The following is a 98,944-nucleotide window of genomic DNA, read 5'->3' as shown; positions in this document are numbered from 1 at the left end:
TCGAGAAGCGACCTCAGGCGGGACTTTTCGAATCCTTCAAGGGCGACAGTGGTCATGGCGAGGCTCCGAATCATGGGGCCCCCATGGAATCAGATCAGCCGCAATCCCCAAAGCGCGTTAACCCGAGTTCGCAGCCCTGGGGTGACCGGATGCGCGCTTGCCAAGCGTTGCCGCTCTTTCTAAAGCTCTGCGCGCCCGTCCGGAAATCCCGTCCGGCCGGGGGCTGAAGGAGGCGACGATTGGCCGCGCAATTGCCGACCACCGACATTCGCATCGGCGCCGACCTGATTCGCCGCCGCAAGGGCGGCATGCCGATCGTGTGCCTCACCGCCTACACTTACCCGATCGCCCGCCTGCTCGATCCCCATGTCGACCTGCTCCTGGTCGGAGACAGCGTGGCCATGGTCCTGCATGGCCATGAGACGACGCTGGGCGCCTCGCTGGACATGATGATCGCGCACGGCCAAGCCGTGATGCGGGGCTCGGCCAAAGCCTGCGTCGTCGTCGACATGCCGGCCGGCACCTATGAGGATTCAGCCGCGCAGGCCGTGGCATCGGCGCGGCGCATCGTTGGCGAGACCGGCTGCCAGGCGGTGAAACTCGAGGGAGGCGTCGACATGGCCGCTCAGATCGCGGCGATCGTGGCCGCCGAGATCCCGGTCATGGGCCATATCGGCCTGCAGCCGCAATCGGTGGAAAAGGATGGCGGCTACAAGATCAAGGGCCGCACGGACGAGAATGTGGCCACGCTGATCGCCGACGCGCTCGCGGTTGAGAAGGCCGGTGCGTTTTCCCTGGTCATCGAAGGAACGATAGAGACGGTCGCCGCGGACATCACCCGCCGCATCGCCATTCCAACCATCGGCATCGGCGCCAGCGGCGATTGCGACGGCCAGATCCTGGTGACCGACGACATGGTCGGGTTGACGGTCGATCGTGTGCCTAAATTCGTCAAGCAATATGCCGACCTGCGCAGTGTGATCGCGCATGCCGCCGAGCGCTACGCATCGGAGGTGCGGGACCGCGATTTCCCCGGTCCTACCCATGTCTTCTCGAAAACAAATGACGGGGATGAAGCATGAGCCGGGCCGACGTCGTCGACAGCGTTGCCGCGCTTCGCGCGCGAATCCTCGACTGGCGGCGCGATCGGCTGCGCATCGCCTTGGTGCCGACCATGGGCGCATTGCATGACGGGCATCTTTCGCTGGTCAAGATCGCCCTCGAAAGAGCCGATCGCTGCGTGGTGTCGATCTTTGTCAATCCGACGCAGTTCGCGCCGAGCGAGGATCTCGACAAGTACCCGCGCCAGTTGGCGCGCGACCTCGACATGCTGGCGACGGCCAAGGCCGATCTTGCCTTCACGCCTGACGTCAGCGAGATGTATCCCGCCGGTTTTGCCACGAAAATCTCGGTCGGCGGCCCGTCGGCCGGGCTCGAGACGGATTTTCGCCCCGCCTTTTTCGACGGCGTCGCCACCGTGGTGGCCAAACTTCTCCTGCAGGCTGCACCCGACGTCGCCATCTTTGGCGAAAAGGACTACCAGCAGCTTTGCGTCGTCAGGCAGCTTTGCCACGACCTCGACCTGCCCGTCGAAATCATCGGCGCGCCGACCATACGCGACGCGCATGGCCTCGCCATGTCGTCGCGCAACGCCTATCTCGATGAGGCCGAACTCCAGATCGCCCGCCGGCTCAACCTTGTCCTGCGCAAGGCGGCAGCGGCGCTGGCAGCGGGCGCAGGTCAAGAGGAAACGATCGCCGAAGCAAGCCGCGCCCTGATCGCCGCCGGCTTCCAGAAGGTCGATTATGTCGAGGCCCGCGAAAGCCTGACACTCACTCCATGGCGGCACGACCGCGCCGGCCGCGTTCTCGCCGCCGCCTGGCTGGGAAAAACCAGGCTGATCGACAATGTGGAAGTTCCCACCGCCTGATCGGCGTTCGCACTCTCGATTGCTGTTTGCAGGCGCGACGCCGCCGGCGTCAGGCGCACAGCGGACCTCGAACTGCTGATGCGCGAGCCGTCGCCGCCGCTGCGTTCGCGCTGATCCTGGAGCGGTTCAGCGAGAATCGCCGAACCGCTCCAACTCTTTGTTTTCACGCAATTCCCTGGGGAAAGCGCTACGGACTTTTCCTGGAATTGCTCCGGCCTCCATCCGTCCCGCCTGCGGCTCCCCGACCTACTCCTCGGTTGGCATATGCAGGTACATCGACTGGATACCGACCCTGCCCGGGCCGGTGAAGCGGTTGACGATGAAATTCATGTTGGCACCGAAGAAGCCGCTCGACAGCCGGTCGATCTTGGTTTCCATCCTGACCGAGGCATCCTTGAACAGCCAGCCGCCGGGCTCGATGTCTATGGTTTCGCCCGGAGCGAGCGTCTTTTCAAAAACGTTGCCATAGCCGTGCAGCCAGACGATGCCGTCACCGGTATCGCCGCGAAACCGGTCGATGAAGAAGCCGCTCTGGCCGAACAGCATCGTCGCCAGGCCGCGTACACGCTCGAATGTGTAGTCGACATTGCCAGTGGCGGCGAGAAACTGGTGCTCGCGGACCTGGATCTCCTCGCCTTGCCGCAGGTGAATCGGCACGATGTGACCCGGCCCGTCGCGGCTGAAGGCGATGACGCCCGCCCCTGACGCCTCGGTGACGAAAATCTGCATGCCGGCCATCATGCGCTTCAGCGCACCCTTCAGCGATTTCAGGCCGATGGAGATCGTGGAATTCTTCCACAACAGGATGTGGTGCTCGAAATAGACGGGCATCCGCGTCACGTCGACGGAAAGCACAGGCACCAGTTCGCCCGCTATGTGATAGGTGACGCCACCAAAAGTTTCGTCCGACACCTCGGTCGGCATCAGTTCCGGCAGACTTGGCATGGTTCCCCCCAAAAGCCGTCCTGCGCGTGCCGGATTATTCCGGCTTCGCGCGGGTCGGCATTTGCAGCTTTGGTGCCGCACATCAGGGCCGTCAAACGAAAACAGAGCCCGGGTCTCGCGCTCGCGCGAAGGTGATCACGCCGCCATGGTGCTCAGGCGGCAAGTACCCGTTCATAGATCAGCGCCGGGATGGCCGAGCCGGCGGAGCCGCAATTCTCGGTGCGGCCGGCCTGGACGAAGCCATTGGCCTGATAGAAGGCAACGGCTCGGCCGTTCTTCTCTTCCACTTCGAGCCGAATGCGGTGGGCTTCCGGAAAACTCTCGATGATTTCGTCGAGGAGCATGCCGCCGATACCTCGATCCTGCAGCAAGGGAAGCACATAGAGCTGCCTGAGCATGACCACGCCGCCGTCTCCGACGGCTTCGGCAAACGCCATGCCGCCAATGCGCTTGCCATCATCAGCAACGAGGAACTCGCTGTTCGGCTTTGCCAACCTGGCCTTCAACGAAGCGATCGAGTGCCATTCATTGGTGATCTCGGTGACCCGCTCGGCACCGTAAATCGCGTCATAGGTGGCATGCCAGGTCTCGACCAGCAACGCTCGTACGGCTGCGAGGTCGCGGTCTCCGGCGGTGCGGACGAACATGCTTACTCGATGCCCAGCTTGGCCTTGACGAGGTCGTTGACGACCTGCGGATTGGCCTTGCCGCCGGTCGCCTTCATCACCTGGCCGACGAACCAGCCGGCCATGGTCGGCTTGGCGCGTGCCTGTTCGACCTTGTCGGGATTGGCCGCGATCACCTCGTCGACCGCCTTCTCGATGGCTCCGGTGTCGGTGACCTGCTTCATGCCACGGCTCTCGACCAGTTGGCGCGGGTCGCCGCCCTCGTTCCAGACGATCTCGAACAGGTCCTTGGCGATCTTGCCGGAGATGGTGCCTTCCTTGATCAGGTCGATGACCGCACCGAGCTGGTCGGGCGAAACAGGAGCAGATTCAATGTCCTTGCCGGCTTTGTTGAGAGCGCCCAGCAGATCGTTGATGACCCAGTTGGCGGCGAGCTTGCCGTCACGCCCGGCCGCTACCTTCTCGAAATAATCGGCGATCGGCTTTTCCGAAACCAGGATCGCGGCGTCGTAGGTCGAGAGACCGAGCGAGGAGATCAGCCGCACTTTCTTGTCATCGGGCAGTTCCGGCAATTCCTTGGCCAAGGCATCGACATAGGCCTGGTCGAATTCCAGCGGCAGAAGGTCGGGATCGGGGAAATAGCGATAGTCATGCGCCTCTTCCTTCGAGCGCATCGAGCGCGTCTCGCCCTTGACGGCGTCGAACAGCCGCGTTTCCTGATCGATCTTGCCGCCGTCCTCGAGGATGGCGATCTGCCGGCGCGCCTCGTAGTCGATGGCCTGGCCGATAAAGCGGATCGAATTCATGTTCTTGATTTCGCAGCGGGTGCCGAATTCGCCACCTGGCCGGCGCACCGAGACATTGACGTCGGCGCGCAGGGAACCTTCGTCCATGTTGCCGTCGCAAGTGCCGAGATAGCGCATGATGGTCCGCAGCTTGGTCACATAGGCCTTGGCCTCGTCGCCGGAGCGCAGGTCGGGTTTCGACACGATCTCCATCAGCGCCACGCCGGAGCGGTTGAGGTCGACGTAGGACATGGTCGGATGCTGGTCGTGGATCGACTTGCCGGCATCCTGCTCCAGGTGCAGGCGCTCGATGCCGACCTCGATGTCCTCGAACTCGCCCTGGCGGTCGGGACCGACCGAGACGATGACCGTGCCCTCGCCGACGATCGGCTGTTTGAACTGCGAGATCTGGTAGCCCTGCGGCAGGTCCGGATAGAAATAGTTCTTCCGGTCGAAGACGGACTTGTGGTTGATCGCCGCCTTCAGCCCCAAGCCGGTGCGGATCGCCTGCTTGACGCATTCCTCGTTGATGACAGGCAGCATGCCGGGCATTGCCGCGTCGACCAGGCTGACATTGGCGTTGGGAGCAGCCCCGAAGGCGGTCGAAGCGCCGGAGAACAGTTTTGCTTCCGAGATCACTTGCGCATGCACTTCAAGCCCGATGATGATTTCCCAGTCGCCGGTGGCGCCTGATATCAGGCGTTTAGCGTCGGGCGTGCGGGTATCGATGAGAGACATGGCGGCCTGCGAATTACGGTGACTCTGACGGGAGTTTCACGTTTGGACGTGACTTTCACGTCTGGCGTGAAAGTCATTCGCTAGTGCAAACCGCCAAAAGAGACAAGCGCAAAGCCGCGGCCTGGCGTTTTCTGGACGTCTCGACGGTCGTCGGGCGGCGGGCCTTACCGCATCACAAGGCACGGGCTCGCATTCGTCCGCTCCGAACTCGACAACAGGTAGTCTTGGCGCCGCCGGCCGGCATTCGGCCGGCGGTTCCTATCACCGCTCAGGCGGTGGCGATGTAGGCCCGGATTTCCTCCGCCTCGCGCTCGACGTCCTCGATGCGGCGCTTGACCACGTCGCCGATGGAGACGATGCCGTCCAGCAGGCCGTCCTTTTCCACCGGCAGATGGCGGAAGCGGCCCCTAGTCATGATCTCCATCACCTCGTTGACGGTGTGGTTTTCATTGCAGATCTTCACCTTCGGCGTCATGGCCGAACGCACGGGGATATCGAGCGCGGCGCCGCCTTCCCTGGCAACCACACGTACGATGTCGCGCTCCGACAGGATGCCGACGATCTTGTGATCGCCATTGGTGATGACCAGCGCGCCGATCCTGTGCTCGGCGAGGATTCGGATGGCTTCGCTCAGTTTTTCGTTCGGCCCGAGCGTCAATACGTCATGGCCTTTTTGCTCGAGAATGGCCTTAACCGTCATGGCGTCCTCCTCTACTTTGCCAACCGGTTCCTGCCCTGACCGGTTTTCACATAAGAGTGAACATGGTGCGCCGTGATCGGTTGCATTTCAAGTCCGGTCGGAGGTGTCCCATTCTGGTGCTTGCCATCCCCTGTCGAACCAGCGCAGGCCGAAGAAACCCGCGAGAAAGCCGCCGATATGGGCCTCCCAGGCGATCTGGCCGTCGATGCCCGGCGCGAATCCGAGAAGGCCGGTGGCGAGATTGATGATCATCCACATGGCGAGGAAGATGACGACGCCGCGCGAGCGCAGCACGATCGCGACCGGCAGCACCGGGCCGGCGAAAGCCGCCTTGCCGGCCGAGCGGTCGGTGTGGAAACCAAAACGCGCCGCGGCCCCCATCATGCCCGATATGGCGCCCGATGCGCCGACCAGCGGCGCTTCTCCATAGGGATGCATCGCCCAGAAGAGCGCCACCGAAGCCAGTCCGGTGACGGCAAAGAACAATGCGAACCGGAGCGTGCCGAAACGGTTGGCCAGCGGCGAGCCAAAAGCGGCGAGCCAGACCATGTTGATGGCGATATGGGCAAAGCCGCCATGCATGAAGGCGTAAGTGAAAGGCCGGGTAAAAAGGAACCAGTCGAAGCCGTATTGGCCGGTATAGAGGACCGGAATAAAAGCTCCGTCGTACAGCAGCGTCATCTGCTGGACGTCGTTCAGCGCATATTGCTGCAGCAGATAGACGATCGCGCAGATGCCCATCACCGCCAGCACGATCGGCGGCAGGTTGAACACCGGCTCACGCGCCGGTGGCGGCATGGGCTCGGCCGTTTCGGGCTCGGACGGATATTGCGGTTCGCTCATCTGCAATCGCACTCGATGCTGGTTCGGTCGGGCTGGTTCGGTCAGGGCCGGTTGCGTCCGGGCCGGTTCGGTCTGGCCAGCATCTAGATCACCGCCGATGGAACCGCAAACGGCGAATCGTCCCGGTCCGAATCAGGGGCGCGAATCAAAAAAGAAGCCGCCCAGGGTTTCCCCTGGACGGCCGGTCGAGCCCCCTGCTCCCCTAAAACTCTTGACTGAAGTGCTGCCGATCGTCGCGAAACGACCGCTTCTGGAGTGGTTTTGGTGTGCCACACGGCTTGCCAGGGCGCAACGTAAACCAGTTGTTAACCTTAACGGCCCCGACCCGTGAACAAGTGTTAACGACGCTGGCACGCTTCCTGCTCCCCAACGCATGTAGGTCATCGGAGGGCGCCCTTCTGTTCACCGATGGGACATCAGACGACAGAATGCGCGGAGCTTTTTAGTATGAACCAAAACGGATCGATCACGCTGTTCCACTATTGGAACCGCCTGCGTGACGGACGCCCCGCTCCGAAGCGATCGGAAGTCGAGCCGGCCGATATCAAGTCGCTGCTGGCCGATACGTTCATCCTGGAAAGGGACACGCGCGGACAGCCGGTATTCCGTCTGGCCGGCACTAGGCTCTGCGCCTGCTACGGCCGCGAACTCAAGGGGTTCTCTTTCCCCTCGCTGTGGCGCGAGAAGGATCAACGGCTGGTCTCGCGGCTGATCCACGGAGTTTTCGACCAGAAATCGGTCGTGCTGATCAATTTCGAGGGCTTCAGCCGCAACGGCCGCTCCAACAAGTTCGAATTGCTCGCCTTGCCGCTCGATGGCGGCATTGAGAATCCGCGCTGCCTCGGCGTGATCAGCGCCGCTGAGAAGCCGTTCTGGCTGGGCGCGGATCCGATCACCGACGCCTTGATCGATTCCATACGCGTCATCGACCCGGAGAAAGAGCTGCTGAACAACCGTCCGGCGATCGCCGTTCCCTCGCTCGTTCCCGACGAGATCGGGACGCCCGACACGATCTCTGCGCTCGGCCACGCTCGCCGCATCCGCCATCTCGTCGTCTTCGATGGCGGGCGCGAAGATAGTTGATGATCACACGGGCCCGCGGACCCGTTTTTCCCCTTTGTTAACCCGCTTTGTTGTATTTCTCTGACGAAGTCCCTCGCATTGACGCGCGGGATGCCAACGGGGTGTAGGCAGTCATGAGGTCAGCGGCGGTCGACTACACGCCGTCCCAAGCCGAAAGGCGTAACTTTCAGCGCGTCCGGGTCAAGATATACGGACGATTCATGCTGGAGGACCGCACCGAGCACCCGTGCCAGGTCGTGGACATGTCGCCCGGCAACGTTGCGCTTCGCACCGACCGCATTGGCATGCCCGGCGAGAAAGTCATCGCCTATATCGACCATATCGGCCGCATCGAAGGTGTCTTGACGCGCACGTTGCCGGACGGCTTCGCAATGACGGTGATCGCGTCCGACCGCAAGAAGGACAAGCTCGCGGCGCAGTTGACATGGCTCGCCAACAAGCACGAGCTCGACCTGCCGGAAGACCGCCGCCACGAGCGCGTCTCGCCACGCAACCCGACCAGCGTGCTGCAGCTCACCGACGGCCGTCAGTATCAGTGCCGGATCATCGATCTGTCACTGTCCGGCGCCGCGATCGAGATCGACGTCAAACCGGCGATCGGCGTCCAGGTCATGCTCGGCACGATGCGCGGCCAGATCGTCCGGCATTTCGAAGATGGCGTCGCCATCGAATTCGCCGTCATCCAGCGCCCCGAAACGCTCGATTCCGAATTCAACACGCCGCGCGCCTGATCAGACCGTAAAGCACGCCCGTCAAGCCGGCCCTCGCGGCCGGCTTTTTGATTTCCGGGGTGCCGCGATCGATATGTCCTCGGATGGCAGGTCGCCATGGCGAGATCGTCCGCGCGAGGCCGGGTCTGCCGAAAACCGACCTAGCAATCCAAACAATTTAATACTCGAATGATTCAAATTTTATATTTATTCTACTGGCGTTTTACTTAATATCTACTCCGCACTTTTGCGGCGAATAAATCCACATGTGGCAATGTCTCCTTCGAACGGGGAGACTGAATAATGAAAAAAGCGAGGGGCAGGCTGTTGCTGATGGCAATGGCGATACAGCTTTCCGCCTGGGGATCAGCATATGCCGCGGGACCGGCCTATATGCATACCGGCGGACGCACCACGCAGCCTGTTGGCCACTATGAATTCTGCCAGCGCATTCCTGGCGAATGCAACGAGAAGACCCCCAAGGGAGAGCCGGTCGACCTGACCCGCAAGCTCTGGGCGACGATCGTCAGCATCAACAATTCGGTCAATACCCGCGTCAAGCCGCGCACCGACATGGAAAACTACGGTGTCGAGGAATACTGGGCCTACCCGGACAATGGCTTTGGCGATTGCGAGGACTATGCGCTGGAAAAGCGCCGCGAACTGATGGATGTGGGCGTGCCGGCCGGCGACCTGTTGATGACGGTTGCGCGCCAGCCTAATGGCGACGGCCATGCGGTGCTAACCGTGCGCACCAGCCTCGGCGAGTTCATTCTCGACAATCTGGAAACCAAGGTGCTGTCCTGGACGGACACCGACTACACCTATCTCAAGCGTCAATCGACGGAGAATTCCGGCGTTTGGGTGACGATCAACGACGGCCGTTCCGACGCGGTCGCCAGCGTCCGCTGAGGACGCCAACAAGGTCAGGCGCGTCGCATGACGCGCTCAACGAGAAACCCGGTCGAGTCCCCACCCTCCCCGTCCCCAACGACCGGGTCAAAGGAGCCGGCCCCGTCCCCGGGCCGGCTCCGCCATTTCTAGGACGATCCCACGCGGACAACGCCAGCACATGATCTGGCTTTCGCGCTGCGCTTTCTTCCTCCGGAATGCCGTGTGGCTTGATCCTCGACGGCCGGGTCGTTGGTAGGTATGGTCTCGATTGCTTCTCCGTATGAGATACGCTCGCCAACTGGCGACCATCGACAGCGCGTTAGTCACCGAAGGTGCCGCATGCCGACCGAACCCCGATCACCACGCCTTGCTGTACTTATCGACGCCGACAATGCTTCCGCCAAGATTGCCGACGGTCTGTTCGAGGAGATCGCCAAGATCGGCGAGGCTAGCGTTCGTCGAATTTACGGCGACTTCTCAACTGCTCGGTCGAAGGGCTGGGCCGACATCCTGTCCAAACACGCGATCATACCGCAGCAACAGTTCGCTTATACCGTTGGCAAGAATGCGTCTGATATCACTCTGGTGATCGACGCCATGGATCTTCTCCATAGCGGTCGCTTTGACGGCTTCTGTCTGGTTTCGTCCGACAGCGACTTCACGAGGCTTGCTGCCCGCATCCGTGAACACGGCGTTGATGTGTTCGGCTTTGGTGAACGGAAAACCCCTGAGAGCTTTCGGCAGGCATGTCGCCGTTTCATCTATACTGAAAACCTCCTGCGTGGCGCAGCGAGCGTTCAGGATACCGCACCGGCAACAAAGCCACTTCAGTCGCCGAACGCCGCAACGCCAATCCTCAGGAAAGTTATCGGCCAGATGGACAGCGAGGACGGCTGGGTGTCCCTGAGTAATTTTGGGAAACAGCTCTTAAATCTTTTCTCGGATTTCGATCCCCGCACCTACGGCTTCGGGAAGCTGAGCGATCTAGTGCGGGAGACCGCTGCTTTCGAAATCGACAAGCCCAGCGGTGGAGCCATGCGAATACGCATTAACACTGCCGCCACCAAAAAAGGGAAAAACAAATCAGGGTGAGCTGAACCCGGACGCTTCTGCGCGTATGGTTTCGCAGCCGCAATATCGTTCGCAATCCGCACAGTTTGGATTACTGCCGATGCTGGAAATCCCGGAAGATCGATGCGAGCCCCACAGGCTGTTCAAGGCGATCGACGATGCCTTCAAGGCCGGTGACTTCGTTGGACTTGGCAAAGCCTTGGGCGGTTCGCCCGGCTGGTTCGACGAGCGCATGCCATTCGAACTCGGCCTTGGCCATCCGCTGGAATACGCGATCTACTGGAGCCCTCTCGCCTTCATCGCAACGCTGATCGAGGCTGGATCCAGTCCGAACTACGGGGATCATGCCGGATTTCCCTCGATCATCGCGGCGCTGTCCACCGAGCGCGCGGACAAGCTCGACATCATCCGCATCCTCGTCGATCACGGCGCCGATCCGGACATGCGGGGCGTCAACGACTGGACGCCGCTCCACTACGGCGTAGCCATGCGTGACGCCGAGGCGATCCGCCTGCTTCTTGCCGGCGGCGCGGACCCTTCTTTGAGGACTCGTATCGATCACTACACGACAGCCCTTGAAGAAGCAGAGATTGCAGGATTCGGGTTGGGCGCTTCGCTGTTGAGAGAAGCCACAGCCGAGCGCGCGCTCGGCGACCGGGATCGTTAGACGCAACCGGTGTCCGAAGTCACGTCCCGGCCGAGAGTTCAGACCTTCTTCAGCCCAGCCTTGAAGCGTTGGCCATTGGCGACATAATGCGCGGCCGAGGCCCGCAGCCGCTCGACCGCGGCGTCGTCCAGCACCTTGATCGCCTTGGCAGGCGAACCAACGATCAGCGAATTGTCCGGAAACTCCTTGCCTTCGGTGACCAGGGCGCCAGCGCCGACGAGTGAATTCTTGCCGATCCTGGCGCCGTTCAGCAGGATGGCGCCCATGCCGATCAGGCTATTGTCACCAATCGTGCAGCCGTGAAGCATGGCGCGATGGCCGATCGTACAGCCCTGTCCGATGGTCAGCGGAAAGCCGGGATCGGTGTGCATGACAGTATGTTCCTGCACATTGGTGTCGGCGCCGATGACGACGGGCTCGTTGTCGCCTCTGATGACAACACCGAACCAGAAGCCGGCATTGCGGCCGATCCTGATGTCGCCAATCAGCGTGGCGTCGGGCGCGATCCAGTTCGAGTCCGCGTCTGCGAAGCTGGGCTCCGTTCCATCGATCGCATAAAGCGGCATTGTCGGTCTCCGATTCGTCTCAGGCTGCAAACCCTAGGAGACGGACCGCCCAGGAAGCAATGGCAAGCACGACGATGCCCAGCGCAAGGGACCAGGCAATAGCGGTGCAGCCGCATGACAAGAGCGCCGCTGTCGAAATGCGGTTCTGGCGCCGCGCATCGAGGGCATCGTTGACCAGCATGAATGGCCCGGCGCCGGCAGTGACGGCCAGCGAGCGCAGTACATGCGAGGGCGACACATATGGCTCGGTGAAGGCGACCTTGCGACCCGATGCCAGCTCCATTGTCGAGCCGGTCAGCCCGCAAACCGTCAGCCCGACGACAAAAGCGAACAGCAAGAGTTCCATCTGGGCCACATTAACCCTCCATTTACCATGAAATCGCACAGTCGCTTCAGGATGGCAGCAAGAGCCGTGCCGTATGATGTGTGCCGTCAAGAGACACCCAGATGGGGGACACCGGGATGGCGCACAGGCGGTGGGACGAGGACCGAGATGAAGCAGGCAGCGATCGCCGACGGCGCGGAACTCACCGTGGTCGATTCCATGCTGATGAAGCGGGTGTTCTACGCGTTCGCGGCTCTGGCCTTGCTGTCGATAGCCATCAGCCTTGGCGGCAAATGGTTCGGCCGTTCCATTGCCATGGCCGGCTACACCGACGACGCGACCGTGCGCGAGGTGGTGATCGGCAACAACGTCATCACCGTGCCGGCCAATTTCATCAGGTTCGAGCCGGCCAGGCGCAACGGTATCGCCTCGCGCCTCGACCTTTACCTGCGCTATCCCCAGATGGACGGCTACAGCGAGGCGTCGCGCGACGATTTCAATCACGCCGGGGCCAACAGGAACATCATCTTCCTGTCCTTCGAGCAGCAGATGATGTCGCGCGACATGAGCGGCCGGTTCGGGCCGATCTACAGCGCGCTGATCATCCAGCCCGGCGTTCCGGGGCCTGGCGGTACGACGGTCTATGGGTTCAATGAGAAATCAGGTTATCTGAACGAGGTGCTGGTCGTCGGCAAGCGCGGTGGCAAGGACCCGTTCGTGGCCCGCTGCCTCAGCGGGCCGAGCGCCGGCGAATCGCTGGCTCCTTGCGAGCGGGACATCCATGTCGGGGATGATCTCAGCCTTACCTATCGCTTCCCGAGGGAATTCCTTGGCGACTGGCGGACGCTCGATGCTGCGATCGCGGCAGAGGCGGGGCGAATCCTGAAGACCCGACATTGACCGGCTGAAAAGCGGCCCGGCCGCGCTCTACGCGGCCTGCCGTGGCATTGCGGGCTCAGGCCAGGTCGATATCGAGGATCGCCATCGAGAAATTATAGTCGCCATCGTCCTCATCCTTGAAGACGATGCCGAGGAATTCCTCGCCGACATAGACTTCGGCCGAATCTTCCTTGCGCGGCCGTGCCTTGACCTCAAGCTTGGGGTTCTGGAAGACGCGCTTGAAATAGGCGTCCAGCTTTCTGATTTCGTCCGGCTTCAACAGTCTTCTCCGATCATCGGCTTGCTCGTTTGAACGGCGCTTCTGGCACGTCGACAATGGCGATGTAAAGGCAAGCCGACCTTATTGCACCGGAAGCGGGCAGCGCCGCCGGGCAATCATGCCGGGCAGCTGCCAGCAAATCAGATATCGAAACTGATGACGTGGTCCATCTTCTGCGACGGCAGAAGCTGGTCCATCTGGCGCGAAGGCTGGTCGCAGCCGGTCTCGCCGACCACGCGGGCCGGCACACCGGCAACCGTCTTGTTGTGCGGCACAGGCGACAGCACCACCGATCCGGCGGCAATCTTGGAGCAATGGCCGATCTCGATGTTGCCGAGAATCTTGGCGCCGGCGCCAATCAGCACGCCATAGCGAATCTTGGGATGGCGGTCGCCACCGGCCTTGCCGGTACCGCCCAGCGTCACGCCGTGCAGGATGGACACATCGTCCTCGATCACGGCGGTCTCGCCGACGACGAGGCCGGTGGCGTGATCGATGAAGATGCCCTTGCCGATGCGCGCGGCCGGATTGATGTCGGTCTGGAAGACTGCGGACGAACGGCTCTGCAGGTAGAGCGCGAAATCCTTGCGGCCCTGATTCCACAGCCAATGCGCCAGCCGATGGGTCTGGATGGCGTGAAAGCCCTTGAAGTAGAGCACCGGCATGATGAACCGGTCGCAAGCTGGGTCGCGGTCATAATAGGCCTGGATGTCGACGCGCACCGTGGTCGGCCAGTCCTTGTCGTCGGCGAGCATCGACTTGAACGTCTGGCGGATGAGATCGGAGCCGATATCCTGATGGGCAAGCCGCTCCGCGATCCTGTGAATGACCGCCTCTTCCAGGCTTTCCTGGTTGAGGATCGTCGCATAGAGGAACGCGGCCAGCAGCGGGTCGCGGTTGACCGCTTCCATCGCTTCGTCGCGGATCGAACGCCAGATCGGATCGACCGGCTGCAGCGCGTTGTGGCGGGAAATGCTGATGCTGTTCATCGACGTCTCGTCCTGCGTCCTGCTAGTCTGCTGTCATCGGGGCCGCACATATAAGCCAGATCATAGCACGATTGAACTCAATTTTCCTTAGTGCTGTGTCAAATGGATTTGGTTCGCGGGAATTCAAGCAGCCATGGAAAACGAACCCCTGATCGACGACGCGCTGAAAACCGAGCTTTCGGCGCTCTACGCCGCCGAGGAACGCCACTATCACGGCCTTGCGCATATCGAGGCAATGCTGGCGCTGGCTCGCGACTATCAGGGAGAACTGGACGACCCTGAAGCCGTCGAAGCGGCGATCTGGTTCCACGATGCCATCTACGACAGCAGGGCCAAGGACAATGAGGCGCAAAGTGCCGCCCTTGCCGAGCAAAAGCTCGCGGGCCGCACCGATGCCGCCCGCCTGAAGCGCATCAGCGCGATGATCCTCGCCACCGCCACGCATCAGTTGCCGCCTTTCGACAACGCGGCGGCAACACGTGACGCCAGCCTGTTTCTCGACATGGATCTTTCGATCCTGGGCGCCGACCCGGTTGCGTTCGATGCCTATGAACGCGCGGTTCGCCGCGAATATGGCTGGGTGGAGGAGCCGATATGGCGTGCCGGACGCGGCGCGGTGCTAAAGAGCTTCCTTGCCCGTCCGCATATTTTTCTCACGCAGGAGTTTAGGCAGCGCTTCGAACCAAAGGCAAGGCTGAACATGGCGCGGTCGCTGGAGACCTTGACCTAGGTCAATTTCGCGATCCGAGGCGCTTCGTCTCAAGAAACTGGCGCCTCAGAGCGGATTTTCGGCGTAGAACTCCAGCACACGTTGCTTGAAGGTCTTGTCTCCGACGGCCAGCATATGGTCGCGGCCCTCGATGTGGAAGGCCCTGGCGTTGGGCATCAGCGCCGCAAGCTCGTCCGGCGATCCGCCAATGTCGTCGGTGGTACCGACCGCGACCAGCGTCGGCTGGGCGATGCGGGCAATATCCTCTTCACCAAGCAATTCCCGTGACGTGACGATGCAGGCGGCAAGCGCCCGGCGGTCGCTGCGGGTCTGGTCGGCGAAGGCACGAAAAGAGCGGCCGCGTGGATGGGTGGTCGCGGCCGGATCCTCGGCAAGGAGGGCGGCGGCAATCGGATCCCAATCGCCTACCCCATCGATCATGCCGATGCCGAGGCCGCCAAAGACCAACGTCGCCACCTTGTCCGGATCGGACAGTGCCAGGAAGGCCGCAATGCGCGCGCCCATCGAATAGCCCATGACATGGGCCCGCTCGATGCCGAGATGATCGAGCAGGGCTGCCGCGTCCGAAGCCATTTTCGCGGGCGTATAATCGGCCTCGTCGTAACTCTTGGACGACGAGCCGTGGCCGCGATTGTCGAAGGCGATGGCGCGATAGCCGGCATCGTTGAGCGTCTTGAACCAGCCGGGTGAAACCCAGTTGACATAGTGGCTCGAGGCGAAGCCATGAATCATGAGCACCGGATCGCCCTCACCCGATGCCGGCTGGCGGTCGAGGAAGGCTAGATCGAACCCGTCATGGGAGAAAAACTGCATCGGAAAGCGATCCCTGGCGCTCAGTCGGAATCGACGTTCGGAGAATCGCCCTTGTCCGCGGGCGGCATGCCAGGGCCGGATGCGGTGCCTATCGCCGGATGGCGCAGCAGATCGCCGTCCGCGATGCCGTCCCTGGCGGCAGTGCCGGCCTTGAGCTCGAGCACGAAGCGGACCGGCTCGCCCGGCGAGACGATCGCCTCGGATTGCGGCTCGCCCTGCTTGATTGCGCGGATCCTGCCGTCCTGGCCGACAAAGATCAGATCGAGCGGCATCGGCGTATTCTTCATCCAGAAACTGACGTCGCGCGTCTCGTCGAAAACGAACAGCATGCCATGATTGGCGGCCATGTCCTCGCGAAACATCAGTCCGGCTTCCCGCTCGGCCTCGGTATCGGCGACTTCGATCGAGAAGGAGCGTTTGCCATTCTTGGTCACAGCGACCAGCGGCGCGGGATCGACCGGAAGGATCATCGCCTGGCCATCGGCGGCGCTGGGTACCTGGAAATAGAAGAATGCGGCGGCGGCGACCATGACGGCAGCCACAGCGCACATCACGCCCGCCGTCAGCCCGTTCCTGTGTGTCATATGAAATCCTCGGCCGGATCGCCCTAGTGCGAGACCGGCAAGGTGCCCATATCGGGGTGAATTTCGGCGGCCATAAGGCCTTTGTCACCGCGGCCGAAACGGACAAGCACGACCTGGCCCGGCCGAAGCTCGGTGATGCCGTAGCGGCGCAAGGTCTCCATATGGACGAAAATATCCTCGGTGCCCTCGCCGCGCGTCAGGAAGCCAAACCCTTTGGTGCGGTTGAACCATTTGACCAAAGCGCGTTCGAGCCCACTCTCCGGCGTTACCGAGACATGGGTGCGCTGCTCCTGCATTTCGGCGGGATGGACGGCGGTGGTGACATCCATGGAAAGCACACGGAACGCCTGCAGTCCGCGCTCGCCCTGCTTCACAAGACAGACCACGCGCGCGCCTTCCAAGGCTGTCTGGAAGCCGTCCCGTCGAAGACAAGTCACATGGAGGAGGATATCGCCCGAAACACCGTCATCCGGAAGGATGAAACCATAGCCCTTGGCCACATCGAACCACTTGATGGCGCCGGAAATTTCGGTCAGGTCAGCAGAATCGCCGCCTTCGTCGCGCGTCAAAGCGTCGCCAAGGGTATTGGCCCGCCCCGTCAAAGAGGCCTTTTCCCCCATAAGAATGCCCCCTTTATTCAAGAACACCGCAACTGATTCTTGATACCAGATTAACACCGCGGCTTCCGGTGTGTGCAAGACCTGACGTGCCTTTTTTCACGGTTCATTGCGGGAATACCGGATTTGTTCTTTGCCGGCGCTGCCTGACCCGAACGATTGCCCTTTGGCCGGGCCGACCCTATGTTGCGCCGCAACCCAACAGATCGAGGAAAACACATGCGCTATCTGCACACCATGGTCCGCGTCGCCGATGTCGATGCCTCGCTCGATTTCTACTGCAACAAGCTCGGGCTGAAGGAAGTTCGCCGCCATGAAAGCGAGCAGGGCCGCTTCACGCTGATCTTCCTGGCCGCGCCGGAAGACGAGCAGAGCGGCATCAGCGAGAAAGCGCCGCTGGTCGAACTCACCTACAATTGGGATCCCGAAGACTACAAGGGCGGGCGCAATTTCGGCCACCTCGCCTACGAGGTCGACGACATCTATGCCACGTGCCAGCGACTGATGGACAATGGCGTCACCATCAACCGGCCGCCGCGCGACGGCAACATGGCCTTTATCAGGTCGCCAGACGGCATCTCCATCGAGCTTCTGCAGAAAGGCCCGGCCAAGGCCAAGGCGGAACCGTGGGCGTCGATGGCGAATACCGGAAGCTGGTAATCGATCACCTTTTCGAGTGGCCGGCGGCCACTCCATGGTGTTTCGCTAAATTGTGCCTATCTATGCGGCTATGGCGCCTGCCCTGAAGAGCGGCGCCACATCATCAGATTCAGCTTTGGAGAACCCTTCATGCCGACCAGCCACGCCAATGTCTCCACGGCGCACGCAAGCCGCTATCTGCAGCAGTTGTGCAAGCATTGGGCGCACAAGTTTCCCGTCGAGTTCGACCCCAATCACGGCGTCATCGACCTTTCACTCGGCCGCACGGTCATGGACGCCGACGGGGCAGCGCTGCACATCACGGTATCGACCGGCGAGTCCGCTTCGATCGAGCGCCTCGAAAGCGTCGTTGCCGACCACATCAAACGCTTTGCGTTCCGCGAAGAATTGGCTTTCGACTGGAAACGCGCCGAGGCGGCATAGCGCGTTCATGCGTGTCGCCAAGCATTTCCGGCGAGACGCATGGATCAATCGCTACCGGACTTGCCCGCCATCTCCAGCAGCGCCAGCATCGATCGCCAATTGCGGGCCGTGCCCGGCACTTTCAACGTGCGCGGAATGAAGTTGGCGAACACCGATTTGCCGAGCCCGTCCGGCGCGCTGAGATAGAGCACATCGCCCTTGACCTCGAAACGCTCCGGGCCAGTGCACTTTTCAGCCAGCCGCGCCACCTCTTCGGCGGTCGGCTCACGCTCCAGCGCATAGGCGTGGAGCTTCGTGTGGTCAGCGGCCGCTTCCGGATAGGGATTTTCGCGAACCAGCCGTTCGAGCCATTCGAAATCGCGCACCATGATGCGCGAATGGAAACCCCATTTCTTCTCGAAAGCCGCCTCGATCTGTTTGGTCAGCACGGCGGCGTCGCCCTTGTCAGCCCGGAACACGGCATTGCCGCTCTGCACGTAGGTGGAGACATCGGAAAAACCGAGACCCTCGAAGAACGACCGCAACTCCGCCATCCTGACAATGCGGTTGCCGCCGACATTGATGCCGGAAAACAGGGCGATGAAGATCTTTCCGCTCATATTATGAAACCTGCCAATGTCTCATTGTCGGTGATGTCCTGATACTGGACGCCCTCGGCCTCGAAATTCGCCTTCAGCAGGTCGAAATTGCGCCGATCCTTGGTTTCGATGCCGATCAACACCGAGCCGAAATTGCGCGCCGATTTCTTCAGATATTCGAAGCGGGCGATGTCGTCGTCCGGGCCCAGCATTTCGAGGAAGTCGCGCAACGCGCCCGGCCGCTGGGGAAAGCGGATGATGAAGTATTTCTTCAGGCCTTCGAAGCGCAGCGCCCGTTCCTTGACGTCCGGCAGCCGCTCGAAATCGAAATTGCCCCCGGAGACCACGGCGACGATGGTCTTGCCCCTGATCTCCTTCCTGGAAAAATCCTTCAGCGCGTCGATCGCCAGCGCGCCGGCGGGCTCCAGGACCACGCCTTCGACGTTGAGCATCTCGATCATGGTCGCGCAGAGCCGGTTCTCCGGGACCAGCCGCACGCTGTCGGCGGCGAACTCCCTGAGATAGCGCAAAGGTTCGCGGCCGATCTCGGCGACCGCCGCGCCGTCGACGAAGTTGTCGACCTTGGCGAGCTTCAGCCGTTTTCCCGCCGCAAGGCTCTCGCGCAGGCTCGGCGCGCCGGCCGGCTCGCAAAAGACGAACCGCGCCTCTCGGCCCTGATCGGCGAAATAGTGCGTGACCCCGGCAGCCAGACCGCCGCCACCCACCGGCAGCATGACGATGTCGGGCATGCGCGCGCCCGGCATCTGGTCCGCGATCTCATAGGCGACCGTCGCCTGGCCCTCGATGATATCCTTGTGGTCGAAGGGCGGCACCATATGGGCACCGGAGCTTTCGGTGAAGTCGAAGGCGGCGCGATAGCAGTCGTCGAAAAAATCGCCGACCAGCCTGATCTCGACGAAATCGCCGCCAAACAGCCTGGTCTTGTCGATCTTCTGCTGCGGGGTCGTCACCGGCATGAAGACCACGCCCTTCTTGCCGAAATGGCGGCAGACGAAGGCAAAGCCCTGCGCATGGTTGCCGGCGGACGCGCAGACAAACAGCTCCGCCTGGTTTCCTTCGCCAAGCGCCTTGCGGAAGAAGTTGAAGGCGCCACGGATCTTGTAGGACCGCACGGGACTCAAATCCTCGCGCTTCAACAGCACCCGCGCGCCTGTCTTTTTCGACAGATAGTCATTTTCCTGCAGCGGTGTCTCCGGGAAGATCTGGCGGATCGCGGAGGCGGCGGTGGCGACGCGCGAGGAAAAGCTGGTCATGGCAGGATCATCCCGGATCGCCCGCGGGCGAGTTAGACCACAACCCTATTACACATCCGGCCCGGCAAGACCATTGCCCGGCCGAGCCCCGCGCCCGCAAAGGCGCCTTCCCGAAATGCCAGCAAGTACTTGGGGACGTTTGTTCATGCTTCTCGCGTCGCGCCGAGCACGCGCATTGGTGGACGCCTGAATTCGACATCCGGCCGAGATGCGGGTGCCTGCCCTCTGTGATGGTACGGCCTCGCCGCCGCTTTGGCTTTCGCGCAACAGTGCGATGACCGTCGCGAAGCGCCGACCGCATTTTGGCTGAACACGACTTACTTCCGCCGCACTTCGCCTGCTGGGGAGATATCGCGGAGGGTGGATGGCCCTTTTTGGGCTCGAGTGGAATTTTTGACGTGCATTTGAAGACGATTTGCATTCTTGCGCTTGCCTTGCTGGTGGCAGGCTGCGGCGGCCACAAAACCGAGGAACTGCTCGGCAGCGCGGTCATGTCCGCGCCGGTGACGGAAATCGCCGGCAACCACTCGATCTTCATTGCCACGACCCGCAAGCCCTCCGACGACCCCAACAAGGTTTTCGACGGCGAACGCTCGGCGACGCTGAACTACGCCCGCGTCAACGTCACCGTCCCGGGGCTCCACACGACCGGCCAGATCGAGCGGCGCTCACGCGGCAAGTCGGATGATCCGGCCAAGTATTTCATGGCTTCCGAGGTCGTCGGCTACGACACCCAGCCGAAATTCTCCAGCGCGCTCAACGCCGACATAGCGGCCCGCGGCGGCCGCGTGATGGTCTTCGTCCATGGCTACAACACCGGCTTCGACGACGCCGTCTATCGCTTGACCCAGATCGTCCATGATTCCGGTTATCCGGGGACGCCGGTGCTGTTCTCCTGGGCCTCTGGCGCCAAGACCACCGACTATGTCTATGACAAGGAAAGCGCCAGCGCCGCCCGTGACCAGCTCGAAGTGACCTTGCGAATGCTGCAGCAGTCCGGTGCGCGGCGCATCGACATCGTCGCCCATTCGATGGGAACCTGGGTGACAATGGAAACGCTGCGCCAGATGGCCATCAGCGGCGATCGCGATCTTGGCGGCAAGCTTGGCGATGTGGTGCTGGCCTCTCCCGACATCGATGTCGATGTGTTCAAGAGCCAGATGCGCCGCTACGGCAAGCCCGACAAGCCGTTCATCCTGCTGTTGTCGGACGACGACCGCGCGCTGAGGTTGTCCGGCCTGATCGCCGGCGCGCGGCCGCGCGTCGGCGACTACAAGGATGCGGCGGACCTGGCCTCCTACGGCGTGACGGTCGTCGATCTCTCCAAGGTCAAAGGCAGCGACAGCTTCAACCACACGAAATTCGCCGACAATCCGGCACTGGTGAAGATGATCGGCCAGCGGCTGCGCGAGGACGATGGTTTCGCCAGCGACCGGGACGTGACCGACCGCATCAGCCTGCTTGGACAATAGATGCGGCTCGCGGGTTTCGCCGTGCCTGTTCACCATCGCCGAACTATTGGCCAAATTGAACTGGACCACGCCCGCCTCTGGCCTTATCGGAGTATCAAGCGGCGTCATGCGTTTGACGTCCCCTATGCGGGAGCCGACGCGTGGCCTTGCGCTTGAAGAGTTTCGGTGTCGTTGCGTTCGCGCTGCTGGTCGCTGGCTGCGCCGGCAATACGCATGATCTGCTCAACAAGACGACGATCACCGTGCCGGCGTCCGATATTGCGGCCACCCATGAAATATTCGTCGCCACCACCCGCCAGAAGGCGGTGAAGGACCCACGGCAGGTCTTCGACGGCGACCGCTCCCCGACCACCAGTTTCGCGCGGGTCGATGTCACGGTTCCGAAAAGCCATCAGGTCGGCAACATCGAGCGCGCCAAGGGTTCGGCCAACAGCAACCCGGCCAAGGATTTCACGGCCAGGGATGTCACCCTTTACGAAGGCGCACCGCAATTCGCCAAGGCGGTCGGCGCCGACATCGCCATGCGCGGCGACCGTGCGCTGGTTTTCGTGCATGGCTTCAACAATGGTTTCGACGACGGCATCTACCGGCTGACGCAGATCGCCCACGACACGAAATATCCGGGTACGCCAGTGCTGTTCTCCTGGGCGTCGAGCGCCAAGACGACGGGCTACATCTACGACAAGGACAGTGCCACCGCCGCCCGTGACGATCTCGAGGCAACGCTCAGGATGCTCGCCAAGACGCGGGTCAAGAGCATCGACATCATCGCCCATTCGATGGGAACCTGGCTGACGATGGAGGCGCTGCGCCAACTCGCCATCACCGGCGACCGCGATCTCGGCGGCAAGCTGGGTTATGTCATCCTTGCCTCGCCGGACATCGACGTCGACGTGTTCAAGAAGCAGATGACCCGTTATGGCAAACCCGACAAGCCGTTCGCCGTGCTGCTTTCGGGCGACGACCGGGCTCTCAAATTGTCCTCGTTTATCTCCGGCGACAAGCCGCGCGTCGGGGACTATGGCAATGCCGCCGATCTCGCCTCCTACGGCGTGGCCGTCGTCGACCTGACCAAGACCAAGGGTGGCGACGGCGGCCTCAACCACGCCAAATTCGCCGACAACCCGTTCCTGGTGCAATTGCTCGGCGACAGGCTGCGCACGCCAGCGGGCCTCGCCGCGGACGAAGACCCGGCACAGCTCAGCAATATCGGCCAAGGCCTGGGAAAGGCCGTCGGCTCCGCCGCCGAAGTCATCATCACGACGCCGTTCAAGGTGCTGACCATCGCCACCGGCGGGTAAGCACCAAGAGCGGACGGCCTTTCTCAGACAAACAGATCGACCTTCTGGAACGTCGTCACGTCGATCAGCCCGACATCGGAAATTCTCAACTCCGGAATGACCACCAGCGCCAGCAGCGAGTGCTGCATATAGGCGTTGTTCAGGGAACAGCCCATCTTGCGCATTGCCTCGGTCAGTTTCTCAGCCTTGGCGGCGACGATCTCGGCGCGCTCGTCCGACATCAGCCCGGCGATCGGCATTTCGACCAGCGCCAGTTCCTTGCCCTTGGAGAACAGCACGACGCCGCCGCCGACTTCCCCCAGTCGGTTCACGGCCAGCGCCATGTCCTGCTTATTGGTGCCAACGCAGATGATGTGATGGGCGTCGTGGGCCACGCTGGAGGCCATGGCGCAGTCGGCCATGTAGCCGAAACCTGAGACGAAGGCATTGGTGACGCCACCCGTGCCCCTGTGCCGCTCGACCAGCGCGATCTGGCATATGTCGTTGCGGCGATCCATGGCGACCAGCCCATCCTCGACCGGCAGATCGGCCTCCAGCGCGCGCGTGGGTGCCTGGTTCTCGATGACGCCGATCACCCGCACCCGCACTTCGTTGGCACCCTTGGGCGCCGCGATATCGAAATCGCCGGCCTTCAGTTTCTTGCCCAACTTGACGGTGTTCTTCGCCGTCTTCGGATAGTCATAGGCCGGAATATCGATGTCGAGCCTGCCGCCCTTGGCCAGCCTGACGCCGCGCGCATAGACCTCGTCGATGCGCATTGCGGTGAGATCGGAAACGATCAGCAGGTCGGCCAACCGCCCCGGCGCGATCGAACCGATCTCGCGTTCCAGCTTGAAATGCTCGGCGGTGTTGAGCGTTGCCATCTGGATCGCGGTCACCGGCTTCAGACCTTGGCTGATGGCGTGGCGCACCACCCGGTCCATGTGCCCCTCATGCACCAGCGTACCTGAATGACTGTCGTCGGTGCACAGGATGAAGTTGCGCGGATCGATGCCGCTTTCCGTCACCGCCTTGATCTGCGAGGCAACGTCGTACCAGGCCGAGCCCAGCCGCAGCATCGCCTTCATGCCCTGGCGCACGCGTGCAATGGCGTCTTCGGCGCGCGTGCCCTCGTGATCATCCTCGGGTCCGCCGGCGACATAGCCGTGGAATGGCAGACCAAGATCGCGCGAGGCATAATGCCCGCCGACCGTCTTGCCGGCTTTGACCGTCGCGGCGATCTCGCCCGACATCACCGGATCGTTGGCGGCGACGCCGGGGAAATTCATCACCTCGCCAAGTCCGATGATGTTTTCCCAGCTCATCGCTTCCGCGACATCGGCGACCGTCAGTTCGGCACCGGCATGTTCGAGCCCGGGCGCCGAGGGCACGCAGGACGGCATCTGCACGTGCACGTTGATGGGCATGGCCACGGCCTCGTCATGCATCAGCCGCACGCCCGGCAGGCCCAGCACATTGGCGATCTCGTGCGGATCGATGAACATCGATGTGGTGCCGTGCGGGATGACGGCGCGACAGAATTCAGTGACCGTCACCATGCCGCTCTCGACATGCATGTGCGCGTCGCAAAGCCCGGGCACGAGATAGCGTCCGCCCGCGTCTGCCACTTTGGTGCCCTGCCCGATCGTGTGGCTGGCATTCGGCCCGCAATAGGCGAAGCGGCCGCCCGATATGGCGATGTCGGTGCCGGCGATGATCTCGCCCGAATGGACGTTCACCCAGCGTCCGTTGCGGATGACGAGATCGGCGGGTTTGCGACCCATCGCGACATCGACCAGGTCGGTAGCCATTTCGGTCCACGGTTTGGGTTTCGTCGCGCGGGCGGGCGGCTTCCTGGCCATCAAAGACTCCTGTTTGCCTGACTGTGCCAAGCCGGCGGTGTTTTGACCAGCGAGGAAGAATGGATTTGCCTGGTGATCGCCGGATTACTCGGGTTTCACGTCGACTTCGACCTTGGCGTCGCCGGCTGAAATCCGCTCGGCAAATGTCGGCTGGGCCGTGGGCGTGGGCGTCGACTACGCGCTGACCGACAAAGTTCGTCGTCGGCGCGCAATATCGCTATTGCGATTTCGGCTCGGAGAACCACGAGGCGCCGGCCCTCCTCAACGACCGCGATCACAGCGTGCAACTGAACACGGTCGGCATCAATCTCAGCTACGAGTTCTGAGTATCGCCCACGGGTGACGTTCACGGGCCAAGCGCAAGCGCCTGCAGCTATACTTGTTGGAAAGGGCGGCCGGCGCCCCCAAGTGGGCGGGGGGATGGGTTGGGCTTGAGAGGCGCCGGCCTTAGGCGGATCAGATCCGCCACCCAGATATTTATCGATGCTCGCGGCGCGGATAATTCCGCGATCGCACCAGTATCCCTACGCCACCTCCTCTGGGTTGCGGTTCGGCCACCGCAGAACACGACTTGACGGGCTTTGTCTGGCGTCTGAAAAGGGCTGGCCTGCGGACGTGGCGGAATTGGTAGACGCAAGGGACTGAAAATCCCACACACACCCGTTACACTAGCGAAGACATCCCTCTAGCGGCCTGATTTTGATTTCGTGCCGCTATCCTTCCATTTGCTGCTGCATTTGGCGGATGAGCCGTCCAGTATCAGAATGCAGAGCCCTCAGTTTGGTCAATTGCTCCGAAAATGCGTCCATTGGGCTTTCAAAATCGTCTTCCGCAGGCCCGATACCGATGCCGTGGAGCAGCCACGATAGGCTTACACCGAGGAGTCCGGTGATATTGAATAGCCGGTGTGAACTTGGTTGCGAACGATCGCTCTCCCAAGCATTGATTGTCGACATATTGACACTCAATTGCCATGCAAGCTCTTTGACACTCAGACCGCTCGCATCACGGGCCCTCGAAAGGCGCCCGCCGAAGGTGTCGAAATCCGGGGACTGTTCAAAAATATTCGTGGTGTCGGACACCCGATCTACCTCCTGTTTGGTTGATTTTGTCATTGGATTGCATCGGCCATCAACGATGACGCAGTTCCCCAAACATGGACGATGGCCACTCAGACCACAACCCGCAGTTGGGCGAATAAACTGCATACTATTGAAATCATTGAAGGATAATCGATACGGGAGCCCCGGTTCTCCGAGATCCTCAACTCTCGACGGGACTGGTTCACGCCAACCCTCACGAGTTGGATCATCTGGGCGAACAAGGCCAACAACCCCGTTTGCAATGCCGCTCACCAAACGGGTGCAAGTGGTTCAAAAGCGCCGCCGCAACAGGCCAGACCACCATTCGCTACGCCAAGCTGGCTTCCTAACGATCCGGTTAACTTGGTGAAGTTCCTAGCTAGACTAGAGCCAGAAGGCAAAAGGCGCAGGGCGCCTGAAAATCTAATGCGTAGCCTTACCTAGACAGTCGCAGGAAATATTTGGCGCCGCAATCACTGGCACCCGGGTCGAGCTTGAACTTGTGACATGGGCTGTGACATACCGGTGGAACGGTGACTTGCGGGCGTGGCGAAACTGGTAACCGCACAGGACTTAAAATCCTGCGTCCTCAGTGACTTACGGGTTCGACCCCCGTCGCCCGCACCACCGCAAATGAGACTTGAAATCCCTCGATCTCTGATCGTACGGGTTCGATTCCCGTCGTCCGCACCAGCAAAAATCTTCAAATTTGTTGGATTTGCTCTGTTGAACCGCCGCAACGTCATTTAGCCCGGCGCGGCTACCGGCTGCGGATCACTGCTGTAACTCGGATAGTGCCCTCTCCAGCGGAGCCATCGAGATCTGGATCGGGCCGGAAAAGGCCACGTCCATATCGAAGATCAGATAGATCGCCCCGGCAACCAAAGCCGCCGACACCAGGTAGGTCGAAATGGTGATCGTATTGCGTGGCGCCCTGAAGCCGAAGCTGGCGAAGATCAGCACCAGCCAGGTAACCAGGAGCGTGATCAGAGGCACTGGAATCGTGCCCTCCGACTGCTCGATCAGCACCCAGCGCAGTTCCAGCACTTTCTGCAAATGCTGGCGGGCATCCTGCACAATGAAGCCATGCGCGTCGTCGGGCGGCGCCAGCGCACTCAGCCGGGTGCCGATTTCCGCCAGCAACTGCTCAGAGAGCCGGTTGGCGGCGACCAGCGTCTCGCTGGTCGGCGAGGCATCGCCCGCCACCCGCTGCAAGTAGACGACCAGCGGCTGGCGTACCGTGTCGGTTTGCGGGCCATATTGCCGCAAGGTCCTGTCGAGCAGGATCAACTCGGTCGCGTAGGCGTGGACATTGTGGTCGATCGATTCAAAGGTGTTCTTGGCCGAATTGATCATCAGCCCGAGCATCAGCGAGGTCATGACCCCGAACAGGTTCGCGGCGTGCCGAACCACGGTGCTAGTGTCGTCGTCACGATGTTTGGCCAGCAGTTTTGGCCATATAGCCGTGCTGGCAAGCGCGGCCGTAGTCAGGCACAGGAAGATTGCCGTTGCGATGAAAGCTTCGCGCATGCCACTCATTCCGATGGGCAATGGCAAGATCGTCAGTTGATGACCGCCATCACGATTCCGGCGCGTCCTTGCGCCTTGCCGGACGCCTGCTGGAGGGGCGGGTTGACGCGCACCGCCTCGCGGCCCGCCGCGATAGTTCTGTCGACCTGTTCGGGCTTCGACCTAAGCCGGGTCGGAATAGCGTTGAGGCCAGACGCCAACGCATCGAGATCCCCCGAGCCTTCGATCTCGATGACGGGGAGTGTCATTCGATGTAGGTCACCGCACCCGTTTGCAGATCATAGATCGCCGCGACTATCTTCAGCTTCCCCGCCTTAATGAGACCGGCTAACACCTTGCTCGAGGCCGCAAGGCGCCTCGCGGTCCTCCGCGCGCTCTCCTTGGCAGTGTTGTCGACGAAATCGCCCGCTGCGCTCCGCATTGCTATCGCCGCGGGCAGGATCGGTTCGATCATCGGGCCGATCGCGCCAGGATAGGTCGCGTTCTTGGTGACCACGTCGCACGCCGCCTTCACGGCACCGCAGTTTGTGTGCGCCAGAACCACGATCAAGGGTGAGCCGAGCACCGCTGCCCCGTATTCGACGGTACCGAGCGTCGCAGTGTCGACAAGGTTGCCGGCATTGCGGGCGACGAACAATTCTCCAACGCCGTGACCGCCGAAAATCAGCTCCGGAGGAACGCGACTGTCGGCGCAACTGATGATCGTGGCCCAGGGCGCCTGATGTGCGGCGACGGCGTTTCGCTGCGCGGCAAGGTCCATCGAGCAGAGTTCCGGGTGACTGACGTAGCTTTCGTTGCCGGATTTTAGCGCAGCGAGCGCTTCATCGAGGCTTAGCGCGGTCGCCGCGCCTTGTGCCGCGCGCGCCGACCACGTGGCCCCACCAAGGCCGAATGCGACGAGTCCCGCGCCGACTTTGAGGAACTCCCTCCGGCCGACCCCTGTACCATCACAGGTGCTGCACATTCTTAGCCCTCGCCCATTGTTCTCCGAAGAATATGCGCTCGCTCTAATATATAGGCAAGCGATTGGCGATAAGGTCAGGATCGAAGAGAGGAGGCCAGGATGCAGGAACGACGAAAGCCACCGCAATGCAGTGCATCGGCGCGCCCCTGAAATCAGGCCGGCTTGCCCTTATCATCTAACCTTCAGCGAGAAATTGCCGTGGATTTGGATGCCTAGCCGCTCGCCTTTTCTCCACCGCACTTCCGCTCGATAAGTCGCACCGTCCAACGGCACGCGCAGCCGGAAGCTATCCGGCACTTTTGCCCCCACAGCGACACGCAACTCAGCGCCGTGCTCATGCTGATTTCTGACGGCGCAGCCTATTTCGCCATCCTGCGTGATTATGAACGCATCCTTCAAAACCACTTCTCTCAAGTGACTTCGACGCTCGATTGGTGGCTCAGAGGATTTGTCGGTCATGGTAAGCTGCCTCCAACGAGCTAATGCTATCAGACTAAAGTCTGCGATGCAGGACGCAAAGGTCTTACGTTTTCGCTTAAGTTCCGTTCTTGTCCTTTGTCCGTTCTTTGTATTAGCAAATCATGAAATATTCAGCTCTATAATCATCGTCGGCCTTGCCCCGGAACTGTGGCGGGGAGAGCCGAGAATACACGGCATGGGAAGGCCCGGTATGTTCATCGACTTCTACGAAATGCTCGAAATCAGTCCGAATGCCAATTCGGAAACGATAGAGCGCATTTTTCGTCATTTTGCCATGCGCTACCATCCCGACAACCAGGTCACCGGCAACGAGTCACGCTTCAGCGATATCCTGGAGGCTCACAACACGCTCAAGGATCCGGTCAAGCGTGCGCAATACGATATTCAATACAAGGCTCATTTGAACCTCCGGGCCGAGCTGACCGATCAGGCGAGCAACAGCAAGAACCTCGATCGAGATTCCGCCTTTCAAGCCAAAGTGCTCTCACTGCTTTATGCAAAACGCCGACAGGACGTCAACAATCCTGGCATTGGCGACGATGAACTCGAACGAATGTCAGGCTGTCCGCGTGAGCACCTCGAGTTTCACCTGTGGTATCTAAAAGCGAAGGGCTGGATCGCCAGAACAGAAAACGGCACGTTCGCCATCACCGTCGAAGGCATCGATCGCGTTAATTCCGAACATCATCGCGACGCAGCCACCACCCGCCTGTTGGATCATGCGGGCTGAATTGGAATTCCTTGGTCTCCGATCAAGCTGCCATCGGATTAAGCTTCAGATGCTGGATCAGAATGATGGTCTTGGCATCGACGATGCGGCCGTCGGCGATGCCGGCCAGCGCTTCGTCGAGCGGCATTTCCAGAACCTCGATGTCCTCGCCCTCCTCTGGAGCGCCGCCGCCGGCCGAAATGCGGTCGGCGGGCGAATAGCGGGCGATGAAGAACCAGAGCCGCTCGGTGACGCTGCCCGGACTCATGTAGGGTGAAAACAGCCGCTCGATCCTGTTCAACCGGTAACCCAGTTCTTCCTCGGCTTCCTTGCGGATGGCGGTTTCCGGATCGTTTTCGTCCAGCAATCCGGCACAGGCCTCGATCAGCGGTTCGCGGTGGCCAGTGACATAAGCGGGATAGCGGAACTGGCGCACCAGAAGCACGGTCGAACGCTGGGGGTCGTAGGGCAGGATCACCGCGCCGTCGCCGCGATCATAGGTCTGGCGAATCTGCGTCTCCCATTGTCCGTCACGCCGGCGATAGTCGAGCACGGTCTTCTTCAGAACCGCCCAGTCGTCGGAGAGAATCTCTTCCGAGCGGATACGAACGCGGTCTTCCATCTGACACCTCGAAGCTTGCTGGCGAACGCAGGCGTAGCCGCGAACCGGTACAGGCGCAATCGGGCCAGCGATTGGTGCAGCGCCCTTCACTGTCTCGTGTGTGGTATGGAAGGGTGCCATTGCCTAAATAGCGCATTCCCCTCCCCGGAGTTTCTTCATGACGACATCGCTTTTCCAGCCGATCACACTCGATGGCCTCACCTTTCCCAACCGCATCGCCGTGGCGCCGATGTGCCAGTATTCCGCCGAGGACGGGTCGGCCAGCGACTGGCATCTCTACCACTGGATGAACCTGGCCATGTCCGGCGCCGGCATGGTCACGGTGGAGATGACCGATGTCGAGCGGCGCGGACGCATCAGCCATGGCTGTCTCGGCCTCTATTCCGAAGACAATGAAGCAGCCGCGCGCCGCGCGCTGGACGCGGCCCGGCGCGTGGCCGCACCCGGCACGAAGTTCGGCACGCAACTGGCGCATGCTGGCCGCAAGGCCTCGAACCGCAAGCCCTGGGAAGGTGGCGGCCCATTGCAGCCAAACGAGGATCCCTGGCAGACCGTCTCGGCCTCGGCCATCGCCTACGACACCGGCTGGAACGTGCCGCACGCCCTGGACGACGAGGAAGTCCTGCAGCTCATCGAGCGGTTCGCGGAAGCCGCAAGGCGGGCCGAACGTGCCGGATTCGACTTCATCGAACTGCATGCGGCGCATGGCTACCTGATCTTCCAGTTCCTGTCGCCGCTGTCCAACCAGCGCACGGATCGCTGGGGCGGCTCGCTGGAAAACCGGATGCGTCTTGTCGTCGAGATCGCCAGGGCGGTGAAGAAAGCAGTGCCAAGGCTGATGCTCGGCGCACGGCTGTCGGTGAAGGACTGGGTCGATGGCGGCTTTGACGTCGAGGACGCGATCGAGGTGGCGAAAGCGCTGAAGGCCGAAGGCATCGCCTATCTCTGCTGCTCGAGCGGCGGCAATTCGCCATTGCAGAAATTGCCCACCGGGCCGGGCTATCAGGTGCATCTGGCGGAAGCCGTACGCAAGGGCGCCGGCATTCCAACCCGTGCGGTCGGCCTGATCGACGACCCGAAACAGGCCGAGGCTGTTATCGCCGAAGGTCGCGCCGACATGGTGGCGCTGGCGCGCGCCTTCCTCGCCGATCCGCGCTGGGGATGGCGTGCGGCGGCCACCTTCAGCGAAAAGATCCATCCGGCGCCGCAGCTCGCCCGCTCGGTGACGACGATGGAACATTGGATGAAGGCGGCGAGCTGATCGCCGTTCTCCCGAGACCAGCGCGCTCCTGCTTGTGGTCCCGGACGGTTTGCCAACGGCCCGCTTCAATTCTGGCCGCGAACTGCTACGCTGAGTGAGGCTGCGGCGGGCGCGGCCGGGCTTGGGAGGTAATCATGTCGTTCAGGGCATTCTTGCCGGCTGCGGCACTCGTGGCCGTGGCCGGATTTTGGCTCGGCTCTTCGACGCCGACCGTCGGGCAGTATTGCGAGGGTACGGTGTACGGCCTCTCCGGCCGCTACGATCTGGCGACCGGCAGCGGCTTTCTCGCCGTGCGCACACGGCCAAACTCGTCCTCACGGATGATCGGGCAGTTGTTCAACGGCGATCATACGGAGATCTTCGACCGGCGCGGCAACTGGTATCAGGTCGAAATCGGCGGCGGCACCGGCTGGGCGAATGCGCGCTGGCTACGCAACGACTGCGGCTACTGAGACGCCAATGCATTTAGTGCGCGCCGCGGAAGCGACGCGACCTTTGGGCGCAGACCAAAGGCCATTTTTGCAACCAAATTGGCTGCTTTGCGTTGCGGCCATGATGGACAACAAGCCTTTTGAAACACCCGTCGTGGTCGAGCTTGGTCATGTCGGCAAATATCGCCATATCCGCTCGACCCAGGAGGCAGCGGAGTGCCTGATGACTGTGTGGCCGCTCAATCGCGGGCCTCGTCATCGTGATGCCCTCGACACTTGCCTCAAAGTGCTGGAAGGTTATCGTTCGACAGCGGAAGCGCGCCGGGCACTGATCGAGGCCGCCAGGGAATCGGAAGTGCTGGTTCCCGACGACAAGCTGCCCGACGACCGGTTGCATTGAGCAGGCGGACCTTTAACTGGAGGTTTTGATGGCGAAGCTGACTTACAAGATCGTCGAGCATGACGGTGGCTGGGCCTACAAGGTCGGCTCAACCTTTTCGGAGACATTTCCCACCCATCAGGACGCGTTGCGCGCCGCCGAGATCGCTTCGGCCGAACAACAGGTGGCGGGTTCCACCGATGGCATCCAGTATGAGGACGCCGAGGGCAAATGGCACGAGGAACTCGCCGATGGCCGCGACCGGCCTCAGACCGAAATCTCGGATTGATATCCAGCCATGCGCCAGCGCCGGACGCCAGGAGAGATGGCGTCCGCCGGCCGGCGGCAAGCTTGCGACCAGCTATTTGCCGCAATACTGATCGTTGACGTTGCCTTGAGCATTCGCATCAGGGCCTGGCGTGGTCGAGGCACAAGGTCCGGCCGGACCAGGATTGCCGAGGGTGTTCAGTCCGGAGCCATCGCCGTTAATACTGCCGGTGGTAGTCCGGTCAATGGCAGAGGAATCCTCATTGCCGAACAGCCACCAACTGTGATGGTTGGGATAGGTATCGTCCGACGACTGGGCCATCGCCGATGTGGCGAGACCGATCGTCAGGACGGATGCTGCGAAAAGTTTCCTATACATTGAATTTACTCCGTATCTTGATCTTGGCCGCCTTGGGATGCGACACGGGGTAAACCTGACCGTCAGCCGAATGGTTCCCTGAAATTCTCGTGAAGTGGCGGTGATGCCGGGGTGACAAAAGCGCTCGCCGCCATGCGCTCGATGAAGGCGACGACTTGTTCAGGCGCGGCGAATTGCAGCATCCGTCATCACCGGATCCGAGCCGCGCACCTTATCCGCCCGCGATGCCGCCGCAAGGATGGCAAAAAACGGACTGACTTCGCGGGGGCGGTCGTTGATCGTACCCCGCGTCCCGAGAACAATCGGAAAGAGGCTTCTCCCGTCCTGGTCAAGCTACGCCAGCCACCGTAATCCAGGCGATATCCGTGTATGCTGGATCGTTCGCCGTTTGGGCGGCATTGCCGCCGCCCGTCGGTCGCGCTATTCAGACGGGCCGTCTGCCGGAGCCTTCCATGCCTGAAATCGTCACTGCCGCCATGCTTGTCATCGGCGATGAGATTCTGTCCGGCCGCACCAAGGACAAGAACATCGGCCACCTCGCCGATATCATGACGGCGATCGGCATCGATCTGAAGGAGGTGCGCATTGTTCCCGACGAGGAAGACGAGATCGTCGCGGCGGTGAATGCCGTGCGCGCACGCTATACCTATGTGTTCACAACCGGCGGCATCGGCCCGACACATGACGACATCACAGCCGATTCGATCGCCAAGGCGTTCGGCGTGCCTTGTGAATACGATGCCAAGGCCTATGCCCTGCTGGAGGCAAGCTATGCCGCACGCGGCATCGAATACACGGAGGCTCGCAAACGCATGGCGCGAATGCCGCGCGGCGCCGACCATATCGACAACCCGGTGTCCGTGGCGCCCGGTTTCCGCATCGGCAACGTCCATGTCATGGCCGGCGTGCCCTCGATCTTCCAGGCCATGCTCGACAATGTCGTCCCGACGCTGAGAGCCGGCAGCAAAATGCTGTCGGCCACGGTGCACTGCCCGTTCGGCGAGGGCCTTGTCGGCGGGCCATTGGGCGAGATCCAGAAAGCGCACCCGGATACGATCATCGGCTCCTACCCCAAATATGGCGACGGCAAATTCTGGACTGAACTGGTGGTTCGTGCCCGCAGCGCCGATGCGCTCGAGGCCGCGCGCGCCGACGTCGAGGCCATGGTGGCTGGCTTCGCCGGCAAGACGAGCTGATCCGGCCGGGCCGGAACCAAGAACGACGCCGCAACGTTTCCCTGCCGCGAGGCTCGTCACTCGCAAGGTTGAGGGATCATCATGCGTTTCAAGACCATCGTTGCCATTCTGCAGAACGAACAGGACGCCGAGCGGGTGCTCGACTGCGCCATCCCGCTTGCCAGCCGCTTCGAGAGCCATCTGATCGGCATTCATGCCGAGGCGCTCCCGGTGCCCTACACGTCGGCGACGGGTTTTCCCGATACGGAGTTCCTGCAGGTTTCCGCCGACATGAACCGGGAACGGGCCGAAAAACTCCAGGTTTTCTTCCTGAGGTGCATCGAGGATTCCGGCCTCTCCTTCGAATGGCGGAGCTTCGAGAGCTTCTCCGGCGACAGCGCGCTGACCGGCATTTCGAGCGTGCGCGCCGCCGATCTCATCATCGCCGCCCAACGCGAGACCGGCGGCGATCCGAGCGCAGACGTCGATACGCTGGTCTACGATGCCGGCCGGCCGGTGCTGGTGGTGCCGCATGCCGGTCCTCTCGTCACCACCTTCAAACGCGTTCTGCTCGCCTGGAACGGCAGCAAGGAGGCCGCCCGCGCCGCCTTTGATGCCCTGCCCTTCATCATCGAGGCCGAGAAAACCGACATACTGGTCATCGATCCACCCGATACGCTCGACGAAAGCCCGGAGGCCGCGGGCGCCGAAATAGCGTCGGCCCTGTCGCGCCACGGCGCCACCGTCAGTGTCTCGGTGCAGAAATCGGGCGGCACCTCGGTCGACGACATGATCCAGAACAGAATCGCGGAGACCGGCGCCGATCTCCTGGTGCTTGGCGCCTATAGCCACTCCTGGCTGCGCCAGCTTCTGTTCGGCGGGGTGACGCGCACGGTGCTGCGCACGGCGCAGGTAGCGGCCTTCCTGTCGCGATAAGTCCACAGCGATCGCTACCAGCCACCCTTGCCAAGCCCGGTGGTTTCCAGTTAATTCCGCGCGCATTCCCCTGTTTTCTTGCACGCGGCCCTCGCGTGCCGCGGAGTGCGCGAAAAATGTCCCTTCCCGAAAAAGCCTTTCCGGTCTCCTGGGACCAGTTCCATCGCGATGCCCGCGCGCTTGCCTGGCGGCTTGCCGGCACCAGCAAAGGCCAGTGGAAGGCTATCGTCTGCATCACGCGCGGTGGCCTGGTTCCGGCGGCGATCATCTCGCGCGAACTCGGCATCCGCGTCATCGAGACGGTCTGCGTCGCCTCCTATCACGACTACACCAGCCAGGGACAATTGCAGGTGCTGAAGGAGATCACGCCGGCCTTGCTGTCCGACGATGGCGCCGGCGTGCTGATCATCGACGACCTGACCGACACCGGAAAGACCGCCGGCATCGTGCGGGCAATGATGCCCAAGGCCCATTTCGCGACCGTCTACGCCAAGCCCAAGGGCCGGCCGCTGGTCGATACTTTCGTCACCGAGGTCAGCCAGGACACTTGGATCTATTTTCCCTGGGACATGGGCTTCACCTATCAGAAGCCGATCGCCGACGATCACGCCGGCTGATTCGCGGCAAGCCGTTTTTACCAATCAAGCCAGCGCCGACGACAATATTTGCTTGCGCGGACTGACCCGCCGACAAGATATCCTGCGAAATCGACCCTTGTTGACGGGAATCAGCCAGCGTGACCGAAGTTTTTACTTTTATTGGTCACAATTAGCCGTAAGATTCATGAGACGGCAAACGATTCTGGAGGCTGGGGCTAGCTTCTTCGATGTTGACAGGGCCAACGACGCGCAACCACCTTGCTGAAAGGGTCCGGAGACTCTTCGGCACGGCGCCGTGCCGTCTGCAGGTTGCCGCCCTGCCCTGGCGCGATGTCGGGAACGGCGTCGAGGTCATGCTGATCACTAGCCGCGATACTGGCCGCTGGGTGTTGCCGAAAGGCTGGCCGGAAGCCAAGGAGCCGCTCTGCGAAGCCGCCGCGCGCGAGGCCGCCGAAGAAGCCGGTTTGCGCGGCAACGTCTCTCATCTCGAAGCCGGCCGCTATTTCTATGCCAAGGTTCTGGCTTCGGGCGAAGAAGTGCCTTGCGAGGTGCTGGTGTTTCCGCTGCATGTCGACAAGATCGCCGACCGCTGGAAGGAAAAAAATTCCCGCACACGCAGGTGGGTCAGTTCCAGCGAGGCCGTGCGCATGGTCAATGAGCCCGACCTCTGTCAGATCATCGCCTATTTCTGCGCCGACCCGCGCAGGTTCTCCTGAGCGCACGTGTATCGCGGCAGATTCACAACTATGTGATGCACCGCGTGTGAATGGTTTGCTAATTTTTCTTCGATAGAAATGGGCCAGTCTGGCGCGTTTCATCGATGGCGAATCCTGTAAACCCATTTCAGCAAAAGTCCCCTGAGCCGCAGCGCGAGCATCGGCCACGCGTGCTCAAAGGTGGAACGATCATCACCGGGATCCGGAATTCAGAAATCGGTTGCATGGTGCGCGACCAGCATGCGGGCGGCGCCGAACTGAAAATCCCGCTCGAGTCCCGGGTTCCCGACCAATTCCTTCTTTATGTGCCGCTCGACGGCGTCGCCTATCGCTGCGAAGTCCGCTGGCGCCGCAATGACCGGATCGGCGTACAGTTCACCGGTACCGAGCCCAAGCCGAAGCGACACTACGGCTGACTCCCTGCGCATCCGCTTGCCGGGCTTTTTGAACCCGCCGGACAGTCTTGACGCAGCCCGCGTAGGCGGACCCGTGTTCGCAAATGCTTGCCGCCGGAAAATGGCCGCCACAGCGGCCCATTCTATCCCCGTTATCCACATGTGTGACACACAAGATGTTGGGGTCACAAAAGCTACGCAAACGAATCCTTGACGGCTCGAAACGAGTCGCCTTTTATAGGCCATGCGCTCCTGTTGAGAGCGCGACCGGAAAGTTCTGAGCCCGGTCTTTTTCCCGGATTATGTGCGTTTTGCCCGCATTTCCGCCTGTTTACGAGGCCGGCGGAAGCGTTGGGATCGTGGGGTGGTGGGGCGACGAAAGGGAGAATTGTCGGACTGGAATAAATTGTCTGTTAACACTATATTTAGTGTTTGCAGGCAGGTTCGACGCTAGATAGTGTGAATTCCCTCAGGTGAGGGAATCGAAAAATTCAGTTTTGAGGGACCCGCGGGGTCGGTTGGCAGCCTCGGCAAACGCTCGGCAAGGCGTTTTGTCGTGTGCGTGGCCGCGCCCGCGAAGAGGAGATGCCGGCATTGTTCGCAATGCCGGCAAACGGCGGACTGCGCGTTTCGTCTTTTGGGGGCAGAAATCCCCCGATGAAAGCGCTATATATAGACAAAAGGGACCGGACCAATGCGCATCGAGCGTCGTTTCACCAAGCCAGGACATGCAGGCCAAGAAGGGGCCGCTTATGCGGAGATCGAATTCCGCAAGGCGCTTTCCGAGATCAAGAATCCGGATGGCTCGGTGGTGTTCCGCTTGGACAACATCGATGTGCCGGCGCAGTTCTCCCAGGTCGCCGCCGACATCCTGGCCCAGAAATACTTCCGCAAGGCCGGCGTCCCCGCGCGCCTGAAGAAGGTCGAGGAGAACGACGTCCCCTCTTTCCTGTGGCGCTCCGTCGCCGATGAGGCCGAGCTCGCCAAGCTGCCGGAGGCTGAGCGCTACGGTTCCGAGATCGACGCCCGCCAGGTCTTCGACCGGCTGGCCGGCACCTGGACCTATTGGGGCTGGAAGGGCGGCTACTTCAAGGCGTCGGAGGAAGATGCGCGCGCCTTCCGCGACGAGCTTGCCTATATGCTGGCCACCCAGCGCGTCGCGCCGAATTCGCCGCAGTGGTTCAACACCGGCCTGCACTGGGCCTACGGCATCGACGGCCCGAGCCAGGGTCACTTCTATGTCGATCCCTTCACTGGCAAGCTGACCAAGTCGAAATCCTCCTACGAGCATCCGCAGCCGCATGCCTGCTTCATCCAGGGCGTGCAGGACGACCTCGTCAACGAGGGCGGTATCATGGATCTGTGGGTGCGTGAGGCGCGCCTATTCAAATATGGCTCCGGCACCGGCTCGAACTTCTCGCTGCTGCGCGGCGAAGGCGAAAAGCTGTCCGGCGGCGGCCGCTCGTCCGGCCTGATGAGCTTCCTCAAGATCGGCGACCGTGCGGCGGGCGCCATCAAGTCGGGCGGCACGACGCGCCGCGCGGCGAAAATGGTCATCGTCGACGCCGACCACCCCGACATTGAGGAATTCATCGACTGGAAGGTCAATGAAGAGCAGAAGGTCGCCTCGCTGGTGACCGGCTCCAAGATCGTCAAGAAGCATCTCGAAGCGATCATGAAGGCCTGCGTCAACTGCGAAGGCCATGACGACGACTGCTTCGATCCGGCCGTCAACACGGCGCTGAAGCGCGAAATCAAGGCGGCCAAGAAGTCGGCGGTGCCGGAGAACTACATCTACCGCGTCATCCAGTTCGCCAAGCAGGGCTACACCTCGATGTCGTTCAAGACCTACGACACCGACTGGGATTCTGACGCCTACCTGACGGTTTCGGGCCAGAACTCCAACAATTCGGTGTCGCTGAAGGACAATTTCCTGCGCGCCGTCGAGACCGACGCCGACTGGCACCTGACCGCCCGCAAGGACGGCAAGGTCTTGAAGACGCTGAAGGCGCGGGACCTCTGGGAAAAGATCGGCTACGCCGCCTGGGCTTCCGCCGATCCCGGCCTGCATTTCAACACGACGATGAACGACTGGCACACCTGCGCCTCCGCCGGTGCGATCCGGGCTTCCAACCCGTGCTCGGAATACATGTTCCTCGACGACACGGCCTGCAATCTCGCCTCGATCAATTTGCTCCCCTACCGCAACGCCGACGGCACGATCGATATCGCTGCCTACGAGCACACCGTGCGGCTGTGGACCATGGTTCTCGAAATCTCGGTGATGATGGCGCAGTTCCCGTCGAAGGAAATCGCCAAGCTTTCCTACGACTACCGCACGCTGGGCCTCGGCTACGCCAATATCGGCGGCCTGCTGATGACCTCGGGCATTCCCTACGATTCCGACGAAGGCCGCGCCATCTGCGCCGCGCTGACCGCGATCATGACCGGCGTCGCCTACTCGACCTCGGCGGAAATGGCGTCCGAGCTCGGCGCCTTCCCCGATTATGACCGCAACGCCCAGAACATGCTGCGCGTCATGCGCAACCATCGCCGCGCCGCCTATGGCGACAAGGACGGTTACGAAAAACTCGCCGTCAATCCGGTGCCTCTCGTGGCGTCGGACCTGAAGCAGCAGGATTTGGCCACCCACGCCAAGGCCGCCTGGGACCGCGCCATCGAACTCGGCGAGGAGCACGGCTACCGCAACGCGCAGGCGACTGTGATCGCGCCGACCGGCACGATCGGCCTGGTCATGGATTGCGACACCACCGGCATCGAGCCCGACTTCGCCCTGGTGAAGTTCAAGAAGCTCGCCGGCGGCGGCTATTTCAAGATCATCAACCGCGCCGTGCCGGAAGCGCTGCGCACGCTCGGTTACTCCGAGAGCCAGATCGCCGAGATCGAGGCCTACGCCGTCGGCCACGGCAATCTCAACCAGGCGCCGGCCGTCAACCCCGGCTCGCTCAAGGCCAAGGGCTTCACCGACGACAAGATCGCGGCGCTCAACGCCGCGCTGAAGTCGGCCTTCGACATCAAGTTCGTCTTCAACCAGTGGACGCTCGGCGCCGACTGGGTGAAGGAGACTTTCGGCTTCACCGACGAACAGCTCAACGACTTCTCGTTCGAGATGCTGCCGGCGCTGGGTTTCTCCCGGAAGGACATCGAGGCCGCCAACATCCATGTCTGCGGTGCGATGACGCTGGAAGGCGCGCCCTTCCTCAAGGCCGAACACCTCGCCGTGTTCGATTGTGCCAGCCCCTGCGGCAAGATCGGCAAGCGCTCGCTTTCGATCAACAGCCACATCCAGATGATGGCGGCGGCGCAGCCCTTCATCTCCGGCGCCATCTCCAAGACCATCAACATGCCGAACGACGCGACGGTGGAGGACGCCAAGAGCGCCTACATGTTGTCCTGGAAGCTGGCGCTGAAGGCCAACGCGCTCTACCGCGACGGCTCGAAGCTGTCGCAGCCGCTCAATGCCTCGCTGCTCGCCGATGGCGAGGAGGATGAGGACGATGCGGTCGAGCAGCTGATCCAGGCACCGGCGGCGGCGCGCGCGGCGCAGATCACCGAGCGCATCGTCGAGCGCATCATCGAACGCGTGTCGCGCGAGCAGGAAAAGCTGCCCGGCCGCCGCAAGGGTTACACGCAGAAGGCCAAGATCGGTGGCAACACCATCTTCCTGCGCACCGGCGAGTATGACGATGGCCGTCTCGGCGAAATCTTCATCGACATGAACAAGGAAGGCGCCACGCTGCGTGGCCTTCTCAACAATTTCGCCATCGCGATCTCGCTCGGCCTGCAATATGGCGTGCCGCTCGACGAATACGTGCACGCCTTCACCTTCACCAAGTTCGAGCCGGCCGGCATGGTCATCGGCAACGATGCCATCAAGAGCGCGACGTCGATCCTCGACTACGTGTTCCGGGAACTGGCCATCTCCTATCTCGGCCGCAACGATCTCGCCCATGTCGACCAGTCGGACTTCTCCAACACCGCGCTTGGCCGCGGCATCAGCGAAGGCAAGACCGACGCCGTCTCCAAGGGCCTGACCCGCGGCTCGCCGGTGAAGCTGGTTTCGAGGGCAGGCGAGCCGAAAGGTTTTGCCGGTTCCTCCGGCACCCCTGCCCGCTCGGCGCCGACAGCCTTCTCCGGCTCCAACGTGCTGGCGCTGAAGCCGGCGAGCGACGAGGCGGTCGCCTACAAGCGCGACTATGAGGAGCGGGCCAAGGAGCTGGCGGAAGACATCGCCTTCGAGGAAGCGGCCTCCGATGCCTCAACTGATACCACCGCGGCGCTGTTCACCGATACGGCGGCCCATGAAGCGGCCGAAGCGAAGAAACTCGCCGCCGACCGCCGCGCCAAATCGCTGCTCCAGGGCTACACCGGCAATTCCTGCTCCGAGTGCCAGAATTTTACGATGGTGCGGAACGGGACATGCGAGAAGTGCGATACGTGCGGCGCCACGAGCGGGTGCAGCTGAGTTTATTCACGTGACGGTGGAGGATGCAAACCCGCGCGTACGGTGCGGGTTTGTTGATGGTAGGTTGTAATGAGCAACTGTGAGTGCTCTTTTTGCAAAAATGAGAATGAATTTACGTTCCCTCGCGAGCTTCTAGCCCGAATGTCGAAGGGAAAAGTCGCCATTTTTGCAGGCGCAGGAATAAGTACAGAGAACCGAGATCATGGCGTTTATCGATAGCTCCAAGCGACGTGTCATAAAAATACATGGTTCAATTACTAATTATGGATCCATTCTCGCTACATCGGAGGATTACGCTCAATCGTTAAAACGATTACGCAATGGAGCTATCGGCGCGTATCTAAAGAATATTATCACCCAGAAGACAATAATCTACACAGGATACTCTTTAAAAGATCCAAATTATTTAAAACTCGTGCAATCGATGGCGAAAATTATGGGGCCCTTTTCTCGGTCATCTTATTACGTTTCACCACACATAGATCATGACTACCTACGATCTACTGGATTGAATTTGATACCCATTGAGACCGATGGCACCTTCTTTTTGGAGCAGTTTCGCTCTCACTACAATTCCCAGCTTGGCGTCGAAAAAATTATTAGCGAGGAGGCCTTTGACAACTGCGAAGACCTCCTTGTTGAGGTAAATTCATATCATTCTTATACCGCAGATAAATTCCTAGAAACGAATAACAGACTGCTCATACTGGCACTATCCTACCAAGACGGCCTTCAAGACGCATTGATGCGAATAAAGGACCGACGAGCGAGCGGCGAGTATTATCACTCAGGCCATGTGCAGGCTCTTGTTCACGGCTATGAGGCCAAGATAGAACAATATAAGTCAGAGAATAATCTGTGGGACGCTTGCTACTGCCGCGGATATCAGAATGGGTTGCTATTCCTGCTTTCAGATGAGTATGAGGTCAGACCTCCGATTGTCGATCTCATTTTTGACGAAGCGGTCGATACGACGCCCAAAATTGTGCGATTTTCGCGAAAGAAGATTCCAACGTCGGTCTCGTGTGAGATCGAAAAGATTTTTTTCCAACTTGGAAGTGATCTGATCCCAGAGCATATGCCTTACGTGTGACTGACATTTCCCAGCCAAGTCCAGTTCCGCGTCCGTCTTCATCCATGTTGTATTGTCACCGCTGTAACCACGTCGAGGCCAAGTGCCAACTTGCCCCATCTGCACCTAGGCGGCGAGCCCGATACTTTTTTGTCCGTCAGCCTTTCCCAAACGCGCATTTGTCGATGGGCGGGCGCGAGGCGCAGGTTCGCCCGCCACAGCGGGAATCGATGCAGACGCAAGCCGGGCGCAGGTCAAGCTGATCAGCCCCATCGCGCTAGTTTCCAGGCGTCGGCAACCAGTGGCTGGCCGCCTTGACCTCTCGCCATTTCAGGAAGGTGACGATCGACAGCATGCCGGCGACCGTGCGGGCAAAGCCAACCAATAGAAATTTGAGCTCCAACTCGTCCCCCGACGACCAAGGGTGCAGCAGCCCGCATATAGACAGCACGGCGCCGGAAATGTCCCGTCTATTCGCAAGATCGGGAAATGAACGCCGGCAACGCCATCCGCACGACGACGTGATAAAACGGCTACTTGACGATCGACCCGATCGGATAAAATCCAGGAAGACAACAGCCGGGACGATGCGCATGAGTGACAAAGCAGACGACGAAACCGATATCGTGAACCAGCTCGCCTATGTCAGGGCCGATCCGACCCAGCACGACACGCTGACGCTTCTCGCCATGATCGATGCCGCCATCGCCGAGATCATGAGCCTGAGGACGCGGCTGCGGCTGAGCGAGGAAAAGAACGCCGGAAGCAACCAGTTCCGATAGGCTGGGAATGAGCGCCCGGGCGGTGGACGGTATCCGGCCCTAGTCCGAGTCAGCCATCATCTGCCGGCCGCCGCCGCCAGCCCAGGCGCGCCATTGCCGCTCATCGCCATGGAAGACGTTGAGATCGATGCGGCCGGTCACGCCATGCGACAGGCCGGAGCCGGAATACTGCCAGAACAGCCACTTGCGATCGGGATAGACCTTTGACGGGTGCCGGGCCACAGCGCGCAGCCAGAACGGGTAGTCCGGGAAGGCGCCCTGAAGGTTGTCGCGATAGAAATCGGGCGCCGTGTAGATGATCGGCCGCTGGCCGTAGTGGCGCTCCAGCTTGTCCATGAACACCTGCATCTTCTCCAGCACCTTTTCGCGCGACGGGCGCCGCTGGCAGCTGGAGTCGCCGTTCCATTCGACGTCGATCACCGGCGGCAGCGCGCCCTCCACCTTCGGCACGTTGCGGATGAACCAATCGGCCTGCTCGCCGGCGGTGCGACACCAGTAGAAGAAGTGATACGCGCCGCGCTTCAGGCCGGCGGCGTCGGCGCCGCGCCAGTTCCTGGTGAACATCGGGTCGAGATGGTCGCCGCCGTCGGTCGCCTTGATGTAGGCGAAGTTGGCGCCCTGGGTGCGCAGCTTCTCCCAATTCACGTCGCCTTGCCAGCGCGACACGTCGACACCATGCACGGCAAGGTGACGGGGCGACGAGCGGCCGAAATTGATCGGCTTGGCATCGCGGAAGCCGTAGCGCGTGACCGGGCCTGCAAGCATGGGCGGCGCCGCCCGCGACAACAGTTTCGGCGGCGACACCAGGGCAGCCTCCTCGATCGGCGGCTCGACGCTGTCGGGCAGTTCGGGTGCGGGAAACGCCACCGTCTCTTCCTCCGCAAGGCCGAAGGGCCGAGCGGTGTCGTCCTCGGGCGCAACCTCAACCCGATTGCGCGCCGCGTTTGCCTTGGCCACCGGAACGGATGTGATCGGCGCGCTTGGCCGCACCACCGAACTGGTCGTCTCATTGGACGGCTTCTGCATGTCGAGCGCGTCCATGCCCGATGTCGACGAACAGCCGGCAAGGCACAGCGATGCGATCACGAAACTGATGACGCCTGGTAACCGCATCTGGACCTGTACTCAAACACAACAGACCGAAGGCGACGGCCGACGGACAACCAGACGAGTTATGAACGAGAAATTACCAATAAAGTTTGAATCAAGTTTTTTACCATGGCTGTGGCCCCTTTCAGACAGTCGCAGGAAGCGGCCCGGCCAAGCCTTGACAGCGCCATGATATGGCTGTTGAGAACGGTATGCGGCGTATGCGCCGGCGTTCCCATGAATCTCGAAAAGGCGCCGGGCCACGCGGCTGGCTCGTCAATGACAAGCTCGACCAACTCAGGAGCCTGCTCGACAGCGGCAGCTGAGCAATACTTTCAAAGGGAAGCTTGCGTGCAGTCGTTCATCGACCAGAGCGTTTCTTTCATCGAAACCCATCAGGCCTGGGCGGGCCTCGTGGTCGGATTGCTGGCCTTCGGCGAATCGCTGGTGCTGGTCGGCATCCTGTTGCCCGGCACCACGGTGCTGATCATCGTCGGCGGCCTGGTGGGTGCCGGTATCGTCCAGCCACTGCCGGTCCTCCTCGCCGCGATGATCGGCGCGGCGCTCGGGGACACCATCTCCTTCTTTCTCGGCAAATGGCTCGGGCGCGGCGTCGTCCACAAATGGCCGCTCAACCGCTATCGCCGCGAGATAGCCAGGGCGCGCCTGTTCTTCCATCGCTACGGTTTCGCCGCGGTTTTCGTCGGCCGCTTCTTCGGTCCGGTGCGTGCCACCGTGCCGCTGGTCGCGGGCATGATGGGGATGAATAGGCGCCGCTTCCAGATCGCCAACATCCTGTCGGCGATCATCTGGGCGCCGGTCGTGCTGTCGCCTGGGTGGCTGGTGGCGAAAGGGGCCGACAATCTGCCTGAGCTCGACGCAACCAGCCTGTTCGGCCTGGCGGTGATCGCGGCCATGGCGGCGGCGATCATCGTCGTCGTTATTGTCATCAGACTGCGCGGCAGGCGCGATACCCGGGCTTAGGGCGTTCAGCCGCGCTTCCTGAAGACGCCGATCATCGGCCCCAGGTTCCAGTAGTCGTCGTTGCGGCCGAGGGCCGGAGCGAGCAGGCTCGATATCGTGCCGTCGAGAAAGAGCGCGTTGTCGCAGCCGAGCACGTCGCGAAACAGGCGGGCGAAGGCATGGAACGTCACCGTGCCGTTCGAGATGGCAAAGACGGCAACCCCATCCTTTCGCACTCCGACGCCGTCGCGGCTCTTGCGCGACGTGCCGTCGGACCGGAATTTCGGGTGAAGCTGGCCGTCGATCACCAGCATTGGCCCTGATTGCGTCGCATAGTCGGTGGCTGGCCGCTGCCTGACGAAGTCCCTGGTCGCCCGGACCGCGGCCTTGCCGCCGCCGACGTAGAAGATGCCATTCGGCTGCAGCGAAAAGTTGCCGCTTCCCGAGCCCGTCTTCACACCGGCCATTTCCTGGCCGCGTTCGACATAGAGGCCGACCGGCCTGAGGTCCGGATGATACATGCCGCCATTGATGGCAAACAACATGGTACGGCCGGCCGTGCGCTGGGCGCTGTCGAGATTGTGCAGCGATTGAAAAGGCTTGCCCGCCGGGTCTTTCCAGAACAGTTCGATCGAATACAGTTTCGGATCGACCTCGCAGACGAGAAAGCTCGCGGCCTCGAAGGCGACGTCACGGCAAGGCGGCACCGAAGCGAACCACTGGCCGAATGCCATCATCGTGGCGACCGCGTGGGGCAACGCGCCCTTGACCAAGGTCAGCAACAAGGGCGCAGAATGCAGGAGAGTCAAAAAATCCATGCGCGTTCCGGATTGTCGGTCCCAACGAATTCTCGTGGATAGCACCGCTTGCCGGCACGATGAAGGATTTGCTCGAGGAGAAGCGTGGACTACGGCCCGACGGCTATTTCACGGCGCTGACCAGCTTCTCTTCGCCGGCAAGAATGGAGACCCAGTGCCCGGTGTCGTCGCTCGCCTGTCTTTTCAGATAGCGATATGGCGTCTGGTTCCAGAGACGAACCTTGTCGACGAGATTGTCGAGGATGAAGTCGCCCTTGTCGGTACGCACCGTCAGCACGGCGTGGCCTTCGCCGTCCGGCTTGCGAACCACCGTCATCAGGAGGTTGGCTATGGCAATGCCCAGGCTGTTGAGCTCGCGCCGCTTTTCCAACGCGTAATCCTCGCAATCACCGAAGCCATTGTCCGGATAGGCCCACCATTCCTCCTTGCCGTAATTGTCCATGTCGCTCATCGGCTTGACGCGTGCGTTGACCGAAAGGTTCACGGCGCTGATCTCCCGCGACAGCTTGGCGGTCAGTCGTGCCGGCTCGCTGTCGGGTGAACGGATCAAGCACTCGGCGGAATGGATCTTGCAAAAATCATAGTGGCCGATCGGCTGGGAGGCCGAGCCGCCGATAACCATGGAAACGGGAGCCGTGTAGGCGGAACTCGCCGCCGAACAGAAAGCAATCAGGCCAATCGCGAGCCCCAGCCCCTTCGCCTTCCGGCGCCAACCCATCGAGGATGCCATCCGGCCCCGCCCATCTGTTTTGTTAACAGAACGTTAAGGGCGGATGTTGCCGGAAGTCAATGAAGGCGTCCGATCACATCTTCGGGCACGGGTTCATGTCCTCCTGGCGGTTGCAGCCGCGCAACACCGGGGGCGTGCCGATCCGGCCTAGGCAAGCCATCCCGTTGCCACGCCGAGCAGCAGGACAACCCCGAGCACGCCGCGATAGATGACGAAGGGCCAGGCGGAGAAGCGTTCGAGCACGCGCATCAGGCCCCAGATGGCAAAGAAGGCCGATATAGAGGCCACGAGCAGCCCCAGGCCTAGAACCGACCATCCATGGGCATCGAGATGCACCTTGTGCAGTTCCCACAATTCCTTGAGGCCGGCGAGCGCGATGGCCGGCAGCCCGAGCAGGAACGAGAAACGGGCCGCCTCCGCCCGCTTGAAGCCAAGCCCCAATGCCGCCGTCAGGGTCGAGCCGGAACGGGAAACTCCGGGTATCAAGGCGCCGATCTGCGCGATGCCGACCAGCAGTGCATCGGCCAGCGACGCGTCGGCCATGGTGCGCCGGTGACGGGCAAGGATTTCCGCCAGCCCCAGCAGGACCGCCATGGCGATGCAGGCCCAGCCAATCACGCTCAGGCTGCGCAACGGCGAATTGCAGGTGTTGAGAACGCCCGAGAGAGCCACACCGGCGATGACGATGGGGATCGTCGCCAGCACGATCCACAGCGCCAGGCGGAAATGCCGGTCGGCAAAATCGCGGCGCGTGAGGGCGTCGAGTGACCCGAACAGAAGATCCCTCACATCGGCCCAGAAATAGCTGACCACGGCGGCTAGAGCCGCCAGTTGCATGGCGGCGGAGAAGGCGGAGCCCGGATCCTGCCAGCCGAGCACCGCCGGCACGATGCGCATATGGGCGGTCGAAGAAATCGGCAGCAGTTCGGTGATGCCTTGCACAAGGCCGAGGAATGCGACCTTGGCAAATCCAAGGCCGACAAAGCCCGTGTCGACGCCTTGCGTGCAGATATCAGCCATGTCGGGTTCCATGCGGGAGAGATCGGACTTGCGAAGGCACGATCGGCGGCGATCGGAGCCGGACAAGCCATACCGTCATGCTGCGGAGAATCAATTTACGGATTTGTAAGCTGGCACCGCCGCGTCAGGCGCGTACGGTTCAAACCGGCCCGAAGGGCCGGCGATGCTCCCATGGGTGAGGTTGACAAGACGATTACGGGCACAGCCACAGTTTCTGGCAGGTCCTGGCGATCACATGCGCGGGCGGCACGACAGGCTCCTCAGCGGACGGCCGGCGAGCCCGTTCGAGCAGCATGCGCACTTGTTCCGGGCGCACTTGGTCGCGCTCCATCACAAGCAGGACCATCGGGTCGCTCAAAAGCTCGTCCAGGGTGCTGATGCTGTCGCTCATCCGTCGTCTCCTCGAATGCCGGGCCCGCGACGCTTAGATAGGGTGACAAAGATGGCCCGCCAATGACGCTTTGCCGGCTATCGCGTGTCTCTTTGGGTTATTTTTTGGTCATCCTGGGGCAAGTCCTCTCCTGTCGACGGGAAGGAGAAAGCCTAGGCCGGCGGAGCGCCTTCATATTGCGGCAGGCCGTCATCCAGCATCACCCAAGGCTGCTTCGAGGTGGTCCAGATGTGCATCTGGGGCCGGAACAGCGACGGGTCGTCGAGCGAACCGGTCGTGACGCCGATGATGCCGGCCGAATCGCGCCGCGAAAACATCGTCGTGCCGCAGCTGGGGCAAAAACCGCGCTCGAGGTCCGGCGAGGTATTGACCGTGGCCAACGGACCCTCGACCGTCACATCGTCGATGCGGAACAGAACGCGCGCATTGAAGGCCGCGCCGATCGCCTTCTGGCAGAGCCGGCAATGACAGATGCGCTCGTTGATGGGGCCGGCGTCGGTGCGGTAGCGCACCGCCCTGCACAGGCATCCGCCCTCATATTTTGTCATCGCCTGGATCCATTGTTGGAGTGAACAGGCGGCAAGGTAGCGGCGAAGCCGATTGGGTCAATTGAAAAGCTTTGATACAAGGTCATCGATTATCGTGATGTGGCAGGACCGTGATGACAGCGGACATCGAAACAATCGGCATTGCGGCTCTGTTCGGACCGCCCTCGCCCGCCCGCGACCGCTGCGACGCCAGGATCATGGCCGCCGCGGCCGGCATCGGTTTCATGGCGGTCCGGGATTTTCCCGGCGATGACTGGCTGACGCCGGACAAGCGCGCGCAATTGCTGCGCATCTTCGCGCTTCCCGATGCCGGGAAGCAGGAATTGCTGCGCTGGAATTTCGATCACACGAAGAAGAATTTCTACCGCGGCTGGTTTCCGCTGCAGCCGCAAGCCGTTTCCTACAAGGAAGGTATCGACATGGGGCCGGACCTTGCCGACGCGGCGCGACTGTCAGCCTCCGACGATCCCCTGTGTGAGCCGACACCATTGCCAGCCGAAAATGCGCTGCCCGGCTGGCGTACCGCCGCAGCCGACTACTATCGCGCGATGGAGACGGTCGGCACCATGCTGATGCGGTCGATCGCTCGCGGACTTGGCCTGCCTGAACTGATCTTCGATGCCTATTTCGATGGTGGCATCTCGACGCTGCGCCTGATCCGCTATCCCCTGCGCGACGCCAATGCCGGCGTCGACACAAACGGGCCGGAGTTTTCGGTGATCCACAAGGGCGAGACGCGCACCATCGTCGGCCGCGAACATGCCGATTCAGGCTTCGTCACCTTGCTGGCGCAGGACGGCGTCGAGGGCCTGCAGGCAAAGAACCTCGCCGGCGAATGGATCGACGTGCCTCCAGCCAACGGCACGCTGGCGGTCAATTTCGGCCAGTTGCTGGAACGCTGGACCGGCGGCCGCGTGCGGGCGACACGGCACCGGGTCATTGCGCCGAAAACGGTGCGGTTCTCGATCCCGTTCTTCTACGAGCCGCGCGTCGATGCGGAAATCTCGCCTCTGCCATTGGACGACGCCGAACCGTTCGAGCCGTTTCTCTACGGTGACTATCTCTGGGAGTCGGCGACGAACTTCGTCGAGATGAGCGGCATCAAGCATCTGAGGCAGCCGCGCCGAGCCAAGGCTTCCTGAGCGACACGCAGGCCGTCTCGCTGGAGACGGCCTGCGGAGATGGCAGGGTCAGGTTTGCGTCCCAAGGACGAGCCGAGCCAACGCGACCCGAAATCGCCGGTGAAAAATTCTGGACACTTTGAGTGCTGCAGAGGAGGCGCGCGTCAGTGACGTTTGGCGTGCACCAGATAGGCGTCGATCTCCGACTCGCCGAGCCACTTGGCTGCCTCCAGACGATGCAGTCCTTCGACAAGTATGTGCCGCTTGCCGTCGTGGCGGACCTGGATCGGCGTCTTCATACCGTTTTCCAGTATATCCTCGGCCAGATGCCGGACGGTCTCGGGATGCAGCGTCTTCTTGCGCGCGGTGGGCACATAGATGTCGTCGACCTTGACCTTTTGCACCCTGAGCATGCCTGTCCCCGTGGCGGAGCCGCCGCCATCTTTCCTGAGATAGTCGGTTTGCCGAGCGCGGCCAAGAGTGCGGCTAACGAATGCTGGCATGATCGTTTCCATTTGACGCCTGGCCGGCGGATCGCCGAAATGGCGCCTCCGATGGTCCAGGGCTTCATGATCAATCCGCCGACCGAATTTCCCGATTTCGGGCTGACGCCCGAGCAACGCCGCCATGCCGTGCGCGGCCACTATTACGAATGGCCAGGCATGGATGGCGAACGCGGCGAGATCTGGTGTTACAGCGACCGGTTTTCGTACCGTGCCGGCGAGACGGTTACGCTGCATGTCAGTTCGACCGCTCCGTCCTTCGGCATCACGATCGTTCGGGACGGCGGCACCGAGACGAAAGTGTTCGAGAAGTCGGGCATCGCGGCGCGCTGGCAAGACAGCCCGGATCAATGCTCGGCCGAAGGTTGCGGCTGGCAAGCCTCCTTCGAATTTTGCGTCGGAAGCGACTGGTCGTCCGGCGCCTACCGAGTGACCCTGACCGCGGACGGGCGCGACGGCAAGCCGATCCAAAGTCACCACATTTTTATCGTTTCTCCCCAGCCCGGCAAGAAACCCGGCCGCGTGCTGCAGGTGGCGGCGACGGGCACATGGCTTGCCTACAACACCTGGGGAGGCTCCAACCACTATCAGGGCATCACCGGGCCCGACCGCAACCAGTACTCGCCCATCGTGTCGACGCAGCGCCCCTGGTGCCGCGGCTTCGTCGTGCTGCCCGGGGATGCGCCACGCGTGCCATTGGAGGTCGCGGTGCCGCCGAAGACCGTGCCGCGGTATCCGCACATGGAGTGGGCGCTCGCCACCGGTCATTCGAAGAAATACGCCTCGTCAGGTTGGGCCAGCTACGACAGCCATTTTTTTCGCTTCGCCGAACGATCCGGCTACGGCGTCGATCTCGCCAGCCAGAACGAACTGCATTTTTCGCCCGAGATTCTCGACGGCTACGACTGCGCGGTCTTCGTCGGCCATGACGAATACTGGACCTGGGAGATGCGCGACGCGGTGGACAGTTACGTCGAACGCGGCGGTCATGCGGCGCGTTTTGCCGGCAATTTCATGTGGCAGACGCGGCTGGAGGACGAGGGCCGCCGGCAGGTCTGCTACAAATACCGCGCCCGGGCCGAAGACCCGGCCTATCGCGGCGGCGACGTGACGCGCGCCACCAATTCCTGGGAAGCGCCCGAGATCGGCCGGCCGGGTTCGGCCACCTTCGGGCTCAACGCCACACGCGGTGTCTATGCCGGCTGGGGCGGCTGCGCGCCGCGCGGCGTGCGCGGTTTTCCGGTCTACCGGCCCGAGCATTGGGCCTTTGCCGGCACCGGCATCTATTACGGCGACCTGCTCGGCGCCGACAGCCATGTCTATGGCTATGAGGTCGACGGGCTCGATTTCGAGCTACGCGGCGGCCTGCCCTACCCGACCGCGACCAGCGGTGCGCCCGATGGCTTGCAGGTGCTGGCCGTCGGTATGGCAAGCCAGGTCGAGGAAAGCGCCGACATCCCGGTCGAGGACCAGTTCCTCACCAACGAGGATGGCCGCTTCACCGCCGAAACTTTGTTCGGCGAGGCGAGCGACGCCAATCTCGAAAAGGTCAAACGCGGCAATGGCATGATCGTCAATTTTCCACGCGGCAAGGGCGACGTGTTCCACGCCGGAAGCTGCGAATGGGTCGCCGGCCTGCTAAGACAAGACCCGATGGTCGAACGGGTTACCCAGAATGTCCTCGATCGCTTTCTTGGAAAGTCCTGACATGTCGAAAGTCCAGCCTGCCGTTCAAGACACCGATGCCCGGCGCCAATCGCATCTGTTCTACCTCTCCAGCCTACGCCGGCCGCTGATCGACCGCGCCGAAGGCATCTACATGTGGACGCAGGATGGCCGCCGTTTCATCGACGGATCGAGCGGCCCGATGGTCGCCAATATCGGCCATTCCAACCGCAATGTGCTCGACGCCATGAAGCGGCAGATGGACCGCGCCACGTTCGCCTACCGGCTGCATTTCGAGAACGAGCCGGCGGAAGAATTGGCGCGCGAACTTGCCGGCAAGCTGCCGGAAGGCATGGACCGCATCTTCTTCGTCTCCGGCGGTTCGGAAGCGACGGAATCCTGCATCAAGCTGGCGCGGCAATGGGCCGTGGCCACCGGCCAACCCAGTCGCTGGAAAGTGATCACCCGCTTCCCTTCCTATCATGGCGGTACGCTGGGGTCGCTTTCGATCACCGGCGACGATGCGCTGGCCGAGACTTTTACGCCGATGATGCGGGTGATGCCGACCGTGCCGGCACCGACCGCCTGGCGCGCACGCGACAATCTCTCGATGGAGCAGCGCGGTGTGCGTTATGCCGACATGCTGGAGGAGAAGATCCTCGCCGAAGGTCCAGAGAGCGTCGTCGCCTTCATCATGGAGCCGATCGGCGGCGCGGCGACCGCTGCGCTTGTCGCGCCGGACAGCTACTATGCGCGCATCCGCGAGATCTGCGATCGCTATGGCATCCTGCTGATCCATGACGAAGTGATGAGCGGTGCCGGCCGCACGGGCAAATTCCTCGGCGGCGACCACTGGAACTGCAAGCCCGATATCGTCGCACTATCGAAGGGGCTGGGTTCGGGCTATGCGCCGCTCGGCGCGCTGGCGGCGCCGATGCGGCTGGTCGAGCCGCTGCTCGCCTCCGGCGGCTTCCAGCACGGCCACACCTATGCCGGCAACCCGCTGGCCTGCGCCGCCGGACTTGCCGTGCTTGGCGAAATGGACCGGCTCGACCTGATCGCCAATGCAGCTGCCATGGGCGATGTGCTGATGGACGGATTGAAGGGCCTGGCGAAGCGCTTCCCGTTCATTGCCGATGTGCGCGGCAAGGGCCTGCTGACAGGCGCCGAAATGGTTGCCGATCCCGATACGCTAAAGCCGATCGACCAGAGCAAGAAAGCGACGCAGCGTCTGCTCGACCTCGCCTATGAGCGCGGGCTGATCATCTACGGCCGCAGGGTCAAGGGCGGCGTCGACGGCGACAATTTCATGGTGGCGCCGCCGATGATCGTCACCAGCGAACAGATCGGCGAGATCATCTCCATCATCGGCGACTCGCTTGAGGTTCTGGCCTCCGAGCTAGACCTGCCGGTCGAAGGCCGGGGGTAGAGGAATGGCGCCGCGTAAAGTCATCATCACCTGCGCCGTTACAGGTTCGGTGCACACGCCGTCGATGTCGCCCTATCTGCCGGTGACGCCGGACCAGATAGCCGCGGACGCCATCGCGGCGGCCGAGGCCGGCGCCTCGATCCTGCATCTGCATGCCCGAGACCCAAAAGACGGGCGGCCGACCGCCGATCCCGATGTGTTCATGCAGTTCCTGCCGCGCATCAAGCAGGCGACGTCGGCTGTCATCAACATCACCACCGGCGGCTCCTCGCTGATGACGCTGGACCAGCGGCTGGCAGCACCGTTGCGGGCTGAACCCGAGATGTGCTCGCTCAACATGGGCTCGATGAATTTCGCGCTGTTCCCGATGCTCGACAAACCAAGGGAATGGCAGCACGAATGGGAACCGAAGCTGCTCGAAGCCACGCGCGACACCATCTTCAAGAACACGTTCGCCGACATGGAGGGCGTACTCGAGCGGCTTGGCAAAGGCTGCGGCACCCGCTTCGAGTTCGAGTGCTACGATGTCGGCCACCTCTATTCGCTGGCGCATTTCCGCGACCGAGGGCTGGTGTCGGGACCGCTGTTCATCCAGTTCGTGCTTGGCATCCTTGGCGGCATCGGCGCCGACCCTGACAATCTCGTCCACATGAAGCGCATCGCCGACAAATTGTTCGGCGACAGCTACCAGTTCTCGGTGCTGGCCGCAGGCCGCAACCAGATGCCGCTGATATCGATCGCCGCCGCGATGGGCGGCAATGTCCGTGTCGGGCTGGAAGACAGTCTCTATGACGGCCGCCAATTGGCGAAATCCAATGCCGACCAGGTGCGCCGCATCCGTGGCATTCTCGACGGGCTTTCGCTGGAGGTTGCGACACCGGCGGAAGCGCGCGACATGCTGGCGCTCAAGGGCGGCGACCGGGTGGCGTTTTGACGTGATGGCTTGAGATGTTTGCGATCCGTCACACCCCCCTCTGGCCTGCCGGCCATCTCCCCCTCGATGGTCCCCTTGCGAGGGAGATGTCCGGCAGGACAGAGGGGGGTGCCTTGGCACCGTGCCTATGATGAGTGCGGTCCTCCTCCGCCCCGGCACCATCGATGATGTCGAAAACATCCATGCGGCGATCCTGAAGCTCGGTACCCATATCGGCGCGCCCGAGGAAATCGTCTCGACGGCGGACGACCTCAGAACCTGGGGCTTCGGCGAAAAGCCCGCCTTCTCGACCCTGATCGCCGAAGTCGGTGGCGAATTCGCCGGGCTTTGCCTGCATTTCCCGATCTTCTCGACCTGGATGGGTCGGCCTGGCGTCTATGTGCAGGACCTCTATGTCGAGGACCGGTTCCGTGGCCGCAAGATCGGCGAACGCCTGCTGCGGCGCGTGGCGGCCGAGTGCCGTAGGGATGGCGGCGTGTATCTCAGGCTGTCCGTCGACACCGACAATGAGGGAGCCAAGACCTTTTACGAGAGGTTGGGCATTGCCTGGTCGAGTTACGAGCAGACGCAGAAAATCATCGGCGAGGCCTTTTTCGCCTTCGCCGACGCGTCGGAAAATGGGGAGCAGGAATGAAAGCCTTCTATGCGCAGGAGCAGAAGCGGCACGACCCCAAGGCCTTTCTTTCCAGCGGTGCGGCGCAGCCCAACCCTGAAAAACCGGAACGCGTCGAAAGATTGCTAGCCGGCGCAAAATCCGCCGGTTGCACGATCGAGCGACCACGCGATCACGGCCTCGGCCCGGTCTCGGCGGTGCACACACCCGAATATCTCGACTTCCTCGAACATATTTTCGAACGCTGGCAGCGGATCGAAGGGGCGTCGGCCGAGGTCATCCCCAACATCCACCCGATCGCCCGCAACGGCTCCTATCCGGCCTCCGCTGTCGGCCAGGCCGGATACCACATGGCCGACACCGCTTGTCCAATCTCGGGCGAAACCTGGCATAGCGCGCTATGGAGCGCCTGGAGCGTGGTCGAGGCGGCGGAAACGGTGATGGCAGGCGCTTCCGGTGCCTATGCACTGTGCCGACCACCTGGCCATCACGCCTTTGCAGATGTCGCCGGCGGCTTCTGCTTCATCAACAATTCGGCCGTCGCGGCACAGGTGCTGCGCAGACAGGCTGCCCGCGTGGCGATCCTCGATGTCGACCTGCATCACGGCAATGGCACGCAAGGCATTTTCTATGCGCGGCCTGACGTGCTGACCGTTTCGCTTCATGCCGATCCCGTGCGCTTCTACCCGTTCTTCTGGGGCCATGCCGATGAGCGCGGTGAAGGTCCGGGACTTGGCTACAATTTCAACCTGCCGCTGCCGCGCAAATCCGCGGATGCGGCGTTCCTGGAGGCGCTCGGCGTGGCGTTCCAGCGTATCCGCGCCTTCTCCCCCGATGCGCTGGTCGTGGCGCTCGGCCTCGACGCGTTCGAAGGCGATCCGTTCGGCGGGCTTTCGGTGACGACGCCAGGTTTCTCGCGCATCGGCGAAGCCATCGCCGGGCTCGGCCTGCCGACGGTCATCGTCCAGGAAGGCGGCTATCTTTGCGACGCGCTCGGCGACAATCTCACCGCCTTGCTCACCGGTTTTGGCGGCAAGGCGCGGTGACAAACTCGCGTCAGGAGCGTTGCTGCCTGAGCATGGCAATCACCCGGTGCACGCTCTCCAGCGTTTCGTCGATTTCGGACGCCGTATTGTAGTGCGCGATGCCGATGCGCACGACGCCCTGCTCGGCGGGAATGCCGAGTTGGTGGACGATCTCCCAGGCATAGTTGTGGCCCGACCACAGGAAAATGTTTTCGGCGTTCATCTGCCGCACGATCGTTTCAGGCACTATGCCGTCCACGATGAAGGAAACAGTCGGCACACGATCGCCGAGCCGTTTCGGATCGGTGATGCCGTGGATGGTCAACCCGGAAATATCGGACAGACCGTCGATCAGCCTTTGCGCCAACGGGTTTTCATAGGCGATGGAGACTTCGAACGCCTTGGCAATCCTGCGCCTTCTCGACCCACCCTCGCCGGCCGAGGCGCCGAGATCAGCAAAATAGTCGACCGCTGCCGTGAGCCCGGCCATCAGTTCGATCTGCGGCGTGCCGAGTTCGAAGCGCTCCGGCAAGCCATTCGAGGAACAGCGGCATTTATAGGCTTTCAGGCCGTCGATGACTTCGCGCCGGCCCCACAATATGCCCGTGTGCGGACCGAAGAATTTGTAGGCGGAGCAGATCAGGAAATCGCAGCCGAGGTCCTGCACGTCGATCAGGCCATGCGGCGCGAATTGCACGGCATCGACATAAACCAGCGCGCCGGCGTTTTTTGCAAGTTGGGTCAAAGACTTGACCCGATTGATCGAGCCGGTGAGATTGCTGGCGTAGTTCAACGCCACCAGCCGTGTCTTGCCGGACAGCAGACCTGCCAGCGTCGCCTCCTCGACCTGCCAGCTCTTCTCGTCGAACGGCAGCCAGTGCACGACGAGGCCAAGGTCCTCGGCCAGTTGCAGCCAGGGCGACACATTGCCCTCATGGTCCATGCGGGTGAGGATGATCTCGTCGCCTGGCTTCATCGTGCGCCCGAGCGTTCGCGACATGTGATAGGTCAGCGTCGTCATGTTGGCGCCGATAATGATCTCCTGGGGGCTTGCGGCACCGAGGAAATCGGCCATCGCCAGATGCGCCTCGTCAACGATCTGCTGCGCCGCGATCGTCGTTTCAAAATAGCCGCCAAGATTGGCATTGGTCGTGAGCAGGCAGCGCGACACCGCGTCGGCCACAGCCTGCGGCACCTGCGTGCCGGCAGGATTGTCGAGATAAATACGCCGCCGGCCCTTGCCGGTCAGCGAGAGAGCGGGGAATTTTCCACGCACGGCCTCGATCGGGAAATCCACCATCGTCTCCACCCCTTTGCTGTTGTTCGACAATTCCGCAGCCGGCCAGGTCACGGACAGGGATTGCCGACCCGCTGGTGAATGGCGTCCACCGCCTTCTGCATTTCTTCGGTCCAGACGACATCCACCGAGGACAGCGCCATTTCCAGCTGCGAAATGGTTGTCGCGCCGATGATGTTGGAGGTCACGAAGGGGCGGCTCGAGACATAGGCATTGGCAAACAGCGCCGGCTCCAGGCAGAAAGAGCGCGCCAGTTCATTGTATTCGAGCTGCGCTTCGGCGGCATTGGGCGTCTCATAACGCTGACCGCGATTGAACAGTTGCGAGCGCGAGCCCTGCGGGCGGGCGCCGTGATCGTATTTGCCGGTCAGATAACCCTGCGCCAGTGGCGAATAGGCGAGCAGCGACACCCCTTCGCGCTCGCAAACCTCGGCGAGGTTCACCTCGAAGGTGCGGTTGACCAGGTTGTAGGCGTTCTGGATCGAGGCGACGCGCGGACCGATCTCCTTGTCGGCCTCCGCCAGGAAGCGCATCACGCCCCAAGAACTCTCGTTTGAAAGACCGAAATGGCGGACTTTCCCTGCCTTCACCAGTTCCTCGAACACTGCGAGCGTCTCGGCGATCGGCGTTTCGCCGGCTGGTGCGCCGACAGCATCGGCACGGCGCGCCACCGCGCCGACACGCGTCGGGTTGGCGCCCCAGGGAATGTCGCGCTCCGGCCAGTGGATCTGATAAAGGTCGACATAGTCCGTGCCGAGCTTGGCCAGCGACTTGTCGATGGCATCAAAGATATCGGCCCGCACCAATTGCGAGGGTCGGTCGCCGCGAAACCAGGCATTGGCCGTGCGACCGACGACCTTTGAGGCAAGGATCACCTTGTCGCGATTGCCCTTGGACTTCATCCAGTTGCCGATGATCTTCTCGGTCCGCCCTTGCGTCTCGGCCTTGGGCGGGATCGGATAGAGTTCGGCGGTGTCGATGAAATTGACGCCACGCGAGAAGGCCAGGTCCATTTGGGCATGGCCCTCGGCCTCGGTGTTCTGCTGGCCCCAGGTCATCGAACCAAGGCAAATCTGGGTAACAAGAAGATCGGTCCGACCGAGACGGCGTTTGTGCATGGAATTCTGCTCCGGAGGGAGGTATGCGCGGCTGCGCGGGGAGGAATTCGCATCTTATAGGAAAAGCGAAGGCGCTCTCCAAGCCTCGCCGGGCCGACTTTTGCATGAGCGGAGACGGTTAGCGGCGTGCGACGGCCACGGCGCGGCGCTTGGCCTCGTCGATCAACATATTGGCCACCTGCATGCGGATCATGGCGCGCTGGCGCAGATGCGGGGCAACGCGGTCGGGATGGTTGGCGAAGGCAAAGCTGCGGCGCATGCGACCGAAATCGGCAACGCCCTTGGGTTGATTCAGTCCCAGTTCGACCGCGATCGATTCAGGATCGATCGGCGGCAATGTTTCCTCCGGCTTCGGCTCTTCGCCAGCCAGGGCCAGCCTGGCCTGTTCGAGCAAGGCGGCGAATTCGCCGGCTAGATCGGCACCGGCCTCGCGATATTCCGCGGCAGATACCTTGATGCGGCCGGAATGGAGTTCATCGGCGACCGAGAGATAATCGAACGGGATGGATGGGCGCGCGCCGGTCTCCGCGCCCTCGATGCCGTCGCCCTTGTCGGAGGCGACGAAGAGGTCGTCGAGCAACGAAGCGAAATCACGCTTGGCGCTGGTAGCGATGTCAGCCTCCCGCTTGCCTGACTGTCTGGACTACAGAGTAGAACCGGCTCGTTAAAAATACATGCCACCGATGTGAACGAATTTAGCCGTTGCGAGGATTGCGATCGAGGATCAATGCTCCTCAAACGAAGAAGCCGGACTGCACCTTCATGCAGTCCGGGATGTGCCAGCTTCGAAGCCTACGATTGGCGCCGCGCAAGAGTTTCACCGGGCCGCAAAAAAATTCTAAAAATCATCCGGACATGGCAGGCATGCAAATGCTGCACTGCACAATCTTCACGATTCACCTATACTGTCTGGCGTGGAGGACCAACCAGGAGCCTGAACCATGGGTTTCTTCACGGAAATGTTCGCCCGGCCGCGCCCGCAGGAACATCAGAGATATCGCGCGGCGCTCGCACTGCTTTATTCCATGAGCAACGCCGAGCGCGCCGACATCGGCATCAAGCCTGCCGATTTCCCGCGCATCGCCCGCGAAATGTCCATCCGCTAGGCAGGTGGCGAGATGTCCCGGATCGATACGGGACATCTCGAACGTCACTCCTCAACGCGATCCCAGGAATGTCGCCTTTCCCAGCGGCACGCCATTGTGGCGAAGGATGTCGTAGGCGGTGGTGAGGTGGAAATAGAAGTTGGGCATGGCAGCGTGCAGCAGATACTGCATGCCGCTCAATGTGGTTTCCCGGCCCCCCAGCTTCAACTCGATCATCCTGTCATCCGACCCGTCGATATCGGCTGCCGAAAAAGTCGCCAAATAGGCGACAGTCTTGGCGATCCTCGCTTCGAGTTCGGCAAAGCTTGCTTCATTGTCCTCGTATTTCGGCACTTCGCGGCCGGCCAGACGTGACGGCGCGCCCTTGGCATGGTCGGTTGCGATCTGCACCTGCCGGGTCAGCGCGAACATGTCGGGCGCGAGCCGCGCCGTCAAAAACACCTGCGGATCGATCTTGCGGTCAAGCGCATTCTGTTCGGCTGCCGCCAGCACACTGGAAAGTGCCTTCAGCCTGGCTGAAAACACGGGCACGGATGCCTCATACATCGATATCGTCACGTCAGATCTCCTGTCCGGCAGGAACGCCGGCGGGAACCTAGCGCCCTCAGGCGCGATTCTTCAAGCTGAAGCCGCACGGCGTCACCACGTCGCCGCAATCGCCATGGTAGAATCTTCGTTATCGAGTGGAGATTCCCGATGAGACGCGTCCTTCTGGCAGCGACTGCCCTTCTCTCCCTTGCCACGACAGGCCAGACGGCATTGGCCGCCGGCGATACGCCCGAAGCGCCTTACGTCGATGATCGGTCGAGCGCGGATGCGGTCGTCCGCTCTCTCTACAGCGCCATCAACCGCCATGAATTCGCCCGCGCCTGGGGCTACTATGGAGATACAAAGCCGGCAAAGGATTTCGATACGTTCGTCAAAGGCTATGACGGCACCGACATGGTGGAGGTCAAGACCGGTCCGATCTCGGACGAGGGCGCGGCGGGCAGCATCTATTACAACGTCCCGGTCGCCATCCAGGCAACCGACAAGAAGGGCGAAGCGAAGGTCTTCGCCGGCTGCTACACGCTGCGCCAGGTCAATGCCCAAATCCAGGCGCCGCCCTTCCAGCCGATCTTTATCGACAAGGGGGCGCTGAAGCCCTCCACCGCGGATTTCGACGAGGCGCTGCCGCCAAGCTGCGGCGACGGTCCGCCGCCGCCGAAGAAGGATGCCGCACTGGAACAGACCAAGAAGGCCTTTCTGGCTGGCTATGCCGACCAGTGTGACAAAACTCTTCTAGCCAACGAGCCGGAAACTTTCTCGATCAAATACAGGGACAAGGACGCGGCCGCCGGCGATCCCGACCGGGAAACGCGGCTTTTTCATTTCGCCTGCTCTACCGCGGCCTATAATGAAAACTCCATCTACTACATGAGCGATGATGTATCTGGTGTCAGGCAGTTGCAGTTCACCGAGCCTGAGATGGATATCCGCTACGTCAACAACGACAGCGAGGGCAAGGTCGAGTCCATGCACATTGTCGGCTTCCGGACGACAGGCTGGGCGACCAATTCCGACTATGACAAGGATGCCCACACGATCACCACCTTCAACAAATGGCGCGGCGCCGGCGATGCCTCGTCATCGGGCACCTATCTGTTCCGCAACGGCGATTTCTCGCTGGTCCAGTATGATGTCGATGCGTCCTATGACGGCGAGCAGAACCCTGAGACAGTCGTCGACTACAACACCGCGCCCTGAAAATACCCCGGGCTTGCAGTCAGCGTCGTTCAGGGCGCCTTCGACAGCATCCAGTTGAGCGTTCCACGCCAATCTGCCATGCGGATTGGCGTCCCATGGGTGCCGGTTTCGAAGCGGACAAAACGGGTTGGATAGGTTTTGGACTTGGCGAGGATGGAGCGGAAGAAGGCCTCCTGGTTGGCAACGGGAAAGACCACGTCATGGCTGCCCTGGCCGAAGAAGACCGGCACCCGGCGTTTGAAGGCGGGGCTGGCGAAAAAGCTCTGGTCCCATAGCGAACCCAACAGCAGCAAGCCGTTGATGCGGCCGCCAGTATCCTTGCGTGCGGCAAGCTTCCAGCACAGCGCCCCGCCCATCGAGCCGCAGGCGACGAAGATTTTCGCGCCCGGGGACTGTTCGGCATAATGGTCGATCAGGGCCGCGACCAGCGCTGCGCCCTTGTCGCCGAAATCAGGAAAATCAGGTGTGATATAAAGCCCGCCATTGCCGGCCATCAGGTTCTTGAGGCGGTTGAAATTGCCGCCGAAGGTGAAGTCGTCCATGCCTTGCTTGCGGCTGCCGCCCTGCCCGTGCAGATAGAGCACGATGATGCGAGCGTTCGTCGTGTTCCCAACCGCGACGTGCCTGACATCGCCAACATCGGTCTTCAAGAGCAAATCCTGCTGTGCCTTGCGCACGCCAGTGTCGGTGTACTGGGCGTGCACGCGCTTTTCCGGCACCTCGTCGCGCTGGTTGATGTCGCGCATTTCACGGTAGTCGAGGACGGTGTAGGCGCCGTCGCTGTCGGACGAGAGCGTCGCCGGATAGGCGAAGAGATCGTCCTTGAAGGGTTTGAGCGTGAGAACATCAGCGTAGGCCGCGATCGGAAACAAGAAGGATATTGCAAGCAGAAATGCAGGGACAGCGCGAGGCGCCCCCCTCTGGCCTGCCGGCCATCTCCCCCTCGAGGGGGGAGATCGGATGTCACGATGGCTTTCGCCAGTCGCTAACGCCGGAGCAAATATCGCGACGCGGAAGCTGCCAATCTCCCCCCTTGAGGGGGAGATGTCCGGCAGGCCAGAGGGGGGTAGGCGGCGGCGAAGCAAGAAAGGGAATGCCATACCGAAGGCATGCGGAATACAGGCCGGGTTTGTCAATCCTGCAGCACACCGCCCGCGCCTTCGAGCGCCTCTCGGGTGTCGACATCGACGGACGCGCCCTCGCCGATCTCGACATCGATGACATCGAGCCCCTCGGCCTCGACCAGATGGCGTGCGCCGGTATCGCCTTCGAGATGGGCGACGGCCGCGAACAACGAGCGCGGCAGGAGCACCGGATTGCCGCGTTTGCCTTCATGCGAGGCGCGAACCACGGAATTGCCTCCGGCCGCGCGGAACGCATCGATCAGCCGGTCGAGGTCGCCAGGCGCCACGCCGGGCATGTCTCCAAGAACGATCATTGCACCGGCGACGTCTTGCGGCAGATAGGCAATTCCGGCCTTCAGGGACGTGGACAGGCCATCGGCAAAGTCGGGATTGTCGGCGAAGGTGACGTCGAGGCCAGACAAGGCCGCGCGCACCCGCTCGCGCTGATGGCCGGTGACGACGATCGTGCCCGAAGCCTTCGAGGCGAGCGCGCGTTCGGTGGTGCGGCGCACCAGCGGTTGGCCGTCGAACAACGCCATCAGCTTGTTCGGTCCGCCCATGCGGCTCGACCGGCCCGCCGCCAGAAGCACGATCGCGACCTTGAGCCGGTTTTTGGCCGGCAGCGGCTCGCGCGGCTGCGGCCGCGTCGGTATCTCCATCAGCAGGCCGCCGACGCCCATGCCGGCGATGTCGCGCGCGGTGACATCGAGGCCGGCAATCAACCGGTCGAGCACCCAGTCGAAGCCGTTCTCCTTGGGGCTGCGGGCGCAGCCAGGCGCGCCGATGACGCGCTTGCCGCCGAGTGTGCCGAGCACCAGCAGATTGCCGGGATCGACCGGCATGCCCGCGCGGATGACAGTCCCCCCGGCTCTCCCGATCGCCGCCGGAACGACGTCGGCGAAATCGCTCATGGCCGAAGCCCCGAAGATGATCACCATGTCGTTGTCGCGCGCCAGCGCGATGGCCGCCTCGGCGACAGGGCCAATCTCATGCGGCGTGCGGCGCTCCGCCGTCAGCCTGCCGCCCGAGCGCGCCAGCCTGGCTTCGGTGACGCGCAACGTCTTGTCGAGCACACCAGGTTTAGTGCCCGGCAGCACTGTCTGGATGACACCGACACGCACTGGCCGAAAGGCGTTGACGGCAAAGATTTCTCCGCCGGCGCAGATTTTCATCACGGCGTCGACCAGTGCGGAAGAGACCGCGAAGGGAATGATCTTCACCGTCGCGACCATCTGGCCCTTCTCGACCGGCGCGTGCCGGGCCAGTGTGGCGATGGTGATGGCGGGATCGACGGCATTGATGGCGTCGATGACAGCGGCATTGACCGTGAAGATACCTGCCGCCCTGGCGTGGAGATTGACCCGACCGGTGGCGGCAGGCTTCGCCTCGATGCCCCCAAAGGTCATGCTCTGCGCAATTCTTTGCGCCGCGGCATCCTCACCGAGATCGTCCGGAGCCAGCACGGCCGCGACGACTTGCGAGATACCGGCCCTTTTGAGTATGGAGACATCTTCGGCGCTCAGCCTGTGCGCCTTGCGAAACCGCTTTTCGCCGGCGGTGGTGGCATGGGCCAGCACCGCCCCCTCGGCCGCCTCGATCGGGATCGGACCGAATTTCACGCCGCCGCGCCTTTCGCATCCAGGCCGCGCGAGCGGAAGGCAAGGATGGTCTGCGCGAGAATGGCGACGGCGATCTCGGCCGGGCTTGCCGCCCCGATGTCCAGCCCGATCGGCGCGTGGATACGCGCGATCTGGTCGGCACTCGCGCCCAGCGCCAGCAGACGCTCGACGCGCTTTGCATGCGTCTTTCGGCTGCCGAGCGCCCCGATATAGAAACAGTTGGCGTCGAGTGCCGCCTTCAGCGCGAAATCATCGATCTTCGGGTCATGAGTGACGGCGGCGAGCGCGGTGTAACTGTCGAGCGGCTGGCGCTGCAGCACGTCCTGCGGCCAGTCGGCATGCAAGGCGACGTCGGGAAACCGGTCCGGTGTGGCGAAGGCAGTGCGCGGATCGATGATCTCCAGCGGATAGCCGGCGATCCGGGCCATCGGCGCGAGCGCCTGACTGATATGCACGGCGCCGATCACTACCAGGCGCGGCTGCGGCAGATGCGCATTGAGAAAGAAGGTCCGTCCTTCCGCTTCGACGGAGCCGGAATTGCCGGATCGAAATGCCCTAGCGATCGCCGCTCCGAGATCACCGGCGACCTGATCGCCCTCCCGCACGATACGACCGCGACCATCACCGAGATCGGTGACGAGGATCGCCGCGCGGCGGGCGCGTCGTTCGGCATTGAGCGTTTTCAGCGCATAGGGATCCATCCGAGGTCAGCCCAATCGCTCGACATAAACCTTGATGCGGCCGCCACAGGACAGGCCCACCTGCCAGGCCGTCTCGTCGGCAACTCCGAACTCGAGCATTCTGGCCTTGCCGGAGCCGATGACGTCGACCGCCTCGGTCACGACGGCACCCTCGACGCAGCCACCCGAAACGGAACCATGGAAATTGCCATCGGCATCGATGACAAGGTGGCTGCCGACGGGGCGTGGCGCCGAACCCCAGGTCTCGACCACGGTCGCGATAGCGACATCCTTGCCGTCCTTCATCCAGGCTTCCGCGATGATCAGCGGGTCGCGGGCCTCATCGAGATAAATGCTGTCGCTCATCGTTGCTTCTTTCAGGATCTGTTTTTCCAGGGTTCGGGAAACATATGGCTATGCGGCGTGCCTCGCGCCAGCACCCATCCACCGCCGCGGATCGACCGAAAGCGCCGATTTCTTGTCGAGCGAGGCGCAGAGATCGGCGAGCGCGTCGAGATTGTGCACCGAGCGGAATTCGTCGACATGCGGCAGCATCGCCTTGACGCCCCGGGCGCGCGCCTGAAAACCATCGAAGCGCAACAACGGATTCAGCCAGATCAGCCGCCTGCAGGATTTGTGCAGCCGCTCCATCTCTTCCGACAAGCCCACGACATCGTCGCGCTCCAGTCCGTCGGTAATCAGAAGCACCAGCGCGCCCTGTCCCAGCACGCGTCGCGACCATACAAGGTTGAACTCGGCCAGCGTATTGCCGATGCGCGTGCCGCCCGACCAGTCCTTGACCGCCGCCGAGCAATCGGCAAGGGCGGCATCGGGATCGCGGTGGCGCATCTGCCGGGTCAAATTGGTCAACCGCGTGCCGAAGACGAAGGCGTGCACGCGCCGGCGCTTTTCCGTCAGCGCGTGCAGGAAATGCAGGAAGATGCGCGTGTACTGGCTCATCGAACCGGAAATGTCTGCCAGTACCACCAGCGGCGGGTGTGTTTCGCGGACCGAGCGGAATTTCGGCAGGATCAATTCACCGCCGGTGCGCGCCGCCGAGCGCATCATGGCACGTGGATCGATGCGGCGGCCGTGTGCATCGACCTTGAACCGCCTCGTCCGCACCATGTCGAAAGGCAATCGCAGCTCGGCGATAGCCTTCTTGGCATCGGCCATCTCGGCAGCGTTCATCTGCGCGAAATCCTTGCCCCGCAACACCTCGTTGCCGGAGAACGTGAAGCGGGCATCGACCTCGATCTCCGGGATTTCCTGAGGCGTCTGGTTCTTCTGATGACCCTCGAACATCGCCTGGCTGACGCGGTTTTCGGCCGCGCGCGGCTTCTGCTTCTGCCTGACGTCAGGCGCCACCGGCGAAAACATCCCCAGCAGCTTTTCGATCAGTTCGCGCGATTTCCAGAACAGCCTGAAGGCTTCGTCGAAGGTCGGGTGATCCTCGTGCCTGGACACCAGAACGGCGTGCAGCGTCCAGTAGAAATCATCGCGTGAGCCGATGCCGGCGACGAGCACCGCCTCGATCGCGTCCTTGACCGAGGCCGGCCCGACCCGCATACCGGCCTTGCGCAAGGTGCGGGCAAAATAGACGATGTTGTCGGCGATCCGGCCGTCCTCGGTCGCCTCTCTGGGGTCGGGACGCGACGTCTCCATTACCGCTACTCCGCCGCCGCGAGCTCGGCCTTGACCTCGTCGAGGATGCGCCGGCCCTCACCCGCACCGATGCGGGCAATGTCGTCCTGGTATTTTAGCAGCACGCCGATCGTGTCGGACACGGTCTCCGGATCCAGCGCCACCTTGTCGAGTTCGGTCAGTGCACCGGCCCAGTCGATGGTCTCGGCGACGCCCGGCATCTTGAACAGCTCGAGCTGGCGCAGCTTCTGGATGAAGGACACCACTTCGGCCGAAAGCCGCTGGTTGGCCCGAGGCACCTTGCGGCGCACGATCTCCAGCTCGCGTTCCGCATTGGGATAGTCGACCCAGTGATAGAGGCAGCGCCGCTTCAGCGCGTCGTGGATCTCACGGGTGCGGTTGGTGGTGATGATGACGATTGGCGGCTCTTCCGCCTTGATCGTGCCGAGTTCAGGCACCGTCACCTGGAAGTCGGAGAGGATTTCGAGCAGGAAAGCTTCGAACGCCTCGTCGGTGCGGTCGAGCTCGTCGATGAGGAAGACCGGGGCCGCGCCCGTCTTGCCGGTCAGCGCATCGAGCACCGGCCGGCGGATCAAGTATTTTTCGGAGAACACATTGCGTTCCATGGCGGAGCGCTCGACCTTGCCGGCAGCCTCCTCCATGCGGATTTCGATCATCTGTGCGGCGTAATTCCATTCATAGACGGCCGAGGAGACGTCAAGCCCTTCATAGCACTGCAGGCGGATGAGCCGGCGGCCAAGCGCCTCGGCCAACACCTTGGCGATCTCGGTCTTGCCGACGCCGGCCTCGCCTTCGAGGAAAAGCGGCCGTCTCATGCGCAGCGACAGGAAAAGCACCGTTGCCAGCGACCGGTCCGCGACATAGTCCGCGCCGGTCAGCAGATCGAGCGTCTCGTCGATCGTCCGCGGCACGGCGCGCGGTTTCAAGTCGCTCATTCTTTCTCCGTGGGTGCGACCGCCCCACTTTCCAGGATGTGGTAGCCGCGCGCGTGATAGATCAGCGGCCGCAAATTATCGCCCATGCGCAAGCCTGTCACCTTGCCAAAAAGCACACGATGGGTGGCAAGGTCCTTGGTGTCGATCAGCTCGCAGTCGAATACGGCGAGTGCGCCCTTCAGCGTCGGCGCGCCGGTGGAAATCACGTCCCATTCGCCGAGCGCGAAGCGCTCTTCGACCGGCAACCCAGTCATACCGGAGAATCCAATCGACAGTGGCTCCTGGTGCGAAGCCAGCGTGTTCAAGGCAAATTTGCCGTTCTTCACGAACGGCTCGTTCTTGGGGTTTTCACGGTTGAGGCAAACCAGGATGGTCGGTGGCGTGTCCGACACCGAACAGGCCGCGATCACCGTCGCGCCACGCTTGCCGGCGGGTCCGTCGGTGGTCACCACATGGACGTGACCGGCAAAATGGCTCATCGCGTCGCGATAGGCCTGCGGTCCAATATCATTCTTCTTCAGCACCGGAAGTTTTCCATGGCCATTGTTCGCCTGACATATATGGCCAGACATCACATGCCACAAGCGAAGTGCTTGGCCCATATCCCGAATTCGCGTGTTGCACCAAGGCCGGACAGCCTTTAGGTCTTGGCGGGAATTGGCGCTGCGCGCGTGTCGCGGGCTTGGAGGACGGTTCGGCAGGATGCGATCCGGGGCAACGATATCCATCGCACTGGCCTGGCTGTTGCTGACCGGTGCCGCCGGCGCCCAGACGCTCACGATCGGCGTCGCCGCGCCCCTGTCGGGGCCATCAGCCATTCTCGGCAGGCAGATCGAGGCCGGCGCCCGGCTGGCGGCAGAGGCGAACGGCATCCAGATCAAGACCGTGGATGACGCCTGCACCGGCGACGGCGGCGGCGCGGCGGCCAGGGAGTTCGTGGCAGCCAAGGTCAACGTCGTGATCGGCTTCCTCTGCACGCAGGCGATCGAAGCGGCGATGCCTGTCCTGAAGGACGCCAGCATTCCGGTCATCACCGTCGGCGTGCGAACCGAAAGCCTGACCGACCGCCGCGCCAAGACGGGCTGGCCGGTCTATCGCCTCGGGCCGCGTGGCGATGACGAGCGCAACGCTGTCGCCTCCAACCTCACCCGGCTGTGGCGTGACGAATTGTTCGCCATCATCGATGACGGCACCATCTATGGCCGCGAAATCGCCGAGACATTTCGCGCAGCGGCGGAGCAGGCAGCGCTGAAACCGGTCTTCGTCGACACGTTCCGGCCGCAACTCGACAACCAGATCGGCCTGGTCGGGCGGCTGAAAAAGGCCGGCGCTACGCATGTCTTTGTCGGAGGCGACGGCGACGACATCGCCATCATGGGGCGCGATGCCGCCCAACTCCAGACGGGCATCGTTCTTGCCGGCGGTGAAAACCTGCGCACGCCGCCCGGCGACATTCCTTATGCAACGGGCACGCTGATGATCGCGCCGCCCGAATGGGCCGATGTCGCCGACCCAAAAGTTTTGGAGAGCTTCTCCGCGCAAAAAATCGTGCCGGATGGCTACGCCTTGCCGGCCTATGCGGCGGTCGAGATCGCCAAGGCAGCGGCGGTGGACACCGCAAGCTCCGGTAAGCCGCTGACCGACGCACTCACCGGGCATGATTTCACCACGGCGATCGGGCCGGTCCGATTCGACGCCAAGGGCGACCTCAGCCAGAGCCCCTACCGTGTCTTCCGCTTCGACGGCACCCGCTTCGTGCCCTTGGAAAACAACTGATGTTCCGTACAGGCCCGCGCAACCTCATATCAGACGTTGCCGGCCTGCGCGTCGGCAATGCTTCCGATGCCAGGCTGAAATCCGGCGTGACGACTGTCCTTTGCGACGAGCCGGCGGTGGCGGGTGTGCAAATCCTTGGGGGCGCGCCAGGCACACGCGAGACGGATCTGCTGGAACCGCACAATGCTATCGAGACAATCCATGCCGTCGTGCTGTCGGGCGGTTCGGCTTTCGGCCTCGATGCTGCGTCCGGCGTGCAGGCCGCGCTGCGCGAACGCGGCATCGGCTTCGAGGTCAGCGGCTTCCGGGTGCCGATCGTGCCGGCGGCAATCCTGTTCGACCTGCGCAATGGCGGCGACAAGGACTGGGGCCGTTATCCACCCTATCGCGACCTCGGCTACGAGTCGGTACAAGCTGCGGCCGTCGATTTCCAACTTGGCACGGCCGGCGCCGGTACCGGTGCGCTGACTTCGGGCCTGAAGGGCGGCCTGGGGTCCGCCTCGACACTGCTCGACAATGGCGTCACCATCGGTGCGCTGGCCGCCGTCAACCCGACCGGCTCGGTGACCGTCGGCCGCACCCGCCATTTCTGGGCGGCACCCTTCGAAATCGGCGATGAATTCGGCGGGCTCGGTTATCCCTCGCCCATGCCCGAAGACGCGAAGCGGATCTTGCTGAAATACCGCGACAAGGATCACGGGCGGCAGATGGAAACGGGCGGCAACACGACCATCGCCGTCATCGCCACGGACGCGATCCTCACCAAGGCCGCGGCGAAACGCCTGGCGATTTCGGCGCATGACGGCTTCGTGCGGGCTATCTGGCCGACGCATACGCCGGCCGATGGCGACTTGGTGTTCGCCCTGGCGACCGGCAGGAGTGGGATCGAACTCACCGCTGACGCCGCAGTCGATCTCTACGCCGCCGCTGGCGCCACCATGGCGCGCGCCATCAGCCGTGGCGTGTTTGCCGCGACGCCAGCCGGCAACGATCTGTTTCCCGTCTGGTCATCGCGCCTCGGCTGAAGCCTTCGATCAAATCGGATCGGATTTCTCTTCCTCGAACGTCACCGCGACATCGGAATTCGCGGACAGCCACACCTTCTTGCCGTCGACCTCGGCAACCAGGGCCAGGGAAATATAGTGGTGATGGCCTTTGTGAGCGCCCTCGCCGCTGTCGGCCTTGGTCAGCTTGATGCGCTGGCCATCGACCTTGTCGACGGTTCCGATATGCACGCCATCGGCGCCGACGACTTCCATGTGCTCACGAATTTTGCTGGTGTCGGTCATGTCAGGTTCTCCATTGGGGTGGTTGCCATTGGGACTGCCGACAATAACAAATGGCGAGCGGATTGGATGCATCGGCTGTGGTCCGCACGACGTTTTGATTTCTATTTCCGCTTGGCCAGCCTCTGTTTGCGCGGCAGCAACGTTGAGCATTTTGCCCGCCTCTGTTAGGACGCGGCCAACGCAACGCGAAGCTGGAAATCAATCCGTATGATCCCTCGCTACTCCCGGCCGGAAATGGTCGCCATCTGGTCGCCCGAAACCCGGTTTCGCATCTGGTTCGAAATCGAGGCCCATGCCTGCGATGCGCTGGCCGAACTGGGCGTTATCCCCAAGGAAGCGGCCAAAACCATCTGGGAAAAGGGAAGCGCGGCGGAATTCGACGTCGAGAAGATCGACGCGATCGAGCGCGTCACCAAGCATGACGTCATCGCCTTCCTCACCCATCTTGCCGAATTCGTCGGACCCGACGCGCGCTTCATCCATCAAGGCATGACGTCCTCGGACGTGCTCGACACCTGCTTTGCGGTGCAACTCACCCGCGCCAGCGACATCCTGCTCGCCGACATCGATGCGTTGCTTGCCGCACTCAAGCGCCGCGCCTTCGAGCACAAGGACACCGTCACCATCGGCCGCAGCCACGGCATCCATGCCGAGCCGACCACCTTCGGCATCAAGCTGGCGCAGGCCTATGCCGAATTCTCGCGCTGCCGCGAGCGGCTGGTGCACGCGCGCGAGGACATCGCCACCTGTGCGATTTCAGGGGCGGTCGGCACGTTCGCCAACATCGAGCCCTATGTCGAGGAACATGTGGCTCAAAAGCTGGGACTGAAGCCGGAACCGGTATCGACACAAGTGATCCCGCGCGACCGCCACGCCATGTTCTTCGCCACGCTCGGCGTCATCGCCTCCTCGATCGAGCGACTGGCGATCGAGGTCCGGCACCTGCAGCGCACCGAAGTGCTGGAAGCGGAAGAGTATTTTTCGCCGGGCCAGAAAGGCTCGTCGGCGATGCCGCACAAGCGCAACCCGGTGCTGACCGAAAACCTCACCGGCCTTGCCCGCATGGTGCGTTCCATGGCGCTGCCGGCGATGGAGAACGTGGCGCTCTGGCATGAGCGCGACATCTCGCACTCCTCGGTCGAGCGCATGATCGGCCCGGACGCCACCGTGACGCTCGATTTCGCGCTGTCACGCCTGACCAGCGTCGTCGACAAGCTGGTCGTCTATCCCGAGAACATGCTGAACAACATGAACAAATTCCGCGGCCTGGTGCATTCCCAGCGCGTGATGCTGGCGCTGACGCAGGCTGGCCTGTCGCGCGAGGACTCCTACCGGCTGGTGCAGCGCAACGCCATGAAAGTATGGGAACAAGGCGCTGATTTCCTTGAGGAACTTCTTGCCGACAAGGAAGTGACAGCCGCGCTGCCGGAGGCGCAAATCCGCGAGAAATTCGACCTGGGCTACCACACCAAGCACGTCGACACGATCTTCAAGCGGGTGTTTGGAGCGGCGTGAGCTTTCCTTCTCCCCGTTTACGGGGAGAAGGTGCCGGCAGGCGGATGATGGGCAGCGCCAACTTCGGCGGTTAAAGCTACTCATCGCATTGTGTCAGAAACGACAACCTTGCAACCTCGGCGCCGCCCCTCATTGCCCTGCCGGGCATTTCTCCCCGTATAGCGACGGGGAGAAAGAAGCTGTGTTGACGCCCAATCAAGCCTTCCCAGGCACGGTCCTGATCACCGTGCCCCAGGGGTCCTCACGGGTCGTTGCGCTGCTCACATTGTCCGAACGCATCTCGACCCAGGCAAGGCCGGAGCGGGACGGGTCGCGGCGGCCAGCGCCGGCGCTCTGCCAGGCATTGGCGCCGATGTGGTGATGGTAATGGCCTGACGACAGGAACACCGCCTGGCCGCCATATTTGGCCACCGTGTCGAACCCGAACTCCTGGTTCCACCAGGCTTCCGCCTCTTCCGGCCTGCCGACGCGCAGATGGACGTGGCCGACAATGCTGTTTTCCGGCGCTCCTTGCCAGCCCGCGTCGCCGGCCGGCACTTCGGCAACGACAGAAGGAATGTTCATCCGCTCGGTCGCCATGGCGATCTTGTCGCTGTTCCATTTCCAGTCCTGCGGGCGGCGGTCGGCATAGATCTCGATGCCGTTGCCCTCGGGATCGGTCAGGTACAGCGCTTCGCTGACCAGATGGTCCGAAGCCCCCTCGATGGCGATCTTGTCTGCGATGGCGTGGTTGATCCAGCGGCCGAGATCGGCGCGGCTGGGCAGGAGGAATGCCGTGTGGAAGAGGCCGGCGCTGCGCGGATCGTCTGGCTTGGCGGACACGTCCGGTTCAAGCACCAGCAGCGGACGGTCGGCTGCGCCCAGGGTGATCGCGCCATCGGCACGGCTCAGTTCCTGCAGGCCGACAACCCGTCGGTAATAGGCCGCGAGGCTTTCGGCATCACGCGCCTTCAGCCCGACCCGGGCGACGCTCACCGGCGTGGTGGCGGCAAATGGCAGTTCGCTCATCATTGTCTCCGTTGCGGCAACGTTTCGCGAAGTTCCCAAAGCCAGGAGCCCGGCGCCGCCGATCATTGTACGTCGTGTCAGCGCCAAAATCCCGGTCCTCCACGGCTGTTTCTTTCCCAACAGACATCGTCGATCGCCATCGTTCACACAAGAGACCGAAAAGCGAACATGGTGTTCACCATTGCGAGCGCAGGGCGCGTCCATCAACGGTTGCATCAGACAATCGCCCTCGCTATCTCAGCGCCATGAAAGTCAAAGACGCAGATATTCTGATCATCCCCGGATACACCAATTCCGGACCCGAGCATTGGCAGACTCGCTGGCAATCGAAGCTGTCGACGGCGCGACGCGTGGAACAGGCGGAGTGGTCGAAGCCGGTGCGCGAGGACTGGACGGCGAGCGTGGCCAAGGCGGTCAACGAGGCGCAGAGAGCTGTCGTTCTCGTCGCCCATTCACTGGGAGTGGCCGCGGCCGTACAGGCCATTCCACAATTTCAAAAGCCGGTCGCCGGCGCCTTCTTCGTGGCGCCGCCCGACGTCGCCAACCCCACGATCAAACCGAGGCATCTGATGACCTTCGGCCCTTATCCGCGCGAGCCGCTGCCGTTTCCGTCGATCGTGATCGCCAGCCGCAACGATCCCTTTTGCCCCTTCGAGGTAGCCGAGGACATCGCCGGCGCCTGGGGCTCGCTGTTCATCGACGCCGGCGAGACCGGTCATCTCAGCGAGGATTCAGGTTTTGGCCCCTGGCCCGAGGGATCGATGACCTTCGCCAAGTTCCTGACGGACCTGAAGGCTTAGAGCGGTTCAGCGCTTGATAGAATCGCCGACCCGCTCTAACTCTTTGTTTTCACGCAATTCCCTAGGGAAAGCGCCACGCGCTTTTCCTGGAATTGCTCTGGCGTCAGGCGCCAATCGAATCCTTGATGCCCTTGAGCAAGGTCTTTGCTCCCAGCGAAATCAGCGCATGCTCGGAGCCCGTGGCGAGCAGGCGGTAGCCCATCGACACGACGCGGCCGGCGATAGCCGGTTCGACGACGTAGATCGCCGCATGCTTGCCGGCCTTGCGGGTGCGCTCGGCAACCGAGGCCACTGTCTCCATCATGCTTTCCAGCGTGGAATTGACCGTGGCGCCGTTGGTCCAGGCGATCGAGAAATCGGATGGCCCGAGGAAAATGCCGTCGATGCCCGGCGTATCGAGGATGCCGTCGAGCGCATCGAGCGCGGCGCGCGTCTCGACCATCGCAAACGCCATGGTACGCTGATTGGTGTCACGCAGCCATTCGGCATAGTCGCCCTTGCCATGGCGGGGGAAGGCATAGGTCGGGCCCCACGAGCGCTCGCCGAGCGGCGGATATTTCATGGCTGCGGCGAACAGCTTCGCATCGGCCACCGAGTTGACCATCGGCGCAATGACCGCTTCGGCGCCGAAATCGAGAGCCCGGCTGGCCATGTCGAAACGGCCAACGGGAATGCGCACCAGCGCCGGCTTGCCCACAGCCAGTACCGGTGCCAGGCCGCGCAGGACGCTGTCCTCGTGATGGCCGCCATGCTGCATGTCGAGTGTGACCGCATCGAAGTCCTGCCTGGCGAGGATCTCCACGGTCAGGGCATCCGGCACGCCCGACCAGGCGGTGACCAGTGTTTCATCGGCGGCAAGACGGGACTTCAGGGACATCTAATCTCTTCCTTGTTAACGCCGGCAGTTTCAGCCGGAAACCGCCGCAAAGGCAAAGAAAAACCGCCCGGGTCGGCCGGGCGGTCGATTGGTCCAGTAAGAGGCCGGATCAGGTGTTCCTGATCTGCTCGATCGCCTGCGCCATCAGTTCGTCCATGGTGCGGCGGATCTGGTGATCGGACTGGTCGACGCCCGCAGCGTCGAAATCCTTGCGGATCTTGCGGAACACGTCATGGTCCCCGGCTTCCTCGATGTCGGAAACAACGACTTCCCTGGCGTAGGCGTCGGCGTCAGGGCCGGATTTTCCGAGCTTTTCGGCGGCCCACAAACCAAGCGCCTTGTTGCGCCGCGCCGAGGCCTTGAACCGAAGCTCTTCGTCGAGTGCAAATTTGCGCTCGAAGCCCTCTTCGCGGTCTTTCATGCTGCTCATGGCGTCCCTCCGGGTCAAATCCGATTCGTTGGCGGGTGAATATGTGTGTTACCGAAGCACAAACCAAAAGGTCGCGGGCCGGTCAATATGCTTCGTCATATGCTGCGCTGCGGCATTTCAGTCCCGAAAGCGGTTGATTGGAAGGATTTGCCGATTGAGCAAACGGTGTGATTGGGATAGACCCGGCATTGAACGTCACCGTCGCCGCATTAATTCAGGCGGACGGGCAGGAAGTGGTTCGCTTGCCGCCTGCCCGCAAATCCAGAGAAAAATTCAAATGAAAAATCGCCGCCGCATTTATGAAGGCAAGGCCAAGATCCTCTATGAAGGACCCGAGCCGGGCACGCTGATCCAGTTCTTCAAGGACGACGCAACCGCGTTCAACAAGAAGAAGCACGAGGTCATCGACGGCAAGGGCGTGCTCAACAACCGCATTTCCGAATACATATTCAACCATTTGAACCGCATGGGCATTCCGACCCACTTCATCCGCCGGCTCAACATGCGCGAGCAGTTGATCAAGGAAGTCGAGATCATCCCGCTCGAAGTGGTGGTGCGCAATGTCGCCGCCGGTTCGCTGTCCAAGCGCCTCGGCATCGAGGAAGGCACCGTCCTGCCGCGCTCGATCATCGAATTCTACTACAAGGCCGACGCGCTCGACGATCCGATGGTTTCGGAAGAGCACATCACGGCGTTCGGCTGGGCAAGCCCTCAGGAGATCGATGACGTCATGGCGCTCGCCATCCGCGTCAACGATTTCCTCTCCGGCTTGTTCATGGGCGTCGGAATCCAGCTCGTCGACTTCAAGATCGAGTGCGGCCGCCTGTTCGAGGGCGACATGATGCGCATCGTCGTGGCCGACGAGATTTCGCCGGACTCCTGCCGCCTGTGGGACGTGGCGACGCAGGACAAGCTCGACAAGGACCGTTTCCGCCGCGACATGGGTGGCCTCGTCGAGGCCTATCAGGAAGTCGCCCGCCGCCTCGGCATCATGAACGAGAACGAGCCGCCGCGTCCCACCGGTCCGGTGCTGGTCGCCTCGACCGACGGCCTCAAAGGCAAGCCGCACTGACAGCGGCTTGCAACCCGATATTCAGAACAGGAGCACGTCCAGCGTGATCAAGGCCCGCATTACCGTCACCCTCAAGAACGGCGTTCTCGACCCGCAAGGCAAGGCAATCGAACACGCGCTGTCGGGACTGGGCTTCGAAGGCGTCGGAGCGGTGCGGCAGGGCAAGGTGTTCGACGTCGAACTGGCGGAAAGCGACAAGGCCAAGGCCGAAGCGGACCTGAAAGCCATGTGCGACAAGCTGCTGGCGAATACGGTGATTGAGAATTATAGTGTGACGCTTACCTGAGGTTGTGTCGGAGGCAGCATGCCGGAAGTCACGAATGAGTTGATGTTCGAGCTGCTGAAGCGCGTGCATCACGAAATTGGTGAGCTTCGTCAGGACGTTTCCGAGACGAAACGGGAATTGAGTGTTATGCGGGGTCACATGGTGGCAACGCAAAGTGACATCCATAACATCTATGGCATTCTCGCCCGCCAGGATGATCGACTTGAACGCATAGAACGCCGTCTCGACCTGCGCGAACTTGCCGAAGCTCAGAGGCCTTACGAACCAAAATGAAATCAGCCGTCGTCCTTCTCCCTGGCCTCAACCGAGACCGCGACATGATCGCGGCGCTGACCAAGATTTCCGGACAGGCGCCGGCAACCGTGTGGCAGACCGACACCGAAATCCCCGATGTCGACCTGATCGCCATTCCGGGCGGCTTCTCCTTCGGTGACTATCTGCGCTGCGGCGCGATCGCGGCACGCATGCCGGTGATGCGGGCGGTCGCCGAAAAGGCGGCCAAGGGCGTGATGGTGATCGGCGTCTGCAACGGGTTCCAGATCCTGGTCGAGGCGGGACTGCTGCCCGGCGCGCTGATGCGCAACACCTCGCTGAAGTTCGTCTGCCGGCAGGTCAAGCTCGAAATCGCCAACGCCAACACCATGTTCACCCGCCGCTACCAGCCGGGCCAGATCATCCGCTCGCCGGTGGCGCATCATGACGGCAATTACTTTGCCGACGCCGACACGCTTGCCCGTCTCGAAGGCGAAGGCCAGGTGGTGTTCCGCTATGCCGAAGGCACCAATCCGAACGGCTCGATCAACGACATTGCCGGCATCGTCAGTGAACAAGGCAATGTGCTTGGCCTGATGCCGCATCCCGAGAATCTGATAGAGACGGCGCATGGCGGCAATGACGGCAGGGCGCTGTTCGAAGGCGCCTTGGGCGTTGCCGCTTGAAGTTTGCAACCGCAACCTTAAGAATTGCGGCAGTTCAAAATCATAGCGTGAGGGAGAGACGGTCATGAAACTCTATTCGCGGCCGTTGTCGCCCTACTCGTCGATCGTGCGGGCACTGGCCTATATCAAGGACGTGCCGCTCAAGATCATCGCGCCGCCGCCGGGTTTTCCGATCCCCGAGGAGTTTCGCGCCATATCGCCGATGAACCGGATTCCGGTTCTGATCACCGGCTCGGGCGAAACGATCGTCGAATCGGTGGTCATCGCCGAATATCTCGAAGAACGGTTTCCCGAACCGGCGCTGTTGCCGCCCGACTCGAAGGACCGCGCGCTGGTGCGCATGTTCGCGCGCATCACCGATCTCGATGTACTGACGCCGACGATGAAGCTTTTCGAGCTGCATTTCGTGCCGAAGCGCAACACTGCCGAGATCGACGCCCAGTTCGCCCGTCTCCACCATGGGCTGGCGGCCATCGAGGCACGCATGGCGCAAGGCCCCTTCGCGCTCGGCAACGACATCACCCTTGCAGATGCCTGGCTGACGCCGACACGGTTCATCCTCAACAATTTCCGCGCCATGACAGGCCGCCACGACCTGCTCGACGCCTATCCCAAATTCGATGCCTATCAGCAGATCGCCTCGCAGCATCCCGCATTGTCCAGGGTATGGGGCGAGATGACCGACGGCTTGAAGATCTTTCCGTCCGAACTCGAAATGGGTGCCGCTTGATCAAGAACAGGACGATCGCCCTGATCGCCGCGTCAGGCTTTGCCTTGGCATCGTGCCAGTCGAGCCCCAAGAGCACGCCCGTGCCGTCGGGCAAAAGTGCGGCGCTGCTGGCGATGGAACAGGTGGCGATATCGGCTCACAAATGCTGGATCGCCAGCAAGGATCCAGCCTTCAAGCAGTATCAGATGGCCAATGAGTTGAACTCGTTCAGCGGCCAGCCGCGCTTCCTGCTGGTGCCGGCCAAGCACTATGGCGGCAAACCCTTGCTGGTCGTGCAGGCGCAGGGGAATTCAAGCCATGTCGACGTCTTCGGACCGTTGATGAACGACCCGCTTGGCGCACGCATCAGCTCGGATGTCGCGCGCTGGCAGGCCGGCAATCCGGCCTGCGCAGCCACAGCCTGAGCCAGCCATGGGCCGGTTCCTGCAGACCGCAGGGTTGGTTGTTGGCCTGATAGCGCTCGCCCTGCAGTTCTCGATCACCATTCCGGCGTCGATGGAAGCGGGCCGCAGCCTGCTCGGCTCGATCGTGTTCTATTTCAGCTTCTTCACCATCCTGACCAACATTGGCGCCGTGCTGGTCCACACCTCGCTGTTGTCATCCAGCGGCTATGCTTGGCTGCCGGCCTTTGCCGGACCACGGATGCGCGCGGGCGTCGCGGTTTCGATCACTCTGGTCTTCATTGTCTATGCCACCGTGCTGGCGCGGCTCTGGCAGCCACAAGGCCTGTTCCTGCTTTGCGACGTCCTGCTGCACTATGTGACACCGGTGCTGTTTGTCCTGTGGTGGCTGATATCAGGCGCCGACGGCAGAACGAGATGGAGCGACATCTCCTGGTGGGTTGTCTATCCCATCGCCTATCTGGCCTATGCGCTGGCCCGGGCGCCGCTGGCGGGCGAGGTGCCCTACCCCTTCCTCGATATCGCCAGGAACGGCGTCGAGAGCGTCACTGTAGCGGCGCTCGCCATCACCGCGCTGTTCGTGGCGATATGCGTCGTCGCCGTTTTCGTCGATCACGGCATCAAGCGCCTCAGGAGCAAAGGCGCCCGATAGGCCGGGTGCTATTCCCAGAGCCGCTTGATGCCCTCGCGGTGAGCGTCGCAGCGCGAGAGGCCGATGTCCTTGAGTTGATCGTCGGTCATCTCCAGCAGTGCCAGCCGGCCGCGCCGGCGTTCCAGCAGATGGTCGATCCATTTCGCCAGCGACCTGACCACTCGCACAAGCCGGCCGACGAAGCCGCGCTGCCCGGACGGGCGAGCAGGCTGGCCGAGTAATTCGGTTCTCGAGTGGTGGAATGTTCCGATTGTATCCATTTTCTTTCTGCCAGAATATCAATTGCACCCTTATTAGCGCGCCATTGATATGTATTGACTCCCAAAACGGTGCAATATAGAAAATTGTCACCATGACAAATTGGATTCCAGATCTCACGGGTTCAGGTCCGCTGTATCAACGGCTCGCGGATTCCATCGAAGCGGATATCGACCGGGGCGTGATCGGCGCCGGGGCAAAGCTGCCGCCACAGCGCGACCTCGCCTACGACATCGGTGCCACGGTTGGCACGGTCGGCCGGGCCTATCAATTGCTGCGTGAGCGCGGCCTCGTCAGTGGCGAGGTCGGACGGGGCACCTATGTGCTGGGCGAGAACATTGGCGTTACAAAGCCAGAGGCCCCCGACACAAGCGTCGAAGGCACTCGTTCTGTCGATGCCCCCAAGGACAAGCTGCGTTTCGACAGCACGGCAGCTCCTGACATCGGCCAGGGTGCGATTGTCGCCGACGTCCTGTCGCGCACCGCACAGGACCATCCGCATGAGATTTCGAGCTACACGCGCGATTTCCCGGACCGCTGGTACGAAGCCGGCGCCCGCTGGCTGTCACGGAACGCCTTCCGGCCGACGGCCGATACAATCGTCCCCACTCTCGGCACTCATGCCGCGGTGATGGCCGCGATCGCGGCCCTGACGACGCCGGGCGACTATGTCGCCTTCGAGCACCTCACCTACTCGCAGATTTCCCGCAGCGCCGGCCTGATCGGCCGGCGCACCGCGCTTGTGGCCTCGGACGATGAAGGCCTCGATCCGGCGGATTTCGAACGGGTTTGCGCGCAAAAGCATCCCAAGATGATATTTCTGATACCGACGGCGCAGAATCCGACCTTGGTGACCTTGTCGCCGGCGCGCCGCGAGGCGATCGCGCGTGTCGCCCGTGAATACAACGTCATCCTGATCGAGGATGACCTCTACGGCCATCTGACCGACGACCCGACACCGCTGCTTGCCGAATTTGCGCCCGAACGCACCATCATTGCCGGCGGCCTGTCGAAATCGGTCGCCGCCGGTCTGCGTGGCGGCTGGCTCTCCTGCCCGCCCGCCTATCGCCATCGCATCCGTGTCGCCCACAAGATGATGACCGGCGGCATGCCATTCCTGTTGGCGGAGGTGAATGCCCGGCTGGTGCTTTCCGGCCAGGCCGGCGAAATCCGCAAGCGCAGCATCGCGGAGATCAGCGCCCGCATGTCCATAGTGCGCGAAAGTCTGGCGGGCTTCTCATTCAAGTCGCACGACAAAGTGCCATTCGTCTGGCTCACCCTGCCCGATCCCTGGCTTTCCGGCACCTTCAAGAATGCCTGCCTGGAGCACGGCGTGCTGATCGACGATGAGGATGAATTCAAGGCTGGGCGCTCGGAGCGGGTTTTCCATGGGGTGCGCTTCGGTGTTTCGCAGCCGAGGCGGCGCGAGGATATTGCGGGCGGCGTCGCGGTGATCAGGCGGCTTCTGGACGAAGGCCGCGCAGGCTACGACAGCTTTTCCTGAACCATGCGCCCCCCAGCTTGCCCCGAGAAGCCGCCTTGCGAAACTGGGACTTGAACCGGACTCGGATCAGCCTTCGGCCTTGAAGTTTTTGGCTTCCTTCTCGGCCTTGTCCTTACCGTGCTTCTCGGCCAATTCCTTGGCTTGCCGGGGCGAAGCGTCGGTGGTCTCCGCTATATGGAGAGCCTCCTTGTCCGAGAGGCGATTGTCGTTCTTGCCTTGCTTGGTAGCCATGATCCTGTCTCCTAGTGATAGGGACCTAACGACCGGGGCATCATGGCGTTCCCCATTTGGCTTTGCGAAGCTCCAATAGCTGGCTGGGCGCCTTCCGTCGCGTACGGAAGGGTCTGGCGCGATCCGTCGTGGTCATCACCCTGTTGCTTTCTGCCTTTTTCCTCCGCCGACGGGTGTATCGGCCGCAGAGCTTGCGATAAGAGGAGACTCAAAATCCCTGCTCCACGGACATAGACCGCCGCCCATGACCATTTCCAATTCCGTGCCGATCACACCAGACCTCATCGCCGCGCATGGGCTGAAGCCCGACGAGTATCAGCGCATATTGGATCTGGTCGGACGCGAACCGAGCTTTACCGAACTCGGCATCTTCTCGGCGATGTGGAACGAGCACTGCTCCTACAAATCCTCGAAGAAATGGCTGCGCACCTTGCCGACCACCGGTCCGCAGGTCATCCAGGGCCCGGGCGAGAATGCCGGCGTGGTCGACATCGGTGACGGAGATTGCGTCGTCTTCAAGATGGAAAGCCACAACCACCCGTCCTTCATCGAGCCTTATCAGGGTGCGGCGACCGGCGTTGGCGGCATCTTGCGCGACGTCTTCACCATGGGCGCGCGACCGATCGCGGCGATGAACGCGCTGCGCTTCGGTGCGCCCGACCATCCCAAGACCAGGCATCTCGTCGCCGGCGTGGTTTCCGGCGTCGGCGGCTACGGCAATGCCTTCGGCGTGCCGACGGTCGGCGGCGAGGTCAATTTCGACGCCCGCTACAACGGCAACATCCTAGTCAACGCCTTTGCCGCGGGACTTGCCAAGACCGATGCCATCTTCCTGTCCGAGGCAAAGGGCGTCGGCCTGCCGGTCGTCTATCTCGGCGCCAAGACCGGCCGCGACGGCGTCGGCGGCGCCACCATGGCCTCGGCCGAATTCGACGACAAGATCGACGAGAAGCGCCCGACCGTGCAGGTCGGCGACCCCTTCACCGAAAAATGCCTGTTGGAGGCCTCTCTCGAACTGATGGCCTCGGGCGCCGTGATCGCCATCCAGGACATGGGTGCGGCCGGCCTCACCTGTTCGGCGGTCGAAATGGGCGCCAAGGGCGACCTCGGCATCGAGCTCGACCTCGACAAGGTGCCGGTGCGCGAAGAGCGCATGAGCGCCTACGAGATGATGCTGTCGGAAAGCCAGGAGCGCATGCTGATGGTGCTGCGCCCCGAAAAGGAAAAGGAAGCCGAGGCGATCTTCCACAAATGGGGCCTCGACTTCGCTATCGTCGGCAAGACCACCGACGATCTGCGCTTCCGCGTGCGGCACCAGGGCGACGAAGTCGCCGACCTGCCGATCAAGGATCTCGGCGACAAGGCTCCCGAATACGATCGTCCATGGGTGGAGTCCAAGAAGCCGGCGCCGCTTGCCGCCAACGACATCCCGCTAGCCGACCTCGCCGATGCGCTGCTGAAGCTGCTGGGCGGACCGGACCTGTCCTCGCGTCGCTGGGTGTGGGAACAGTACGACACGCTGATCCAGGGCAATTCGCTGCAGATTCCGGGCGGGGATGCCGGCGTGGTGCGCGTGGAGGGACATCCGACCAAGGCGCTGGCCTTTTCTTCCGACGTGACGCCGCGCTACTGCGAAGCCGACCCCTATGAGGGCGGCAAGCAGGCGGTGGCCGAATGCTGGCGCAATTTGACCGCTACGGGCGCACTGCCGCTCGCTGCCACCGACAATCTCAATTTCGGCAATCCCGAACGGCCAGAGATCATGGGCCAGCTGGTCGGCGCGGTGAAGGGCATTGGCGACGCCTGCCGGGCGCTTGGTTTCCCGATCGTGTCCGGCAACGTCTCGCTCTACAACGAAACCAACGGCCAGGGCATCCTGCCGACACCGACCATCGGCGGCGTCGGCCTGATATCGGACTGGTCGAAGATGGCGCGGATCGGCTTTGCGGCGGAAGGCCAGATGATCCTGCTGGTCGGCGCACCGGCTTCCTGGGGAACGCATCTTGGCCAGTCGGTTTATTTCAGGGATATCCACGGTCGCAGCGATGGCCCGCCGCCGCCGGTCGATCTCGAGCACGAGAAGCGCGTCGGCGACCATGTACGCTCGTTGATCGCGTCCGGCATCGTCACGGCGGCGCATGACGTCTCCGACGGCGGCATCGCGGTGGCGCTGGCCGAAATGGCGATGGCGTCGGGCATCGGCGCGACCGTTCCCGGACTGGTCGGTACCGATCCGATCCCGGTCTGGTTCGGCGAAGACCAGGGCCGCTATCTCCTGACGCTGTCGATCGATCCGCATGGCGATGAATGGGACGCTATCCGCAAGCAGCAGGGCGAACTGGGCATCTTCGCGCCGTGGATCGGCTCGACGGGGGGCAACGCGCTGAAACTCGGCGATGCCAGGGCAATCCCGGTCAGCGATCTGACCGCCGCTCATGAAAGCTGGTTCCCGCGTTTCATGGATCAGGCCAGTTGACGAGAGCATGATCCCGAAAAGTGGAAACCGGTTTTCGGAAAAGATCCTGCTCAATCATAAGAAACTGGCCGTACGGGCGCTGCTTGCAGTCGTCTTCTGGCCGTCGCTGTTCTTCTTCTGGTGCCTCGGGCCGTTCGTCTTCTTCCTGCTGTCGACGACCTCGAGTGAGGTTTGTCCCAGGCTGGAAACACGCGCCGAATTTCTCGCCGCGGCCAACGACACGCTTCCGATGCTGGTCCTGCAGAACCTCATCTATGCGGTTCCGATCGTCTGCCTGGTGCTTTGGAACCGGCTCCTGCCGGAGCCAACGCGAGCCAGGCACATTATCACCTGCGTCAAGCTTTTCGCCGTCTCGGCCGTCTTGGGGGCCTTGTGGGAGTATGGCTCTTCGCTCATCTGCGAAGGCTATGGCCAGCCGTTCTTCTCGCCTGCCTGGCAAATGACCAGTTATCTGGCGATCGCCAACCTGGCGGTCAACACCCCGCTCTACGTGCTGGTCTTCAGCCTTGGCCGCGCCTTCTCGATGCGCGAGGATGAGCCGGCGCAGGGGCCTGGGTGAAACCATCTCCTGAACACCAACGGAACGGACACCGGACGGAACCGCTTCAATCCGGATTGGAAAGGCTTTAGGCTTGTCCGACTCTCATCGCATGGGCCGCCGCGCCGCCGCCCTCCCGAAACAGGAATTTCTGCAATGGCAATGGACGCCCACGACATCGAAAAACTGATCAAGGACGGCATACCGGATGCCCGCGTGACGATCCGCGACCTCGCCGGCGACGGCGACCATTACGCGGCCGAAGTCGTGGCCGAGAGCTTTCGGGGAAAAAGCCGCGTCCAGCAGCACCAGATGGTTTACGACGCGCTGAAGGGCAATATGGGCGGCGTGCTGCATGCTCTGGCGCTGCAGACCAGCGTCCCCGACTGAGGCATTTCCACCCGCCACGCTTGGCCCAAAACGGCCCATTCTTTGCGCCATTCGGGCGATGGCATGGCTAAAGTCTTGTTTCGGGCAACCTATGGGTTTATTTGAAAGACATGCTTCGAGCCTGACTCCCACGGGCGTGAAAGGATATTCCATGAGCGGTATCAACGACTACATCGACAATGAAGTGAAGGGCAACGACGTCGTCCTTTTCATGAAGGGTACGCCCGGCTTCCCGCAATGCGGGTTTTCCGGCCAGGTCGTGCAGATCCTCGACTATATCGGCGCCGACTACAAAGGCGTGAACGTCCTGGACTCGGCCGAGCTGCGCCAGGGCATCAAGGACTACTCCAACTGGCCGACGATCCCGCAGCTCTACGTCAAGGGCGAATTCGTCGGCGGCTGCGATATCATCCGCGAAATGTTCCAGGCTGGCGAATTGCAGACCTTCCTGGTGGAGAAGGGCGTGAGCGTCAAAGGCGCCGCCTGACTTCAGTATCGGGCATGTCGATATCGACATGCCCCGGCCACCGGGGCGGCCCCACCTCGGCAATTTTTTACATCCCGGATCCCGGGACCAGGACGAGCCAATGCGCCGGCCCGCCGGCGCGTTTTCGTTTGAGAGATCGGACTTGCCGTGGACCAGCAGAAATCAGCGCCGCAAGGGGCAAGCACCTTGCCCGGGGCAAGCACCTTGCCCGGGGCAAGCATCTTGCCCATTCCGCGCTGGGAGTTCATCGCGCTCTGCGCCGCGCTGATGGCGCTCAATTCGCTGGCCATCGACATCATGCTGCCGGCGCTGCAGCAGATTGGCGCCTCGCTCGGTGTCGAGAACGAAAACCACCGGCAATATGTGATCACCGCCTACATACTGGGTTTCGGCGGCGGCCAACTGTTCTTCGGGCCGATCTCGGACCGGTTCGGGCGCCGTTCGCCGCTCGTCGCCGGCCTGATCATCTATGTGGCGGCGGCCGCCGCGGCCGCCATCGCGCCGAGCTTTGAAACACTTTTGATATGCCGCGCCGTGCAAGGCATCGGCGCGGCCGCCACGCGCGTCATCGCGGTCTCGATCGTGCGCGATACATTCGATGGCCGGCGTATGGCCGAAGTCATGTCGCTGATCTTCATGGTGTTCATGGCCATCCCGGTCGTGGCACCAGGCATCGGCCAGTTCATCATGCTGTTCGCTACCTGGCATTGGATCTTCGTTACCATGGCCGTCGGCGCCCTGGTCGTGTCGGCATGGTCGCTGCTGCGCCTGCCCGAGACGCTGCATCCCGAATACCGCCGGCAACTGACGGTATCCTCCATTGTCGGCGGCTTCCGCATCGTGCTCACCAACCGCATCGCGCTCTGCTATGCCTTCGCCAGCACGTTCATCTTCGGCGCCATGTTCGGCTTCATCGCCTCGGCGCAGCAGATCTATGTCAACGTCTTCGACGTCGGCGAGATGTTCCCCGTCATCTTCGCCGGTGTCGCGGGCGTGCTCGCCTTCTCCAATTATCTCAACTCGCGCCTCGTCGGCCGCGTCGGCATGCGCCGCCTGTCGCAAAGCGCGCTGCTGCTGTTTCTGGTGATCAGCCTGGCCTGGCTGGTGGTTTCACTCGAAACGAGAATGCCGCTCTGGCTGTTCATCACCTTCTTTGCCGGCGCCATGCTACCGTTTGGCTGCCTCGGCGCCAATTTCAACGCATTGGCCATGGAGCCGCTTGGCCAATTGGCCGGAACGGCGTCGTCCATCCTGGGTTTCATGCAGACTTTTCTCGGCGGCATCCTCGGCACGCTGATCGGCCAGGCTTTCAACGGCACGGTGACGCCGCTGGCCGCCGGATTCTGCAGCGTCTCGGTTGCCGCGCTGCTGATGATCCTGATTGCCGAGCGCGGCAAGATGTTCCAGCCGCAGAACGCACCCGTTTCAGGGCACGTCACCGATCTGCACTGAGACAACACACGCCTTGAGTTTTGTTTGGCTTAAAGCCAAGCCGGGGCCAAGCGACGTGCGTCAGGATGTATCTTCGAGCGAGCCGTGAAGCGAGGAGAAAGCATTCGCCCCGCGATCGCCCCGCCCATGCCATCTGAAAAGGGCAACGGTAGAGCGTCGTCGAGTACCTTGATGATGGATGCCACGAAGGCACGGCCGAGCTGGGAATCGGTTCCCAAGTCAGAATAGGTGGCACGAGGCTTGCCGATCAGCGTGCCGTTGCGGCGAAGCGAGAACCGCAGTGTCAAGGACATGCCCGCGGTTCCTGGCGGCGGCTGCCAGCACGCATAGATGGCGTCCGACATCTCCTTGATGGTGTCGATGGGATCGGTGCTACGGCAGAGGCGCTCTTGCGGGAGCGCCTCGTTGCAATTCGCAAACAAGGTAAGTGCCGCAAAAACCGCGAACCGACGTTTCATTCGAGAGCCTCCGCCAGAACGCAAGGGTTCGACCGTACAACCCAACAGTTCAAGCCCCAGGAATTGATCCTATTCCGCCCACAGCTCGCGGCGCAGTTCCTGCCAGCTGTCCTTGTCCGGTGCGACAAGCAGGCCGCCGTCGACATGCGAGGGCAGATAGGCGCTGCCGTCGACACGCGCGGCATGGCCGCCGGCTTCCTGATGGATCAGCACGCCCGGCAGATGATCCCAGGGCATCAGCTTGTTGTAGACGACAAAATGCGCATGCCCGCTGGCCAGCAGGCGATATTCGTGCGCGGCGCAGCGATAGGCGAACTGCGACAGTGCCTTGGTCTGGTTGCGCGCAAGGCGGGAGCGCTCCGGCTCGTCGAGATATTGCCAGGAGACCGCGCCGGTCATTTGCGAGATCGGAACGGGTGCCGCCACATGCACTTTCTCCAGGCTGCCATGGGCATGCCTGATATGGCTGCCGGCACCCCTGGCGGCGATGAGCCAATCCTTGCCCACCGGATCATGGATGATGCCCGCGACCGTCTCGCCCCTGACCACGACCGCAAGCATGACGCCGAACAGCGGCACGCCGGATGCGAAATTGAAGGTGCCGTCCACCGGATCGATGGTGAATGCCAGTTCGGCATCGCCCAAGCCGTCGAGCAGCGCCGGATTGTCGGAGCAGGCCTCCTCGCCCACCACCATGGCCGAGGGATAGCGCTCGCGCAGCCTGGCGTTGATCAGCCGCTCGGCGTTGACATCGGCCTCCGTCACCAGGTCTGCGGCGGAAGTCTTCTGCCTGATATCGCCATTGCCCAACCGGCGAAAGCGCGGCATGATTTCGGCTTGGGCTGCCTCGGCCAGAATGCCGGCCAGCCAGTCGATCGCGGTATCGTCAAATGTCATCGGGAATATCTTGCCTGGTCGCGAGGGTTTCATTGAGGGCGGCGAAATCGAACAGCTTTCGGTCGAGCAAATGCGACGGCCTGGTGTTGGACAGAGCACGGATCATCGTGTCCTTGCGGCCAGGCATGCGCTTTTCGATGTCTTCGAGCATCGCCTTCATGGCGTTGCGCTGCAGCCCTTCCTGGCTGCCGCAGAGGTCGCAGGGAATGATCGGGAACCGCATCGCGGCGGCGAATTTCTCCAGATCGACCTCGGCGCAGTAGCTGAGCGGCCGCAACACCATGACGTCGCCGTCGTCGTTGAGCAGTTTTGGCGGCATGGCGGCAAGCCGGCCGCCATGGAACAGGTTCATGAAGAAGGTTTCGAGAATATCCTCGCGATGATGGCCGAGGACCAGGGCCGAACAGCCCTCCTCGCGCGCGATCCGGTAGAGATGGCCGCGCCGCAGCCGCGAGCAGAGCGAGCAATAGGTGCTGCCTTCGGGGAGCTTGTCGGTGACTACCGAATAGGTGTCCCGGTATTCGATCCGGTGGGCTATGCCGTTGGCGTCGAGATAGTCGGGCAGGATGTGCTTGGGGAAATTTGGCTGGCCCTGGTCGAGATTGCAGGCCAGCAACTCGACCGGCAGCAGCCCGCGCCATTTCATGTCCAGCAGCAAGGCTAGCAGACCGTAGGAATCCTTGCCACCAGATAGCGCCACCAGCCAGCGCTCGCCGGGCTTCACCATCGAGAAGTCCTCGATCGCCTGGCGGGTCTGCCGCAGCAGCCGCTTGCGCAATTTGTTGAACTCGACCGAGGACGGCACCTCGGCGAACAGCGGGTGGGAGCCGCCTTCGGCGGCCGGTTCAAGTGTTTCGATGTCTGGCTGCATGTTCATGGCGCGACGGCCCCGGATGTGACTTCCGCCGGCTTAGCGCATTGGCCGGAAAATCGAAATTGATTTCAGCGACACGCCGCAAAGCGGATGCCTGAAACAAAAAGGCCGCCTCGATGGGCGGCCTTTCCGGTATCGCAGAAAAGCGTTCGCTTAGCGCGAATAGAATTCGACGACCAGGTTCGGTTCCATCTGCACGGCGAACGGAACGTCGGCGAGGCCCGGGATGCGGGAGAAGGTCGCGACCATCTTGTTGTGATCGGCATCGATGTAGTCCGGCACGTCGCGCTCGGCGAGGCCGACCGACTCGAGGACGATGACCAGCTGCTTCGACTTTTCGCGCACTTCGACGACATCGCCCGGCTTGCAGCGGTACGAGCCGATGTTGACGCGCTTGCCGTTGACGTTGACGTGGCCGTGGTTGACGAACTGGCGGGCGGCGAAGATGGTCGGCACGAACTTGGCGCGGTAGACGACCGCGTCGAGACGCGATTCGAGCAGGCCGATCAGGTTCTCCGAGGTGTCGCCCTTGCGGCGGTCGGCCTCTTCATAGACCTTGCGGAACTGCTTTTCCGAAACGTCGCCATAGTGACCCTTCAGCTTCTGCTTGGCGCGCAGCTGCAGGCCGAAGTCGGAAAGCTTGCCCTTGCGGCGCTGGCCATGCTGGCCGGGGCCGTATTCACGCTTGTTGACCGGGGACTTCGGGCGGCCCCAGATATTTTCGCCGAGACGGCGGTCGATCTTGTATTTCGCGGATTCGCGCTTGCTCATCGCATTCCCTTTTCAAAACAACACACCCGGCACCTCATGGTCCGGGTGAAGGAAACGCGCCCTCCTCTGGCCTCCGTTTTCGAGACCTGACAGGGTTTTCCCACGCAACGCGGCGGAAAACCCACGGGACACGTCAGTTCAAACAAGATCGGAAACGACTGTCGTGACAGACCTTGCGTATACAAAACAAACACCGGACATCGCTGCCCGGCGTTGGCGGCTGGTTAAACCGAGATTTAACCGGTGTCAAGCTTGTGAGTGGCGCGGGCCGGCGCAACCGTATAGCGTTTAGGCGTTGATGCGATGCCGGATGTGGCGGGAGGTTTGCGCCAGCGGCACCAAGAGGGACTGGAGCTAGAGGAGCCCAATTGCATGAAGAAGTTCTTCCTTACCCTGGCAGGCGCCGCGGTGCTTGCAGGATCGATGGCGGTGGCCCCGGAGCCGGCGATGGCGCGCCATTGGCATGGCCATAGACAGGTCTGCCGCGTCATCGTCAAAAAGCGAGTGGTGTGGCGGCATGGTCATCGCAGGGTGATCGTCGAGAGAGTACGGCGCTGCCGCTGGTAGGCATTTCAACGCGACAATCCCAAGGCCAGCGAACCGTCGCTGGCCTTTTTTCATTCCAAGGTAGTCTGGCTCGAAGCGCTCGATCCTAGGATTTTTTCGCCGGTAATCCCTTACGCTTCGTCTCGGCGAATTCCTCGAGCTGCTTTTCGCTCATCGATTCATACATGCCCTTGGAAGCGCCTTTGAGTTCGCTTTTCTTGGTCTCGCCGCGTTTGGCGGAGAGTGCGGCGCCGGCGGCCTTCTGCTGGGCTTTCGAGGTGGCTGGCATGGCGGGTTCTCCTTTGCTGTCAAGAGAAACGCCGCGTTTCGGCGGCGGTTCCAGCGCCTGTGGCTCGTTCCGGTCCACCCGGCGCCAGCCGGTGGCCGGCCAGGCGATTTTCGTTGGCAGCCTTCCCGTGTCCGGAACCCCAGTGTAGGACGGCTCAATGAAATCCCTGACAGATCCCTCACAGGCTCTCTCCACTGGCCTGGCGAAAATCCGCACCGAATTACACGTGCCGGATGGATTTCCGGCTGATGTAGTGGCCGCGGCCGAGGCGGCGGCCAAACGTGTGCCCGACCAGCATGCCGATCGAAGGGCGATGCCCTTCGTCACGCTCGATCCGGCTGCCTCCACCGACCTTGATCAAGCGTTCTCCATCGAGGCGAGCGGCGGTGATCTTCTGCTGCATTATGCCATTGCCGACGTGGCCTGGTTCGTCGAGGACGGCGACACGGTGGATCTCGAGGCCTGGACGCGGGGCGAGACACTCTACATGCCGGACGGCAAGGCCGGGCTCTACCCGCCGGTGATTGCCGAGGGCGCGGCAAGCCTGTTGCCGGACGGACCCCGTCCAGCTGTTATCTTCACGGTTCGGGTTGCGCAGGACGGCGCGACGAAGTTGGACGGCGCGGAGCGGGCAATCATTCAAAGCCGCGCCAAGCTCGCCTATGACAGCGTGAAGGCTTCCGACGTTCCGGCCGGCTTCGCCGAAATGGCGCTGCGCATGGCAATGAACGAACAGCGCCGTGGGGCTTCCCGCGTCGATCCACCCGAGCAGGAGGTGGAGAGGCTTGCCGATGGCGCATACCGGCTTTCGTTCAGACCGCTGCTGCAATCCGAGCAGGACAACGCAGCACTTTCGCTGGCCGCCAACATGGCGATTGCCGATGCCATGCTGGCGCATCACACCGGCTTGTTTCGGGTGATGTCGGGGCCGGATGCCTTCAAGGTTCAAAGACTGCGCAACGCGGCACAAGCCCTCGGACTGTCCTGGCCGGCCTCCACCGGGTTGCGAGACTATCAGCGAACCCTCGACCCGACCGATCCGCGACAGGCGGCGCTGATGCTGGAAATCCGCCATTCAAGCCCCGGCGCGTCTTATCAACCCTATCAGGACGGCGTTGTCCCCTGGCACGAGGCCATGGCCGCGACCTATGCCCATGCAACCGCGCCGCTCAGGCGACTTGCCGATCGCTATGTCGTGCGCTGCGCGCTGGCTATCGCCAACGGCCAGCCCGTGCCCCAGGCAGTAACCGACGCGTTCGCCCGATTGCCGAAGGCGATGGGACGTGCCGATAGCCGCGCTTCGCAGATCAACCACGCAGCCATCGACCTTGCGGAGGCGATAATGCTGGAAGGCCGCGAGGGTGAGACATTCAAAGCCGTTGTCACCGACTTCGTCGACCATGGCGTGCGCGTTCAACTTGCCGACATGCCTGTGGTCGCCACCGTGAAGGCCTCCGGCCCCAGACAGGGCGACGGTCTGACGCTAAGGCTGGTCCTGGCCGATCCTGATCAACGCAGGATCGTTTTCGAACCGGTTTGAGTGGCGGGCACCTCCGCCACTTTCCAAGTGCACGGTCAGCCCAAATCCCTGCATGAGGCGGCTGACGGCGAAATCCGCCTTGCCCGAGGTGAAGACCGCGATATCGGGCACGCCTTGCGGCAGCGCCCCATCGATGGGCGGCAGCAGCGAAAGGGCTCGCCGTGCGATCGCCTCGGCCGGATCGATCCAGTCGACCGGCCACGGCGCGGTCTTGCGCATGCGATTGACCAGAAAGGGATAGTGCGTGCAGGCCAGCACGACGATATCGGTGCGCATGCCGTCACGCTCGATGAAGCATGGCGCGATTTCGGCGCGCACGGCCTCCTCGTCGACGAAGCCCTCGCGCATGTAGGCTTCGGACAGGCCCGCCAGCCTGTCGCTGCCGACCAGGCGGACATGGCATTTCTGTGCCCATTTGCTGATCAAGTCGCGCGTGTACTGGCGCTTCACCGTGCCCGGCGTCGCCAGCACCGAGACCAGGCCCGAGCGCGTGCGCTCGGCCGCCGGCTTGACCGCAGGTACCGTGCCGACAAAGGGATGGCCGGGAAATCTTTCGCGCAAAGCGTCGATCACCAGCGTCGAGGCGGTGTTGCAGGCAATCACCGAAATGGCCGGCTTGAACCGGTCGAGCAGTCTGGCGAACAGCTCCAGTATATGGATGCGCAGCGCCGGCTCTTCCCAGGCGCCAAAAGGAAAAGCGGCGTCGTCGGCGACATAGATGAATCGACGGTCTGGCATCAGGACACGCGCCTCGCGCAACACGGTGAGCCCGCCGACGCCGGAATCGAACATCAGGATCGGCTGCTCAGTCATTGTCGGTTCCCTTGCCGCCGAGCGGCGGCGTGTCCGCATCGTCGCCGTTGGCGTCCGGCACCCGGCCAGCAGCCTCCGCCTTGCGCGCGCGCGCGGCGGCCGCGGGCAAACGCCGCGGGTCATCGCCCGGTGACCCATCGCCGCGCGGCATCGCGGGTGAAAACCGGTCGAGCGACGAGATGATGCCGCGCAACACCTTGAGCTCCGGTTCGGCGAAGCCGGCGCGCGTCAGCACGGCGCGCAGATTGTCGACCATTTTCGGCTTCTTCGGCGCCGGCCGGAAATAGCCGCGCGCTTCCAACGCGCCTTCCAGATAGGCGAACAGGCCGTGCAATTCTTCCTTGCTTGCCGGCTTCATCTCCGGCCCCGAAAAATTGGTTCTGGTCTCGTCCTCCAGGCCCGACTTCATCCACTCATAGGACATCAGCAAGGCCGCCTGGGCGATGTTGAGCGAGGAGAAATCGGGATCGACCGGGAAAGTGACGATCTCGTCGGCAAGGCCAACCTCGTCATTGTAGAGACCGAAGCGCTCACGACCGAACAGGATACCGGTGCGTTGCCCCATTCCGTGACGGGCACGCAGCATCCTGCCCGCTTCCACCGGGCCGCGCACGGATTTGAAGCCGTCGCGCTGCCTGGCGGTGGTGGCGAAGACGAAGTTCAGGTCGGCGAGCGCCGAGGCCAGATCCTCGTAAACGGTGACGGCATCGATGACATGGTCGGCACGGCTGGCGGCGGCGCGCGCCTTCTCGCTCGGCCAGCCGTCGCGCGGGTTGACCAGGCGCAACTCCGACAGTCCGAAATTGGCCATGGCGCGGGCGACCATGCCGATGTTTTCGCCGAGCTGCGGCTCGACCAGAATGATCGCCGGGCCGGCGGCTGCGGTGTTAGCGGGGTCTTTGGTGATAGGCATGACTGTCAATGAACTGCTGTTTGCGGCATTTCAGCGTCCCCTGCCATATTCGGCCGTGAAAATGAAGCATTCGCAAATGAAGGCGGCCATGCCTCACATTCGTGACAGATCGCCGTTTGCGTGGCCAAAAGCGCTTTGATATAGGGGCGGCATCCCCCGGCCGACGCCACACGGGCAAGGTCGTCCCATTCCCAGCAACGAGGCATTCTTTCCATGGCGAAGATCAAGGTGGCGAACCCGGTCGTCGAACTCGACGGCGACGAGATGACCCGCATCATCTGGCAGTTCATCAAGGACAAGCTGATCCACCCTTATCTCGACCTCAAGCTCGAATATTACGACCTCGGCATCGAGCATCGTGACGCCACCAACGACCAGGTGACCATCGATTCGGCCAACGCCATCAAGAAATACGGCGTCGGCGTGAAATGCGCGACCATCACCCCCGACGAGCAGCGCGTCGAGGAATTCAAGCTGAAGAAGATGTGGAAATCGCCCAACGGCACCATCCGCAACATTTTGGGCGGCACCATCTTCCGCGAGCCGATCATCATGAAGAACGTGCCGCGCCTGGTGCCCGGCTGGACCAAGCCGATTATCGTCGGCCGTCACGCTTTCGGCGACCAGTACCGCGCCACCGATTTCCGCTTCCCCGGCAAGGGCAAGCTGACAATCAAGTTCGTCGGCGAGGACGGCCAGGTGATCGAGCATGACGTATACGACGCGCCCGGCGCCGGTGTCGCCATGGCCATGTACAATCTCGACGAGTCGATCCGCGAATTCGCCCGGGCGTCGCTGAACTACGGCCTGCTGCGCAACTATCCGGTCTACCTGTCGACCAAGAATACCATCCTCAAGGCCTATGACGGCCGCTTCAAGGATATTTTCCAGGAGGTCTACGAGGCGGAATTCGAGTCCGAGTTCAAGTCGAAGAAGCTGTGGTACGAACACCGCCTGATCGACGACATGGTGGCGTCGAGCCTGAAATGGTCCGGCGGCTATGTCTGGGCCTGCAAGAACTATGACGGCGACGTGCAGTCCGACACGGTTGCGCAGGGTTTTGGGTCGCTCGGCCTGATGACCTCGGTGCTGATGACGCCGGATGGCAATACCGTCGAAGCCGAAGCCGCGCACGGCACCGTCACCCGCCACTATCGCCAGCATCAGAAGGGCGAGGAAACCTCGACCAATTCGATCGCCTCGATCTTCGCCTGGACGCGTGGCCTAGCGCACCGCGCCAAGCTCGACGACAACGCGGAACTGAAGCGCTTCGCCGAGACTCTGGAAAGGGTCTGCATCCAGACCGTCGAGAGCGGCTTCATGACCAAGGACCTGTCGCTCTTGATCGGCCCCGACCAGCCCTGGCTCTCGACCACCGGCTTCCTCGACAAGATCGACGAGAATCTGCAGAAGGCGATGGCGTAAGTACCCGTAGTTCCAAATGCGAAGGCTCCGAAAGGAGCCTTCGCATTTTAGGGCCGGCGAAAGCGAAGGGCCGACAGCATGACCAAGCCAATCCTCTACGGCGCGGATTACAGTGTGTATGTGCGCATCGCGCGGATGGCGCTGGAGGAAAAAGGCATCGACTACGAGCTGGTGCCGCTCGACATCTTCGCCTCCGAGGGCATTCCCGCTTGGTACCTCGAACACCACCCGTTCGGCCGCATCCCGGCTTTCGAGCATGACGGCTTTCGCCTGTTCGAGACTAGCGCGATCGCGCGCTATGTCGACGAGGCGTTCGACGGTCCGGCGCTGCAGCCGACGGACCCGCGCAGCCGTGCGCGGATGAACCAGATCATCGGCATGCTCGATGCTTATGGATACCGGTCGATGGTCTGGGACGTCGCGGTCGAGCGGCTAGAGAAGGCGGAGCCCGATGAGAGCTTGATCGCCTCTGGCCTGCGGCAAGCCGAAACAGTGCTCAAGGTGCTGACGTCGCTGAAGGCACAAGGGGCATGGCTGCTTGGCAATCAGCTGACCTTGGCCGACCTGCATGCGGCGGCGATCGTCGGTTATTTTGTCAAGGTCAGCGAGGGGCAGAAGCTGCTTTCCTCGTTCGCCGAAATCCAGGCATGGTGGAACCGCATCGCCGCCCGCAAGGCCATTGAGACGACCCAAAAGACCGATTGAGCAGTCATTATGCGGTAACGGGCTAAAGCCCTATCTCGGGTCGGGTGACCATCAGCCAGAGGATGGCAAGCACCGCAGCGAAAGCTGGAAAGCCGCAGATAAACCAGATGCGGAACAAGCGCTTTTCCGCTGCCGGCAACGATGCGTTTTCGGTGGCGGCCTGCCGCGCGAGGTTTCGGATCCGGATCTGAATCCAGACCACCGGCAGCCAGAACAGACCGGTCACGACATAGAGCAGCAGCGACAGCACGATCCAGCCTTCAGACAGCGGCCAACCGATGGCCTGCGCCAGCAACAAGCCCGTTATCGGCTGCACCACGACGGCCATGGCGGTGAATATAGCGTCGGCGAGGACGACCGTGCCCGCGACATGGGCGACGAGGTCGGCGCGACCAGTGCGTTGCGCCATCAGCATGAAGAAAGCGATGCCGGCGCCCGTGCCGAAGAGGACGGTGGCGCCGATGACATGCAGCCAGCGCAGGGTATCGACCCAGAGGTTCATCGTTCTTCCAAGATCGCCAGAGCCACCAGGACGAGGCAAAGCGCGGGCACTGTCTTGACCATTGCTCCCAGCGGATCGAGCCACAGGTCGGGAGCAAATACGGTGGCTCCAGCAAGATAAATCAAGGTGATTGCAATCATGCCCGTCAGCGCGTGGCGCGCGAGGGATCTCAAGAGAACCGCGGCTCCGACAACGATGTCCGCGACACCGCCGGCAAGAACAATTCCGAGCGCCAGCGTGGGCGGCAGGCCATGCGAGACAAGAATGCCGGCCGCCGCATCCTGCCGCGCCAAGCCGATAACGCCAGAGGCCAACCAGAACATCGACAGGACAGCAAACACGACCGGTTTCAGCAGCCACAGGCGCGCAAACCACCGCTCCTGGACTCGCGCGGGCATGGCGGACAGCGTCGCCTCGAGCGGCTGCAGCGGATGGCCGCTCACCTCGTTCCAGGGTTGGGCGTTGCCAGTCACGCCGCGCGCCAAAGCCGCCAGGGCTGCACTGCGCAAAGGCGACCGCCAGCCAAGCAAGCCAAGGCCATCGGCAACAGCCGCGGCAAGCCGGCCGACAATGGCCGGCATCGGGACGACCCTGGCCTGCGGCAGGCCAAGCCAGGCACGAAAGGCGCAGATAACATCGGCGAGCGATCGCGCATCTGTTTCGACGAGATCGAGGGCAGAGCTGGGCGGAAGAGATCCGGAAACCGCTCGCGAGACGGCTTCGGTAACGTCGGAAACCGCCACGGACTGGATAGGCTGGCGCGACATGACGGCCGGGATAAAACCGGGAAAGGCGGCCAGGGCGCGCAAAAGCGCGGTCCCGCCATAGGCGGCCGGCGCGATCACCAGGCCCGGGCGCAGAATAGCCCACTCCAGCGAAGAACCGGCGACAGCTTCGTCGCCTTGCGCTTTAGTCCTGAAGAAAACATCGGAAGAGGCGGGATCGGCGCCAATGGCGGAAATCTGCGCTAAGCGGCGCACGCCAGCCTGTTCGCAGGCCACGACCAGCGCCACCACCGAGCCCCGGTGTATGGCGTCGAGCCGGTCGCGCGGGCCGTCCTGCAAGGCGCCCGCCGCATTGACGACCGCGTCCATGCCGGCGACGATCGGCATCCAGTCCTCGGGAGCAAGCAGCCGCGACATGTCGGCTGCAACCCATCGCACCGCCGGCCAGCGCCGCCCGGCATCCCTGATATCGCGACCGAGGGCGGTCACATGATGGCCTTCACCAAGCAGATGTCCGACGACGGCTTCGCCGATCAGACCATAGCCACCAAGGACAAGCACTTTCATGCTGTGACTTTCAGGCTGCCTCCAGCGCCGCCCTTACCGCGGCGATCGCATCATTGGCTTTTGACGCATCCGGGCCACCGGCCTGGGCCATGTCGGGGCGGCCGCCGCCGCCCTGCCCGCCCAATGCGGCGGAGGCCACGCGTACCAGGTCGACGGCGCTGAAGCGGCTGACGAGATCATCGGTGACGGCGACCACGACGCTCGCCTTGTTGTCCTCGCCAGCGCCAACGAAGACGACGACGCCAGAGCCAAGCGAAGTCTTGCCGGCGTCGGCAAGCGGCTTCAGATCTTTTGGTGATACGCCGGAAACCGCCTTGCCGAGGAAGCCGACGCCAGCGACGATCTCGTTGGCGGCTGGCGCATCGGCAGGCGACCCGCCGCCCAGCGCCAGCTTCTTGCGCGCTTCGGTCAGGTCCTTCTCGAGCTTCTTGCGTTCTTCGAGCAGCGCTTCGACGCGCGCTGGCACATCTGCCGGCGAGATCTTCAGCGTGGCGGCGGCCGCCTTCAGCCGCCTGTCCTGTTCGTCGAGATGTTTTCGCGCGGCTTCGCCTGTCAGCGCCTCGATACGGCGCACGCCTGCGGCGACCGCACCGTCCGAGACGATGCGCACGAGGCCGATATCGCCGGTCGCCCTGACATGCGTGCCGCCACACAGTTCGACCGAATAGGGCCGATTGGCCTTGGCGCCATGCAGGCCCGTGCCCATCGAGACAACGCGCACTTCATCGCCATATTTCTCTCCGAACAGCGCCATCGCGCCCTCGGCAATGGCGTCGTCGACCGACATCAGGCGCGTGGTGACCGGGCTGTTCTGGACAACGATCTCGTTGGCCATGCGCTCGACCTCATCGAGCTCCTCGGCCGAAATCGGCTTGTTGTGCGAAATATCGAAGCGCAGGCGCTCGGGTGCGACCAGCGAGCCTTTTTGCGCGACATGGGTGCCCAGCACCTCGCGCAGCGCCTCGTGGATCAGATGCGTCGCGGAATGGTTGGCGCGTAGCCTGGAGCGCCTGGCATGATCGACCTTCAGTTCGACCGCGGCACCCGTCTTGACCGTGCCCGCGATCACCTTGCCCAGATGCACGAACAGACCATCGGCCTTCTTTTGTGTATCGGAGATCTCGACCGAGAACCCCTCACCCGAGATAACGCCGGTGTCGCCCATCTGGCCGCCGGATTCGCCATAGAACGGCGTCTGGTTGACGACCACGGCGACCGCATCGCCCTTGGCGGCGCTGTCGACGGTCTTGCCGTCCTTGATCAGCGCCTGGATGAGGCCCTCAGCCTGCTCGGTTTCGTAGCCGAGGAATTCGGTGGCGCCGGTCTTTTCACGCACGGAGAACCAAACCGTCTCGGTGGCCGCCTCGCCGGATCCGGCCCAGTGCTTACGCGCTTCCGCCTTCTGCTGCTCCATCGCATTGGTGAAGCCGGCGAGATCGACCGAAATGCTGCGCTGCCGCAGGGCGTCCTGTGTCAGGTCGAGCGGGAAGCCATAGGTGTCGTAGAGCTTGAATGCCGTCTCGCCATCCAGCATGTCGCCGGCGCCGAGCTTCTCCGTCGCCTCGGAGAGCAGCCCGAGGCCACGCACCAGCGTCTTGCGGAACCGTGTCTCCTCGAGTTTCAAGGTCTCGGTGATCATCGTTTCGCCACGCACCAGTTCCGGATAGGCCTGGCCCATCTCGCGCACCAGCGCCGGTACCAGCTTCCACATCAATGGATCTCGGGCGCCGAGCAACTGCGCATGGCGCATGGCGCGGCGCATGATACGGCGCAGCACATAGCCGCGGCCTTCATTCGACGGCAGCACGCCGTCGGCGACCAGGAAGGAGGACGAGCGCAGATGATCGGCAATGACGCGGTAGGACGCAACCGTTTCCGCATCGGGCGCGCGCCCAAGCGCGGAGGACGCCACATCGATCAAATGACGGAACAGGTCGGTCTCGAAGACGCTCTCCACCCCTTGCAGGATGGAGGCCATGCGCTCCAGTCCCATGCCGGTGTCGATCGACGGGCGTGGCAGGTCGACCCGCTCCTCCTTCGTCACCTGCTCATACTGCATGAACACCAGGTTCCAGAATTCG

The 98,944-nt window shown here is 62.3% G+C and carries 113 protein-coding genes and 1 tRNA gene (1 of these 114 running past the window's edge); 57 read left to right on the top strand and 57 right to left on the bottom strand.

Going from position 1 to position 98,944, the window contains the following annotated elements; translation table 11 throughout:
* Positions 1 to 239: 239 nt before the first annotated feature.
* Positions 240 to 1,082, top strand: a complete 843-nt coding sequence (panB, locus tag LB536_RS15470) for a 3-methyl-2-oxobutanoate hydroxymethyltransferase (protein WP_224593935.1) — start codon at positions 240 to 242, stop codon at positions 1,080 to 1,082.
* The gene (gene panC, locus LB536_RS15465; RefSeq protein WP_224593928.1) at positions 1,079 to 1,930 is read left to right on the top strand and encodes a pantoate--beta-alanine ligase; all 852 of its coding nucleotides are present in this window, start codon (positions 1,079 to 1,081) and stop codon (positions 1,928 to 1,930) included. The genes panB and panC overlap by 4 nt, the downstream gene beginning before the upstream one ends.
* 246 nt (positions 1,931 to 2,176) lie before the next feature.
* On the opposite strand, the gene LB536_RS15460 is transcribed toward panC, so the two are convergent.
* The 5 genes from LB536_RS15460 to LB536_RS15435 all read right to left on the bottom strand — a co-directional run bounded on the left by LB536_RS15460 (position 2,177) and on the right by LB536_RS15435 (position 6,567).
* The gene (locus LB536_RS15460; RefSeq protein WP_224593924.1) at positions 2,177 to 2,875 is read right to left on the bottom strand and encodes an AIM24 family protein; all 699 of its coding nucleotides are present in this window, start codon (positions 2,873 to 2,875) and stop codon (positions 2,177 to 2,179) included.
* 152 nt (positions 2,876 to 3,027) lie between these two features.
* A complete protein-coding gene (locus LB536_RS15455) occupies positions 3,028 to 3,522 on the bottom strand; it encodes a GNAT family N-acetyltransferase (RefSeq protein WP_140813319.1) in 495 nt (164 codons plus the stop codon).
* A 2-nt stretch (positions 3,523 to 3,524) separates the two neighbouring features.
* Positions 3,525 to 5,024 (bottom strand): Asp-tRNA(Asn)/Glu-tRNA(Gln) amidotransferase subunit GatB, encoded by a 1,500-nt coding sequence (gene gatB, locus LB536_RS15450; RefSeq protein WP_140813318.1) that lies wholly within the window; start codon positions 5,022 to 5,024, stop codon positions 3,525 to 3,527.
* A gap of 268 nt (positions 5,025 to 5,292) precedes the next feature.
* Positions 5,293 to 5,724 carry a CBS domain-containing protein gene (locus tag LB536_RS15440; RefSeq protein ID WP_140760092.1) on the bottom strand — a complete coding sequence of 144 codons (432 nt, stop codon included), beginning with the start codon at positions 5,722 to 5,724 and terminating at the stop codon, positions 5,293 to 5,295.
* Positions 5,725 to 5,811: 87 nt separating this feature from the next.
* Positions 5,812 to 6,567: a rhomboid family intramembrane serine protease gene (locus LB536_RS15435; protein ID WP_224593920.1), complete on the bottom strand. Its 756-nt coding sequence runs from the start codon at positions 6,565 to 6,567 to the stop codon at positions 5,812 to 5,814.
* A gap of 447 nt (positions 6,568 to 7,014) precedes the next feature.
* Here LB536_RS15435 and LB536_RS15430 point away from each other — a divergent pair, with 447 nt between their 5' ends.
* The 5 genes from LB536_RS15430 to LB536_RS15410 all read left to right on the top strand — a co-directional run bounded on the left by LB536_RS15430 (position 7,015) and on the right by LB536_RS15410 (position 10,992).
* On the top strand, positions 7,015 to 7,650 hold the full coding sequence (locus LB536_RS15430; protein WP_140760088.1) for a PAS domain-containing protein: 636 nt from the start codon (positions 7,015 to 7,017) through the stop codon (positions 7,648 to 7,650).
* A 113-nt stretch (positions 7,651 to 7,763) separates the two neighbouring features.
* Entirely contained in the window at positions 7,764 to 8,381 is a 618-nt protein-coding gene (locus tag LB536_RS15425) for a PilZ domain-containing protein (protein ID WP_140760086.1), read from the top strand.
* A 282-nt stretch (positions 8,382 to 8,663) separates the two neighbouring features.
* Positions 8,664 to 9,272, top strand: a complete 609-nt coding sequence (locus LB536_RS15420) for a transglutaminase-like cysteine peptidase (RefSeq protein ID WP_224593917.1) — start codon at positions 8,664 to 8,666, stop codon at positions 9,270 to 9,272.
* Positions 9,273 to 9,593: 321 nt separating this feature from the next.
* Complete coding sequence (locus LB536_RS15415; RefSeq protein ID WP_224593914.1) at positions 9,594 to 10,346, top strand: NYN domain-containing protein; 753 nt, start codon at positions 9,594 to 9,596, stop codon at positions 10,344 to 10,346.
* Positions 10,282 to 10,992 (top strand): ankyrin repeat domain-containing protein, encoded by a 711-nt coding sequence (locus LB536_RS15410; protein ID WP_224593911.1) that lies wholly within the window; start codon positions 10,282 to 10,284, stop codon positions 10,990 to 10,992. Before LB536_RS15415 ends, LB536_RS15410 begins: the two co-directional genes overlap by 65 nt.
* A 38-nt stretch (positions 10,993 to 11,030) precedes the next feature.
* On the opposite strand, the gene LB536_RS15405 is transcribed toward LB536_RS15410, so the two are convergent.
* Entirely contained in the window at positions 11,031 to 11,558 is a 528-nt protein-coding gene (locus LB536_RS15405) for a gamma carbonic anhydrase family protein (RefSeq protein ID WP_224593908.1), read from the bottom strand.
* A gap of 19 nt (positions 11,559 to 11,577) precedes the next feature.
* Complete coding sequence (locus tag LB536_RS15400; RefSeq protein WP_263489108.1) at positions 11,578 to 11,904, bottom strand: DUF6949 family protein; 327 nt, start codon at positions 11,902 to 11,904, stop codon at positions 11,578 to 11,580.
* Between the two features lie 147 nt (positions 11,905 to 12,051).
* On the opposite strand from LB536_RS15400, the gene LB536_RS15395 reads away from it, so the two are divergent.
* Positions 12,052 to 12,783: a hypothetical protein gene (locus LB536_RS15395; RefSeq protein WP_224593903.1), complete on the top strand. Its 732-nt coding sequence runs from the start codon at positions 12,052 to 12,054 to the stop codon at positions 12,781 to 12,783.
* Positions 12,784 to 12,838: 55 nt separating this feature from the next.
* Here LB536_RS15395 and LB536_RS15390 read toward each other — a convergent pair whose 3' ends face one another.
* Positions 12,839 to 13,042: a DUF3126 family protein gene (locus LB536_RS15390; RefSeq protein ID WP_140755036.1), complete on the bottom strand. Its 204-nt coding sequence runs from the start codon at positions 13,040 to 13,042 to the stop codon at positions 12,839 to 12,841.
* Positions 13,043 to 13,182: 140 nt separating this feature from the next.
* The gene (cysE, locus tag LB536_RS15385) at positions 13,183 to 14,031 is read right to left on the bottom strand and encodes a serine O-acetyltransferase (protein ID WP_140755038.1); all 849 of its coding nucleotides are present in this window, start codon (positions 14,029 to 14,031) and stop codon (positions 13,183 to 13,185) included.
* A 133-nt stretch (positions 14,032 to 14,164) separates the two neighbouring features.
* Between cysE and LB536_RS15380 the strand changes: the two genes are divergently transcribed.
* The gene (locus LB536_RS15380; protein WP_224593902.1) at positions 14,165 to 14,761 is read left to right on the top strand and encodes a hypothetical protein; all 597 of its coding nucleotides are present in this window, start codon (positions 14,165 to 14,167) and stop codon (positions 14,759 to 14,761) included.
* A 45-nt stretch (positions 14,762 to 14,806) separates the two neighbouring features.
* On the opposite strand, the gene LB536_RS15375 is transcribed toward LB536_RS15380, so the two are convergent.
* The 3 genes from LB536_RS15375 to LB536_RS15365 are packed head-to-tail and all read right to left on the bottom strand — an operon-like array spanning position 14,807 to position 16,778.
* Entirely contained in the window at positions 14,807 to 15,574 is a 768-nt protein-coding gene (locus LB536_RS15375; RefSeq protein ID WP_181183108.1) for an alpha/beta fold hydrolase, read from the bottom strand.
* Between the two features lie 20 nt (positions 15,575 to 15,594).
* Positions 15,595 to 16,158: a DUF192 domain-containing protein gene (locus tag LB536_RS15370; protein WP_224593900.1), complete on the bottom strand. Its 564-nt coding sequence runs from the start codon at positions 16,156 to 16,158 to the stop codon at positions 15,595 to 15,597.
* 23 nt (positions 16,159 to 16,181) lie between these two features.
* On the bottom strand, positions 16,182 to 16,778 hold the full coding sequence (locus LB536_RS15365; protein ID WP_140755750.1) for a cold-shock protein: 597 nt from the start codon (positions 16,776 to 16,778) through the stop codon (positions 16,182 to 16,184).
* 216 nt (positions 16,779 to 16,994) lie between these two features.
* On the opposite strand from LB536_RS15365, the gene gloA reads away from it, so the two are divergent.
* Both gloA and LB536_RS15355 read left to right on the top strand, forming a co-directional pair.
* Positions 16,995 to 17,435, top strand: a complete 441-nt coding sequence (gloA, locus tag LB536_RS15360; protein ID WP_140813714.1) for a lactoylglutathione lyase — start codon at positions 16,995 to 16,997, stop codon at positions 17,433 to 17,435.
* A gap of 129 nt (positions 17,436 to 17,564) precedes the next feature.
* Positions 17,565 to 17,858 (top strand): DUF2218 domain-containing protein, encoded by a 294-nt coding sequence (locus tag LB536_RS15355; RefSeq protein WP_140813715.1) that lies wholly within the window; start codon positions 17,565 to 17,567, stop codon positions 17,856 to 17,858.
* A gap of 44 nt (positions 17,859 to 17,902) precedes the next feature.
* Here LB536_RS15355 and LB536_RS15350 read toward each other — a convergent pair whose 3' ends face one another.
* Positions 17,903 to 18,457: a DUF1697 domain-containing protein gene (locus LB536_RS15350; protein ID WP_224593899.1), complete on the bottom strand. Its 555-nt coding sequence runs from the start codon at positions 18,455 to 18,457 to the stop codon at positions 17,903 to 17,905.
* A complete protein-coding gene (gene ilvA, locus LB536_RS15345) occupies positions 18,454 to 19,710 on the bottom strand; it encodes a threonine ammonia-lyase IlvA (RefSeq protein WP_140813716.1) in 1,257 nt (418 codons plus the stop codon). The genes LB536_RS15350 and ilvA overlap by 4 nt, the downstream gene beginning before the upstream one ends.
* Positions 19,711 to 20,108: 398 nt before the next feature.
* On the opposite strand from ilvA, the gene LB536_RS15340 reads away from it, so the two are divergent.
* Entirely contained in the window at positions 20,109 to 21,182 is a 1,074-nt protein-coding gene (locus LB536_RS15340) for an alpha/beta hydrolase (RefSeq protein WP_140755052.1), read from the top strand.
* A 140-nt stretch (positions 21,183 to 21,322) separates the two neighbouring features.
* Positions 21,323 to 22,483 carry an alpha/beta hydrolase gene (locus tag LB536_RS15335; protein ID WP_224593897.1) on the top strand — a complete coding sequence of 387 codons (1,161 nt, stop codon included), beginning with the start codon at positions 21,323 to 21,325 and terminating at the stop codon, positions 22,481 to 22,483.
* A gap of 23 nt (positions 22,484 to 22,506) precedes the next feature.
* Here the strand turns inward: LB536_RS15335 and ade are convergent, their stop codons facing one another.
* A complete protein-coding gene (gene ade, locus LB536_RS15330) occupies positions 22,507 to 24,324 on the bottom strand; it encodes an adenine deaminase (RefSeq protein WP_224593895.1) in 1,818 nt (605 codons plus the stop codon).
* A gap of 713 nt (positions 24,325 to 25,037) precedes the next feature.
* Positions 25,038 to 25,406, bottom strand: coding sequence for a helix-turn-helix domain-containing protein (locus LB536_RS15325; protein WP_181178246.1), 369 nt, complete (start codon positions 25,404 to 25,406; stop codon positions 25,038 to 25,040).
* A gap of 540 nt (positions 25,407 to 25,946) precedes the next feature.
* Between LB536_RS15325 and LB536_RS15320 the strand changes: the two genes are divergently transcribed.
* A tRNA-Leu gene (locus LB536_RS15320) sits at positions 25,947 to 26,033 on the top strand.
* A gap of 147 nt (positions 26,034 to 26,180) precedes the next feature.
* Here the strand turns inward: LB536_RS15320 and LB536_RS15315 are convergent.
* The 4 genes from LB536_RS15315 to LB536_RS15300 all read right to left on the bottom strand — a co-directional run bounded on the left by LB536_RS15315 (position 26,181) and on the right by LB536_RS15300 (position 28,359).
* On the bottom strand, positions 26,181 to 26,936 hold the full coding sequence (locus tag LB536_RS15315) for a DUF4239 domain-containing protein (protein WP_140755062.1): 756 nt from the start codon (positions 26,934 to 26,936) through the stop codon (positions 26,181 to 26,183).
* A gap of 32 nt (positions 26,937 to 26,968) precedes the next feature.
* A complete protein-coding gene (locus LB536_RS15310; protein ID WP_140812844.1) occupies positions 26,969 to 27,184 on the bottom strand; it encodes a hypothetical protein in 216 nt (71 codons plus the stop codon).
* Complete coding sequence (locus LB536_RS15305; RefSeq protein ID WP_224593893.1) at positions 27,181 to 27,696, bottom strand: carbonic anhydrase; 516 nt, start codon at positions 27,694 to 27,696, stop codon at positions 27,181 to 27,183. Before LB536_RS15305 ends, LB536_RS15310 begins: the two co-directional genes overlap by 4 nt.
* A 375-nt stretch (positions 27,697 to 28,071) precedes the next feature.
* Positions 28,072 to 28,359, bottom strand: a complete 288-nt coding sequence (locus LB536_RS15300) for a PilZ domain-containing protein (protein ID WP_140755068.1) — start codon at positions 28,357 to 28,359, stop codon at positions 28,072 to 28,074.
* 211 nt (positions 28,360 to 28,570) lie between these two features.
* On the opposite strand from LB536_RS15300, the gene LB536_RS15295 reads away from it, so the two are divergent.
* A complete protein-coding gene (locus tag LB536_RS15295) occupies positions 28,571 to 29,110 on the top strand; it encodes a DnaJ domain-containing protein (protein WP_224593891.1) in 540 nt (179 codons plus the stop codon).
* A gap of 22 nt (positions 29,111 to 29,132) precedes the next feature.
* Here the strand turns inward: LB536_RS15295 and LB536_RS15290 are convergent, their stop codons facing one another.
* Complete coding sequence (locus LB536_RS15290) at positions 29,133 to 29,711, bottom strand: NUDIX domain-containing protein (protein ID WP_140755072.1); 579 nt, start codon at positions 29,709 to 29,711, stop codon at positions 29,133 to 29,135.
* Positions 29,712 to 29,868: 157 nt separating this feature from the next.
* Between LB536_RS15290 and LB536_RS15285 the strand changes: the two genes are divergently transcribed.
* The 4 genes from LB536_RS15285 (at position 29,869) to LB536_RS15270 (ending at position 32,071) form a co-directional block, all read left to right on the top strand.
* Positions 29,869 to 30,972, top strand: coding sequence for an NADH:flavin oxidoreductase/NADH oxidase (locus LB536_RS15285; protein WP_140755074.1), 1,104 nt, complete (start codon positions 29,869 to 29,871; stop codon positions 30,970 to 30,972).
* A gap of 134 nt (positions 30,973 to 31,106) precedes the next feature.
* Positions 31,107 to 31,424 (top strand): SH3 domain-containing protein, encoded by a 318-nt coding sequence (locus LB536_RS15280; protein ID WP_224593889.1) that lies wholly within the window; start codon positions 31,107 to 31,109, stop codon positions 31,422 to 31,424.
* Positions 31,425 to 31,524: 100 nt separating this feature from the next.
* A complete protein-coding gene (locus LB536_RS15275) occupies positions 31,525 to 31,803 on the top strand; it encodes a DUF982 domain-containing protein (RefSeq protein WP_032935880.1) in 279 nt (92 codons plus the stop codon).
* A gap of 28 nt (positions 31,804 to 31,831) precedes the next feature.
* Positions 31,832 to 32,071 carry a DUF2188 domain-containing protein gene (locus tag LB536_RS15270; protein WP_027145493.1) on the top strand — a complete coding sequence of 80 codons (240 nt, stop codon included), beginning with the start codon at positions 31,832 to 31,834 and terminating at the stop codon, positions 32,069 to 32,071.
* A gap of 72 nt (positions 32,072 to 32,143) precedes the next feature.
* Here the strand turns inward: LB536_RS15270 and LB536_RS15265 are convergent, their stop codons facing one another.
* The gene (locus LB536_RS15265) at positions 32,144 to 32,428 is read right to left on the bottom strand and encodes a hypothetical protein (RefSeq protein ID WP_224593886.1); all 285 of its coding nucleotides are present in this window, start codon (positions 32,426 to 32,428) and stop codon (positions 32,144 to 32,146) included.
* Positions 32,429 to 32,880: 452 nt separating this feature from the next.
* Here LB536_RS15265 and LB536_RS15260 point away from each other — a divergent pair, with 452 nt between their 5' ends.
* The 7 genes from LB536_RS15260 (at position 32,881) to LB536_RS15230 (ending at position 41,828) form a co-directional block, all read left to right on the top strand.
* Complete coding sequence (locus tag LB536_RS15260; RefSeq protein WP_224593884.1) at positions 32,881 to 33,624, top strand: competence/damage-inducible protein A; 744 nt, start codon at positions 32,881 to 32,883, stop codon at positions 33,622 to 33,624.
* 81 nt (positions 33,625 to 33,705) lie between these two features.
* The gene (locus LB536_RS15255) at positions 33,706 to 34,539 is read left to right on the top strand and encodes a universal stress protein (protein WP_224593881.1); all 834 of its coding nucleotides are present in this window, start codon (positions 33,706 to 33,708) and stop codon (positions 34,537 to 34,539) included.
* Positions 34,540 to 34,655: 116 nt separating this feature from the next.
* Complete coding sequence (gene gpt / locus LB536_RS15250) at positions 34,656 to 35,156, top strand: xanthine phosphoribosyltransferase (protein WP_140755086.1); 501 nt, start codon at positions 34,656 to 34,658, stop codon at positions 35,154 to 35,156.
* Between the two features lie 209 nt (positions 35,157 to 35,365).
* Positions 35,366 to 35,854 carry an NUDIX hydrolase gene (locus tag LB536_RS15245; RefSeq protein WP_224593877.1) on the top strand — a complete coding sequence of 163 codons (489 nt, stop codon included), beginning with the start codon at positions 35,366 to 35,368 and terminating at the stop codon, positions 35,852 to 35,854.
* 104 nt (positions 35,855 to 35,958) lie between these two features.
* Complete coding sequence (locus LB536_RS15240) at positions 35,959 to 36,270, top strand: PilZ domain-containing protein (protein ID WP_224593873.1); 312 nt, start codon at positions 35,959 to 35,961, stop codon at positions 36,268 to 36,270.
* 673 nt (positions 36,271 to 36,943) lie between these two features.
* A complete protein-coding gene (locus LB536_RS15235; RefSeq protein ID WP_224593871.1) occupies positions 36,944 to 40,735 on the top strand; it encodes a vitamin B12-dependent ribonucleotide reductase in 3,792 nt (1,263 codons plus the stop codon).
* 202 nt (positions 40,736 to 40,937) lie between these two features.
* Positions 40,938 to 41,828 carry an SIR2 family protein gene (locus tag LB536_RS15230; RefSeq protein WP_224593868.1) on the top strand — a complete coding sequence of 297 codons (891 nt, stop codon included), beginning with the start codon at positions 40,938 to 40,940 and terminating at the stop codon, positions 41,826 to 41,828.
* Positions 41,829 to 42,084: 256 nt separating this feature from the next.
* On the opposite strand, the gene LB536_RS31115 is transcribed toward LB536_RS15230, so the two are convergent.
* Positions 42,085 to 42,210, bottom strand: a complete 126-nt coding sequence (locus LB536_RS31115) for a hypothetical protein (RefSeq protein ID WP_263489090.1) — start codon at positions 42,208 to 42,210, stop codon at positions 42,085 to 42,087.
* Between the two features lie 190 nt (positions 42,211 to 42,400).
* Here LB536_RS31115 and LB536_RS15225 point away from each other — a divergent pair, with 190 nt between their 5' ends.
* On the top strand, positions 42,401 to 42,589 hold the full coding sequence (locus LB536_RS15225; protein ID WP_224593866.1) for a hypothetical protein: 189 nt from the start codon (positions 42,401 to 42,403) through the stop codon (positions 42,587 to 42,589).
* A gap of 39 nt (positions 42,590 to 42,628) precedes the next feature.
* On the opposite strand, the gene LB536_RS15220 is transcribed toward LB536_RS15225, so the two are convergent.
* Positions 42,629 to 43,702, bottom strand: a complete 1,074-nt coding sequence (locus tag LB536_RS15220) for a GH25 family lysozyme (protein WP_140755102.1) — start codon at positions 43,700 to 43,702, stop codon at positions 42,629 to 42,631.
* 327 nt (positions 43,703 to 44,029) lie between these two features.
* Here LB536_RS15220 and LB536_RS15215 point away from each other — a divergent pair, with 327 nt between their 5' ends.
* Positions 44,030 to 44,662: a DedA family protein gene (locus LB536_RS15215; protein ID WP_224593865.1), complete on the top strand. Its 633-nt coding sequence runs from the start codon at positions 44,030 to 44,032 to the stop codon at positions 44,660 to 44,662.
* Positions 44,663 to 44,667: 5 nt separating this feature from the next.
* Here LB536_RS15215 and LB536_RS15210 read toward each other — a convergent pair whose 3' ends face one another.
* The 5 genes from LB536_RS15210 to LB536_RS15190 form a co-directional block, all read right to left on the bottom strand.
* On the bottom strand, positions 44,668 to 45,459 hold the full coding sequence (locus LB536_RS15210; protein ID WP_140755106.1) for a phosphodiester glycosidase family protein: 792 nt from the start codon (positions 45,457 to 45,459) through the stop codon (positions 44,668 to 44,670).
* A gap of 103 nt (positions 45,460 to 45,562) precedes the next feature.
* Positions 45,563 to 46,189, bottom strand: coding sequence for a transglutaminase-like cysteine peptidase (locus LB536_RS15205; RefSeq protein ID WP_224593863.1), 627 nt, complete (start codon positions 46,187 to 46,189; stop codon positions 45,563 to 45,565).
* Between the two features lie 147 nt (positions 46,190 to 46,336).
* Positions 46,337 to 47,209, bottom strand: coding sequence for an undecaprenyl-diphosphate phosphatase (locus tag LB536_RS15200; protein ID WP_224593860.1), 873 nt, complete (start codon positions 47,207 to 47,209; stop codon positions 46,337 to 46,339).
* A gap of 193 nt (positions 47,210 to 47,402) precedes the next feature.
* Positions 47,403 to 47,600, bottom strand: a complete 198-nt coding sequence (locus LB536_RS15195) for a hypothetical protein (RefSeq protein ID WP_224593858.1) — start codon at positions 47,598 to 47,600, stop codon at positions 47,403 to 47,405.
* A 152-nt stretch (positions 47,601 to 47,752) separates the two neighbouring features.
* Complete coding sequence (locus LB536_RS15190) at positions 47,753 to 48,148, bottom strand: GFA family protein (protein WP_140755114.1); 396 nt, start codon at positions 48,146 to 48,148, stop codon at positions 47,753 to 47,755.
* Between the two features lie 113 nt (positions 48,149 to 48,261).
* On the opposite strand from LB536_RS15190, the gene LB536_RS15185 reads away from it, so the two are divergent.
* Positions 48,262 to 49,290: an isopenicillin N synthase family dioxygenase gene (locus tag LB536_RS15185; protein WP_224593856.1), complete on the top strand. Its 1,029-nt coding sequence runs from the start codon at positions 48,262 to 48,264 to the stop codon at positions 49,288 to 49,290.
* 143 nt (positions 49,291 to 49,433) lie between these two features.
* Here LB536_RS15185 and LB536_RS15180 read toward each other — a convergent pair whose 3' ends face one another.
* The gene (locus tag LB536_RS15180) at positions 49,434 to 49,682 is read right to left on the bottom strand and encodes a ParB N-terminal domain-containing protein (protein WP_140755118.1); all 249 of its coding nucleotides are present in this window, start codon (positions 49,680 to 49,682) and stop codon (positions 49,434 to 49,436) included.
* A gap of 156 nt (positions 49,683 to 49,838) precedes the next feature.
* Here LB536_RS15180 and LB536_RS15175 point away from each other — a divergent pair, with 156 nt between their 5' ends.
* The 5 genes from LB536_RS15175 to LB536_RS15155 all read left to right on the top strand — a co-directional run bounded on the left by LB536_RS15175 (position 49,839) and on the right by LB536_RS15155 (position 55,459).
* Positions 49,839 to 51,479, top strand: coding sequence for a N,N-dimethylformamidase beta subunit family domain-containing protein (locus LB536_RS15175; protein ID WP_224593956.1), 1,641 nt, complete (start codon positions 49,839 to 49,841; stop codon positions 51,477 to 51,479).
* A 1-nt stretch (position 51,480) separates the two neighbouring features.
* Positions 51,481 to 52,866, top strand: coding sequence for an aspartate aminotransferase family protein (locus LB536_RS15170; protein ID WP_224593851.1), 1,386 nt, complete (start codon positions 51,481 to 51,483; stop codon positions 52,864 to 52,866).
* Between the two features lie 4 nt (positions 52,867 to 52,870).
* On the top strand, positions 52,871 to 53,800 hold the full coding sequence (locus tag LB536_RS15165; RefSeq protein WP_224593849.1) for a 3-keto-5-aminohexanoate cleavage protein: 930 nt from the start codon (positions 52,871 to 52,873) through the stop codon (positions 53,798 to 53,800).
* A gap of 130 nt (positions 53,801 to 53,930) precedes the next feature.
* Positions 53,931 to 54,434, top strand: a complete 504-nt coding sequence (locus LB536_RS15160) for a GNAT family N-acetyltransferase (RefSeq protein WP_224593846.1) — start codon at positions 53,931 to 53,933, stop codon at positions 54,432 to 54,434.
* Complete coding sequence (locus tag LB536_RS15155; RefSeq protein ID WP_224593843.1) at positions 54,431 to 55,459, top strand: histone deacetylase family protein; 1,029 nt, start codon at positions 54,431 to 54,433, stop codon at positions 55,457 to 55,459. The genes LB536_RS15160 and LB536_RS15155 overlap by 4 nt, the downstream gene beginning before the upstream one ends.
* 10 nt (positions 55,460 to 55,469) lie before the next feature.
* On the opposite strand, the gene LB536_RS15150 is transcribed toward LB536_RS15155, so the two are convergent.
* The 3 genes from LB536_RS15150 to LB536_RS15140 all read right to left on the bottom strand — a co-directional run bounded on the left by LB536_RS15150 (position 55,470) and on the right by LB536_RS15140 (position 58,433).
* Positions 55,470 to 56,738 (bottom strand): cysteine desulfurase-like protein, encoded by a 1,269-nt coding sequence (locus tag LB536_RS15150; protein WP_224593953.1) that lies wholly within the window; start codon positions 56,736 to 56,738, stop codon positions 55,470 to 55,472.
* 47 nt (positions 56,739 to 56,785) lie between these two features.
* Positions 56,786 to 57,853 (bottom strand): aldo/keto reductase, encoded by a 1,068-nt coding sequence (locus LB536_RS15145; protein ID WP_224593840.1) that lies wholly within the window; start codon positions 57,851 to 57,853, stop codon positions 56,786 to 56,788.
* Positions 57,854 to 57,971: 118 nt separating this feature from the next.
* A complete protein-coding gene (locus LB536_RS15140) occupies positions 57,972 to 58,433 on the bottom strand; it encodes a hypothetical protein (RefSeq protein ID WP_224593838.1) in 462 nt (153 codons plus the stop codon).
* A 361-nt stretch (positions 58,434 to 58,794) separates the two neighbouring features.
* On the opposite strand from LB536_RS15140, the gene LB536_RS15135 reads away from it, so the two are divergent.
* Positions 58,795 to 58,959 (top strand): hypothetical protein, encoded by a 165-nt coding sequence (locus tag LB536_RS15135; RefSeq protein WP_140755132.1) that lies wholly within the window; start codon positions 58,795 to 58,797, stop codon positions 58,957 to 58,959.
* A gap of 51 nt (positions 58,960 to 59,010) precedes the next feature.
* Here LB536_RS15135 and LB536_RS15130 read toward each other — a convergent pair whose 3' ends face one another.
* Entirely contained in the window at positions 59,011 to 59,517 is a 507-nt protein-coding gene (locus tag LB536_RS15130) for a DUF1993 family protein (protein ID WP_140755134.1), read from the bottom strand.
* Positions 59,518 to 59,655: 138 nt separating this feature from the next.
* Between LB536_RS15130 and LB536_RS15125 the strand changes: the two genes are divergently transcribed.
* Positions 59,656 to 60,705, top strand: coding sequence for a DUF1176 domain-containing protein (locus tag LB536_RS15125; RefSeq protein WP_224593836.1), 1,050 nt, complete (start codon positions 59,656 to 59,658; stop codon positions 60,703 to 60,705).
* A 29-nt stretch (positions 60,706 to 60,734) separates the two neighbouring features.
* Here the strand turns inward: LB536_RS15125 and LB536_RS15120 are convergent, their stop codons facing one another.
* The 7 genes from LB536_RS15120 to LB536_RS15090 form a co-directional block, all read right to left on the bottom strand.
* Positions 60,735 to 61,586 (bottom strand): alpha/beta hydrolase family protein, encoded by an 852-nt coding sequence (locus tag LB536_RS15120; protein WP_224593951.1) that lies wholly within the window; start codon positions 61,584 to 61,586, stop codon positions 60,735 to 60,737.
* A 251-nt stretch (positions 61,587 to 61,837) separates the two neighbouring features.
* Positions 61,838 to 63,448, bottom strand: a complete 1,611-nt coding sequence (locus LB536_RS15115; RefSeq protein ID WP_224593833.1) for an NTP transferase domain-containing protein — start codon at positions 63,446 to 63,448, stop codon at positions 61,838 to 61,840.
* Complete coding sequence (locus LB536_RS15110) at positions 63,445 to 64,149, bottom strand: XdhC family protein (protein ID WP_140755140.1); 705 nt, start codon at positions 64,147 to 64,149, stop codon at positions 63,445 to 63,447. Before LB536_RS15110 ends, LB536_RS15115 begins: the two co-directional genes overlap by 4 nt.
* Positions 64,150 to 64,155: 6 nt before the next feature.
* The gene (locus tag LB536_RS15105; RefSeq protein WP_127280086.1) at positions 64,156 to 64,494 is read right to left on the bottom strand and encodes an XdhC family protein; all 339 of its coding nucleotides are present in this window, start codon (positions 64,492 to 64,494) and stop codon (positions 64,156 to 64,158) included.
* A 48-nt stretch (positions 64,495 to 64,542) separates the two neighbouring features.
* On the bottom strand, positions 64,543 to 65,793 hold the full coding sequence (locus LB536_RS15100) for a vWA domain-containing protein (protein WP_224593825.1): 1,251 nt from the start codon (positions 65,791 to 65,793) through the stop codon (positions 64,543 to 64,545).
* Between the two features lie 5 nt (positions 65,794 to 65,798).
* The gene (locus LB536_RS15095) at positions 65,799 to 66,728 is read right to left on the bottom strand and encodes an AAA family ATPase (protein WP_224593824.1); all 930 of its coding nucleotides are present in this window, start codon (positions 66,726 to 66,728) and stop codon (positions 65,799 to 65,801) included.
* Positions 66,725 to 67,252, bottom strand: coding sequence for a flavin reductase (locus LB536_RS15090; protein WP_224593949.1), 528 nt, complete (start codon positions 67,250 to 67,252; stop codon positions 66,725 to 66,727). The genes LB536_RS15095 and LB536_RS15090 overlap by 4 nt, the downstream gene beginning before the upstream one ends.
* A 178-nt stretch (positions 67,253 to 67,430) precedes the next feature.
* Between LB536_RS15090 and LB536_RS15085 the strand changes: the two genes are divergently transcribed.
* Together LB536_RS15085 and LB536_RS15080 are read left to right on the top strand one after the other, a co-directional pair.
* Positions 67,431 to 68,504, top strand: a complete 1,074-nt coding sequence (locus LB536_RS15085) for a branched-chain amino acid ABC transporter substrate-binding protein (protein ID WP_224593823.1) — start codon at positions 67,431 to 67,433, stop codon at positions 68,502 to 68,504.
* Positions 68,504 to 69,529, top strand: a complete 1,026-nt coding sequence (locus LB536_RS15080) for a P1 family peptidase (protein WP_224593821.1) — start codon at positions 68,504 to 68,506, stop codon at positions 69,527 to 69,529. Before LB536_RS15085 ends, LB536_RS15080 begins: the two co-directional genes overlap by 1 nt.
* 9 nt (positions 69,530 to 69,538) lie before the next feature.
* Here LB536_RS15080 and LB536_RS15075 read toward each other — a convergent pair whose 3' ends face one another.
* On the bottom strand, positions 69,539 to 69,793 hold the full coding sequence (locus LB536_RS15075) for a DUF2171 domain-containing protein (RefSeq protein ID WP_140812878.1): 255 nt from the start codon (positions 69,791 to 69,793) through the stop codon (positions 69,539 to 69,541).
* A gap of 207 nt (positions 69,794 to 70,000) precedes the next feature.
* Between LB536_RS15075 and purB the strand changes: the two genes are divergently transcribed.
* Positions 70,001 to 71,308 carry an adenylosuccinate lyase gene (gene purB, locus LB536_RS15070; protein WP_224593818.1) on the top strand — a complete coding sequence of 436 codons (1,308 nt, stop codon included), beginning with the start codon at positions 70,001 to 70,003 and terminating at the stop codon, positions 71,306 to 71,308.
* 195 nt (positions 71,309 to 71,503) lie between these two features.
* Here the strand turns inward: purB and LB536_RS15065 are convergent, their stop codons facing one another.
* Entirely contained in the window at positions 71,504 to 72,316 is an 813-nt protein-coding gene (locus LB536_RS15065; protein WP_140812880.1) for a VOC family protein, read from the bottom strand.
* A gap of 245 nt (positions 72,317 to 72,561) precedes the next feature.
* Between LB536_RS15065 and LB536_RS15060 the strand changes: the two genes are divergently transcribed.
* Entirely contained in the window at positions 72,562 to 73,116 is a 555-nt protein-coding gene (locus tag LB536_RS15060; protein WP_224593815.1) for an RBBP9/YdeN family alpha/beta hydrolase, read from the top strand.
* A gap of 103 nt (positions 73,117 to 73,219) precedes the next feature.
* On the opposite strand, the gene LB536_RS15055 is transcribed toward LB536_RS15060, so the two are convergent.
* On the bottom strand, positions 73,220 to 73,993 hold the full coding sequence (locus LB536_RS15055; protein WP_224593812.1) for an HpcH/HpaI aldolase family protein: 774 nt from the start codon (positions 73,991 to 73,993) through the stop codon (positions 73,220 to 73,222).
* A 109-nt stretch (positions 73,994 to 74,102) separates the two neighbouring features.
* Positions 74,103 to 74,423, bottom strand: a complete 321-nt coding sequence (locus LB536_RS15050; RefSeq protein ID WP_224593809.1) for a DUF1476 domain-containing protein — start codon at positions 74,421 to 74,423, stop codon at positions 74,103 to 74,105.
* Positions 74,424 to 74,700: 277 nt separating this feature from the next.
* Between LB536_RS15050 and purC the strand changes: the two genes are divergently transcribed.
* The 7 genes from purC (at position 74,701) to LB536_RS15015 (ending at position 78,502) form a co-directional block, all read left to right on the top strand.
* A complete protein-coding gene (gene purC / locus LB536_RS15045; protein WP_013532127.1) occupies positions 74,701 to 75,495 on the top strand; it encodes a phosphoribosylaminoimidazolesuccinocarboxamide synthase in 795 nt (264 codons plus the stop codon).
* Between the two features lie 43 nt (positions 75,496 to 75,538).
* On the top strand, positions 75,539 to 75,781 hold the full coding sequence (gene purS / locus LB536_RS15040; protein WP_140755162.1) for a phosphoribosylformylglycinamidine synthase subunit PurS: 243 nt from the start codon (positions 75,539 to 75,541) through the stop codon (positions 75,779 to 75,781).
* Between the two features lie 18 nt (positions 75,782 to 75,799).
* Positions 75,800 to 76,054 carry a hypothetical protein gene (locus LB536_RS15035; protein WP_224593806.1) on the top strand — a complete coding sequence of 85 codons (255 nt, stop codon included), beginning with the start codon at positions 75,800 to 75,802 and terminating at the stop codon, positions 76,052 to 76,054.
* Complete coding sequence (purQ, locus tag LB536_RS15030) at positions 76,051 to 76,719, top strand: phosphoribosylformylglycinamidine synthase subunit PurQ (RefSeq protein ID WP_224593803.1); 669 nt, start codon at positions 76,051 to 76,053, stop codon at positions 76,717 to 76,719. Before LB536_RS15035 ends, purQ begins: the two co-directional genes overlap by 4 nt.
* A 64-nt stretch (positions 76,720 to 76,783) precedes the next feature.
* Entirely contained in the window at positions 76,784 to 77,449 is a 666-nt protein-coding gene (locus tag LB536_RS15025; protein WP_224593800.1) for a glutathione S-transferase family protein, read from the top strand.
* Positions 77,446 to 77,853, top strand: a complete 408-nt coding sequence (locus tag LB536_RS15020; protein WP_140812886.1) for a hypothetical protein — start codon at positions 77,446 to 77,448, stop codon at positions 77,851 to 77,853. Before LB536_RS15025 ends, LB536_RS15020 begins: the two co-directional genes overlap by 4 nt.
* 7 nt (positions 77,854 to 77,860) lie before the next feature.
* Positions 77,861 to 78,502, top strand: a complete 642-nt coding sequence (locus LB536_RS15015) for a Pr6Pr family membrane protein (RefSeq protein WP_224593797.1) — start codon at positions 77,861 to 77,863, stop codon at positions 78,500 to 78,502.
* Positions 78,503 to 78,510: 8 nt separating this feature from the next.
* On the opposite strand, the gene LB536_RS15010 is transcribed toward LB536_RS15015, so the two are convergent.
* Positions 78,511 to 78,762 (bottom strand): DUF1127 domain-containing protein, encoded by a 252-nt coding sequence (locus LB536_RS15010; protein WP_224593783.1) that lies wholly within the window; start codon positions 78,760 to 78,762, stop codon positions 78,511 to 78,513.
* A 92-nt stretch (positions 78,763 to 78,854) separates the two neighbouring features.
* Here LB536_RS15010 and LB536_RS15005 point away from each other — a divergent pair, with 92 nt between their 5' ends.
* Positions 78,855 to 80,264, top strand: coding sequence for a PLP-dependent aminotransferase family protein (locus LB536_RS15005; protein ID WP_224593781.1), 1,410 nt, complete (start codon positions 78,855 to 78,857; stop codon positions 80,262 to 80,264).
* A 66-nt stretch (positions 80,265 to 80,330) separates the two neighbouring features.
* On the opposite strand, the gene LB536_RS15000 is transcribed toward LB536_RS15005, so the two are convergent.
* Positions 80,331 to 80,495 carry a hypothetical protein gene (locus LB536_RS15000; RefSeq protein ID WP_181178252.1) on the bottom strand — a complete coding sequence of 55 codons (165 nt, stop codon included), beginning with the start codon at positions 80,493 to 80,495 and terminating at the stop codon, positions 80,331 to 80,333.
* 244 nt (positions 80,496 to 80,739) lie between these two features.
* Here LB536_RS15000 and purL point away from each other — a divergent pair, with 244 nt between their 5' ends.
* The 5 genes from purL (at position 80,740) to LB536_RS14975 (ending at position 85,838) form a co-directional block, all read left to right on the top strand.
* Complete coding sequence (gene purL / locus LB536_RS14995; protein WP_224593780.1) at positions 80,740 to 82,971, top strand: phosphoribosylformylglycinamidine synthase subunit PurL; 2,232 nt, start codon at positions 80,740 to 80,742, stop codon at positions 82,969 to 82,971.
* Between the two features lie 7 nt (positions 82,972 to 82,978).
* Positions 82,979 to 83,530 (top strand): hypothetical protein, encoded by a 552-nt coding sequence (locus LB536_RS14990; protein ID WP_224593779.1) that lies wholly within the window; start codon positions 82,979 to 82,981, stop codon positions 83,528 to 83,530.
* A 135-nt stretch (positions 83,531 to 83,665) separates the two neighbouring features.
* Positions 83,666 to 83,899 carry a BolA/IbaG family iron-sulfur metabolism protein gene (locus tag LB536_RS14985; protein WP_015318146.1) on the top strand — a complete coding sequence of 78 codons (234 nt, stop codon included), beginning with the start codon at positions 83,666 to 83,668 and terminating at the stop codon, positions 83,897 to 83,899.
* A 151-nt stretch (positions 83,900 to 84,050) separates the two neighbouring features.
* A complete protein-coding gene (grxD, locus tag LB536_RS14980) occupies positions 84,051 to 84,386 on the top strand; it encodes a Grx4 family monothiol glutaredoxin (RefSeq protein WP_013895877.1) in 336 nt (111 codons plus the stop codon).
* 147 nt (positions 84,387 to 84,533) lie between these two features.
* On the top strand, positions 84,534 to 85,838 hold the full coding sequence (locus LB536_RS14975; protein ID WP_411966549.1) for a multidrug effflux MFS transporter: 1,305 nt from the start codon (positions 84,534 to 84,536) through the stop codon (positions 85,836 to 85,838).
* Positions 85,839 to 85,867: 29 nt separating this feature from the next.
* Here LB536_RS14975 and LB536_RS14970 read toward each other — a convergent pair whose 3' ends face one another.
* The 4 genes from LB536_RS14970 to rpsD form a co-directional block, all read right to left on the bottom strand.
* Positions 85,868 to 86,296 carry a hypothetical protein gene (locus tag LB536_RS14970; protein ID WP_224593778.1) on the bottom strand — a complete coding sequence of 143 codons (429 nt, stop codon included), beginning with the start codon at positions 86,294 to 86,296 and terminating at the stop codon, positions 85,868 to 85,870.
* A 69-nt stretch (positions 86,297 to 86,365) separates the two neighbouring features.
* The gene (locus tag LB536_RS14965; RefSeq protein WP_224593777.1) at positions 86,366 to 87,193 is read right to left on the bottom strand and encodes an inositol monophosphatase family protein; all 828 of its coding nucleotides are present in this window, start codon (positions 87,191 to 87,193) and stop codon (positions 86,366 to 86,368) included.
* Positions 87,183 to 88,070 (bottom strand): tRNA 2-thiocytidine(32) synthetase TtcA, encoded by an 888-nt coding sequence (ttcA, locus tag LB536_RS14960; protein WP_224593776.1) that lies wholly within the window; start codon positions 88,068 to 88,070, stop codon positions 87,183 to 87,185. The genes LB536_RS14965 and ttcA overlap by 11 nt, the downstream gene beginning before the upstream one ends.
* A 150-nt stretch (positions 88,071 to 88,220) precedes the next feature.
* Complete coding sequence (rpsD, locus tag LB536_RS14955) at positions 88,221 to 88,838, bottom strand: 30S ribosomal protein S4 (protein ID WP_140755188.1); 618 nt, start codon at positions 88,836 to 88,838, stop codon at positions 88,221 to 88,223.
* A 372-nt stretch (positions 88,839 to 89,210) separates the two neighbouring features.
* Between rpsD and LB536_RS14950 the strand changes: the two genes are divergently transcribed.
* Positions 89,211 to 89,405, top strand: coding sequence for a hypothetical protein (locus tag LB536_RS14950; RefSeq protein ID WP_140755190.1), 195 nt, complete (start codon positions 89,211 to 89,213; stop codon positions 89,403 to 89,405).
* An 85-nt stretch (positions 89,406 to 89,490) separates the two neighbouring features.
* On the opposite strand, the gene LB536_RS14945 is transcribed toward LB536_RS14950, so the two are convergent.
* Positions 89,491 to 89,673, bottom strand: coding sequence for a DUF3008 family protein (locus tag LB536_RS14945; protein ID WP_140755192.1), 183 nt, complete (start codon positions 89,671 to 89,673; stop codon positions 89,491 to 89,493).
* A gap of 157 nt (positions 89,674 to 89,830) precedes the next feature.
* Here LB536_RS14945 and LB536_RS14940 point away from each other — a divergent pair, with 157 nt between their 5' ends.
* Positions 89,831 to 91,213, top strand: coding sequence for an RNB domain-containing ribonuclease (locus LB536_RS14940; protein WP_224593774.1), 1,383 nt, complete (start codon positions 89,831 to 89,833; stop codon positions 91,211 to 91,213).
* Here LB536_RS14940 and murI read toward each other — a convergent pair.
* Positions 91,157 to 92,026, bottom strand: a complete 870-nt coding sequence (gene murI, locus LB536_RS14935; protein WP_224593772.1) for a glutamate racemase — start codon at positions 92,024 to 92,026, stop codon at positions 91,157 to 91,159. The genes LB536_RS14940 and murI overlap by 57 nt on opposite strands.
* Positions 92,019 to 92,939, bottom strand: a complete 921-nt coding sequence (locus LB536_RS14930; protein ID WP_224593770.1) for an RNA methyltransferase — start codon at positions 92,937 to 92,939, stop codon at positions 92,019 to 92,021. Before LB536_RS14930 ends, murI begins: the two co-directional genes overlap by 8 nt.
* Positions 92,940 to 93,152: 213 nt before the next feature.
* Between LB536_RS14930 and LB536_RS14925 the strand changes: the two genes are divergently transcribed.
* Together LB536_RS14925 and LB536_RS14920 are read left to right on the top strand one after the other, a co-directional pair.
* Positions 93,153 to 94,364, top strand: a complete 1,212-nt coding sequence (locus LB536_RS14925) for an NADP-dependent isocitrate dehydrogenase (protein WP_140812898.1) — start codon at positions 93,153 to 93,155, stop codon at positions 94,362 to 94,364.
* 78 nt (positions 94,365 to 94,442) lie between these two features.
* The gene (locus LB536_RS14920) at positions 94,443 to 95,069 is read left to right on the top strand and encodes a glutathione S-transferase family protein (protein WP_224593767.1); all 627 of its coding nucleotides are present in this window, start codon (positions 94,443 to 94,445) and stop codon (positions 95,067 to 95,069) included.
* A gap of 22 nt (positions 95,070 to 95,091) precedes the next feature.
* Here the strand turns inward: LB536_RS14920 and LB536_RS14915 are convergent, their stop codons facing one another.
* The 3 genes in view from LB536_RS14915 to alaS are tightly spaced (at most 10 nt apart) and all read right to left on the bottom strand, a layout consistent with a single transcriptional unit that may run on beyond the window.
* Positions 95,092 to 95,571 (bottom strand): DUF2269 family protein, encoded by a 480-nt coding sequence (locus LB536_RS14915; RefSeq protein WP_224593764.1) that lies wholly within the window; start codon positions 95,569 to 95,571, stop codon positions 95,092 to 95,094.
* Positions 95,568 to 96,863 carry an SDR family oxidoreductase gene (locus LB536_RS14910; RefSeq protein WP_224593761.1) on the bottom strand — a complete coding sequence of 432 codons (1,296 nt, stop codon included), beginning with the start codon at positions 96,861 to 96,863 and terminating at the stop codon, positions 95,568 to 95,570. Before LB536_RS14910 ends, LB536_RS14915 begins: the two co-directional genes overlap by 4 nt.
* Before the next feature lie 10 nt (positions 96,864 to 96,873).
* On the bottom strand, positions 96,874 to 98,944 hold the 3' portion of the coding sequence (gene alaS, locus LB536_RS14905) for an alanine--tRNA ligase (protein WP_224593758.1). Its footprint extends 596 nt past the window's final position; 2,071 of the gene's 2,667 nt are visible here — the last part of the coding sequence; its start codon lies off the right edge, out of view; the stop codon is at positions 96,874 to 96,876.

The sequence above is a fragment of the Mesorhizobium sp. ES1-3 genome, assembly GCF_020164795.1.
Taxonomy (GTDB): domain Bacteria; phylum Pseudomonadota; class Alphaproteobacteria; order Rhizobiales; family Rhizobiaceae; genus Mesorhizobium.
Note: the sequence above shows the minus strand (reverse complement) of the source record. Positions and strands in the feature narration are given on the sequence as shown.

Coding starts and splice junctions, on each gene's coding strand:
- LB536_RS14940 (WP_224593774.1), top strand. CDS start 89,831: ATGAAATCCCTGACAGATCCCTCACAGGCTCTCTCCACTGGCCTGGCG.
- LB536_RS15240 (WP_224593873.1), top strand. CDS start 35,959: ATGGCGAATCCTGTAAACCCATTTCAGCAAAAGTCCCCTGAGCCGCAG.
- LB536_RS15280 (WP_224593889.1), top strand. CDS start 31,107: ATGTCGTTCAGGGCATTCTTGCCGGCTGCGGCACTCGTGGCCGTGGCC.
- purC (WP_013532127.1), top strand. CDS start 74,701: ATGAAAAATCGCCGCCGCATTTATGAAGGCAAGGCCAAGATCCTCTAT.
- LB536_RS14930 (WP_224593770.1), bottom strand. CDS start 92,939: ATGCCTATCACCAAAGACCCCGCTAACACCGCAGCCGCCGGCCCGGCG.
- LB536_RS15095 (WP_224593824.1), bottom strand. CDS start 66,728: ATGAGCGACTTGAAACCGCGCGCCGTGCCGCGGACGATCGACGAGACG.
- LB536_RS15430 (WP_140760088.1), top strand. CDS start 7,015: ATGAACCAAAACGGATCGATCACGCTGTTCCACTATTGGAACCGCCTG.
- LB536_RS15245 (WP_224593877.1), top strand. CDS start 35,366: ATGTTGACAGGGCCAACGACGCGCAACCACCTTGCTGAAAGGGTCCGG.
- LB536_RS15455 (WP_140813319.1), bottom strand. CDS start 3,522: ATGTTCGTCCGCACCGCCGGAGACCGCGACCTCGCAGCCGTACGAGCG.
- LB536_RS14910 (WP_224593761.1), bottom strand. CDS start 96,863: ATGAAAGTGCTTGTCCTTGGTGGCTATGGTCTGATCGGCGAAGCCGTC.
- LB536_RS15255 (WP_224593881.1), top strand. CDS start 33,706: ATGCGTTTCAAGACCATCGTTGCCATTCTGCAGAACGAACAGGACGCC.
- LB536_RS15065 (WP_140812880.1), bottom strand. CDS start 72,316: ATGAGCGAACTGCCATTTGCCGCCACCACGCCGGTGAGCGTCGCCCGG.
- LB536_RS15060 (WP_224593815.1), top strand. CDS start 72,562: ATGAAAGTCAAAGACGCAGATATTCTGATCATCCCCGGATACACCAAT.
- cysE (WP_140755038.1), bottom strand. CDS start 14,031: ATGAACAGCATCAGCATTTCCCGCCACAACGCGCTGCAGCCGGTCGAT.
- LB536_RS15050 (WP_224593809.1), bottom strand. CDS start 74,423: ATGAGCAGCATGAAAGACCGCGAAGAGGGCTTCGAGCGCAAATTTGCA.
- LB536_RS15085 (WP_224593823.1), top strand. CDS start 67,431: ATGCGATCCGGGGCAACGATATCCATCGCACTGGCCTGGCTGTTGCTG.
- LB536_RS15075 (WP_140812878.1), bottom strand. CDS start 69,793: ATGACCGACACCAGCAAAATTCGTGAGCACATGGAAGTCGTCGGCGCC.
- LB536_RS15170 (WP_224593851.1), top strand. CDS start 51,481: ATGTCGAAAGTCCAGCCTGCCGTTCAAGACACCGATGCCCGGCGCCAA.
- LB536_RS15415 (WP_224593914.1), top strand. CDS start 9,594: ATGCCGACCGAACCCCGATCACCACGCCTTGCTGTACTTATCGACGCC.
- LB536_RS14990 (WP_224593779.1), top strand. CDS start 82,979: ATGATCCCGAAAAGTGGAAACCGGTTTTCGGAAAAGATCCTGCTCAAT.
- gpt (WP_140755086.1), top strand. CDS start 34,656: ATGTCCCTTCCCGAAAAAGCCTTTCCGGTCTCCTGGGACCAGTTCCAT.
- LB536_RS15285 (WP_140755074.1), top strand. CDS start 29,869: ATGACGACATCGCTTTTCCAGCCGATCACACTCGATGGCCTCACCTTT.
- LB536_RS14950 (WP_140755190.1), top strand. CDS start 89,211: ATGAAGAAGTTCTTCCTTACCCTGGCAGGCGCCGCGGTGCTTGCAGGA.
- LB536_RS15370 (WP_224593900.1), bottom strand. CDS start 16,158: ATGACACACAGGAACGGGCTGACGGCGGGCGTGATGTGCGCTGTGGCT.
- gloA (WP_140813714.1), top strand. CDS start 16,995: ATGCGCTATCTGCACACCATGGTCCGCGTCGCCGATGTCGATGCCTCG.
- LB536_RS15405 (WP_224593908.1), bottom strand. CDS start 11,558: ATGCCGCTTTATGCGATCGATGGAACGGAGCCCAGCTTCGCAGACGCG.
- LB536_RS15460 (WP_224593924.1), bottom strand. CDS start 2,875: ATGCCAAGTCTGCCGGAACTGATGCCGACCGAGGTGTCGGACGAAACT.
- LB536_RS15260 (WP_224593884.1), top strand. CDS start 32,881: ATGCCTGAAATCGTCACTGCCGCCATGCTTGTCATCGGCGATGAGATT.
- LB536_RS15005 (WP_224593781.1), top strand. CDS start 78,855: ATGACAAATTGGATTCCAGATCTCACGGGTTCAGGTCCGCTGTATCAA.
- ttcA (WP_224593776.1), bottom strand. CDS start 88,070: ATGAACATGCAGCCAGACATCGAAACACTTGAACCGGCCGCCGAAGGC.
- purL (WP_224593780.1), top strand. CDS start 80,740: ATGACCATTTCCAATTCCGTGCCGATCACACCAGACCTCATCGCCGCG.
- LB536_RS15220 (WP_140755102.1), bottom strand. CDS start 43,702: ATGCGGTTACCAGGCGTCATCAGTTTCGTGATCGCATCGCTGTGCCTT.
- LB536_RS15400 (WP_263489108.1), bottom strand. CDS start 11,904: ATGGAACTCTTGCTGTTCGCTTTTGTCGTCGGGCTGACGGTTTGCGGG.
- LB536_RS15225 (WP_224593866.1), top strand. CDS start 42,401: ATGAGTGACAAAGCAGACGACGAAACCGATATCGTGAACCAGCTCGCC.
- LB536_RS15200 (WP_224593860.1), bottom strand. CDS start 47,209: ATGGCTGATATCTGCACGCAAGGCGTCGACACGGGCTTTGTCGGCCTT.
- LB536_RS15175 (WP_224593956.1), top strand. CDS start 49,839: ATGATCAATCCGCCGACCGAATTTCCCGATTTCGGGCTGACGCCCGAG.
- LB536_RS15365 (WP_140755750.1), bottom strand. CDS start 16,778: ATGGGGGAAAAGGCCTCTTTGACGGGGCGGGCCAATACCCTTGGCGAC.
- LB536_RS15375 (WP_181183108.1), bottom strand. CDS start 15,574: ATGCAGTTTTTCTCCCATGACGGGTTCGATCTAGCCTTCCTCGACCGC.
- rpsD (WP_140755188.1), bottom strand. CDS start 88,838: ATGAGCAAGCGCGAATCCGCGAAATACAAGATCGACCGCCGTCTCGGC.
- LB536_RS15155 (WP_224593843.1), top strand. CDS start 54,431: ATGAAAGCCTTCTATGCGCAGGAGCAGAAGCGGCACGACCCCAAGGCC.
- LB536_RS15270 (WP_027145493.1), top strand. CDS start 31,832: ATGGCGAAGCTGACTTACAAGATCGTCGAGCATGACGGTGGCTGGGCC.
- LB536_RS15055 (WP_224593812.1), bottom strand. CDS start 73,993: ATGTCCCTGAAGTCCCGTCTTGCCGCCGATGAAACACTGGTCACCGCC.
- LB536_RS15035 (WP_224593806.1), top strand. CDS start 75,800: ATGCCGGAAGTCACGAATGAGTTGATGTTCGAGCTGCTGAAGCGCGTG.
- grxD (WP_013895877.1), top strand. CDS start 84,051: ATGAGCGGTATCAACGACTACATCGACAATGAAGTGAAGGGCAACGAC.
- LB536_RS15010 (WP_224593783.1), bottom strand. CDS start 78,762: ATGGATACAATCGGAACATTCCACCACTCGAGAACCGAATTACTCGGC.
- LB536_RS15300 (WP_140755068.1), bottom strand. CDS start 28,359: ATGACCGACAAATCCTCTGAGCCACCAATCGAGCGTCGAAGTCACTTG.
- LB536_RS14925 (WP_140812898.1), top strand. CDS start 93,153: ATGGCGAAGATCAAGGTGGCGAACCCGGTCGTCGAACTCGACGGCGAC.
- LB536_RS15395 (WP_224593903.1), top strand. CDS start 12,052: ATGAAGCAGGCAGCGATCGCCGACGGCGCGGAACTCACCGTGGTCGAT.
- LB536_RS15205 (WP_224593863.1), bottom strand. CDS start 46,189: ATGGCATCCTCGATGGGTTGGCGCCGGAAGGCGAAGGGGCTGGGGCTC.
- LB536_RS15350 (WP_224593899.1), bottom strand. CDS start 18,457: ATGAGCGGAAAGATCTTCATCGCCCTGTTTTCCGGCATCAATGTCGGC.
- ilvA (WP_140813716.1), bottom strand. CDS start 19,710: ATGACCAGCTTTTCCTCGCGCGTCGCCACCGCCGCCTCCGCGATCCGC.
- LB536_RS15380 (WP_224593902.1), top strand. CDS start 14,165: ATGGAAAACGAACCCCTGATCGACGACGCGCTGAAAACCGAGCTTTCG.
- LB536_RS14965 (WP_224593777.1), bottom strand. CDS start 87,193: ATGACATTTGACGATACCGCGATCGACTGGCTGGCCGGCATTCTGGCC.
- LB536_RS15355 (WP_140813715.1), top strand. CDS start 17,565: ATGCCGACCAGCCACGCCAATGTCTCCACGGCGCACGCAAGCCGCTAT.
- ade (WP_224593895.1), bottom strand. CDS start 24,324: ATGGCCAGGAAGCCGCCCGCCCGCGCGACGAAACCCAAACCGTGGACC.
- purB (WP_224593818.1), top strand. CDS start 70,001: ATGATCCCTCGCTACTCCCGGCCGGAAATGGTCGCCATCTGGTCGCCC.
- LB536_RS15135 (WP_140755132.1), top strand. CDS start 58,795: ATGGGTTTCTTCACGGAAATGTTCGCCCGGCCGCGCCCGCAGGAACAT.
- LB536_RS15160 (WP_224593846.1), top strand. CDS start 53,931: ATGAGTGCGGTCCTCCTCCGCCCCGGCACCATCGATGATGTCGAAAAC.
- LB536_RS15305 (WP_224593893.1), bottom strand. CDS start 27,696: ATGGACCTTGCCGCGCAGCGAAACGCCGTCGCCGCACATCAGGCGCCC.
- LB536_RS15235 (WP_224593871.1), top strand. CDS start 36,944: ATGCGCATCGAGCGTCGTTTCACCAAGCCAGGACATGCAGGCCAAGAA.
- LB536_RS15315 (WP_140755062.1), bottom strand. CDS start 26,936: ATGCGCGAAGCTTTCATCGCAACGGCAATCTTCCTGTGCCTGACTACG.
- LB536_RS14915 (WP_224593764.1), bottom strand. CDS start 95,571: ATGAACCTCTGGGTCGATACCCTGCGCTGGCTGCATGTCATCGGCGCC.
- LB536_RS15440 (WP_140760092.1), bottom strand. CDS start 5,724: ATGACGGTTAAGGCCATTCTCGAGCAAAAAGGCCATGACGTATTGACG.
- LB536_RS14970 (WP_224593778.1), bottom strand. CDS start 86,296: ATGAAACGTCGGTTCGCGGTTTTTGCGGCACTTACCTTGTTTGCGAAT.
- LB536_RS15435 (WP_224593920.1), bottom strand. CDS start 6,567: ATGAGCGAACCGCAATATCCGTCCGAGCCCGAAACGGCCGAGCCCATG.
- LB536_RS14985 (WP_015318146.1), top strand. CDS start 83,666: ATGGCAATGGACGCCCACGACATCGAAAAACTGATCAAGGACGGCATA.
- LB536_RS15425 (WP_140760086.1), top strand. CDS start 7,764: ATGAGGTCAGCGGCGGTCGACTACACGCCGTCCCAAGCCGAAAGGCGT.
- LB536_RS15100 (WP_224593825.1), bottom strand. CDS start 65,793: ATGGAGACGTCGCGTCCCGACCCCAGAGAGGCGACCGAGGACGGCCGG.
- LB536_RS15150 (WP_224593953.1), bottom strand. CDS start 56,738: ATGGTGGATTTCCCGATCGAGGCCGTGCGTGGAAAATTCCCCGCTCTC.
- LB536_RS15420 (WP_224593917.1), top strand. CDS start 8,664: ATGAAAAAAGCGAGGGGCAGGCTGTTGCTGATGGCAATGGCGATACAG.
- murI (WP_224593772.1), bottom strand. CDS start 92,026: ATGACTGAGCAGCCGATCCTGATGTTCGATTCCGGCGTCGGCGGGCTC.
- LB536_RS15000 (WP_181178252.1), bottom strand. CDS start 80,495: ATGGCTACCAAGCAAGGCAAGAACGACAATCGCCTCTCGGACAAGGAG.
- LB536_RS15025 (WP_224593800.1), top strand. CDS start 76,784: ATGAAACTCTATTCGCGGCCGTTGTCGCCCTACTCGTCGATCGTGCGG.
- LB536_RS15110 (WP_140755140.1), bottom strand. CDS start 64,149: ATGGATCCCTATGCGCTGAAAACGCTCAATGCCGAACGACGCGCCCGC.
- purQ (WP_224593803.1), top strand. CDS start 76,051: ATGAAATCAGCCGTCGTCCTTCTCCCTGGCCTCAACCGAGACCGCGAC.
- LB536_RS14945 (WP_140755192.1), bottom strand. CDS start 89,673: ATGCCAGCCACCTCGAAAGCCCAGCAGAAGGCCGCCGGCGCCGCACTC.
- LB536_RS15185 (WP_224593856.1), top strand. CDS start 48,262: ATGACAGCGGACATCGAAACAATCGGCATTGCGGCTCTGTTCGGACCG.
- LB536_RS15195 (WP_224593858.1), bottom strand. CDS start 47,600: ATGAGCGACAGCATCAGCACCCTGGACGAGCTTTTGAGCGACCCGATG.
- LB536_RS15105 (WP_127280086.1), bottom strand. CDS start 64,494: ATGAGCGACAGCATTTATCTCGATGAGGCCCGCGACCCGCTGATCATC.
- LB536_RS15180 (WP_140755118.1), bottom strand. CDS start 49,682: ATGCTCAGGGTGCAAAAGGTCAAGGTCGACGACATCTATGTGCCCACC.
- LB536_RS15015 (WP_224593797.1), top strand. CDS start 77,861: ATGGGCCGGTTCCTGCAGACCGCAGGGTTGGTTGTTGGCCTGATAGCG.
- LB536_RS15165 (WP_224593849.1), top strand. CDS start 52,871: ATGGCGCCGCGTAAAGTCATCATCACCTGCGCCGTTACAGGTTCGGTG.
- LB536_RS15310 (WP_140812844.1), bottom strand. CDS start 27,184: ATGACACTCCCCGTCATCGAGATCGAAGGCTCGGGGGATCTCGATGCG.
- gatB (WP_140813318.1), bottom strand. CDS start 5,024: ATGTCTCTCATCGATACCCGCACGCCCGACGCTAAACGCCTGATATCA.
- LB536_RS15290 (WP_140755072.1), bottom strand. CDS start 29,711: ATGGAAGACCGCGTTCGTATCCGCTCGGAAGAGATTCTCTCCGACGAC.
- LB536_RS15190 (WP_140755114.1), bottom strand. CDS start 48,148: ATGACAAAATATGAGGGCGGATGCCTGTGCAGGGCGGTGCGCTACCGC.
- LB536_RS15275 (WP_032935880.1), top strand. CDS start 31,525: ATGATGGACAACAAGCCTTTTGAAACACCCGTCGTGGTCGAGCTTGGT.
- LB536_RS15210 (WP_140755106.1), bottom strand. CDS start 45,459: ATGGATTTTTTGACTCTCCTGCATTCTGCGCCCTTGTTGCTGACCTTG.
- LB536_RS15145 (WP_224593840.1), bottom strand. CDS start 57,853: ATGCACAAACGCCGTCTCGGTCGGACCGATCTTCTTGTTACCCAGATT.
- LB536_RS15125 (WP_224593836.1), top strand. CDS start 59,656: ATGAGACGCGTCCTTCTGGCAGCGACTGCCCTTCTCTCCCTTGCCACG.
- panC (WP_224593928.1), top strand. CDS start 1,079: ATGAGCCGGGCCGACGTCGTCGACAGCGTTGCCGCGCTTCGCGCGCGA.
- LB536_RS14920 (WP_224593767.1), top strand. CDS start 94,443: ATGACCAAGCCAATCCTCTACGGCGCGGATTACAGTGTGTATGTGCGC.
- LB536_RS15230 (WP_224593868.1), top strand. CDS start 40,938: ATGGCGTTTATCGATAGCTCCAAGCGACGTGTCATAAAAATACATGGT.
- LB536_RS15265 (WP_224593886.1), bottom strand. CDS start 32,428: ATGTATAGGAAACTTTTCGCAGCATCCGTCCTGACGATCGGTCTCGCC.
- LB536_RS15295 (WP_224593891.1), top strand. CDS start 28,571: ATGTTCATCGACTTCTACGAAATGCTCGAAATCAGTCCGAATGCCAAT.
- LB536_RS15080 (WP_224593821.1), top strand. CDS start 68,504: ATGTTCCGTACAGGCCCGCGCAACCTCATATCAGACGTTGCCGGCCTG.